The organism is Thermodesulfobium acidiphilum (assembly GCF_003057965.1).
Classification (GTDB): domain Bacteria; phylum Thermodesulfobiota; class Thermodesulfobiia; order Thermodesulfobiales; family Thermodesulfobiaceae; genus Thermodesulfobium; species Thermodesulfobium acidiphilum.
Window position 1 is genome coordinate 115,343 of the sequence record NZ_CP020921.1, and the last position, 115,343, is coordinate 230,685.

Consider the following 115,343-nt stretch of genomic DNA (forward strand, 5'->3'; position numbering starts at 1 on the left):
TTCCAAAGTCATATTTAAGATATTTAACAAATACAGTAAAAAAAGAGCTTGGTATGAGAGGTATAAATTTGAGAATGGAATTCAAAGATTAAATATGAGTCTTCAGAATTTTTTCCCCTATTTATTTTTTTTGATTATATCCTATATAATAGGAAGTCTGCCTTTTTCGCATTGGATAGCGCTTTCAAAGGGATGCGATCTTAGAAAAGTTGGAAGCGGCAATGTAGGCGCTACCAACGTATACAGGGTGCTTGGTTTAAGATATGCTATTTTTGCAGGACTTCTTGATGCTATGAAGGGATTTTTTCCGGTTTTCTTTGCAAGATTTGTTTTTTTCTCAAATTCTGAGATATTCGCTATTTTAGTTGGATTTGCTGCAATGTTTGGGCATATAAGTTCACCCTTTATGAACTTTAAGGGAGGCAAAGGTGTAGCTACTGGTGCAGGGGCCTTTCTGGGCATTGATCCGGGAGCTTTAACTGTTGGTTTCATCGTATGGTTTATAACCTTAAAGAGAACAAAAATAATGTCTCTTGCATCTATATTTGGTGCAACAAGTGTGTTAATATATGAGATATTGATAGGCTTTATATATCTGAAAGTCGTGTCTTTGATTGCCTTTTTGGTAATACTATATAGACACAGGGATAACATCAAAAGATTACTAAGAGGTGAGGAGTTAAGGCTGAAGTGATAGGTGTTATAGGTGCGGGAACGTGGGGAACTTCCTTTTCTACGGTAATTGCAAATAGAAGTGACGTGATGTTGTTCGCAAGAGACGAAGAGGTTGTCAATAGTATAAACTCTCTTCATGAAAACTTAAAGTATCTAAAGGGTATTAAGCTACCCCTAAACGTTTTTGCAACTAGTGATAGAAAATTAATTTCTAAAATCGAAGATGTGGTCTTTTCTGTTCCTGTTCAATCTATAAGACAGGTAATAGATGACTTCAGGCCATTTTTTAAAGAGTCTGTTAGAATTTTAAATCTTGGCAAGGGTATAGAAATAAGTACGTTAAAAAGGGTTTCTGAAATATTTAAGGAGCTCTTGCCTACCTCAAGGTATTCGGTCCTTTCAGGCCCGAATTTTGCTAGAGAAGTGGCTCTAAAGGAATTTTGTGCGACTGTTGTAGCATCAGAGCATGAAGATGAAAGCGAATATTGGCAAAAACTATTGATCTATCCATACTTTAGAGTGTATACTACAGATGATGTGGTGGGAGTTGAGATTTCGGGAGGATTGAAAAACGTGATTGCTATAGCTGCAGGAGTTGTTAAAGGTTTAAAATACGGCGATAATTCAAAAGCTGCTCTCATAACCAGGGGGTTAGCTGAGATTACAAGACTTGGTTTGAAACTGGGGGCAAGACAGGAGACTTTTTTTGGACTCTCTGGAGTTGGCGATCTCTTGTTAAGTTGCACCTCTTTTCAAAGTAGGAATTTTAGAGCTGGTGTGCTTCTTGCTGAGGGCTACTCTTTGGATGATATAAAGAAAAGGCTGGGCAGCATTATAGAGGGCATTTATACGTCTGAAGCAGCTTTTAAGTTATCTAAAAAATTAGGAGTTGATATGCCAATTGCTCAACAAGTTTTTGCAATTATAAATAAAGAAGCTTCTATAAAAGATGCAATTGATTTACTCACTTCTCGAAAGCCACTAAAAGAATTCTACTAAATTTGAAAGGAGGTGAATTTTTTGAGGAAAACAGATCTTATCAATGCAGTTGCTGAAAAATGTAAGGGTATGACTAAAAAGGATTGCACAGGTGTTGTGGAAGCCGTTTTTGACTCTATTAAGGATGCTCTTAAGAGGAACGAGAAAGTTCAGTTAATTGGTTTTGGCACCTTTGAAGTCAGAGAAAGAAAAGAGCGAAAGGGCAGGAACCCAAGGAGCAAGGAAGAAATAATTATTCCTGCCATGAAGACTCCAGGCTTTAAGGCTGGGAAGGCTTTGAAGGAAGCTGTTCAACCAAAAAAAACTGAAAAAAAGTCTGTTAAGGGCGCAAAGAAAAAATAGATATTTGAAAAGAAGGAAAAGGAGAGAAAAAAAACTTTCCTTTTCCTTCTAAGTTTGTATTGCCTTTATTGCACAAAATTATTCCTTTTGTTATTATTCATAAATATGACTATCTTTAAAAGAAAAGAAGAAAAGATCTGTTATAGATGTAATACTAAAAATCCACCTGATGCATTTTTTTGCAGGAATTGTGGTGTGCCCCTGACGAGAGATGTCCTTCTTCAGAATTCTACAAAAAAGTTGAGACTAAAAAAGAGCTCTATGACAACGACATATATCTTATTTCTTGTAGTTGCGCTGATAATTGGTCTTGTTGTAGGTTTGGTTTCTTCTTTTAGTGTATTTAAAAAGTAGCTACTTAGTGAAATCTTTTATCATTTCATAAAAAAAAGTGCATATTAAATTAGCTTTATATCTATTTCTATATTTGCCTCAAAGGTTCTTGCCCATGGAAGAGAAAATCTTACATCCGTAATGTCAAATTTTATTGGGCTGAATATCCTAATCTCTTCTGAAATTCCGGGGAAGTACTGGAAGAATATGTTCTTTGCTATTTCAATACTTTCCTCTGTCATCTTGAAGTTGGATTGGTTGTTTTGGATTAATATGTTGTTTATCTGTGGCCTTATTACGTTTTGATAGTAATAGTCATAAATTATTCTCTCTATCAGAAATCTAAAATTTTCTTTAAAGTTTCTGCCAGAAAGGTAACTAACTGCTTGAGAAAGAGCGCATCCAGTAGTATTTGCCGCTGTATTCCAGCCTGCGTAAGCTATAAGCCTAAATATTAGACCACTTGTGAGCAAAAGTTTAAACATGTTTTTATCCGTCATGTTCATGTTTGACACGTCTGCAAAAGCCACATTTTTTTTGTTGTTAACAAGATATTTTACCTTCTCAAAAGCTGTTCTTTTATCTTCATCTTTGCCAAAGACTACCATATAAAAGTCTGGCTCGTTGATCTTTAGTTTAAGGTTTAAAAGGTTTATCTGCGATAAAAGGTTTTTCCCAAGAGCTACCGTTTCAAGTGGCATCACCTCTTCTTCTATATCTTCTGGGATAAAAATGGTTTTCAAGCTTATGTCTTTATTCTTTCCAAACCTTGTTACAAGAATCATACCTATCTCATCAGAACCCTGTACTATCTTGGTATTTTTTGTAGCGATCATACTCAGCCTCTTTTTCTCTTCGTATGCTATACCCCTATCAGCCGAGTCATCCTGGGCAAGTACCAGAAGATCCACTTTCTCAGAATTTTTTATTAACATCCTATCTACAAAATAATTAATCTTTCTTGAAGTTATATAATCTTTCAATATGTCTGGGGGAACGTAAGTCAAAAGAAGTTCTCTTTCATAGAAATTTACAGGATTTTTAATATCTTCATCTGAAAACTTCATTATTTCTTCTATCTTTGTAGCATAGAAGAGTTCTTTTTCATCTAAAACGGTAGGCATCAGCCTCATGAGAGATTTAAATAGATATACTTTGTCAAATATGTTTGAACTCTTTAGGCTAAGGAGCCTTTTTGTGTACCATATGGCATCATCCTGTGTCATCTGGGTCTCTCTTGAAGGGACTAGGCCTCCGAATATCATTGAGTCAGCGCTAATTATAGCACAATCTGCCCAATTTTCTACTAAAAATGCCAGTATTTTCTGACTAGAAGCCTTTTTTCTTCTTTCGGAAAGCATATCTTCTGGGGGAATAAGTAACTTTATTCCTAAAATATCTGCCAATCTTTTCGGATAGATAAAGTTTGGCGGCCTGTTGTCCAGAGGTACATAACATGCACTTCTTGATGAAGCTATGCTAAAATCACTAAAATATATCTTGTTTATAAGAGGTGATATTATAAGTATCTTTAGTAAATCCCTTCTAGAAAGAGAGGATTTCGAAAGAATTCTCTTTATAACACTGTCTTCTCTTGGGGATACCATAATGACTCTACCTGTCTTTTTTGAGCTTGAAAATCTCTTTCCAAAAGCTCAATTTGATATCCTAGTAGGCGAAAGGTCAAAGGAAATATTTTTAACCCTGCCAAACGTAGACGAAGTCTTTTTGTATACATCTGAAAACAGAGGCATAAAGGGTAAGATCCCTTTAATAAAGGATATTTCAAAAAAAAAATACGATCTTGTCATAGACCTCAGACACTCCATTCTGCCAATATTTGTGCGTTCCAAACAAAAAATATTCACAACCTTTAAGCCAAAAATCCCTGGAATTCATGCAACCGAAGAACATCTAAGAAATATCTTTCACAAAGATGCCGAAAACTTTAAATTCGATTACTCTGATAAGATTATAATTAACAATAAGACTATTATCAAGTTTGGTGATGTTCTTGACAGGATATTGGGTTCGGTTGGCATCGTGCCGGGCGCTACGTGGCAGCCTAAGGCATACAGAATTGATGGTTTTGTGGAGGCTTCAAAGATGTTGAGAAATAAAGGCTTAAATCTGGTTTTGCTCGGGTCAAGCGATGAAGTAGGCCTTTGTGATGAGATCTCGAAAGAGGTGGAATCGCTTAATCTTTGCGGAAAGACGAGCCTGATGGACTTGTTCTATATTATAAAAAATCTCTCAGCTCTTGTTACTAATGATTCAGGACCTATGCACATAGCATCTTTGCTAAATATTCCTACAGTTGCGCTCTTTGGGCCTTCTGACGAGAGAAGATATAGACCCTGGGGCAAAAGGTATAAGGTATTGATGCACAAAGAGATTTGCAGAGAGTGTCTTTATCAAGGGTGCGATAAAGGTGGAAAGTGTATGAACTTGATTACTCCTGATGAAATAGTTGATGCCACTATAAATCTTATTGGAGCTTTAATTTAATGATTAAAATAATGTTAATGTAAGGTTAAAATGATTTTATCTACTTGACAGAATTTTCTAATCTAGAGTAAATTACTATAAGCTAATTATAGTTTTTCAACTTTGACAACTAAATAGCGTTTCGCTTCTCCCAAAGCTTTGAAAGGCTTTTTTAAAAGCCTTCAAAGAGCCTTTTACAGATGATTTCAATCTGCGAAAGAAGGAGGTGAAATCCCCCGAAAGCAAGAAATGATTCTGTAAAGAGGCTAATATATGAAACAAAAAAACTAAACTTTCCTAAAGGGGGATTTTGAAAGATGAAAAAATTCGCTATGTTTTTTGTAGTAGCATCTCTTCTCGTTGCCCTTGCAGTTCCCGCTATGGCAGGACCATTCTCAGATGTACCAGCTAATTCTTGGGCATACAAGGCAGTGCAAGATTTAGCAGCAAAGGGATTGGTCATTGGTTATGGCGATGGAACATTTAGAGGCGACAGACTTGCCACCCGTTATGAGATGGCAATGGTAGTTGCAAGAATGCTTGATATGTATGAAAAGGGTCAAAACGCACAGGATCAAAAGATAGAGCTTAACGCTAACGACATCGCAACGCTTATGAAGTTAGCAGAAGAGTTTAAGTCAGAACTCGCATCTTTAAACGTCAGAGTTGCAGCGCTCGAGAAAAAGGCAGCTCTTGACACTGTGAACTTCACAGGAGACGCAAGATTTAGACTCGCAAGCGATAAGAGAACGTTTTCAGCGCTTTTACCAGGAACTATAGTTGCACCTGCGATAACAAATAACATTCCAGGTGGAATTGGTGGACAGGTTTTTTCGGTTGCAGGGACTCCTATTCCTGACAAGAAAGATGATACCTTTATGCGTTACAGAATCAGACTAAACGTTGCAGCACCGGTTGCAGACAATATATCTTTTAATGGCAGACTTACTATGCAGAAAAATGCAGGAGTCAACGGCAATGGAGATAACTCAAATCCTATTACAGCAGCAAACACGGGTTACAACAACAACCAGAATACTCTATTTGTAGAAAGGGCATATATCACATGGACTCTTAACCCATATCCTGTAACGTTTGTCCTCGGCAGACTTCCTACCCTGGATACAGGCAGATATTATAACGTTTTCTTCCTTGATGCATCAGTTGAAGGCGGCCTTGTAGTATTTGACCTTAGCAATATGCTTCCATCAACATCAGTTTCAGCAGCATGGGCAAAGCTCTTTGACGCAGGCTTGGTTACCTCTTCGCAAGAGGCAAATGGCTTCAAAGACAAGGATGTATACATTCTAAATTTGAAGACAAAGCTCTTTAATACCTTTGGCTTAGAGGCAGACTACGGTTATGCAGATAAGCTAACATATTTTGGCGGCCTTAGTAATAATACTTCTGGCTATACTTCAGGCGCAAACGGCATTTATGGCAAGTATGATTGGTGGGCAGTCATAGGTAACTGGACTATGTATAACATAAATATGTGGGCAGGTTACAATGGCACATCTACAGATATGCCAGCACAAACCGCCACAGGTCCAAGCCTTACAAGTTTACACTCTGTTAATGGCGGCGCATGGAGAGTTGGAGCTACCATTCCTCTTCCAGTTGGCGCACTTACAGGAGACTTCTGGTTTGGCGACAACAAGTGGTTTAACCCATTCATACTTAACACAATGGTTACTACAGAGTATAAGGACTACTACAACGTATACTACACGCTCCCGGTCGCAAAGAACGCATCTCTTACCCTTAACTATGACTACTGGAAGGGCAAGAAGCCATATGCAACTGATTCTATTAACGGCTATTACTATACCTTTAACCCAGATCAGATTGACAAGGATCAAAGATACTACATCCAGATGGACGTAAAGTTCTAAAAAAGCTTTTTTTAACCCCCGAGAAATCGGGGGTTTTTTATTGATTATTGATAAGTAAAAGTATTTTTATCTTATAATTTTCTTATAGTTTTTGCCTCTTCACTAAATTGTTTCTTTTGTGATAACATAAGTAAACTTATTTAAAAGTGAGGGGCTATTTATTGAATAGTCGCAGGTTAACGCTATTTTTGTCATTATTATTCATAGCTATATTTAGTTTATTTATCTCTGGGTGCTCGCGGATAGGCCCTGTAGCTTCTTCATTAAAAATTGCTGTTATAGTTCCTCTCTCGGGGGAGTTTTCTCAGATTGGAGAAGAGGAGAGAAACGGTGCACTCCTTGCCATAGAGGATGCCAATGCCAATGGGGGAGCATTTGGCAGAAAGTTTGAGCTTGTCCAGATGGACGATAAGGACGATCCAGTAGAATCTGCCATAATTGCTCAAAAAATCTGTGCTGATTCCTCTATCCTTGGCGTTGTTGGAGGGGTAAATGCAGGAGATACTATACCGTCAGCTAAGATCTATGCAAAGAACAACGTAGTAATGGTAACACCCTCTACTACCAGCACAGAGCTTACCAGCAAGGGTTATTATAGTGTCTTTAGGATCTGTGCTAGCGATGTCCTGGAGGGTCCCTATGCGGCTAATTTTATAGTTAGCAATTTAAAATTCAAGCGAGTTGCAATAATTGAAGACAATAGTGCTTATGCAAAAGAGCTAACAGATTCTTTTAAAAGCGAGTTTTTGAAACTTGGGGGGACAGTTCTTATAGAAGAGAAAATCTCTCAGGGCGATAAGGATTTCAAGGCTCCTCTCGAAAAGATAAAGGCTCTTAACCCCCAGGTAGTTTATTTTGCAGGAATGTATCCAGAGTGTGCCCAAATCATAAAAGAGGCAAAGGAAATGGGAATAAAATCATCATTTTTTGGTGCTAACGGCATAAAGGATACTGAATTTATAAAAGTTGCAGGCATAGCTTCAGAGGGTACAATGGCTACATCAGTTGGATTTTCTCTAAACAAGATTTTAAAAGGACCTGACTTTGTTCAGAGATATAGAAATGAATTTAAGAAGGATCCAACTGACTACTCGGTCTTTGCATATGACGCAACTCTTTCTATAATAGACGCTATCAAATTAGCAGGCAATCCGGATAGGGCTACCCTTGCAAACGCGATGCATAATCTGAAATTTGATGGTATATTAGGTAGTACTTCTTTTGATAAGGAGGGTAACACTACTAACAATCTTATTAACGTCTATGTGGTAAAAAACGGCAATTGGGTAAGTTTCAACTAATATGAGGGGAGTGATTTTACAATTTTTTTACAACAGCTTGTAAATGGAGTAACTTTGGGTTCTGTGTATGCCCTGATTGCATTGGGCTATACTATGGTTTATGGGATACTTGAACTTATCAACTTTGCACACGGAGAGATCTTTATGATGGGGTCTTTTTTTGGTCTACTTTTCTGGTGGATATTGGAGATGACAGGTCTTTCAAAGGTTATACCTATTCCACTTGCTATCTTTCTGATGTTTATATTTTCTATGATCGCCACAGCTTTCCTGGGAGCTCTTCTGGAGTTTATTGCATATCGTCCACTAAGGAGTGTGACAAACAGGCTCATACCCTTGATCAGTGCCCTTGGTGCATCAATTTTTTTGCAAAATTTTGCTATGCTTACGTTTGGTTCTACAAATAGGGTGTATCCTGCAATATTTCCAGATGTTGGGTGGAATCTGTTTCACGCGAGGATAAGCCTGATACAGATATTTATTTTTATTACGTGTATTCTAATAATGGCAGGCTTAACCGTTCTTGTAAACAAGACAAAGCTAGGTAGATCTATGAGAGCTGTAGCACAGGACTATGTTACAGCAAGCTTGATGGGTATAAGGGTCAATAGAATTATTACAATTACCTTTATGATAGGTTCATCCTTAGCTGCTGCTGCTGGAGTGATGTATGGAATGTACTACGGAGTTGCAAAATTTGATATGGGATATCTTGCTGGCTTGAAGGCTTTTACGGCCGCTGTGCTTGGTGGGATAGGTAACATACCTGGCGCTATGCTTGGTGGCTTTTGTCTTGGTATTATAGAGAGCTTTGGTGCTGGTTATATTTCTTCTGAATATAAAGATATGTTTGCTTTTCTTATGCTTTTATTCATCTTGCTACTTAGACCTTCTGGTCTCTTAGGCCAGCAGGTACCAGATAAAGTATGATGAACATCAGATTTAGAAGAAGGATTAAAAACGTCGCAAGATTTTGGAACAACCTGGATATGCGCCTTAAGTGGGGTATACTTTTTGTGATTGCTATTGTTTATCCATTTCTTGCTTCGTCTCAATATTATGTTCACATTATGAATCTTGCTTTTATCTATGTGGTCCTGTCTTTGGGGCTAAACATCGTATGCGGTTTGGCAGGGCTTTTAGATTTAGGATTTATAGCCTTTTATGCTGTAGGAGCTTATACCTATGCAATTTTATCAATTAAGCTTGGCTTAAGCTTTTGGGAAATATTGCCGATTGCCTGTTTAACAACAGCTCTTTTTGGGCTCTTAGTTGGTTCTGCTGCTTTCAGGCTCAGAGGCGACTACTTTGCAATTGTTACTATGGGATACGGTGAAATAATTAGAATTCTTGCAAATAACCTTACTTTCCTGACAAATGGCCCAATAGGAATAGCGGGTATCCCCAGGCCAACTCTCTTTGGTTTCAAATTTGAAGACCCGTTTCAGTATTATTTTCTTGCACTTTCTTTTGTTGCTATTTCAATATTCTTAACCTATAGGTTTCAGGCATCAAGGATAGGGAGAGCTCTCGAAGCTATAAGAGAGGATGAAATTGCAGCTGTTTCTATGGGTGTAAACCTTAAAAATTTTAAATTAATCTCTTTTATAATAGGGGCAATGCTGGGCGGCTCTATAGGAGTCTTTTTCGCAAGCTATGCTACTTTTGTATCTCCTGAGAGCTTTAGCTTTATGGAATCAGTTATGGTTCTTGCTATGGTGGTAATCGGAGGTATGGGCACTATAGAGGGTCCAGTAATAGGCGCTCTTATTCTTGTCTTTTTGCCTGAGGCCCTGAGGAGCCTCTCTGATTACAGGATGCTTATATTTGGCGCTCTTATGGTATTTATGATGATCGTAATGCCAAAGGGCTTTATGGGGTGGATAAAGCCAAGGAGAATTTTAAAGGTTGCAGAGGAGGAAAATTCTTTTGTTACTAGAGATTTCTAATGTTACCAAACAATTTGGAGGGCTTATAGCTGTAAATGACGTTTCTATGGAAGTTAATGAGGGGGAGATAGTTTCTGTTATAGGGCCTAATGGTGCCGGTAAGACAACGCTCTTTAACTGTGTTACAGGTGTGTATACACCAGAGAAGGGGAAGATCCTCTATAAAAAGGATGGGGTGGTAAGAAATATTGTAGGAATTCCTGCTCACAAGATTGCATATCTTGGCATATCAAGAACTTTTCAAAACATCAGGCTTTTTAAAAATATGACAGTTCTTGAAAATGTACTTGTTGGCAGACATTCAAAATTGAAGTCTAAAGTGTGGGAAATACTTTTGACCCTGCCTGCTTTTATAAGAGAAGAGAAGGAAAGCGTAAGACTTGCAAGAAACCTATTAGATTTTGTGGGTTTGTTAAATAGAGAATCGGAGATCTCAGTAAACTTGCCATATGGACTTCAAAGAAAGCTTGAGATAGCAAGAGCTTTAGCATCTGAACCGAAGATACTTTTACTTGATGAGCCTGCTGCAGGAATGAATCCGTCAGAGACTGAAGAACTTATAAGGTTAATTAAAAAGATTAGAGAAATGGGGGTAACCATAATTCTAATAGAACATGATATGTCTCTTGTTATGAGACTCTCAGAAAAGATTATTGTATTAGATTTTGGGCAAAAGATTGCTGAGGGAAGCCCTGTAGAAATTAGAAATAACCCAAAGGTAATAGAAGCATATTTAGGGAAAGAGGAAGCAGAAATTGCTTAAAGTAAACAATATAGTTTTAAGATATGGTGGAATACTGGCTTTGAAGGGGGTATCCTTGGAAGTAAATAAAGGGGAGATAGTAGCCTTGATAGGAGCTAATGGGGCAGGAAAGACTTCTGTTTTAAAAGCTATTATGGCAGTTGAAAAGGTTTCAAGCGGCGAGGTATATTTGGATAATGTTCTTCTGACAGGACTATCAACTGACAGGATAGTTAGTATGGGGTTGTGTCTTGTTCCTGAGGGCAGGAGGATTTTTACTAGAATGAGCGTTCATGAGAATCTCTTAATGGGTGCCTTTCTTAGAAAAGATAAAAAGGGTATTCAGGATGATATAGAAAAAGTTTTAGCGCTGTTTCCCAGATTAAAGGAGAGGTTAAATCAAAAAGCTGGGACACTGTCGGGGGGAGAACAACAGATGCTTGCAATTGCAAGAGGGATGATGTCGAGGCCAAAATATCTATTTTTAGATGAACCATCTCTTGGTCTTGCGCCGGTTCTGGTTGACGAAATTTTTAAGATTATAAAGGAAATTAACGAATCAGGAACAAGCCTTTTAATAGTTGAACAAAATGCAGTAAAAGCACTAAAAATAGCAAATAGAGGATATGTTATCGAGACGGGAAACATTACTATTTCTGGAACTTCTGAAGAACTTTTAAATTCTGAACACGTAAGAGCAGCCTATCTTGGAGGATATTAAAAAAGCCGCGATTAACTCGCGGCTTTTTTATAAAAAACAAGCAGTATTATCCTTCGCTTTTCCAAAGGCCGTGAAGGTTGCAATACTCTCTTGCCATAAGGCTTTTTGGTTCTGTTGGTAATGAGAAGGTGGCTTCTGGTTTATCGTTGAAGCTAAGTCTTTTTATCAGAACATATGAGTCGTCAACGTGAAGCTCTATCCACTCGATCCAGTGGCTACTGGTCATTGGGTGAGGAGTAGAACCTACTTTTACCAAAACTTCTTTTCCTTTTCTTTCTATAACAGGAACGTGCTTTTCAACCGCAGCATCGACGGTATTCTCTTCCATAAGCTTCATTGGATTTCCACAGCAAACGAGCTGGCCCACTCCAGAGTGAAGAACCATAACTATATTGCCGCAAGTTTCACACTTATAAATTTGCAAAACTTCTGTAGCCATTAAATACACCTCCTAAGTAATAATTAGTATTATTATAACAAATATACTAAAAAAAGTGTTTTAATAAATCAAATAAACAAATTTTACTAAGTTAGACTTTTCTTTTGAAATATCTTGCCATATGGATTCTAATTTGCTTTCTTTTTCTTTTTCTTTATTTAAAAGACTTATTGCTATTGTTAAGTTTTCTTTATTATTTAATATTTCAATTCCCTTAACGCTGTTACCAAAGATTTTCCATATCTTTCTGCCAACAGTTTGAAGCATTTCAAGGAGTTCATTTTCTACTATAAAATTACTAACTAAGGCCCTTTCCTTTTCTATGGTGTATCCTGAAAATCCTAAAACTTCTAGGACCTTACCGTGATCTTTTGAGATTTGATAATTTTCAAATAGATCCTTTTCAAGCCCTAGTTTTTTTATAAGTCTTATTACTAGTTCTTCTAGTTCTTGAACCCTTAACTTTAGTATTTCAACTTCTCTTTCACTCAATTTCTTTCTCCTTTTACTGTACTGATTACTTTATAATTTTATATATTTTTAAAAGTTTATTTGTATTAACAAACAAAACTCTATCCTTTTCAGCGCTGTCCAATAAAGCCTCTAATTGTTTTTTGCCTAAATATGAATGGAAGAAAAATGAAACCACCCCTCTTGAAAAGGCTCTATGTTTCTTAAGTTCATTATAAACTGTTTTTTGGGTGAAGTTATATCCATCATACCCAAAGTCTTCTGGTATCCAGTAAAGCCCCATATAAGTAGAGGGATATATTAACATTTGGTGAACTATTAATGGATTGTTGAATTGAATTTCATCTACCAGAAGAACTCTTTCGTAAATCGTTTTTATACCCTCGTCTTTGAGCGCTTTATAGAGAATAGGAGGTGCCATATAATGAGGGGTTTCCCATCCGTCAATTTTAAGTCCTGCTTTCTCTATTATACTTTTAGCTTCTCTAATTCTATTTTCGAGCTGTTCAAGCGTAATTCTCTCTGGAAATGGTTTTTGGGTTCTAGGATTGAAAAATTCGTATCCTACAGCAGTTACTCCAGAAAATTGGTGTGTGAGACCATGAATAAATATCTGGGCACCATGAGATTGAGCGTTCTTTAAAATTTCTATGAGTTTTGGATCGTCAGTTAGTTTTATGTTAATTTTTTTTGCTGGGTTTACAAATATTGGTATTACGCCAATAGAAAAATGAATCTCCCTTTTTTCAAGAAGTTCTATTACTGCTTCTAACTTTTTAATATCATACATTGGATGAATATCTTCTAATCTGATGAGCCCTAAGGGTCTTGGCTCTTCTGAAACTCCCAGAAATCTCGCTAGAGCGTCACAAAGCGCCATATATCTTTTTCTATCAGGCCCTAAAAAAGGATGAGAAGTCATAAAGAATAGATTCTTTGATCTTAAAAGTATAGGTGCTACAGAACCCAAATTGTTTTCTGCTGCAATCATAACTTCAGATTCCTCTGGATTTATGGATGTTACGAAAAAAGGCTGCGTCTTAAAAACGAAACCTCTATATAAAACTTTGTCGAAATCAGATTTATTCTTTGAATATCGAAATCCTACTTTGTTTTTTCCGTAGCCCTTAAGTAGAACTTCTTCATTTGAACCGATCCACCATGTAATTTCTTTGCCCGACTTTGCTCTCCAGACAATTGGTTCTGGTACAAACTGCATCGCCCTTGTACCCTCGTAAAAGAGCATTTCAGGATCTTTTGCTACATAAGGTGAATTTATACTAAATCTTTCTGCTTTGATATTTCTAACGCCTAACAAGTTTTCAATCCATCTGGATTGCATCTGGCCTATACTCGAATACCAAACCCTCTTTTGATCACAAAATATCAAAGCTTTTATATTTTTGTTTGTATCAAAATGAATATACGCGATCGATATCGATAATATTAATAAAAAAGTGCCCAGCAGTTTATCTAACGATAAATACTGAGCATTTTGCATGATGGCTGATCTTATCCGATACGCTCCCCATTAAAAATCCTTCAAATTCATTTAACCCTCTGCTGCCCAGGACTACGAGATCAAAGTTTTCACTTTTTATTCTTTCAAGGATCATGTTTGCAGCATTTGCTATGTCCATAAATATAGAAATGTCTTTTATTCCATTATTCTCTAGATATTTTCTGGCGTCTTCGATTATTTTTTTACCATTTTTTTCAAGATCTTCTATCATTTGCGGCATAAAAGCTACTTCTGCTCCCATCAGATCTGGAAGCATAGGCGGCATACATATAGCATGGCAGATTTCAACTGAGCTATCAAAGGCTTTTGCAAGAGCAATTGTGGTGTCAAGGACCTTTTGGGTATGTACTGAACCGTCAATTGCAGCAAGAATTTTTTTATACATTGCCCTATTCGTGAACGTGTTCATGTGGGTGGGTATGTGGATGAGTGTGAACGCTTCCATCGCTATGAACGTGTTCATGAGTATGAACATTTTCTACGGTAAAGGTGCCTTCCTGATATAAACTTTCCTGTGCCCTTTCCAGCGCTGCTGTTACTAATTTTAGATGCTCAACTGCTTCATCCAGGCCCTTTTCCATACCATCAAAACCAAGCATACTTCCCATCATCTGCCAGCGAGCTATCTCTTCTCTAAGAAGTTGCACCCTATTTATCAGGTGTTTGCCTTCAATCTTCATTACTGTCATATAGGACTCATTATTCGAACACATAATAAACCTCCTTAAATAATTTTAATTAATAGTATAACAAAATTTAACTGGAAAATCTCATTCTAGTTCGATTGATAAAGTTATTTCTTATGCCTTTATATATTGATACCCTGCTTTAGATAGATTTACCATTTCTACAATGCCTGATGGGACTATTTTTACGAATTCAAGTACGTTATCTAAAGGAGTGTGTGTTTCTCTCAGTGCGTTTTGTGAAACCATAAACTTTACTCCTTTTTTGTGTAGGTTAATCATTTCATCTTTTAGAGAATTTTCTCTATCCTTTGTAAATAGCTTGACTCCATCGCCGTTTGCAATAAATACAATCTGTACTCCATCATCCTTATAAGTTTCCAACAAATTTTTTGCGCTGAAGAATGCCTTGGAAAGCTTAACGCTATCGTCAGTATCAATGTGTATTACTACGCTGTTCATAAATATTTACCCCCTTATTATATAAGTTATTTTTATTATACAATAAAACAGAATTTTGAGTATAGATAAAGCTTTTTAAAAGCAAAAAAACCCCCGATTTCTCGGGGGTTAAAAAAAGCTTTTTTAAAACTTTACGTCCATCTGGATGTAGTATCTTTGATCCTTGTCAATCTGATCTGGGTTAAAGGTATAGTAATAGCCGTTAATGGTGTTATATGGCTTCTTGCCCTTCCAGTAGTCATAGTTAAGGGTAAGAGATGCGTTCTTTGCGACCGGGAGCGTGTAGTATACGTTGTAGTAGTCCTTATACTCTGTGGAACCCATTGTGTTAAGTATGAATGGGTTAAACCACTTGTTGTCGCCAAACCAGAAGTCTCCTGTAAGTGCGCCAACTGGAAGAGGAATGGTAGCTCCAACTCTCCATGCGCCGCCATTTAAAGAATGGGTGCCACTAAGATCTGGTGCACCAGTAGCTCCAACTCCTGGCATATCTGTAGATGTGCCATTGTAACCTGCCCACATATCTACGTTGTAGATATTCCAATTACCTATGACTGCCCACCAATCATACTTGCCATAAATGCCGCTTGGTCCAGTTGTAACGTTATTATTATCGAGTGCGCCAAAATATGTTAGCTTGTCAGCATAACCATAGTCTGCTTCCAAACCAAAGTTATTAAAGAGCTTTGTCTTCAAATTTAGAACGTATACATCCTTGTCTTTGAAGCCATTTGCCTCTTGCGAAGAGGTAACCAAGCCTGCGTCAAAGAGCTTTACCCATGCTGCTGAAACTGATGTTGATGGAAGCATATTGCTAAGGTCAAATACTACAAGGCCGCCTTCTGTGCCTGTGTCCATAAACAAGTTGTTGTAATATGCTCCAGTATCCATGGTAGGAAGTCTGCCGAGAACGAATGTTACAGGATATGGGTTAAGAGTCCATGTGATGTAGGATCTCTCTACATAAAGAGTATTGCTATCATCATTGTAACCGGTAAGGGATGCATAAAGTGGGTTTGCATTGTTTCGTCCATTGCTGTTTACTCCTGCATTCTTCTCCATAGTAAGTCTTGCATTGAAGCTGATGTTGTCAGCAACTGGCGCTGCAACGTTTAGTCTGATTCTGTAACGCATAAAGGTATCGTTCTTTTGATCTGCTGGTGCGGGATACTGAGTGCTGATTGCTTCTCCATATACTCCAGGTGCGTAAGTATAAGTATTACCATTCAAAGTCGCTGTTCCACCACCTGAAAACAATGGCGCAACTATTGTTCCACCTGTAGGTAGTGCATAAAACGTTGCCTTTTCGCTTCCGAGTCTAAATCTTGCGTCTCCTGTGAAGTTCACAGTGTCAAGAGCTGCCTTTTTCTCGAGCGCTGCAACTCTGACGTTTAAAGATGCGAGTTCTGACTTAAACTCTTCTGCTAACTTCATAAGCGTTGCGATGTCGTTAGCGTTAAGCTGGATCTTTTGATCCTGTGCGTTTTGACCCTTTTCATACATATCAAGCATTCTTGCAACTACCATTGCCATCTCATAACGGGTGGCAAGTCTGTCGCCTCTAAATGTTCCATCGCCATAACCAATGACCAATCCCTTTGCTGCTAAATCTTGCACTGCCTTGTATGCCCAAGAATTAGCTGGTACATCTGAGAATGGTCCTGCCATAGCGGGAACTGCAAGGGCAACGAGAAGAGATGCTACTACAAAAAACATAGCGAATTTTTTCATCTTTGCATTTCCCCCTTTAGGAAAGTTTAGTTTTTTTGTTTCATATATTAGCCTTCTTACAGAATCATTTCTTGCTTTCGGGGGATTTCACCTCCTTCTTTCGCAGATTGAAATCATCTGTAAAAGGCTCTTTGAAGGCTTTTAAAAAAGCCTTTCAAAGCTTTGGGAGAAGCGAAACGCTATTTAGTTGTCAAAGTTGAAAAACTATTTCAGCAATATATTTAATTTAATTATATTTAAATAGTGTATATATAATAATTTATTTTGTCAAGTTTTAATCGCCGGTGCCATAGAGATTCTTCAAAAATTATTTTAAAGATTATTTGTATCAAGTTTTAATATAAATTTAGTCTTTAATTGATATAATCACTTTATGTCTAAAAATTACAAAGTAAAAGCTTTGAATTCTATAAAGATTGCTTCTAATGTTTTTCGTATAGCACTAGCTCTATTTTTTCTCTATATTATCTTTTCTCAAGGATCAAAAAAGCAACCTAACCGTTAACCTAATGTTAACACTTCAGTGTGTTATAATCATTAAAGCTGTATTAGAGTTACATTAGACTTTTAAACAACTTTAAGGGGTGAACAATTTTCCTTACTAAAAAGGGGCTTTCTGATGAAAAGGTTTTGGTATTAAATTCTTCGTTTTATCCTCTAGGAGTTAGCTCCTGGAGGAAGGGGGTGTTACTTGTTTGGAAGAAAAAAGCAGAAGTTATCGAATACAATGGTCACTTTTTAAGAGAAGATATAAGGCTTCCATGTGTGATAAAGCTCGATAGAAATATATTTTTGCCGCACAAAGACGTAGCACTAACGAGAAGAAATATAATTGCAAGGGATCAAAATACGTGTCAATACTGTGGCAAAAAGTCCTCGAATCTTACAGTAGATCACGTAATACCAAAATCTAGAGGAGGAGAACTTTCCTGGGAAAACGTAGTGGCTGCCTGTCAGGCATGTAATCTAAAAAAGGGTAACAGAACACCTGAAGAGGCTAATATGAAGCTTCTAAGACCCCCAAAAAAGCCAAAAATTCCGTCAAATCTCCTTGATATTGTTAGATTTGCAAAAAGCCAGTATCATGAATGGATAAAATATATACCTAAGAAATATTTCTCATAGTTACCAATTTTCTATCTGTCTTAGTGCCTCGTATAAAACTATTGCTACGCTATTAGCAAGATTTAGAGATCTTGCCTGTTTTTTCATCGGAATATAGTAAGTTTTTTCTTCAAATTCTTGAAGTATTTTTTCATCTAAACCACTGCTTTCCTTGCCAAATATCAGGATACTTTCCTTAGAATAACGTCCTTTTGTATAAACATTTTTTCCAGAAGGAGTAAAAAGAAAGATATTTTTTAGGTCAAAATCATCTCTTGCTTCGTCAAAAGTTGGGTAAAATGTAAAATCAAGATATTTCCAGTAATCCATTCCGGCTCTTTTTAACCTCTTGTCGTTTAGTATAAAGCCTGTGGGTCCTACTATGACTAATGAAACTCCTGCAGCTACACACAATCTGCCTATGTTACCTGTATTTTGTGGAATTTCAGGTTCAACCAATACAACTTTCATTTCGTTACTAACTCCTTGTATTTTTCGTTTTTGATTATTCACAGTATTCTATATAATATAGTAAAATGTTAAGATCTTTAATAATTTTAAACAAGGAGGTGAGCCCGGCTGGGCCATAATAATGAAAAAGATAGAAGCAATTATTAGACCTTATAAACTTGATGAAGTGAAGGCTGCCCTTACTGAAATGGGCGTAATGGGAATGACAATTACTGAAGTAAAGGGTTACGGGCGCCAGAGAGGTCATACTGAAAGATATAGAGGTTCTGAATATGTTGTCGATCTTTTGTCAAAGATAAAGATTGAGGTAGTAATTCCAGAAGACGAGGTGGAGGGCGTAGTTCAAACCATTATAGATTCTGCAAGAACAGGTGAGGTAGGAGATGGCAAGATATTTATAAGTTCAGTGGATGAGGTTATTAGAATTAGAACTGAGGAAAGAGGGGAGGCCGCTGTTTGAAGCTTTACCCCCAAACGTTTGAAAGAAGAGATGGGCTTTGTTATATTGGCGGTATAAGTATAAAGGATCTGGTACAAAAGTATTACACTCCTTTATATATAGTGTGTGCTCAGACTGTAAAATCTAGAGTTGAGAGCTTTAAAGAAAGCTTCAAAAAATACCTCCCTTTCGAATCCAGGATAGCCTTTGCGGGGAAATCACTTTGCGTAACTGGATTTTTAAAAAAGCTTAAAGAACTTGATACGTGGCTTGACGTAGTTTCTGGAGGAGAATTATATACTGCTATTAAAGCTGGTTTCGATATGAAAAGAATATATTTTCATGGAAACAATAAATCCTTTGAAGAGCTTGAGTTTGCTATTAAATCAAATGTTGGTTATATAGTGGTTGATGGCTTTTCTGAGATAGAGAAGATTAGAGAGCTTTCTAAAAAATATAACTATATTCCCTGTATGATTAGAATTTCTCCTGGCATAGAAGCCCACACTCACGAATTTATAAAAACAGGCAAAATAGATTCTAAATTTGGCTTTCCTATAGGAGAAGATGCTATAAAAGCTGTAAAGGAATTATCCTCAATAGATAGTGTTAAATTTAAAGGAATTCACGCCCATATTGGTTCTCAGATATTTGACTCGAAGCCTTACGTCGAGTTGGTAAACGTGATGTTTGACTTTGCAAATAAGCTAAATAATGAGGGTTTTACTTTAGAGAACATAAATTTTGGTGGAGGATTTGGAATAGCATATACAGAAGAAGATTATCCTCTTTCTATTGAAGAGTTCGTTAAAGACATATCACTAGAAATAGTTAAAAATATGAAGAAATATAGTATGAAAGATTTGGCCTTTACTGTTGAACCTGGCAGATCTATAGCTGGGCCTTCTGGAATAACCGTTTACAGGGTTGGTTCAATTAAAAAGATTAACGGATTTGTGCCCTATGTGGCAGTCGATGGCGGTATGGCAGATAACCCAAGATATGCTCTATATAAGGCAAAGTATCACGCAGAACTTGACGAAAAGACTGAAATATTTCAGGAAGTGAAAATAGTTGGCAGATTTTGTGAATCTGGGGATATGCTTATTGAGAAGATAATGTTGCCGGAAGTTAATGTAGGAGACTTGTTATTGGTTTTTGCAACCGGCGCATACAATTACTCTATGGCGAGCAATTATAATAGATTTGGCCGTCCTGCTATGGTGATGGTGGAGGATGGGAAAGATACTCTTATCGTAAGAAGGGAAACTTATGAAGATATCGTTTCTCATGATATGTAGGATGGTAAATTTAGTGATAGTTATTTTTTATTGAGATATTGTGTCTGTTTTCATCAAGCACACTATTGTGTTAGAAAGGGGCTTATATGAAATTTTTAAATATAAAGGTCATTGTGCCTGCTATTTTGATTTTTCTTGTTATAGGCGGCTTAATATGGCACTTTTCGCACAGAGCTGAGCACCTATCCTTTGTTCAAGTTGATAAACAAAATACCGATAACATTACAAACCAAATAAGGTCAAAGTTAACAGGTGATGTTCTTGACGTAAAGTCTGCTTCTGATGGATTTATAACAGGAGCATGGATAGCCTTGAAAGTGAATCCACAGAGCGATGCTTCATTTGAGTCAGAATCAAAAGAGATATTTTCTTCTTTGTTTTCTATTCCAGGGCTTGATTTTGTAGAGATAAGCTTTATAGAAAGGCCTGCTATTCATAAGTATGGTTATGGTGAAATATTTACTGCGCTTTCCACGCATAATGCTTTTAAGAATAACGTTCCTCTTGAAGACTGCGGTTATTTTTGGTCCTGGAACAATGGCAAGCCTTATTACAATGGTAAGGATCCCTTTAATAAGGTTGAGCAGGCACTCCCTATAAAACAGGGTGAGAAAAGGATATTTTTGACGTTTGACGATGGGCCGTTTCCCTTGTATTCGCTTTTGCTTGCTGATTTGATAAGACATTACGGTCATGCTACGTTTTTTTTGGTTGGCAAGATGCTTGAAGTAAGACCGTATATAGGGAAGATCTTGCAGGATTGGGGTATTGAAATTGGATATCATTCAGAAGATCACTATAACTTTAATAAATTAGATAACGCTATGGCAAAGGATGAAATTACTCTTGAAACCGCTACCTTTAAAGCTGCAGGCTTGGATTTGTCTAAAATCAAGTGGTTTAGACCTCCTGGTGGAGATCTTGACAGTCAGAAGGAGAATCTTGTGAAAGATCTGGGACTAAAAGTAGCGTGGTGGAATGTGAACACGGCAGATTACAAAAAAGAAACTACCAGAGAACAAATAGCAAGTTCATACCTTTCTGGTTTGAAGGATGGGAATGTGTTTCTTGGGCATCAAGGTCTCTTAAAGACTATCCAGGCCCTTGAAGTAGTTTTGCCAATTATGAAATCAAAAGGCTATAGTTTTGAAAGTTTATGAAAATTTTTAGGAGGATTTGATTTGGCTCTTTTTGGTACAGATGGCATAAGAGGAAAGATTGGCTCAGATTTAAGCGCGAAGTTATGCTTCGATGTTAGTAGGGCTTTTGGGCATTACTTAAGAAAGACCCTGCCGGGTTTACCTGTTCTCCTTGGGAAGGATACGAGATTTTCTGGGGATATGATTGAGTCTGCTATTTCTGCGGGGCTTAGCTCTCAGGGAGTTGAAGTTATAAAATTGGGCGTAATAACTACGCCAGGACTTCAATATTTGTGTGCCTATAAAGAGTGTGCTGGCGTAATGATAACAGCTTCTCATAACTTAGCGGCAGACAATGGCATAAAGCTCTTTTCTAAAGGTGGTCTCAAGCTCAGTCCTGAGGAAGAATCTTATCTTGAAGGTTTTATGAATAGTGATTTTAAAGAAGAGCCTCCAGCAAGAATTTATGAAGAGGACAAATTTGTCGAGATTTATCTTAACTACCTGAGGGAAAGGTCAAGAGGGATTATTGTAAAGGGTATTGTTTTAGATTGTGCCAATGGTTCTACTGTTCGCTTTGCACCTGGACTTTTCAATTACCTTCATCCAGATTTTTTGTATACTGCAGGTTGCTATCCCGATGGATACAATATAAACCTTAATTGTGGAAGCACCCATCCTGATGTTATTTGTGATCTTGTGAGAGGACTAAACAAGCGTTCGACAATCGGATTTGCTTTTGATGGTGATGGTGACAGGGTTATAGCCTGTGATGACAGGGGAATGATAGTTGATGGTGATGATTTCCTTGCGGTGCTTTCTTTATGGTTAAAGGTGGTAGTGGGCAAGAGAAAATTTTCTGTGGTTGGAACTGTTATGACAAATAGAGGACTCGAAGAATTTTTAAAAAAAGAAAGTATCCTTTTTTATAGATCGAAGGTAGGAGATAAAAATGTATACAGTATGATGAAAGAAAAGGGAGCGCTTCTTGGAGCAGAGACCAGCGGGCATGTAATTATAGATGGTGAGTTATGTGGCGATGGGATGCTGGCCGCGATATACCTGTTAAGAGGTGTTCATGAACTTGGTCTCAAAAGGTTGAATCTTTTTAAAAAGCATTTTCAAATTATGAAGAGCGTTAGGTTAGAATCAAGAATTTCTTCGTTGAATCAGGAAATAATTGAGAAAATAGAGGAGTTTCAGAAGAATTTTAATGGCAGAATAGTAGTGAGACCATCAGGGACAGAACCTCTTGTAAGGATTATGGTAGAGTCTAAAAGTTTAGAGGAAGCACAACTTGCCTGTCTAGACATTTGTAATATGTTTGAGAAGAAAGAATTTAAAACTGTTAGTTAATAGATAAAATTTTTAATTGAGTGGCGAATTTAAGTAATAACTCATTTAGGAGGAAGCCAAAAAATGTCAGATAAGACAGATCAAGAAAGAAGTATTGATTCTGCAATATCTCAAATAGAGCGCAGATTTGGTAAGGGTTCAATAATGAGACTCGGCGAGGCTGAGCCGCCAAAGGTAGACGTTATCAGTTCTGGTTCTATGGCTATTGATATTATTTCTGGGATTGGTGGGCTCCCGAGAGGAAGAATTATAGAAATTTATGGTCCTGAAGGTTCTGGAAAGACTACAGTAGCCTTGCACGCTATAGCAGAAGCTCAGAAAGCCGGTGGAGTTGCGGCTTTTATTGACGCTGAGCATGCCTTAGACGTTTATTATGCCGAAAGAATTGGCGTAAATCTTAAAAATCTTCTTATATCACAACCTACTACGGGTGAAGAAGCCCTTGAAATAGCGGATACACTTGTAAGAAGCAATGCTATTGCTATTGTTGTGATAGATTCGGTTGCTGCCCTTATACCAAAGTCTGAGCTTGAAGGGGAGATGGGAGACGTTACAATTGCCCTGCAAGCGAGACTAATGTCCCAGGCCTTAAGAAAGTTAACAGGTACAGTAAATAAGTCAAAGACTGCGTGTGTCTTTATAAATCAGCTAAGAGAGAAGGTTAGCACAGGGTATGCTTCTGGTCCAATAGAGGTTACACCTGGTGGAAGGGCCTTGAAGTTTTATGCTTCTATGAGAATAGAAGTTAGAAGGGGAGAAGCTATAAAGAGTTCAGTAGGAGAAATTATCGGCGCTAAGATGAAAATAAAGATTGTAAAGAATAAACTTGCACCCCCGTTTAAAGAAACAGAACTGATATTAATCTATGGCCAAGGTATAGATAAAACAACTGATCTATTTGAGACGGCGCTTAATCTTGGATTTATAACCAGGTCTGGTAGCTTTTACTACTTTAAGGACCTTAGACTCGGGCAAGGAAAGGACGCGTCAAGAACTTTGTTGGAAGAAAATGTAGACTTGAGAAATGAAATTATGCTTGCTGTTAGAACATATTTTGAACCAGAGGCCAAATCAGCGGCAGATGAGAAAAAACAATAACTAATATCTATTAAAAATTTTTGATGATAAACCGAAAGGGGTGATACCTTAAGTGGAACATGGTCTTTTAACGATTATTTTAATAATACTTATAATAATTGGCGTTGCTGTTATATTTTATTTATATAAAAAAACTAAGGAGTTAAGATTAGAGGCAGAAAAGCTTAGTAGAGAAGCTAAAGAAGTTCTTCAAAACAACATTAAGGAAGCCGAAAACAAGAAAAGAGAAATACTTCTTGAGGCGAAAGATGAGGCTATAAGGTTAAAGTCTGAAGCAGAAAGAGAGATAAAGGAAAGAAGAATTGAAATAAATAGGCTTGAGCAAAGGCTTTTGCGTAAAGAAGAAAACCTTGAAAGAAAACTTGAAAATCTTGAAAAAAAAGAGGAGCAGATAAATCTAAAAAAACTTCAGATAGATGAATTGAAGGCAAAACTTGAAGGCCTTATACAAGAAAAGATGATCGAAATTGAGAGAATATCAGGCCTTACATCTGAAGAGGCACGAAATATATTGCTTGCTGAAGTAGAAAAGGAGCTTGACGTTGAGATAGCAAACAAAGTTAAAGAAGCCCAGATGAAGATCAAAGAAGAATCCGAAAAAAAGTCAAGGGAAATATTATCTCTTGCTATCCAGAGATGTGCTGTTGATCACACTATGGAGTCAACTGTTTCTGTAATTACCTTGCCAAACGATGATATGAAGGGAAGGATTATCGGAAGAGAAGGGAGAAACATACGCTCTTTTGAAGCTGAAACGGGAGTAGAACTAATAATTGATGACACGCCTGAAGCAGTTACAATTTCTAGTTTTGATCCTATAAGGAGAGAAATTGCAAGGAGATCTTTGGAAAAACTTATATTAGATGGTAGAATCCACCCTGGAAGAATTGAAGAAACTGTTGAGAAATCCAGAAGAGAGCTAGAACAAGAAATAAAGGAATACGGTGAAACAGTTTGTCTTGAGATGGGCATAGCAAACTTTCATCCTGAAATTGTAAGGCTTATAGGTAGACTAAAGTTTAGGACCAGTTATGGCCAAAACATATATCAACATTCTGTAGAAGTTGCTCACCTTGCTGGGATAATGGCATCTGAACTTGGACTTGATGCAGCTCTGGCAAAGAGAGGTGGATTGCTTCACGATATTGGTAAAGCGGTAGATTTCGAAATGGAAGGTTCTCATGCCCTTATTGGTGCAGACCTTGCAAAAAGATACAAAGAGAGCCCTATAGTAGTAAATATGATTGCAGCACATCACGGTGAGGTGGAACCGATAAGTCTTGAGGCTATTCTTGTTCAGGCTGCTGATGCTGTTTCTGCGTCCAGGCCAGGAGCAAGAAGAGAATCCCTTGAGACTTATATAAAGAGATTAGAAAACCTTGAAAAGATTGCGCTTTCGTTTGAAGGGATAGATAAGTGTTTTGCGATACAGGCAGGCAGAGAAATAAGGGTTATGGTAAAGCCAGATCAGATTGATGATATTATGACACAAAAGCTTGCAAGGGATATAGCAAAACAAATAGAAGAATCATTAGATTATCCAGGAGAAATTAAAGTTTGCGTGGTGAGAGAAATTAGATCGGTTGAATACGCTAAATGAAGATATTGTTTGTTGGAGATATTGTTGGCAGGGCTGGTAGACAAATACTTAAAGAGGCCTTTATGTATCTTGATCTCAGATCAAAATATGATTTTATAATTGCAAATGCGGAAAATGCTGCTGGTGGTTTTGGTATTACGAATAAGGTATTGGATGAATTGCTTCAATTAGATATAGACTGTCTTACAATGGGTAATCATACTTTTGATAAAAAAGAGGGTGAACAGGTTTTATTACACAATAGAGTAATAAGACCGGCTAATTTTCCACCAAACGTCGTGGGTTCTGGTTACGGCATTTTTAGTTCTAGAGCAGGAAAGGTGGCCGTGGTAAACCTCCTTGGAAGGATATTTATGCAACCGATTGACTGTCCTTTTAGAGCTTTTGATCTTTTATACCCAGAGATAAAAAAAGAAACGGATATTATTGTTGTTGACTTTCACGCTGAAGCTACCTCTGAAAAGGTTGCTTTTGGACTTTATTTAGATGGAAGAGCTAGCGCTGTTATCGGGACACATACTCATGTGCCTACAGCAGATATAAGGATTTTCCCAAATAAAACTGCTTACCTTACAGATGTTGGTATGACAGGCTCAACTGCTGGGATAATAGGTTTCAAAAAGGATTCTATAATACAAAAATTTTTAACTTGCATGCCAAAAAAATTTGAGGTTGAGATTGAAAATCCTCAACTTCAAGCCGTTTCTATTGATATTGATAAGGATGGCAGGGCAAAATCAATTGAAAGGGTTTTTTATCCAGAAGAGGTCTTTTTTGAGGGAAAATCTCATAATGATTAAAGAAAAATTCACTCAAAAAAATATAGGTAAGTTTAATTTTCGAATTGAGGAAAACAGTTCTTTTTTTCAACTTTTTTCTAATACTAGGATAAGGCAAGGCCAATTGAACATAAGAGGAAAGATTGCTAAAACCCCATTATTTATGCCAGTTGCCACAAGAGGAACGGTAAGAGCGCTGACCCCATCCCAGCTTAAAGAAATTGGATTTGAGATGATACTTTCTAATACATATCACCTCCACGAGAGGCCTGGCGAAGAAGTTATAAATAAATTGGGCGGGCTTCACAAATTTATGAATTGGGATGGCTTAATACTTACCGATTCTGGAGGCTATCAAGTCTTTAGCCTTTCAAATTATAGAAGGGTTACTGATGACGGCGTAGTTTTTAGATCGATTCTAGATGGTAAAGAGATCTTTTTTACTCCTGAAAAAGTTTTAGAAATCCAAAAAAAGCTAAATTCTGATGTGGCAATTTTTTTAGATGAATGTCCTGAATATCCATGTAATGCAAAAAGAGAAGAAGAATCTCTGAAAAGGACTATAAAGTTTGCTGAGCGCTCTATTAAGGTAGAAAAAAATCCTGGTCAACTCTTTTTCGGTGTAGTGCAAGGGGGCATGAATTTTAAACTAAGACAAGAATGTGCCCAGGCACTACTATCTCTTGGTGTAGACGGCCTTGCTATTGGTGGTCTCTCAATTGGAGAAGAACCTTCTTTAACCAAAGAAGTTCTTTTGGCAACACTTGAGGTAATTCCACCTGGTAAACCAAGATATCTAATGGGCGTTGGATCCGACATATTAGAGTATATAAAAATGGGCATTGATATGTTTGATTCGGTTTTTCCTACTAGAATTGCAAGGCATGGCAGCGCTATTTTGTATAATAAAGGAAGAATAAACATATCTAATAAAAGATTTAAAGAAGATGAATCCCCTTTAGATAGAAATTGTGACTGTTATACTTGTAGAAATTTTTCAAGGGCATATTTAAGACATCTATTTGTTTGTGATGAATTACTTGGCAAAACTTTGCTGAGTATTCATAATTTAACTGTTTTATACAAGACCGTGAGAGCCCTGAATTCTTAAAGTGTTTTCAATTGTGAAAATTAGTTCGAAAGGAGTTGGAAAGATTTGAAATTTAGAGGATTGAGGTGGGGCATTATATTAATAGTGCTTGCAGCTGCAATTGCTATAAATTATCTGATGCCTCTCAAAGAAGGTTTGGATTTACAGGGTGGGATGGAAGTGGTCCTTGAAGCTCAAAATACAAAGAACATTACTGTTAATAGAGAGGTAATGCAGGGAGTTAAAGCGGTTATTGAAAACAGGGTAAACGGACTTGGCGTTTCAGAACCGCTTATACAACTAAAAGGAAATAATTCCGTCCTTGTTCAGTTGCCTGGTATTAAAGATTATCAAAATGCTTTGAACGTTATAGGAAAGACTGCTTTTCTTGAGTTTAAGGAGCCAATCTATGATACTGCAACCGGTCAAATTACAGGCTGGAAAACGGTTTTGACTGGTGCTGACTTGCAGGACGCAAAGGTAGGATACGACTCGAATAGTAAACCTGTGGTAGATATAACTTTCAACTCTGAAGGTGCAAAAAAGTTTGCTGAAGTTACAGCAAACAATATAAATAAACCTCTGGCTATCTTTCTTGATAACAAAGAAATATCTGCTCCGATAGTAAAAGAGGCTATTACAGGCGGAAAAGCTCAGATATCTGGGAATTTTACTCTTCAAAGCGCAAAGGAACTTGCAATCCAGATAAAGGCTGGCGCCCTGCCTGTTCCTGTAAAACTGGTTGAGCAAAGGGTGGTTGGGCCTACCATTGGTAAAGATGCAGTTGATTCTGGTTGGAAGGCTGGCTTTATAGGGCTTTTGCTTGTTGCTATATTTATGGTTTTGTATTATAGGCTACCAGGCTTGATTGCAGATCTTGCGCTAGTTTTGTACGGGCTTATTGTACTTGCTATATTTAAGCTTATACCTGTAACCTTGACATTACCAGGCATTGCAGGTTTTATATTGTCTATTGGTATGGCAGTAGATGCAAATATATTGATTTTCGAGAGATTAAAGGAGGAGCTCAGAAAGGGTCTTCCTTTAATATCAGCAATGGATTTAGGTTTTAAAAGAGCGCTGCCAGCAATTATCGATTCCAATGCCAGCACGCTCATTACTACAGCAGTTTTGTTTACGTGGGGATCCAGTATAATAAAAGGTTTTGCTGTCACTCTTGCTATTGGTGTAATTATAAGCTTTTTTACTGCTGTTATAATATCCAGAGCTTTGATGGATCTTGTGGTTCACATTGAATTTTTTAAAAAGTTAGGGTTTTATGGGGCTGGAGTTGGCATTAATGCTTCAATTACAGATGAAGTTCCTGGCGAAACTGGCATATCCTCTTCTGAAGCTTCAAAGCCAAAAACAAAAATCCCTGTTTCCTTAGTGCAAGAAATTAATAAGGATGAAAATGGAAAGGGTTCTTCTGAAGTTTTTTCTTCTGGAGAAAGGGAAAAAAAGCAAGAAAAAGTTTCAACCTCCAGGAAGGATAGAAAGGCTAAAAGGAGGAAAAAATAATGAATATAATTGGGCTTAGAAAGTGGTTTTATGGTTTGTCTCTATTAATAATTTTGCCGGGAATAGTTTCTCTTGTATTATTCGGTCTCAGACCTTCAATTGACTTTACTGGGGGAACTATGATACAGATGAGGCCAGAAAATCCAGTTAGCATAAGTACGCTAAGATCTGTATTAGAATCGAATAATCTCAAGGATACAATGATCCAGCAATCGGGCAATTCCTTTATTATCAGGACAAAGCCTTTAAATATCGAGGAACAAAAAGCTCTGGTTTCGAGCCTCGAATCTAAATTAGGAAAGATTAGCTTTGACAAAATTGATATGATAGGGCCTACGGTTTCTGCAGAACTGGTCAGACAGGCAATTATCCTGGTATTTGTTGCAGCATTTCTAATAATATTATATCTGTCCTTTAGATATAAACCTGTTTTTGCTATATGTGGTGTAATAGCATTACTACATGACGTATTGGTTATAACCGGGCTTTTTTCAATCTTTGGGGTTCTTTTCCACGCTGAAGTTGATTCCTTATTTGTTACTGCTGTTTTGAGTACTATAGGATATTCTATGCATGATTCAATAATTATTTTTGACAGAATAAGAGAAAATATGAAATTTATAAAGAAACACACCTTTGAGGAAATTGCTAACTTCAGCACGCTTCAAACAATTTCAAGGTCAATTAATACCTCATTTACTGTTGTGCTAGTTTTAATATCTCTACTTATATTCGGTAGCCCTGTGATAAAGTGGTTTATAGTAGCTCTATTGATAGGTATTATTAGCGGAACGTATTCTTCAATATTTAACGCTACAGCTCTGGTAGTGGATTGGACAAACTTTAGGAAAAAGATGAAAGAAAAGTCTAAATAAAGAAGGATAAAAGTTTTTGTTTTTAAAAAAGGAAGAATACTTCGCGTATATAGCGGCATTTTTGACCTTTGTTAGCGCATTAATTAGAGTATATGCAGGTTATTTAACCTCATCTCTTGCTATTACTGCCGAAGGCTTTCATGCCATTACTGATGTAGTCTTAAGCTTTGTAGCTGCAATAGCCTGTATTGAGGCAAGAAAACCTGCTGACAGAACTCATCCCTATGGTCATGGAAGAATAGAGGATCTTTTTATATTATTAGAGTCACTTGTTCTCTTAACTCTTGCAAGCTTTATTCTTTTTGAGGCAATTACAAAAATTAATAAGCCTACATTTAAGATGGATCCCATTTCAATGGTTATCTATGCCTTTACTCTTGTTTTAGTCTTGTTTGGATCTTTGTTTGAAAAATATGGCGCGAAGATTTTTGATTCCAACGTCCTAAGAGCTGACTCTATTCATCTAATGGCAGATGTATTTGTAGGTTTTGCAGTTTTAATAGGTCTTTTTGTTGAAGAAGTTTTTTCTTTGCATTTTTTGGATGCTTTTATGTCTATTTTAATTGCCCTATGGATACTTAAAACTTCACTGTCATTGGGTTTTAGATCGATTTCCTCAATAATGGAAACAAGAGTTGTAGAAGTAGAGTCGTACTTAAAATCTCAGTGCACGAATGTACCTGGATTATTATCGGTTCATGCAATAAGAACAAGAAAATCTGGAAATGAAGTATATCTTGACCTTCATCTAGTTTTTCCTGCCTGTTTTACGCTTTACCAGGCGAACGAGTATGCAGAGAAATTAGTGTCCTGCCTGAAAAAGAGGTTTGAAAATCTTGATATAGTCTTTAGATTGGACTCTTGTATAGAAAAGGGTTCTAATTGCAATAAAAATTGCAAGAGATATGATGATATGTGCTTGTTGAAAAATAATTTAAACAAAAATAGTAAATGCCCTTTAGTAAAATGATTTTTATAGCAGTTTATTATATGTATTACAATAAAAAAAATAATGGAGGCAAGGTATAAGGAGTGCTAAATTTGTTTGAAATTTTGCTTATACAACTAAGATTTCGTTCTTTAATTATATTTTAATCAATTTTACATAAGCTAATAAATATGAAAAAGATTATATTTTGTGATTTTGACGGAACAATAACGAAAAAGGATACTGTAGATGATTTCCTGAGGAAATTTGCAATGCCAGAGTGGGAAAAGATAGAACTTCTCTGGCAACAGGGTAGTATTGGGTCAGATGAATGTCTTAGAAGGCAACTTGCCTGTGTAAAGCATGTTACTTTACAAGATATTTACAACTTTCTTGATAGTGTAGAGATAGATAACAGCTTTATAGATTTTTATGAATTTGTAAAGGGTAAAAATATTGATTTTATCGTTTTAAGTGATGGATTTGATTTATTTATTAATTATATATTTAAAAAGTTAAAGTTAGATATTAGATTTTTCTCTAATTCTTTAACTTATAAACAGGGAAAATTGAGTATAGATTTTCCCTATAGAGATAGTTTATGTCAGGTTTCGTCTGGAATGTGTAAGTGTAAAATTATCGAGAAATATTCTAATAAGCAATTTGTATATTATATAGGCAACGGTAGATCTGACTTTTGTCCTGTAAAATTAGCTGATTTTATATTTTCAAAGGATGAACTTACTAGATTTTCTTTTGTAAAGGGTTATAATTTTTTTAATTTTGATAGTTTTTCAGAGATTAAGGACTTTATTTCTCGTCGTGTATTAGATAATAATACTTTTTATAAGAATTTCCAATCTATTTTCAGTTTGCTTTAGGAAATTATTTAGGAGGAAAATTAATGACAGATCAGGAACTTTATAGATTAGAAAGGAATTTTTGTTCCTTTGGAGATACAGTTCATTACGTAAAAGAACCTAAAATATTTCGCAGCGCTGAGGGTTCGTTTATGTTTGACTCCTTGAATACTCCCTTTTTGGATCTCCAAATGTGGTACAGCGCTTGCAATTTTGGATACAAGAACAAGAAAATTAACGATGCATTGATTGATCAGATGAATACCCTACCACAACTCACTTCTCAGTATCTTAGTGAGCCAAAAATTCTCCTAGCAAAAGAACTCTCCCTTGCTGTAGAGGAGAGTTTCAATAAAAAGGGGAGAATTCACTTTAATGTTGGAGGATCTCAGGCAATTGAAGATGCGCTTAAACTTGTGAGAAATTATACTGGCAAAAGCTTAATGTTTGCCTTTATGGGCGGTTATCATGGTAGAACGCTTGGAGCTTCAGCTATTACTTCTAGTTACAGATATAGAAGAAGATTTGGGCACTTTTCTGATAGAGCCTACTTTCACCCTTATCCTTACTGTTTCAGATGTTTTTACAAGAAGACACTAGATAACTGCGACTTTTATTGCCTTAAGATGTTTGAAAGACTCTTTGAAACAGAATACAATAGCGTCTGGGATCCAAAAGCTTCAGAATGCGAGTACGCAGCTTTCTTTATAGAACCGATTCAGGGTACAGGTGGATATGTCATACCTCCAAAGGGCTATTTCGAAAGACTTTCGAAAATTTTGAAAGAAAGAAAGATATTGTTAGTTGATGACGAAATACAAATGGGATTTTATAGGACAGGTAAGATGTGGGCTGCAGAGCACTTTGGAATTTCTCCTGATATAATAACTTTTGGGAAATCTCTAACAAACGGGATGAATCCTCTTTCAGGGCTATGGGCAAGAGAAGAACTTATAAGTCCTGAAATTTTTCCACCTGGTTCCACTCATTCTACATTTGCTTCGAATATATTAGGTGCAAGGGCAGGGCTTGAAGTTATGAACCTTATAAAGGAAGAAAGTTTTGAAAAAGAGGTAAATAGAAAGGGCAGACTCTTTCTTGATGGGTTAGAATATTTAAAAAAGAAATACAAAACAATAGGTCATGTAGAAGGACTTGGTCTTGCACTGAGAATTGAAATCTGTGAAGAGGATTCCTTTACTCCAAATAAAGCGCTTACAGATACAATTCTTGAAGAGGGCTTGAAGGGTGAAATAGAAGTAAAGGGGAAAAAATATGGCCTTATACTGGATGTTGGAGGATATTATAAAAACGTTTTTACTCTAGCGCCTTCATTGTACATTACTGATGAAGAAATTAATTTAGCCATAGAACTTTTGGATAAGCTTTTTTCTAAAGTATCGGTTTAAAAAATTGATTAAGGATATAGAATTAAGAGCTGGGAATAAAAGAGCGGTAATTTTGTTTCATGGCCTAACAGGGACGCCATTTGAGCTTTCAAGATTTGCAAAATATTTTCTTTCTTTGAAGTTTGACGTATTTGTTCCTTGTTTGCCTGGTCATTGTACTAAGCCATCTGCGCTTGATCGCGTGGCATGGCAAGATTGGTCTTATTTTGCGCAAGATAAGTACAAAATGATATCGAATAAGTACAATGAAGTATTTATAAGCGGGATATGTCTTGGAGCTTTGCTTTGTCTTGAGATTAGTAGAAGATTTTCGGTTAAGGCACAGGCTTTGCTCTCCCCTACTCTTGCTATAGATGGATGGAATATTCCATGGTACAGATTTTTGCTTCCTCTTGCCTTTATTCCTCCTTTTATCTGGTTTTATTCCTATAAAGAATCCGAGCCGTATGGAATAAAAAATGAATCTGTCAGGCGGCAGGTCTTAAGGATTATGCAAAATAAATCGTCAGGAGTGTACGAAAACTATAGTGCAATTGCAATTAGAGAACTTTTAAGGTTTTCGAAAAGTGTAAAACTTTACTTAAAAGAGATTAAAACCCCAACTCTTGTTATTCATTCCACTCAGGACGATCTTTGTAATATAAAGAACGCTAGAGACCTGTATAATAGGCTATCTTCGAAAGATAAAAAGTTTGTTGAGCTACACGATTCTTATCACATGGTAACACTTGACAACGAAAGGGATATGGTGTTTAAAGAGTGTAGTGATTTTTTTATAAAATACTCAGAGGTGGTGGATGAGCAAGACAGTCAAATTTAATATCAGATATCTTCAGTTATTTACACTTTTTATATACATTATTGTTATTGTTTTTGGTTTTTTGCCCGATAGCGGCCAGTTTGGAAAATATCTTAGAATTTTATCGGGTCAATTTGGCGTTGCCTTTTTCCTATTTCTGACACTATTTTTAGTTGATTTAAGACTAAGTCATAACATAAAGACCTTTTTTTCAGAGCTTAGCCTTTCTGTATTAATATCATTATGTATCGTTCTTTTGCTGGGATTGTATGAGATACCTTTTACCCTGTGGCCTACGAACACAACCCCAATTCCTAAAATCTCTTTTAAATTTGTTCCATTCTTGAAATTTTTCTTTGGGTTACAGGGGGCAACAACTTTTTTGGCACTCTTTTTATTTTTCTTTATTTTGCTCAAGCTTTACTACTACCATAAAAAATGGCTTACTTTAAAGCCATCTCTGCCAACCTTTTTTAAAAAAAATTATCAGATGGATAAAAAAAAAGATTTAAATAGAGGGATCGCTGACGCAAAAGCAAACAATTTGCTCCAAAATGAAATTAAAAATCGACTATTAAAAACAGAAAAAAGAGATTACGATTCAACTTTTCAACAGGAAAAGAATAACAAAAAGGTTTTTGAAATTAATGACAAGACTTACGATCTGCCAGATTTATCTCTCTTTAAATCACCAGTCTTAACAAGATCGAGCTTTGATCATTCAAAAGTGAAAGAGAAATTAATAAAGGTATTTTCTGATTTTGGTATAGAGGTTAAGGTAGCAAGCTTTTATGAAGGGCCAACCCTTCTCTTTTACGAAATTTCCCTCCCTCCTGGCACAAAGCTTCAAAAGGTAATTTCTCTTGCTGATGAGGTTGCATTAGGTTTAGCTACAAGTTCTGTGAGAATTGATGGTCCAATTCCAGGTAGAGGCACGCTTGGCGTAGAGATTCCTAAGAGCAAGAGGACTCCTGTAAGATTATCTGAAATTTTGACAGACAAAAGCCTAAGAGAAAATCCATCAAAACTTTTGGTGGCACTTGGCAAAGATGTTCTTGGAAACAGTGTGGTTGCAGATATATTTGAGCTTTCTCATACTCTTATTGCAGGGGCGACAGGCGCTGGAAAATCGGTTTGTGTGAATTCGATATTGATGAGCTTGTTGGCAAGAAATACGCCCAAAGATCTTGAACTTCTTTTAATAGATCCAAAGAGAGTAGAACTTTCTTTATATGAGGGAATACCCCATCTCAGAACGCCTATAATAGTAAACGCAAAGGATGCTGCCAAACTCCTTAAGGTATATGCTTTAAACGAAATGGAAAAGAGATATGATTTGTTTGCAAAAAGAGGGGTTAGAAATCTTCAAACGTTTAACGAAAGGTTCCCTGAAGATAAGATGCCATACATTATTATAATAATTGATGAATTTGCTGATCTTATGAAGCTTGCTTCTCAAGAGGTGGAAGAGGTGGTGTTTCGTTTAGCTCAGATGGCAAGGGCTACAGGAATATATCTTATACTGGCTACCCAAAGGCCTTCTGTAGATGTAATTACTGGTACAATTAAAGCAAACATACCATCTAGAATAGCTTTTGCAGTATCGAGTTCTGTAGATTCGAGGACAATTCTTGATTTTGGTGGAGCTGAAAAATTATTGGGTAGAGGGGATATGCTATATTATCCCCAGGGCGTTCTAAAGCCTCTAAGAGTACAGGGTTGCTTGGTAGACGATGAGGAGATAAGGGCTTTGGTAGATCATTGGAGAAGATATCCGTCTATTCACAAAATTCCTCTGGAAATAGAAGAAAATAACGAAGAAGGCGATCTTGAACTTGACGACTTATTTGACCAGGCAAAAGAGATTGTAATATCTACCAGAAGGGCGTCTACTACCTATCTTCAGACCAGATTAAAGATTGGATTTTCAAGGGCAGCAAGGATAATGGATCAGCTTGAGAAAAAGGGTATAGTATCAGCTCCTAAGGGAAATTCTGGGATACGAGAGGTAATTGTAGATAAGTAATATGTTAAATCAACTTGAGCCATATGAACTCATCGATCTTTTTGTAAAGTTCCCACCATATGATTTTAAGGCGAGAAAAAATAACAAAGGAGTCATATTGTTTGATACCCTTTTTGATATCTTGACTACTGCTGACGATTTTCTTGCCAAAAAATTAAAAGTTTTTGAAAATCTTCCAATATTAAAGGGATTTTTTAAACCGCTTGCCACCTTTGTAGGCACCACAGTATCTGAATATCTTGTTTTGCCAGAACTGGATGAAATTCAATTTATTGACTCTATAATTGAAGGTTGGGATACTGAATACCTTATTGTAAAGGATATTCCAAAGGACTCGCCCCTTCTTTCAAAGCAAGAGAATGCCTATTCTGATAATCTAGTAAAACTCCTTGATAAGAGGGGATTCGTAATACTTACAGGTCAAGCTCTTGCATATAAACTTATTGATTTCAAGAGTATTGACGAATATTTGATGAGATTTTCCTATAAAAGAAGATATGACTTTAGGAGAAAATTAAAGAAAAAGGCTCAGTTAATACTTGAAATTGAGGATTCTGGAAATTTTGATAATAATAGGTTATCAGAATATTATTCAATGTATGAGAGTGTTTATAATAAAAGTTATATTCATTTTGATAAATTAACTCCTGATTTTTTTAGAGAACTCTTAAGGAGCAAAACGCTTGGCGCAAAAATTTTTTCATATTATATAAAGGATAAAAACGAGCTTATTGGTTATAAGATATGCTTTCAAGGAAGAGACTACCTGATAGACAAGTTTGCAGGTTTCAAGTATCCTGAAGCGCTAAATTTTAACGTGTATTTTATTAGCTGGTTTGACAATCTAGAATATTGTATCAACAACAAGCTCAAAAAATTTATAATAGGGTGGACAAATCCAGAAACGAAGGCTTATCTTGGTGCAGATTTTAATTTTACCCTGCATGCGGTATACCCAAGAAATCCATTGATTAGGAGGTCTTTGAGATATCTGTCTAGATTTTTTGAGTCTGATAAAAACGAGCTGGAAAGATTTTTAAGAAAAAAGTAGATATATGTGTTCTATTTTCTTTGAAATGTTCTCAAGGTGTGATAACCTTTTAAAAAAGAGGTGATAAATATTAAAAATAAAAAATTAAAACTAAAAAAGCTTATTGATAGTCTTGAAGAATCTGATATGGAGCTTGCTGAGAGTTATTTAACCTTTTTGACCTATAGACGAAAGCTTTTGAAAGATGATCTTGTAAAGTCCTTCGATGAAGCGTCCTATACCAAAGAAGACGACATTATTGATGACGTACTTGGAAATGAATAGAATAAAACTTTAAGAGTACATCTTATGAGAAATTTTTATTTACTGATTACTGGCCTTCCTTGTTCAGGAAAGACTACGCTTGGCAAAAGGCTATACGAGGCTCTTGTTCAAAGGGACATAAGCCTTGAACTCCTTGATGGGGATAAAGTCAGAGAATCTATCTCTAAGGATTTGGATTTCTCAAGACCTGCAAGAATAGAAAATTCAGTTAGAGTAGTGAACAGGGCACGAGATCTTATGGATAAAGGAACGGCATGCATACTTTCAATGGTAGCCCCTTATTCCGAGGCGAGGCTGAGGGCACGGAAGATAATCGGGGAGGGATTTGTCGAGATATATTTTGATGTGTTGCTGGAGACCTGTGAAAAAAGAGACGTAAAAGGGATGTACAAAAGGGCGAGAAATGGTGAAATAAAGAATTTTACAGGTATTGATGACATATACGAAGAACCTCTTAATCCAGATATTAGAATTAGAACTGATATCCTGGGAATAGATGAAAGTATTGTAAAGATAGAAAGATTCTTGTTAGAAAACTTTTTTATAGCTGAAGCTAAACTTAAAATTTAAGTTTTTGAACTTAACTAGAAATTTTTAACAAATATTTTACTGCCTGATATAAATTTTTAAATTCTTTATTTTCTTTTCCTATTTTTAGACCTGTTATACCAGCATTTTTTGCAGTTTGCATATCGCTTTCGCTATCTCCTATTAAGTATTTTGGTACATTAATACTAACTCCATCTCTTTCCAATTCATTAAGAGCTCTAACTATCATACCAGGCTTAGGTTTTCTACATTCGCAGTTGTCCGAAATATCGTGCGGACAATAAAAGATTTTATCTATTTTAGCTGCAGATTTTTGAAGTGAATCTTGCATGAAATTGTGGATTTTTTGAAGATCTTCTTCGCTCATCAATCGTTTCGCTATACCTCTCTGGTTTGTAATCAAAATTGTTATGAATAATTCATTATTTAATAATTTTATTGCTTTTTTCGAATATTTAAGAAATCTAAATAAGCTAATTTCTGTAACGTATCCACCTATGATTCTTTCATTTATCGTACCGTCTCTATCAAGAAAAACTATACCTCTTGGATTTTTTAAAATTTTTTGACTCCTCTTTTAAATTTGTCTTTAAAGTGTCGATATATATAATAACTATACTATAATACAAATTTGCTTTAAGGAGAAATGCATGGAAGAATCTCTTGTTACTGTTGCAATGCCTTCATACAATCATGAAAAGTATATCCAGGATGCTATAAAGAGCGTTATAGATCAAAGCTATGAAAATATAGAATTTATTATTATAAATGACTGTTCTACTGATAATACGCATAGTAAGATATGTGAAATGATAAATATTTGTAAGAGTAGATTCGTTAGATTTGAATATATAAACTCGGATAAAAATAACGGTATAGCAAAGACTCTAAACATGTGCCTGAAGTGGGCTAAGGGCAATTATTTCTCATTGCTTGCCTCAGATGATATCTTTTTCCCTGATAAAATAGAACTTCTGGTTAACGAACTTGAGAAATTACCTGAGAAATATGCAATTATCTTTGGAGATGCTACTTATATTAACGAATACGGAGGTATTTTGAAGGTAAAAAAGGGTTCTGTGGAGTCTGAAAGTGTACTTGTCATACTTGCATCTGATAGAGATGATTTTAACTATCTAAACGAAGATGAATTTGGCACATACAAAACTCTTTTTAAAGGATATCTGCCTACCCCTTCATGGCTTGCAAGGACCAGGTGTATTCGCGAGGTTGGTGGATTTAATGAAAAATATTTTATAGAAGATATGCCGCTGTGGGTAGCTCTTTCGAAAAGATATAAATTTAAATTTATTAATAAATCAGTTGCAGGATATAGGTTTCACCTTCAGAATACTTCTTCTTTGTATCATTATAAAATGCTTGTAGACTTAATAAAGTTGTTAAAAAACGAAAAACAATATTGTATTCAGAAGGGTTTAGAGGATGTCTGGAAAAATATGATGAGCCTTTGTCTGAAAGAGATTTTACAAAAGGAAAATTTATCCCTTCAACAAAAAAAATGTGTAATTGATTTGCTCAAAGAAGATAAGGTTTGAAAACAGATGAAAATCTGCTGAGATAAATAATTTTATATTTATATCTATAGAAAAGTTTTAAAAGATTGGAAAAGGAGCAGGATTATGATTAAGATTTTAGGCGTTGTAAGCGATCACACAGGTTGCCCCTATTACAGGATGAAACTTCCTTCAAAGTTTGTAGAAAGATATTTTTCTAAATCTGTAGAGTTTAATATAACTGACGAGATGAACGAAAAGTTAATGAGAGAACACGATTTTATCATTGTCCAGAAAACCCCGTATCCTGAGAGATTGGAAGAGTTTAGGTATATAAAAAAACTAAGAAAAAAACTGATGCTTGAATTTGATGACTTTTATCACGACGTTCCTTCATTTAACCCTTCGAGGAATTATTGGCTTAACAGGTATAAATATTACAGAAAAAGGCCACTTGATTTTTTTGAAGATATGTTAGGAGAGGTAGACAAAGTAATTGTCTCAACCAAATTCTTAAAGAATTTTTATGAAAAATTTAATAAAAATATTGTAATAAACCCAAACAATTTAGATCCTGATATCTTTTTGAAAGTTAAACCAGCAAGACAAACAGGAATAGATAATATAAATATTTGCTGGTTTGGATCTTCTTCTCATGTGGGGGACTTCGATATTGTGGGAGAAGTTTTAAAAGAAATTGTCTTAAAATATGATAACGTGTATATTCATATCGGTGGCGACTTACAAACATTTCTAAATCTAAAGGTAGATGAAACAAGGAAAATATTTCATCACTGGCTTCCGTTTGACGTGTACCCCTTTCAATATTCAAATTTCCAGATTGCTGTTGCCCCAATACTTGATCTACCTTTCAACAGGGCAAGGTCTCCTTTGAAATACTATGAATATGGTTGTTCAAATCTTGCAGGAGTATATGACAGGCTTGACCCGTATGAACTGGAGGTTGAAGATGGAAGGTGCGGTATTCTGGTAAAAGGAGAGAAGGAATGGTTTGACGCAATATGTAAATTGATAGAAGATGAAGAACTAAGGTATTCTATTGCAAATAATGCCAGAGAAGACGTTTTGAAAAATCACATATGGTCTGAGGAAAAGGCAAAATTTTATCTAACAGATGTTATTGGCATAGATGAAGAGGATATATTACATCCCAAAAAAGTCTTCCAGAAGGCTGAATGTTCTGTAAAAAAAGAGGGGATTTTTAGCATATTTTACTTTTTTTATCCTGTAGACGAAGCTTTGATTGAAAACGAAATAAAGATTCTTGAAGAATTTACAAAAGATTTTAATGCTGAGTTAAACATATTAAGAATGCCAGAAAGGATTCAGAACGCGTACTCGTTTATTGAAAAAAATATAAAGGGTGAGCATTTTGCTATTGTTACTCCAATATTTTTGCCGTATGAATCAGATTTTAACGTTTTTAAGAATCTTATTGAAGAATTAGAGGAAAACGATTTAGACATTATTTCTCCTACCCTAGTAGACATGACTGGGAAAATTTTATCCTGTGGGATAGCTTTTAAAGAAATGGACGTTCTAAAGGGTCCTGTAGCGCCAGGATATTTTCTGGTTGAGTCTTCTTTATCATTTCCTGATGAAAAGATTCAGATAATGAGCGCACTTCCATTCAAATTTCTTGTTGGTAGAAAAAGTTTTATAGATAAAGTGAAGGATATGGAAACTGCAAATTATGAAAACAACGAGTATGCATTTATTGAGAGCCTGCTTAAGGCAAGGAAAGTTCTTTGGGCTGGGGTTTCAAAAAGATGTAAGGTTACCTATGCCTTTTCAGAGAAGATCTCAGAACAACTTCATGCCTATCGAATAGGATTAGAAAGAGACGATCAGAAGAAACTCTTTTCAAGAGTCGAGATACTGCCAGATTTTTATATTCACACAAAGTGGTATGCTCCAAATGAATGGGATATCAGAATCTATAAGTACGGCCTAACTAACAAAGATAGAGTATTAGAGATGAGTAGTTTTGAGAGAGGCAAAAGTATATTGTCACCGTATTTTAGAAACGATTTAGAGTCTGACTTTTTGAGCGTTTGTGTTTTAAAAGAAGAAGGATTTAATCTTGAGGAACTTTATAAGACATTACGCTGGCAACAATTTCCTGCATTTCAGGTAGTGGAATTTGCAGATTCAAAAAGTTTTTTAGAGAGAATACTTTCTATGAAAGAAAGGTATTTTGTTATAACACACAAGGATGCCAGACTTCACCCGTGGTTTATGTCTTATGTTTATGGCATTGCAAAGGAATGTTCGCCCCAATTAATAACTACCGATTATATTCTTGATAATGAGCCAATTTGTACCCCTGATCTCTCTGTAGAATTTCTAGAAAGCTATAACTATGTAGGAAAAACTTTTGTTGTCGAAAAAGAGCTTTTAATAGATGTCCTGAGGGAAAGAATTTCTGATATGCCAGACTTAGACGTTTTACTTGAAGAGCTTTTGGAATTTGATTCTCAAAGAATAGAAAACGGAATAACAAAAAAACTCGAAAAAATATATCCTGATTTTTATTATGATATCTTGCTCAGAATTTCAGAAAAAAATCCCAAAACTTTTAGGATCCCAATGCATTTAATAAGAACTTCAGAATCAAAAGATTCTAATGCTGAAAGGATAGCTTTAGAAAATCATCTGGAAAGAATAGGATTTGAATATGAGAGAATAGAAGAAAATTACGGCTGTTTTAGAATTTATCCAAAGATTGCTGAGGTTCCTATTGAAGTATTTGTTGTAGGAGAAAATGTTCATGAAGACGTGCTAGATAGCATTTCCAAAGACTTTAAGGTGACAAGAGTTTCTAATTTTAGGCAACTATTCAATGCAGCAAAAGAATCAAATTCAGAAAACGTGCTGGTTATAAAGGATAGCTTAAGGTATATTGATAATGACGTTATACTCGGACTTAACTCTTATCTTTCAAAAAAGGATGTTGGTATCACTTCCCTGAAGGCGCTCTATAGTCAGAATAAATTGGTAATTGGTACTGGCATAGTAATTTCTAAGAACAGGGTCTTTTATGCCATGAACCTTTCAAATGCAGATGAAGAAGGACTTACGAAAAGAGGTTCTGTTACGAGCAATTTTATTTCCCCTATTATAGAGATATTTGCCATAAAAAGGCATTTGTTTTTAGAATTAGGATCAATTTCAGATACGCCTTTTTCTCAGCTTGAACTCTCTCTAAAGGCTCTTGAAATGGGAAAGAGAACTGTAGTGTTGCCCTATTTTACGGCTATGTTTGAAGAACCTATTACATCTAATAATAAATTTGAGTCTTCTAAGAAAAAGACATCTTTAGTAAGTAAGGAACTTTCAAGAATTCTTACAAGGTATAAAAAATTTATTATTAGCGATGCTGACTTATATTTTAATCCAATGCTTAACTATTCATTTAGCGACTTCGAGTATTAAATTTTTGTAAAAATTTTCCGATACTATGTTTAGATGAAAAATATCTATTAAGGAGGTGAAGGAAGGGGATAATTTGAGGTAAGTTTTTGATCCATCCAGGGAAGAAAATTTTAAAAACATGGAGGTTTAAGAGATGGCTCTTTACATTAACACAAATGTGTCTGCTATGCAGGCAAACTACAATCTCTCTCAGACAAGTAACGCAATGAGTTCAAGTCTTGAGAAGTTATCTACGGGTCTTAGAATTAACAGTGCTGCAGATGACCCGGCAGGTCTTACAATTTCAAACACGCTTCAGGCACAAATTAAAGGCCTGGGACAGGCAATTCAGAATTCAAATGATGGCATAAATATGATTCAAACTGCTGCAGGAGCCCTTACTGAGGTTACAAACCTTATTCAGTCGATGAGAACTCTTGCAGTGAGTGCATCGAACACGGCTGTGAATGATACAGCCTCGAGACAGGCCGATCAGTACCAGATTAACTCTGCTATTTCATCTCTAAAGAATATTGCAGCTACCACTGCATTTGGAAACGTAAAGCTCTTAAATGGTAACTTTGGTTATAACACCCAGATAACGACGCCAAACGATATAAGTGGCATGGGTGTAGCGGCGAGTGCAACAAATCTTAATTACCTTGGCAACATTTCAATGCAGATTAAACAGCAAGCTACTCAGGCATATATGACAGGTGCATTTCTTGGCACTTCGGCTTCGGGTGCGGGTGGAACAATTGCATTTTCTATTAATACCCTGGATTCTGCAGGAAACATTATAAATACTCAAGCTATTACTGCTACTATAGCTAGTGGTGTTTCAGGTTCTGCTGCTCTAACTAATATTGTAAATGCAATAAACCAGTTTAGTGGAACCACTCAGGTTTTTGCTGCTTTAAATACAGCAGCAGCTTCTGGTGAGGTTGATCTTGGAAGTGTACAGTATGGTTCGAAGTTTAGCTTTTCGATTTCACCTGTAACTGTTAGTTCTGGAGCATCCGGTGTTGTATCAGGACAATTGTCTGGAGCAACGGCTACTGGAGGGCAGGATTTGGTTGTGCAGGTTGGTATAGGTACAGCTGCTTCTGCAGGTGATACGCTCACTGCTAACTACATTGCAGGAAATAGCAGCGGAACGTCCGGTCAATTTGTTATAGCAGATACTGCGTCAACTAATAAGTATGTGGGCTTTTATGCCAATTTAACATTGACTAGCGGTTCAGGTGGGAGTGGAACAGTTACTACTGGCAATTCGGCTTTATCTGCTTCTTTTGAAGCTACTGCCAATCCAAATTGGACTACTGCTGTTGGCATGCTTAATACAGGATCACAGGTTAACGTAGGCGTTCTTGCAAAGAATAGTGCTACCTTCCAGATAGGCGCAAATGCAGGACAGCTTGTGAGTATGGTAATTAATAACCTTACTCCAGATGCGCTTGGATTTAGCGCAGGACTTGGAGAGAGCGTTTCCCAGATAAACGTCCAGACTCTATCTGGCGCACAAAATGCAATACAGGTCTTAGATGCTGCAAATACTGAAGTATCAGTTATTGCGTCCAGTCTCGGTGCCTTCCAGACAAATACCCTTCAGTCGAACGTCAATTCTCTTTCTATAGCACAAACTAATCTGTCTGCATCCAATGCTGCAATTCAGGATACTAATATGGCTGCTGAGATGACCAACTTTACAAGACTTCAGATTTTGATGAAATCGGGCATTGCAATGCTTTCGCAAGCAAACCAGATTCCATCTGCTTTACTTACGCTTTTGCAATAATAGTTTGCCCGGGGAATTCCCCCGGGCATTTGTTGTTTTTTATGTTCTGTCTAAAGAATATAAATAACAACAAAATTTATAAGGAGGCAAAAAGTGGATGCTAGTAGCAAAAATCAATTAAACAAAGCTGTTCAGATACAGCCAGAATTGATGGCTATTCAGCAGTCACAGGTGGTAGCCAATAAAGTGGAAAACAATACTATAAGCAATAAGATAGAAGCTATACCAATAGATCAAAAGCCAGGCTCAGATAATAATAGCGAAATAAGTCTTAAAAACCTTAAAAGTATAGCAAAGAGCCTGAACAATATAGCCAAAAATCTTGACATAAAGAGTAAGTTTGAGGTGTATGAAAAGATGAAAGGAGTTTATTATATTAAAGTTTACAATGCACAAACGAATGAAACCATAAGCGAATTTCCTCCTAAGAAATATCTTGATATGATATTTAGTTTTATAAACGGATCAGGAAATTTATTAATAGATAAGAAGGTGTGAGAAGATGTCCAGTGTAAATCCAACCTCGTCATCAAATACAAGTTCTCTTTTGAATAACGTGAGTTTAGGGAGCGCATCAATTGTCGGTTTGGCATCTGGAATTGATACTACGGCTCTTGTTAATGCTATGACCCAGCAAGATGAGGGAACGCTAAATCAACTTCAATCAGAACAAGCTACTCTGCAGGCAAAGATATCTGCCTGGAATAACTTGCAAAGCCTTTTTACAAAACTTCAAAGCGATGCTACTTCTCTTGCAAACCAAAACAACGTTTTGTCTGCTACTGCTATCAGTTCAAATACAAGCGTTCTTACAGCAACTTCATCAGGCGCAACTCAACCTGGTTCATATGCTTTGAACGTTACTCAACTTGCAACTGCACAAAGCTCAAGGTCTCAAAGCTTTTCATCGGCAAGCGCTACAATTGGACAGGGCACTTTTACTATTACCCCCAATAATGGTTCTACCCCTCTTACGATAAATATTACTTCTTCTAATGATACACTTCAAGGACTGGCTGACGCAATAAACAGCGCTTCTGGTTCTCCTGTTACTGCAAACATTATTAGTAATTCTAATGGTACTTTTTTGATTTTGACCTCCAATAAAACAGGTGTGGCAAATGGCTTTACTGTAACCGACAATGTAACCAATGGCGGAACTGTGGTTAGTTTTTCTGGAGCAACAAGTTCTACTGATTATACTCAAGGCATTACGCTTACCGCTGCTCAGGATGCACAGGTTCAACTAGGGACTACCAATCCAATTACAATTAATAGCAGCTCTAATACGATCACTACAATAGTGCCAGGTCTTTCTATAAATCTGGTGGGAGTAGGACAGGCTACCCTTAACGTTAGTTACAACGATTCCAATGCGAAAACTCTGATAAATAATTTTATTACTGATTATAACAACATAATAGCCTTTAGGAATCAATATGCTTCGTATAATTCTACAACCAAGCAAGCAGGGGTTTTGTTCTCAGATCCAAGTTTCAATAATTTTATGAATCAATTAACACAAGCTATCTCTTCTGCCGCCAAAGGTAACATCTCCCAGGGAAGTCCTGCCTCAATTGCTGATCTTGGGATTACAATATCTACTGATCCTTCTACTATGGGACAGCTTAGTTTTAACTCTTCTACCTTTGATAGCGCTTATAATTCTAACCCTCAGGCGGTAGCAAACGCGATGATAGGACTGGGCACTACAAATAATCCAAATGCTACTGTGATAGGTTTTTCTTCTCAGACACAAGGCGGTGTCTATACAATAAATGTTACTGGTTGGGATCCTAATGGCAATGCTATTGCTACTATTAATGGCCAGAGCGTGACAGGACAGGGCAATATAATAAACGGCTTAAGCTCTACTCCTGCAGATGGTCTTGGAATAAGCGTCACTCCTGGTTTTACAGGAAGTTTTCAGGTTACTATGAACAAGGGAATATTCCAGCAGGTTCTGGATGCTCTAACTCCCATTACTCAGCCCTTTGGTCAATTGTCTACTGTAATTACCAACCTTAACAATACTAACAGTGCACTTCAAAATCAGATAAATCAACAAACGGCTTTTATTCAGCAAAGAAGAAACTTATATTTAAAACAATTTGCTCAAATGGAGGCTACGCTTGCGAGTCTTGATTTACAAAACATGTGGTTAGGATATCAGACAGCTTCTCTTTCAGGATCAAGCGCATTGTCAGGGTCTTTGTCTTCTGCTGGTGGCTTGAGTTCTGTTACGGGATCTGGTTCGGCTTCAGGGTCCTCTACAAGTTCTTCAGGTTAATAACCTTAAGTTAAATTATAATCTAGTTATTTTGGTAAAGGAGGAAAAAGATGACGCCTTATGGCTCGCAGGTATATAAAACAAATGAATTAGAAACGTCTCCACCCTGGAAGATTTTGATAATGTCTTATGAAACTATTATAAAAAACCTGAAAATAGCCAAAGAAGCTATTAAAAAGAAGGATTTTTTTGTAAAGAGTAAAAGTATATCCAAAGCTCAGATGATAATACTTACTCTGATTTCAATGCTCGATCAAAGTCAAGACAAAGAAATTGTAGGCTCTCTTACTTCCCTGTACTTTTATTACACAAAAGAGCTAACAATAGCAAATGCTGAGAATTCTATTGAGAGGATAGACAACGTGATTGGCCTTATAGATACTCTAAAGAGTGGTTGGGAAGAGGCATTTTCAAAGATGGGACTCTTGGTGAAGTGAGAGAAGAAGAACTTTTTAAGAAGTTCAGGGAACTTCTTATTAGAGAAAGAGAGTTGTTGAAAGAAAAAAGGCTTTCTGATATTGATGCTATTATAAAAGAAAAGAGTCTAATAATTAGAGAACTTGATGAGATAAAGGTTAAATTTGGTCAATTTAAGCCTGAATCGCTAAATATTTTGAATGAATTGAAAAGGATTCAAGGTGAAAATATCGAAATATTAAACAAAGAGATTGAAAGAGTAAAACAAGATCTTAAAGATTTGAGATTTGATGAGGACTCAAAGAGAGAATATTTGCAGTCAAATTTAGTTGAAGATAAGAAAAAGCTTTTAGATCAAAATACTTAGTTTAGATAATAAATATTGTTTTTCTTCTGGGTGGCCACCTTCCTTGTGATATAATAGCAATTAAAGGCAAAGACTTACTTTTTTTGCCCAAAATTTTTGTTGGGAGTTCATTTCAATGATAAGAACTAGAGTCGAAAATCTTAAGGAAGGTGACGTATTAGCCTACCCTGTAATTGATGAAGCAGGTCGTGTTCTTATCGGAGCAGGTATACCACTGAAGGCCATAGTCATAAAGCGCCTTAAGGAATTGGGTTTTAACTATGTTTATATTGAGGCGCCTGGCTTTGAGGACGTTGAGCGACTTGAAATGATATCCCAAAATACAGAACTTGAAATAATAAAGACGTCAAAAGATGTATTTGGCAAGATAAAAAGGACTCAAGAACTAGACCCCCAAAAGATTCAACACCTTGCTGTTACCGTGATAAATGAAATACTGAGCAAGAAGAACATTGCCATAGTAATAGATGACTTGATGGTGTCTTCTGATTATCTATTTAGGCACCTTGCTAGAACGATGCTTTTTTGCTCTATTTTGGGTATAAGCATGGGATATAGCGAAAATAAACTCAGAGATTTAGCAAAAGCAGCATTTTTACACGATATTGGATATGCATTTATAGACGAAAGCATTAGAAACAAGAAGGGGAAACTTACTCCTGAAGAAATAGAGATTATAAAACAGCATCCAAAGCTTGCCGATGTTATTCTTACAAAAAATAATTTTTCTTCAACAGTTCGAAAAGCAGTTTTACAACACCACGAGAGATTTGATGGGAGCGGTTATCCGTTAGGGTTAAAAGGGGAAGAGATTTTTGAGCTTGCAAGGTTAATTGCTGTGATTGATGTCTTTGAAGCTATGACATCTGAAATGCCTTATAGAAAGGCTCTTTTCCCAAGCGAGGTATATGAATACGTTATGTCTCAGTCTGGTAGACTCTTTGACCCGGAAATTGTAAAGCTTTTTTCAAAAAAGATAATAATATATCCGACTGGCACGTCGGTAATTTTATCAAATAACCTTGTTGGAGTAGTGAAGTCAATAAATACGTCTTATCCTTTAAGGCCTGTTGTGAAGGTTTTTGCAAAGATGTCAGATGAAGGAACTGTAACTTATCTTGAAAGGGATATTGAGATTGACCTGCTCAAAACTTTGGATGTCGTTATAGTCGGATCTACTGATTTGTATGGGAACATTATAGATTACGAGAGAAATATTAGTGTTAGTTATTAGCAGAAAACCAGGTCAAAGTTTTGTTATAAGCGATAATATTGTGATAACGATAATCTCTATTGAGAGAGATGTGGTAAAGGTTGGAATTGATGCTTCAAAAGATATTAGAGTTCTAAGAAGCGAGCTAGTTGACAGGATAAAGGATTCGATGAAAAATTCTGTTTTTAAAGAGAAAGATATGAATAGTCTGTTAAAAGTCTTAAAAGATGAAAATAAAAAACTCTAGGGTTTTAAAAAACGTATATTTGGGGAAAGAGTGTTTTGTTGTTCCTGTGAAACAGCAAACTGAATGTTCCGAGCCTGAAGCGTTGTCAAATAATATTGATAAAAAAGAAGAAACAGTGGATAAAGAAGATATAATAAATAAAGCAATGTCTGAAATCGAAATGCTAAAAGAAAATGCTAGAAAGGATGGTTTCGAGTTAGGATATAAAGAGGGGATGAAAAAGGCGCAGGAAGAAATAGAGGCAAAAGAAAAGGAGTGGCTTCAGGTATTTAAAGAAAATATATTAAAGTTAGAAAAAGAAAATAAAGAATATCTTGATAGGGTTGAGAAGAGACTCGAAGAGGAAGCCTTTAATATAGTAGTGAAGTCAGTGAGCCAGATTTTGCACTCTAATTTACTGAAAGACGTAGAAATACTAAAAGAGCGAATAAGAGCTTTTCTAAGGGAAATTCCTCCTAGTGTTGAGATAAAGATAAAGGTTTCAAAAGATGACGCAGAAAGATTTTATGGTTTTGAATTGCCAGTAGAAGTTGATCCGGTTTTAAAGAGTGGGGATTTTATGATAAAAACAGATTTAGGCTTTCTTGACGGGAGAATAAAATCTTTGGAAGATGATTTTATAAAAGAATTAAAGAGGATCTTTGAGTAGATGTGAAGAATCTCAAAGTTCTAAGAGATTTTATAGAAGATTACAATTACCTCCCCTGGAATGGTACAATTGATAAGATTAGCGGTTATGTAATTGAGTCGATTGGTCCCAAGGCTTCAATTGGTGAAATAGTATACATTGATTCAGGAAAAAACCAAATACCATGTTTGGTTATTGGATTTTCTTCAAACAAAGTATATCTTACGCCTTTTGACGCCATTGAGGGTATAGAACCAGGCTCAATAGTAAAAAAGACGGGAAAACAGCTGGGATTGTGGGTAGGTAAGCACCTTTTGGGACAGGTGTTAGATGGTTTGGGGAGACCCTTGTCAACTGGATATATAGAAAGAGATGATATGTCTCAATACAGATCGATTGAAAACAAATCTCCACATCCGCTAAAAAGAGGGAGGATAAAAGAACCTATATCAACGGGTATCAGAGCAATAGATGGACTTTTGACTTTAGGGAAAGGGCAAAGGGTAGGGATCTTTGCAGGATCTGGCATTGGTAAAACTACACTTCTTGGAATGATATCAAGATTTTGTAACGCACAGGTAAATATTATTGCTCTAGTTGGAGAAAGAGGTCGTGAGGTTAGAGAGTTTTTGGAGGAAAGCCTAGGCGAGGATGGCCTTACTAAATCTGTAGTGATAGTGTCAACTTCAGATAATCCTCCTTCCCAGAGAGTACTTTCGGCCTTTACTGCGACTGTGATAGCAGAATACTTTAGGGACCTTGGGATGGATGTTCTTATGGTGATGGATTCTCTAACAAGAGTTTGTATGGCACAAAGGGAATTGGGACTCTCAATTGGAGAGCCACCTACTACTAGAGGATATCCGCCATCTGTTTTCACGATGATGGCAAGACTTTTAGAGAGAGCGGGGACTTCCGATAAGGGTTCAATAACTGGCATTTATACTGTACTTGTAGAAGGGGATGACCTTGCAGAGCCAATAGCAGATCATGCAAGAAGTATATTGGATGGTCATATAGTCTTATCTAGAGACCTTGCCGAAAGGGGGTACTATCCTCCAATTGATATTTCACAAAGCATAAGCAGGCTAATGAGTTCTATCACTGATAAAGAGCATCTAAATCTTAGTTATCGAATAAAAGAGTTGATAGCCTCATATAAGGAGGCGTATGATCTTATTAACATAGGGGCATATCAGAAAGGTTCAAATTCAAAGATTGACGAAAGTATAGAAAAGATGTCGAAAATAGAGGAATTTTTAAAACAATCACCTGATGACGCTTCAAGCTTTGATAATACTCGTAGACTTCTGGAGGAGATATTGATATGAACGTAAAAAGATACATTGCAAAAACTATTCCTGAAGCTATCTTGATGATTAGAAGAGACCTGGGGGAGGATGCGCTTATACTGTATTCCAGACCTATCAATACTGCTCCTCGTTGGATGATCTGGAGAAAGGAAAATGCGTTTGAAGTAATTGCAACGGTTAATCAGGAGAGCAGAAAGCTTGATGAACTGGCTAAAGAGGTAGAAGAATTTAAAAGGGAATTACAGGTTTTGAAAAAAAGTCAGGAAAGCCTCTCACTTCTTAAAAAGGCTAAAAGAGTTGATGAACCTGAAGTGCCGTTCTTGAAATTTCACAACTTTCGTGGGAAAACAAAAGATTCATCTATATTGATAAGTACTACAGGAGAGTTTGATGCTGGAGCAAGATATTTTTTTAAAGGGCTTGGCTTCTACCCCTTTTTTAACGAAAGAGCGGGGGTTATAGCGCTTGCATTTTTAGGTCCTACTGGAGCAGGGAAGACTACTACAATTGCAAAAATAGCTGCGAGGATGTCTTTATTGATGAAGAAAAGGGTTTGTCTTATTACACTTGATACCTTTAGAATAGCAGCTCTGGATCAACTTAAAGCTTATGCAGATATTATGGAACTGCCTTTTTTTGTGGCGCACTCTCCTAAAGAATTGAAAGAGATCGTAAAAAAAGAGAAAAATTCAATTGATCTCTTTCTTATAGATACTATGGGATTTTCTCCTTTTCAGGACAGTAAAATTAAAGAAATTTCAGCTTTTTTGTCTACTGGGATAGATACGGAAATTCATCTAGTTCTTTGTGCTAACTATAAACCTCAAGAATTAAACCTTTACATTAATAAGTATAAAGCACTTAAGCCAGTTAGCATCATATGGACCAAGCTTGACGAAGTAGTGTCTCTTGGACATATTATTGAGCTTTCAATTGAAAACAATTTGCCTATTTCACTTTTTGGCACCGGCCAAAGCGTTCCTGATAATCTGGAGGTAGCATCTGATGAATTTCTCTCAAACCAATTAAACTCTAAATATAGAGATTTTTACCCTGAAGGTTCTGGGATATGAGCGATCAGGCGCAAGAATTAAGAAAGCTAAGGGAAAGACTAAGTAGCGTTTTATACTCTCAATCAAATCGACAACCATTTAAAAACAAGCTTTCAATCTCTTTTGCTGGTGGGAAAGGCGGTACAGGAAAGACAGTGCTTAGCGTGAACGTAGCCCTATCCTTTGCAAAAAATGGAATAAAAACAGTTCTTCTGGATGCAGATGTGGGGCTTGCAAACGCAAATATAATATTGGGGATAAAACCTAAAAAAAATTGGGCTGATTTTTTGTACAACAATGCCCCATTTGAAGACATATTGTACTTTTATAATAGTAATTTTATATTGATTCCTGGAGCATCAGGCATCTCAGACGCTGCAAATCTTCCATCTTACAAACAAGAGGAACTTCTTGTATCCCTTGATATCCTTGAGTCTCAGACAGATATATTAATAATTGATGTGGGGGCAGGAATTCAGGATAATATAATAAACTTCTCCATTGCATCAAACAATATTGTTGTTGTTACCAATCCCGATCCAACCGCTCTTACCGATGCTTACAGCTTTATCAAGATAATCTCTAATAGGCTTTCTGTTGTTCATAAAATATATCTTGTAATAAATATGGCAAGGAGCTTTGATGAGGTTAAAAGAATTTATGAAGTATTTATACCAATGGTAAAATCAAGATTAAACGTAAATTTAGAAATACTTGGGAGTATTTCATATTCTGAAGAAATGGTTTTGTCAGTAAAACAAAGTAAACCTCTTCTAATAAATTATCCTAGATCTGGTGCTTCAAGACAAATAGAGATTATTTCCAACAAGCTTTTAGAAAACCTTTATAGTCAAAACCGGATTCAAAGCATACTGCCAAAATCTCATTTTAACAAACCCGATGAGTTTGAGGCTTCTAGAAAGGAAGGTTCTAAGAGTGGATTAGATATTACCAAAAGCGATTCCTTTGTTTCAAGGTTTTGTAAATTTTTTGGAATAAAAAAGTAAGAATTTATCGTATAATAAAAAATAAATTATTTGGAGGAAAAATGGAAGATAGATGGTTTTTAGGGGTTGCAACAGAAGATGAAGATTACTTTATAGATACACGCTCAATTCAAGAAGAGGATGGTTTTTTGGAAGTAATAATAAAGGAAGTTTTAAAGAGTGAATCAGCAAAAAATCGAGAATTAGAATTTATTGAGTCTAAGATTAATAAAAAAATAAATTTAGATCACTCCCTTTGGAAGTGGAGATTCAATCCTAAAAATATGACGTATACCATTCTTTCTATTGGATACTTCGATTCGAATGGCAAATTACTTCTTAATATGAAAAGCGATGAAAGCGATCTACATTGGGAGGAAATAGAGCCTGAAACTGCTGCTGAAAACATCTTTGAAGCGGTAAAAGACGTAGTGCAAAATATGCCTGAAAAAGGGATATAAAGTAATTTTATGTCATTTGATATTGTATTTTCTGGCATTTATGATAAATATCAACTATATAACTCTTTAGAGGGCTCAGATTGGGAACTTGCTGTCGTAAACATTCACATAATCAGAGGACAGGTTTTTTTTGATATAGTTCTTTGCGATAAGTTGAGAAACAAAATATTTCCTATTTTTCTAAATACATTTGAAGAAAATAGGCTATTAATCCCCAATGTATTGAAAACTATTGATATAACTAACTTATCAAAAATTTTCGAGCAATCTTTTACAATAATCTCATCTTACAAAGATAACATAAAACCACCTAATACTACGATTTTTACTGAAAACTATAACTATATAAAGTCACTAGATAATAACGTTAACCCGCATAGAAGGTCATTTCCTGGTATTGGTAATGCATCGTATTTAAAGTTTATCTTGTTTTATAAGCATGTTGCTAATATTATTAGATTAAGAAATAAAAAAAGATTGGATCTTAATATCCTTGATTGTTCATGTGGCAGTGGTTATGGCTCGATTATTCTTGGCTTTATTGATAATGCTGTTATCTGTGGGGCTGATAAGGACGAAGGAGCAATCAATCTTGCAAAGGCGTTAAATTTTAGTAAAGAAAATGTAAGTTTCGTAAACTCCTCAATGGAAGATTTGTATAAATTTGGTTCTAAATATGACTATGTTGTGAGCCTTGAAACTATTGAACATGTCCAGGATTCTGAGAAATTTTTAAATTGTGCAATAGATCTCCTTAAAGGTGACGGTACTTTAATTCTAAGCGTTCCTCACTGGCGATATCACGGAAGCGATTTGAATTCCGATCATGTTAGTAATTGGACACCTGACAAGGTAAAAAAATTTTTCGATAAATTTTTTGAGAGGGTAGAAGTATACTTTACAGAAGTAGTAAATTTAGACAATGTTTTAAACCAGGACTTTAGTCTTAAAGAAGATATAGATAAAAAAGCAATCGAAAATATCTTTGTAATAGCAAAAATAAAAAACAGGAGATATTCTTCAACTTTTTATGTGGGGAGAAAACCAAGAAGGCTTCTTTTTGTAAACCACTCTATTCCTCCATATGAACATACAGGTACACCGTTGGCTACTTATTCCCAAATGAAGCATATGAGATCTTTAGGATATGAGACTGCTGTTTTGATACCTCACCCTGATGCATCTACAAAATTTAAAAAAGAGAATGCTTTGAGTGATACAGTTTATAAAATACCTATTCTCAATTGGCAGGAGAGATTTTTGGACGACGCCTTTTCTGGGTATAATTTACGGGACTATCTTGGTATGGTGGAAGATGTTCTGGATGACTTCAAGCCAGATATAATTCACCTGGGAGATTATGTGGGAATGAGCTCAAAGATTATAGAGCTATTTGAAGCAAAGGGTATTCCTATATGTAGAGAAGTTCACGCTATTGAAGAGCTGTGCTTAAAAATCAGACCATCTGGAGGCAATATGGATGGTTTGTGTACAGGTCCAGAGTCAGTTGAAAAGTGTGCAAAGTGTGTTCTTAATAGTATGTACGAATCAAATGAGCTTTTTTCAATTAGGCTTTTATCTGAAATTATAGGAAAACTTCTTGCAAGGTTTAGATACATCAACTACCTTTACGCTAAGTTTGACGCGGTTATCTTCCCATCTTCTAGTTGGATGGAATATATGATGAATTATTTAAAGATAAATAAGGACAGGGCATTTGTTGTGCCCATTGGTATAGATATGAAATCGCCGAGAAAAATTTTTATGCAAGAAGACTCTATTAAAAGAAAAAACCTTAATTTAGCTTATCTTGGCACTGTCGCAATGGGAAAGGGGCTTGGCATTTTAGAAAGACTATTCAAAGATAAAGATTTACTAAGTAGAGATTTTAACCTTTATATATTTGGCAGATGTCAGGACGGCGAATCAGAAGAAAAGGTTAAATGTCTTGAAGAGGAATCGTTTGGTAAGGTAATTTATATGGGATCATACGAAAGAGATGATTTACCAAAGATTCTTAGTTCTATGGATCTAGGCATTTTGCCATATTTATATGAATCATATTCTATGGTTACAAGAGAACTATTGTATTTTGGTATTCCCGTAATCTCATTTAATACCTATGGTATAGATGAAATAATAAAAGACTCTTATAACGGTTTTCTTATAGAATTAGGTGATGTAGAAAGTATGAAGGAAAAAATTGTTTACATATTGGATAACAAAGAATTAATTGCCAAATTAAAAGAAGGCGCTTTTAACACCTCTATTATCACTCCACAGGAAGAAGCGCGCATGTTAGATGAGATATACAAGAGAATAGCGAAAAAATAAGCCCTTTTATTTATTTTTTATTATATTTTTTACTGTCATCCACAATTCTTTTATCATTGAATAGGCCTTAGGGTCAGTTGATCCTTTTGGATCTCTTGAAAAAGAGAAGTTTAACCAGTAGACAGCCTGTTCAAGCCTATTGAGTTTGAAATACATCGAAGCTATCATGTATTCTACAAGGGTTTGACTCATTTTTCCACCTAGCGGAAATTCTTCGTGATCATATGCCTTTTCGTAAAACTCTATAGCTTTTTTTCTGTACTCATCTTCATCTGAAGATCCAAAGCTTTTAGCAAGACAGGTCATCCTGAAATATATTCCTGCTAGAAGGCTTGCGCTGTGACCTGCTATATTAGCACAATAAATTGCCTGCTCGTAAGCGTCTATAGCACGCGCATAATCTCTTTCGCCTGTAACATCTATTTTATAAAGTTTTGATTTGGGAAGCTCTTTTTGGAGTAGCGTTATTACTACATCTGAAAGTTTGTTTTGAAAACTGTGATCAAGATTTGCATAGCCACACTCAGGACATACAACTGGGCTATAAAGATTTGGATTTATGCCTTCATAGGTATTGCACATATCAATGTCTCTACTCTTTATCCTAAAGGCATTAGTTTTCAATTTTAATTGTTTAAATTTAGCCTTACATACGGGGCAGACAAGATCTGTTTGGAAAAATTTGTTTTTGTCGAACAATCTTTCACCTTCTTGATTTTTTTCTTATGTGATATTATATATAAATTAGTGAATTTTGTATAATTTATTTCAGGAGGAATTGCTTATCAGATGATTGATTTTTTTAAGAGTGCCATACTGCTTTTTGAAGTAGGAGTGGCAATTTTGCTAATTGCGTTAATTTTGCTCCATGGTCCAAAAGGAGAAGGTCTGGGATCTATTGGTGGAGAGGCAAGGCTATTTACATCTCCACAGGGTTCTACTTCAGGCTTAACCAGACTCACTGCTTACGTAGCGGGAGTTTTTATTTTACTTGCATTACTTATGGGAATTTTTTGGTAGGTGAGAAAGTGTCAAAACTTGCTAAGATAAGCCTTCCAATTTTCAACTCACTCTTGTTCTTTGCTTTTTTGCAGGGGATTGCTACTCACACCTTTGAGTGGCTCCAGTGGCTAATGATGTTTTTCATTGTATATGGCACTGTAATATTAGGGGGCTTTATAATAAAGCAATTTGAAGATCAAAAGATCGACGAGAAATACAAGCCATATGTTAGCATACTAATACCAGCGCACAACGAGGAAAACGTCATTAGAAATACTGTTCTTGACGCTATAAATCAAGACTATATGGATGATAAAGGCAAAAAATTATTTGAGGTAATTGTTATAGACAACGTTTCTAGCGATAATACTCCTGTGATCTTAAGGCAGATGCAAGATGAATACCCAGAACTAAGAGTTATCTATCAGGGTCAAGATGCAAAAAGGGGTAAACCTGCTGCCTTGATAGCCGGTTTAAGGGAATCTCAAGGAGAAGTCATTGCAGTCTTTGACTCTGATACCAGGATTCCATCTGATTTTATAAAGAAGTGCATGCCATATCTATCCGATCCGAAGGTCGGAGGGGTTCAGTCGTTAGTTAGGATGTATAATGCCGACAAGAATTTTTTGACAAAGGCCCAAGACGATGAGTTTGCCATATTTACGAGAATATATCAGGAGGGTAGAGACTTTTTAGACGGTGCGCCTACCCTTGGGGGTAATGGTCAAATAACCAAAAAAGAAGCCATTTTAGCTGTTGGTGGCTGGAATGAGCATGCTCTTACTGAAGATCTTGAGCTTTCACTAAGGTTGTATGAAGCGGGGTATAACATTAGATTTTGTCCTGAGGTATCTGTTTATCAGGAAGGGGTAGAAAACTTCGGTGCTCTTGTGAAACAGCGAACCAGATGGGCTCTGGGTTATTTACAGTGTCTTATGGAACATACCCCTAAGATTATTTTTTCCAGGATGGCTTTTAATAAGAAGTTAGACTTAAGTTTGACTCTTTTTTCTATATTTTTGCCATATTTAACTTTGGTGGGTTATGCGTATCTTTTACTTGAGCTTAGCAGGATATTTATGTTTTATACGACTTTACCTTCCTTTATACTTAACTTTCTGGCTTTTGCATTTCTTGTTAATGCAAGCGTGGGCGCAAGAGTTTTAGGTCTACCCAGAAAGTCTTTACTTTATGTTCCATTAAGGTATTGGTTTTTCTCGCTTCACTGGTTAATTGCTTATATACAGGCTATGTGGAAGATGTGGCTTATGTGGATAAATGATGAAGCTCCTTTCTGGGACAAAACCCATCACAACGGTTTGCAGGAAGAGACTGCAAAGGGCGTGTCTGCTGCCTTTCAAGTTATAAAGTAGTATAAAAATAAATGTATATAGAAATGTTTCCTGTAACTTTTAAAACCTAAGTTCTACTCGTGCTCCCATTTCGTTTGAGAAGTGAATCAAAATGCCTGCCATTTTTGCAAGGCTTTTAATTATTGCAGTTCCTAGACCGATTCCTGAGCTATCCTGCCTATTTAGCTCCTTCATTTCTCCTTCTTTAAACCCAGGGCCACTATCCTCTATAACAAGAATATTTTCATAGAAGCTAATAAATATTGGTTCTTTCCCGTGAATTTTTGAATTTAGTAGTATATTTTTTGTTATAGTTTTAAGAATATACGGGTCTGTTTCAACAGTTTTGTCTCTTTCAATATTTATTTTTACATTTAAATGTGAATTTTTTAAAAAGGAATTTTTTAAAACTTCTTCAAGGAATAATAAGATATTAATTTTAGCTTTTTTTATATTTATTAGGCCTAGTTGAATTTTTGTTATTACTATAGCGTTATTTAATGCAAGATCAAGTCTTTTTATCTTATCTAACACCTTTTCTGAGAAAGCAGAATCTATATTGCCTGTAGCTTCTCCTGTTTCTATAATCGAACTAATGGCTGCAACTGGGGTTTTTAATTCATGAGAGATCTGACCAAGAAGTCTTTTTTTTAGCTCTGACTCTTCTTTATTTTCTCCAGGCTTTAAGACTATGATTCTCAAATCCTGTGACGACTTTAAAATAAACGTATATTTTGTTAAATTCATGCCTAAAAATATCTCTTTTTCAAAGTCTTTTATTTTGTTATCCTTTAATATCTCGTGGGCTTCAGAGAACCTAAGTACTTCAAAATAATATTTGCCTTCTAAATCTTTTATCCATGAAAATTCTTTGAATTTTTTATTGAAGTAGACAATCTGTCCTCTTTTGTCAATAATTAAAACAGGGTATTCAATTAGTTCAATAACCTCTTTTAAAAGTTCCATGTTATCTGATATTATAATAGAAATATGGACAATAAAATTCTTTTAGTTGAAGACGATATTGATATATCAAATAATATAAAGACTTTCTTAAGCCTAAACGGCTTTAAAGTTGTTCAAGCTTTTAGTGCAGGCGATACATTTGACATTTTTGATGAAAAAGAAATTTCTCTTATAATACTTGACTTGATGCTTCCAGATATGTTTGGTTCTGAAATACTTAAAGTTTTAAGGGCAAGGGGGATAAAAATTCCTATTTTGGTCCTTTCGGCGCTTTCAGAAGAACACAATAAAGTTAGTTTATTAGAGTTGGGGGCTGATGATTATCTGACGAAGCCTTTTGGAATGAAAGAGTTACTTGCAAGGATAAAGAGTCTTATCAGAAGAAAAGATGGCTTTGGTTTGGTAGCTGAGAAGGGACCATTCAGAGTAGACAGGGAGAAGAGTCAGATTCATTTCCACGGAAATTTGATGAATTTAACTGCTACTGAGTATAAATTGTTGCTCTTTCTTTTTGAAAATAGTGGGAGGACTTTCTCCAGAGAAAAGCTTATAGATAAGGTTTGGGGAGAAGAATATTTTGTTGAAGCGAGGATGGTAGACGTATATATTAGAAGGTTGCGGGAAAAAATAGAGGCCGATCCTTCAAATCCACAAATATTAAAAACGAGGCGGGGATTTGGGTATGTTCTTGAGATTTAGCCATTTAACTATAAATTAACTTAAAATTAACGCCCTATTAACATTTTGACTGTATATTGATTCAAGTACAAATTTATTAGGAGGTTTATTTATGAAAAGAATTTTGCTTTCTTTATTAGGCGTTTTCTTACTTGTTGCTACAGTTTTTTATGTGGCTGGATGCTCTAGTTCCAATGCTCCTCAGTCGGCTTCCCAGGTAAAGCAGCTTACTGGTGCTGGTTCTACTTTTGTTTATCCTCTGTTTTCAAAGATGTTTGAGGAATATAAGAAAGAAAAAGGAGTAGAAGTTAATTATCAGTCAATAGGATCGGGAGGCGGTATTAACGCTCTTAAAGATGGTACTACTGACTTTTCTGCAAGCGATGCCTATATGTCAGAAAAAGAAATGCAGGCTGTGCCAGGTGGGGTGGTTACTATTGCAGATGCTGCGGGCGCTGTGTCAATCTCATACAACATTCCAGGAGTCAATGACCTTGTTTTAGACGGCAAGGCTATAGCTGATATATATCTTGGAAAGATTAAGGATTGGAATGACCCATATCTTAAAAAGCTTAACCCAGGCGTAAATCTTCCAGCCAAACCTATAGTGGTAGCCCACAGATCCGATGGTTCTGGAACGACATTCATTTTTACCCATTATCTTTCTCTTATAAGCCCTGACTGGAAGGATACAGTTGGTGCTGGAACCTCAGTTAAATGGCCAGTAGGCCTTGGTGGAAAAGGCAGTGAGGGCGTTACTGCTATTGTTAAACAGAATCCTTATTCAATAGGATATGTAGAACTAACCTATGCGCTTCAAAATAATATTACTACTGCAAAGGTAAAGAATAAATCAGGCAACATAATTGCTCCTACCCTCGAGAGTACAAAAAAGGCATTCGAAGGAGTAAAATTGCCTTCTGATATGAGGGCTCTTGTCCTTGATACTTCAAATCCTGAAGGCTATCCTATAACTGGATTTACTTTCATACTCTTACACAAAGAAATGAATTACAAGGGCAATACGCTGGCAAGGGCGAAGGCAGTGCTTAATCTGGTAAAGTGGATTATTACTGATGGGCAAAAGTATTGTGAACCTCTTGATTATGTTCAGCTTCCAAAGGAAGCGGTTGATATAAATATGAAGAATTTAGAGTCAATTACCTGGGATGGGAAGCCAATTCTTACAAAGTAAATTTTAATTTAGAACAAAAAGCCATCTTTCGCTTGATAGTAGCGAAAGATGGCTTTTTGTTTTTTAAACTAATAGCTTCTTGTATATTTCTTCAAGAACCAAACTTGAACTCTCGTTGAACACAACATCGGCAAAGTCATCCAGGTGAGTTTTTGCTTTGTTAATTATAATTAGTTTTGAATTAAACTTAAGTGCTGTTTCCGGAATAGCTGCTGCAGGATAAACGCTTAAACTTGAGCCTATAACAATACAGGTTTTAGCCTGTTTTATGATATTCATCGCATTGTTAAAACTAGATGGCATAGCTTCTCCAAATAGAACAACATTAGGTCCAATTGCTCCGCCGCAATTTGGGCACATTTCAACGTCATCTAAAATGCTTGATGGGAATATGGCTTTACAGGTTCTGCAATATGCCTCTTCTATATTGCCGTGTATTTCTATAACTCTTTTAGAACCTGCCTTTTGGTGCAATCTATCAATATTTTGAGTTATTACACACGTTACAAGTCCTATTTCTTCTAATTTTGCGACTATTTCGTGTGATCTATTTGGGCTTGCAAGCTTTATCTTTGAGAGCCTTTCTCTATAAAACTTAATAAATTCGCTTCTTCTTTCGTATAGCGCGTCTATAGATGCAAGCGAAATAAAGTTTTCCTGGTTCCATAGTCCCGTAGGAGATCTGAAATCTGGTATGCCGGACTCAGTAGAAATGCCAGCACCAGAGAATACAACTACTTCTCCCTCTTGAACAATATCAGCTGCTTTCTTATAGTCATCGCTTGACATATCTTACACCTCGAAAGTTGAGCCAACGCCAGAAAAAATAAATCTATCCTTCAATTCGTTTGAGCATCTTGAAATCATCTCAAGTCCCGTGCAGTGTGTAAAGGCAACTCTGTCTGGATTCAAGATTTTTAGGGCTTCAATTGTCTTGTCCTGTTGTTCCTTAGATGCTGGTCCAAGATGAGATCCCCCAATAATAGCGTCTAACTCCTTGCATCTCGTTGTTCTTTTGCCTTGTTCAATAATATTTATTACTCCCATATGGGCACATCCTGTCAGGACGGATAGTCTATTGTCATCTTTAAAATATATACTCATGTCTTCTTCAAATGTATCTGATACTAATTGCCCTTTTTCATCGAGCTTTAAAAGATTTTGGTCAGTTATTTCAAAGTTGTTTGATGGTTCTATCTGATAAGATAAAAATATGTCTTCATCAATTTTGATTGGTGAGTCTAAAAATATAAAATTGGCTCCAAGAGATTCAAGCATTTCTCTGGTAAACGGTATTCCTATAAAAGTTATCTTCTTTGTTTTTTTGGAAAAAGTTTTCTTAAAAATATTGTGGTGAGCGTAGATTTTTATGTCCTTTCTAAGATAGTCAAGCAAAGTAAGAAGCCCACCGGTATGATCGCTGTGATTATGTGAGAGAATGATTGCATCGATATTTTTCAAATCCTTTTTAAGCCTGTGCGCATTGTTTATTAGGGCTACGCCGCTTGAACCAGTATCGTAGAGAAAGGTTTGTTTTTCGGATTCGATTAAAGCGCTAAATCCGTGTTCTGCAAGAAGATTGGCGGGTCTGGAAGAAAGAACTATATTATCTACGAGAATTGTTATTATTTTTTTACCTGTTTTTTTTTGCATAATCTTGCCTCCTTAATTAATTTTAGATTAAGCATTAAAAGTTTTAAAAAATGCTTTCCCAAAAGCTGGCATATATCTTAGTATATAAGATCTTTATTTAAAATGATATAAAAAATAAGTAAAGCTTATTTTACTTCAAAAATTTATTATTATAAAATTTTAATTTGTAAACTCTTGTTAAAATTGATATGTATAATTTATGAAAATTATAGAAATGTTTAAAATATCATAAATAATGTGTTTAAATTTTTTATGCGAAGGAGGGTGGTGGTCTAAATACTGTTATCCAAAAATCTTAAAAACCCTTTGTTCAGTTTGAACTAATTTTAAGGAGGAATTAAATTGTCTTTGAAAGAAGAAGCACTAATTTTTCATAGAAAAACTAAAGGAAAAATATGCGTTGAGAGCAAATCAGTCATTGAAAACGTTCACGATCTTTCTTTAGCCTACAGTCCGGGTGTAGCCGAACCAGTTAAAGAGATAGCTTTTGATCCAGAAATGGCATATTATTATACTTCAAAATGGAATATGGTAGCTGTAGTTACTGATGGAAGCGCTATTTTAGGTCTTGGGAATCTTGGGGCTCTGGCATCTTTGCCTGTTATGGAAGGGAAAGCAGTGTTATTTAAAAAATTTGGAGGGGTTGATGCTTTCCCAATCTGTTTGAATACAAAGGATACTGGGAAAATAATTGAGACAGTAAAGCTTATAGAACCAGTATTTGGAGGAGTAAATCTGGAAGACATCGGCGCTCCTAGGTGCTTCGAAATTGAAAGAGCACTTAGGGATGAACTCTCTATTCCAGTTTTTCATGACGATCAGCACGGTACGGCTGTAGTTACTTTGGCAGGTTTACACAATGCTTTAAAGATCGTTGGAAAGAAGTTAGAAGAAGTGAAAATAGTAATAAATGGGGCGGGTGCAGCGGGTATATCTATAGCAAAACTTCTCGTTCACATGAATGCTAAAAACGTAATACTTTGTGACACAAAGGGCACAATATATCAGGAGAGAGGGCAGGGGATGAACCCTTATAAGGAAGAGATCGCGCAATTTACGAATCCTGAAATGATAAGGGGGACGCTTGCAGAAGCCATGAAAGGGGCAGATGTATTTATAGGTGTCTCGGTTAGGGATGTAGTTAATCAGAAGATGATCAAGTCTATGGCAAAAGATCCCATAATATTTGCGTGCGCAAACCCAGATCCAGAAATACACCCAAATGCTGCAAAGGAAGCTGGAGCAGCGGTGGTTGCTACAGGAAGATCTGATTTTCCTAACCAGATAAACAATGTTTTGGGTTTCCCTGGTTTGTTTAGGGGAGTTCTTGATGTTAGAGCGAGGATAATAAACGACGATATGAATGTAGCAGCAGCAGTTGCAATTGCTGATTCTGTAGAAGATGACAAACTTACTCCAGAACACATAGTTCCGTCTCCATTGGATCTTGAGATATATCCTCGCGTAGCAGCAGCAGTTGCAAGAGCTGCAATGAAGTCTGGAGTAGCTAGATTTGCAGTTTTACCAATTGATGTCGAGCTTAATGCGCGTAAATTATTAGGACTTAATTAGGAGGACTTATGTTAAAAGAAGTTCCAGAGCTAAAATCTTATAAAATTTTTCCAGGTAGTTTTTTGTTTTACTTGCATAGGATTACAGGTTTATTGCTTGGCTTATACTTTTTGTTTCATATATTTTATCTTTATGGGATAAGATTTGCTGACCCATCCCTTATACCATTTTTTGAATCAATGCACGCTTTTCACGAAAGTCTTAAGATCATAATTAATCCTGGCGTTGCTTTTATTGCAGTTTTTCACGTAATGAACGGATTGAGAATTATTGTTTTTGAATTTGAGCCCAATTTTGCCATAAAGGAAAGGCAGGTCGGATGGTTTTATTGGGTAGTTGGAATTACTATCATTGCATTTATGGTAAAGATTGCCCAATCGATAATTTTTGGTTAGGAGGTTAATGTGAGGTATAATCGCTTTCTTATGCGTGCAAATGCTAAAGACATGTGGTTTTGGCAGCGCGTTAGCGCTATCGCACTTATAATTTTACTTATTTTACACGTTTTTAAATTTGCACTGTTTTTTCCTGTACATGTAGCTTTTGCAGCTTTTGTTTGTGTGCATTTATACATTGGTATGATTGCTATTACCAGAGAATATATAAAAAAGCCAACTCTTAACACGTTCTTGAATATGTTTTATTTAGTTCTTTTTCTGGTTATGTTTTTTGCAGCTTTTAGAATTGCAGAGGTTACTTTTTAATTATTAATTTTGATAGTTGAAAGGAGTCAGAAGTGAAAGATCCAAAAGTTTTAACCGAAAAGGTAGTGGATGTGCCGTTAAGAAATATCCACAAGCACGATGTTGTTATAATTGGGACGGGTCTTGCAGGTCTTTGGGCTGCTATAAAGTGTAAGAGTGCGGGACTTGATACCGCATGTATGACGAAGCTTTCTATGCCACAAAGATCGCATTCGACTGCTGCTCAGGGGGGTATAGCTGCTAGTTTGGGAAGCTTAGAAGAAGATTATTGGGAATGGCATATGTTTGATACTGTTAAGGGATCTGACTTCTTGGCAGATCAGGATGCTGCTGAGATCTTAACAAGGGACGCTATTACTATTGTTAGAGAATACGAACATATGGGCGCTCCATTTTCCAGAACTCCTGATGGGCTTATTGCTCAGAGAAAATTTGGTGGCCATGTGAAAGACTTTGGAAGAGGGGGCCCTGTTTTAAGGGCATGTTATGCTGCTGATAGAACGGGTCACGTACTTCTTCATACTCTCTGGCAGAAGGCGCTGGAATTGGGAGTTAGGTTTTATACTGAAATGTTTGCAATAAGCCTTATATCTGATGGCCCAAAATGTGCTGGAGTAGTTACATGGGACACAAAGAATGGAGGTCTTCACGCTTTTAAAGCAAAAGCCACTCTTATTGCTACTGGAGGTTATGGTAGAGCGTGGAAGATTACTGCTACCTCTTACTCATACACTGCTGATGGTCAATATATGGCTTTGAGAGCAGGTGTTCCACTTGAGGATATGGAATTTTTCCAATTTCATCCTACAGGCTTATTTGACAGGGGTATTCTTATGACAGAAGGTTGTAGAGGAGAAGGTGGGTATCTAATAAACGATCTGGGTGAGAGATTTATGAAAAATTATGCTCCAGAAAAGATGGAGTTAGCACCGAGAGATATAGTAAGTAGAGCTATAACAAGCGAAATAGAGGCTGGAAGAGGTATAAATGGAGGACCATACATATATCTTGATATTAGACATTTGGGCGCTGAAATAATAAATACAAGACTACCACAAATAAGAGAGATATCAATAAAGTTTGCTGGAGTTGACCCTATACATGAACCTATACCAATAGTGCCTACTGCACATTATTCTATGGGTGGAATACCTACGGACGTAGATGGAAGAGTTTTGTTTGACGGCAAATCACAAATTTTTTCAGGCCTGTACGCTGCAGGGGAATGCGCGTGTGTAAGCGTTCATGGTGCGAATAGACTTGGATGTAACTCTACCCTTGATGCATCTGTATTTGGTAGACGTTGTGGTTTAACTATTGTTAAAGATTTTGCAAATCTTGAACACTTGCCCCTTGAAGAGGATAGCGCTAAGATGGCAAAAGAAGAGATAGAGTTTATATGGAATCAGAAAGGATCAATAAGACCTGAGGAAATAAGAAACGAGCTTCAGACCGGCATGCAAAATTATGTTGCAGTTTTTAGGGAAGAAAAAGGACTTTTAAAAATGATATCCATTATAGAAGATATGCATAAAAAGATGAAAGAGATGCTTATTAGCGATAAGTCTCTTGCATATAACACTACTCTAATGGAGGCAATGGAGCTAAGACATCTGATAGCTGCAGCCGAAGCTGTAACGTATGGAGCTTTAAACAGAACAGAATCAAGAGGTGCTCAAGCAAGGCGAGATTATCCAAAAAGAGATGATGAAAACTGGCTTAAACATACTTTGTATTTTAGAGATGAATCTGGTTTTAGGTTTGATTACAAGGATGTCAGGCTTACTAGATTTGTCCCTGAAGAGAGAAAGTATTAGGAGGTAATTGTGGGAAACTTATATAAGCTTACAATTTTCAGATACGATCCAGATTCTAACAAAACATCAACCAGTAAATATGAGGTTGAGGTTACTGAGAGCCACTGGACGTTACTTGACGTTTTTAAATATATAAAAAATAACCTTGATGATACTCTTACCTTTAGGTATTCTTGTGGTCAGGGTATTTGTGGTTCATGTGCAGTGACTGTAAACGGGAAAAGTATTCTAGCCTGTGAAACTCAAATGAAGTTTTTGGATAGCTTTGACCTTGTAATTGAACCTCTTAGGGGATTTCCTGTGATAAGAGATTTGGTTGTAGACCATAGTCTGCTGGATGAAAAGGTTAGGAGAGTAATGCCCTGGCTGGTTTGTAAAAAAGATCCGGAATCTGATAAGGAAAGGTTCCAATCTGTTGATGATAGAGCAAAACTTGATGGTCTTTATGAATGCATAATTTGTGGTTCGTGTGTCGCAGCCTGTCCTACCTTCTGGAAAAACAAAACATTCTTAGGTCCACAGGCCCTTTTATATGCCTGTAGGTTTATGCTGGATTCCAGGGACGAGGGGAAAAACGAGAGATTCGAAATACTTGCTGATAAAGACGGCATATATGGATGTCATACTATATTTAACTGTATGGAGGTCTGTCCTAAAGAACTCAATCCGGGGAAAGCTATACTTGAGTTGAGGAAGATGTTTATGAACGAAGAATTTTAAAACCAAAGGACGCGCTATCTTAACTTTTTTTGTCCCTAATGAGGATGAGGGTTTTCTTCATCCTCATTTTTGTTATCTTAATTAAGATGTAAAATATCCAAAATTATATTTATAATAATCTATATTAAATTTTATATTCTTTGGAGGAACTATGCCTATTAAAGAAAGAGTGAAGTTAAGAGAGCTTTTACCAGAAGACAGGATATGTAACTACAACGAGATAGCTTTGGGATTAAATGAAAAAGAATTGGAATATGAGGCCAATAGATGTCTTCAGTGCAAGAAACCAAGTTGTATAAAGGGTTGCCCTGCAGGGTTGAATATACCAAGGTTTATAAAACTTGCTAGAGAGAAGAAATTTAACGAAGCGCTCTCTGAGATACTCGAGGTAAATCCGTTTAGCGCGACTTGTGCTAGAGTTTGCCCTTATGGCTTTCAATGTGAGGGGAGTTGCGTTTTAAATAAGACAGGTAGACCTATAGCGATAGGAGCTATTCACAGATTTATATCTGATTACGGTGAATATCAAATGAAGATGGTAAATGAGAGCGAAAGGATAAATGGTAAAGTTGCAATTATTGGGGGTGGCACTGCAGGTTTAAGCGCTGCTTTTGAACTTTCGAGGCATGGAGTAGACGTTGATATTTATGAATCCAGGCCAGTAATAGGAGGGCTTGCGCGCGCATGCATCCCGCCTTATAGACTTGCAAGAGAAGTTCTAGATAGAGAAATAGTATACATACTCTCTCATGGGGCTAAGATAAAAAATAATATATCTGTTGGTAAAGATATCCCCCTTAATGATTTTTTGGATATGTACGATTACGTTATTCTTGCAGTTGGAGCAAGCAAATGTTGGTCTTTAAGGCTTTTGTCTAATGAAGGGAAAGACTTTTTCGCCTATTCAGCAATAGAGTTTATTGAAAACTATATGTTCAGGAAAAAGGTTTTTGACAGAGGATTGAAAATTCTTATTATAGGTGGTGGCAACACCGCAATAGATGTGGGCAGGATATCAATAAGAGAGGGACTTAATCCATTAATTGTTTATAGAAGAGGAAAGGAACAAATGCCTGCCCTTCCAAAAGAAATAGAAGAAGCAGAAGAAGAAGGTGTAAAATTCAAATTTTTTGAAGTCCCAAAGAGAGCTATAATTGAGAATAACAAGTTAAAGGGGATAGAGGCATTAAAGGCGAAGTTAGGGCCACCAGACGAAAGCGGTAGGCCTAGTTTTGAGGTTGTTGAAGGCAGTGAACACTTTATAGAAGGAGATGTTCTGGTTTCCGCTATAGGTCAGGAGGTTGACACTGAAGTTTTAACGGGTTGCGATATTCATCTAGAAAGAGGTTTGTTGCCATACGACTTTGGTGGAAAATACAAAGATAAAGTTTTTCCTTGTGGCGATGCAGTCAGTGGGCCGTCGGTGGTTGTAAAGGCTATGAGAAGTGGACTTGAAGTTGCGAGAAAGGTCATAGGGAAACTTAAAGAGAGCACTTTCTAGTTAATTTTGATTTTTTAGGGTAGATTTTAGGAGGCTTATATGAGAGATTTATCTGTTGAGTTAATTGAAGATGCTGTAAAAGAGTTAGTTATGGATGCTAACTATAATGCTCCTGAAGACGTTAAAAAGGCTTTTGATATTGCTCTTGAAAGGGAAGAATCTGAGGTAGGGAAAAAGATATTTCTTGAGTTTAAGGAGAATCATAAATTGGCATCTCGAGAAAAGCTTGGCATTTGCCAGGATACAGGTCTTGCTGTGGTATTTTTATATATTGGGCAAGACGTACACCTTGTTGGTAAAGACATATATGATGCAATTAATAGGGGTGTAGAGAGAGGGTATGCTGAAGGTTATTTAAGGAAATCAACTTGTGATCCTTTCACAAGAAAGAATTTAGGTACCAATACCCCAGCAATAGTTCATGTGAAATTCATTCCGGGAGATAAAGTAAAAATTGTTGTTATGCCAAAGGGTGGTGGCGCAGAAAACATGAGTGCTCTAAAGATGTTTGCTCCGTCGGCTGGTCTTGAGGGAGTTATGGACTTTGTAGTTGAAACCGTTGAAAAAGCTGGGCCTAATCCTTGCCCACCTACTATTGTAGGAGTTGGAGTGGGTGGTAATTTTGAGTATGTAGCCTTTCTGGCAAAAAGAGCTCTTCTTAGACCTGTAGGTTCAAAAAATCCCGACAGGAGGCTAAGTCGCATAGAAGAGGAATTGCTTGAGAGGATAAATAAACTTGGGATTGGGCCTATGGGGCTTGGAGGCAGAATAACGTCTCTTGCTGTTCATTTGGAGGTTGAACCCTGTCACATAGCATCTTTACCTGTAGCGGTAAATATAGAGTGTAACGCTCACAGGCATAAGAGCATAGAATTGTAATATAGCTTTTATTTATTTGTGTTGAGATTAAATAATTTATGAATAAAGAGGATTACTGTAAAATATACCCGCCTGTTTTGCCATTGATTGAAAGGTTTCCAGATTTGATTAATTTGGTTAAACCTATTGAGACAATACTTGAAGAAAACGGCATTGAGGTATCATCTATAGATTTTCCCTCTATTATGGGACTGTGTGTCAAGAAGGGTGCAAGGTCATTTATCGGATATAAAGAGGGTGTGGCAAATTACATTAAAGAGGAAATATTGTTGCACGAGCTGACCCATTTAGTTTTGCATAATGAAAATACTCTTTGTCTTGTAGGAGATATGACAAGCAAGCTTGAACTTGAAGCATGGAAGGTTACCGCTGTAATACTAATACCGAAAAAATTTAAGTTTGAGAGCACTAAAGATGAAGATTTTTATGCAGAAAATTACCTGACCTTTGAAGAAGGATTAATTAGGTCTCCAATGCTTATAAACTTAAGAAATTCTATGAGGCTATAAAATTATGAATAATAAATTCCTCACTCTTCTTGTATAATTAAGTTTACTTCTAACTTGTAATAGCTTAATATATAAAAGGAGTATAAATTTGGATAATATAAGAAATTTTTCGATAATTGCTCACGTAGATCACGGAAAATCGACCCTTGCGGATAGGCTGCTGGTTAAATCAAAGATAGTAAACGAAAGAAAACTTGTCCCCCAGATGCTCGACAACATGGATATTGAACGAGAAAGGGGCATAACAATTAAGGCAAGAACAGTAAGGCTGGATATTAATTGGCAGGGTAAGGACTATATATTAAATCTTATAGATACTCCTGGTCATGTAGATTTCTCTTACGAAGTTTCTAGGTCGCTTGCTGCATGTGAGGGTGCAATTTTGCTAGTTGATGCTAGTCAGGGGATAGAGGCTCAGACTCTGGCGCATGGTCTTCTTGCCATAGAACAAGATCTCGTTTTGATACCTGTAATAAACAAAGTGGATTTGCCCACTGCTAATGTTGAGGGGACAAAAAAGGAAATAATGGATGTTTTTGGCTTTAACGAAGATGAAATAATATTGACCAGTGCAAAAGAGGGTAAGGGGATAGATGAAGTAATTTCTGCAGTTATTGAAAGAATTCCTGCTCCAAAAGGAGATGTAAGTGAGCCTCTATCGGCTTTGATCTTTGATTCACATTATGATTCTTATAGGGGCGTTGTCGCGTATGTAAGAGTGTTTGAGGGTGAAATAAAAAGCGGCATAAATATAAGACTTCATTCAACAGGAAAAACTTTTGAAGTACAGGAGATTGGGTATTTTAGAATAGGGCCTGAGAAAACTGATGCTTTAAGGGCAGGAGAAGTTGGGTATGTGGCTGCAAATATAAAAAATATAGAGGATACACGAGTAGGGGATACCATTGAGGAAGAAAAAAGACCAGCGAAGAAAATTTTAAAGGGATTTAAGCCCCCATTATCAATGGTTTTTTGTGGACTTTACCCTATAAATACTGATGAATATAACCTTTTGAAGGATGCAATTATGAAACTGAAACTAAACGATGCTTCGCTTGTTTTTGAACCAGAAACGTCGGCTGCTTTAGGATTTGGTTTTAGGTGTGGCTTTCTTGGCATGCTTCATATGGAAGTTACTATTGAGAGGATTAAAAGAGAATTTGATATCGATCTTATAATTACTCCACCTTCTGTGGTTTTTGAAGCTGTAAAGCAAAACAATGAAATAGTAAAGATTCATAACCCCTTGAAAATGCCAGATCCTGGCTCGATAATATCTCTGAGAGAACCGTATGTAAAAGTATCTATTTTCTCTCCTGCAGAATATATAGGTGCTATTATGGAACTTTGTTCAAATAAAAGAGGAAATTATATAGACATGGAATATCTAGATGTAAAAAGGGTAATAATGAGGTTTGAAATGCCATTATCTGAAATAATTTTAGACTTTTTCCCTTTGTTAAAAACCAAAACAAGAGGTTATGCTTCTCTTGACTATGAATTTATTGGATATAGAGAATCAGATCTTGTTAGGCTAGATATATTGGTTAACAGGGAAAAGGTGGATGCGCTTTCTTCAATAGTTCACAGAAGCAAGGCTCAGGAAATTGGATCAAAAATCGTCTCTTCTTTAAAAAAGTTGATTCCCAGACATATGTTTGAGATACCTATTCAGGCTGCAGTGGGTTCAAAAATTCTTGCCAGAGAAAACATTGCTGCAATGAAGAAAAACGTTTTACAAAAATGTTATGGAGGAGATATAACTCGTAAGAGAAAGCTCCTGGAAAAGCAAAAGGAAGGGAAAAAGAAAATGAAAATGTTAGGGGATGTCCAAATCCCTCAAGAAGTGTTTTTTGAGATTTTGAAGAGCTCTAGTGAACAAAAAAATTAGCTTTTTTTTAGACGACTTTGAATTAGGCAAAGACAGCGTTTTGGGCATTTATATACATATCCCTTTTTGTGAAAAAAGGTGCAATTATTGTCATTTTTTTTCAAGAATTTTAAAGCCAAACCATATTGAAAAGTTCTTTGAGGCGCTGGTTTCTGAAATAGAGTACTACGAAAAAACTGATAGAAATTTATTTGAGAAATCGTTTGTTGACAGCATATATTTTGGTGGTGGAACTCCTTCCATGGTAAAGCCATTTGTGTTAAAAAATTTAATTGAAATTCTTGGTTCTAAATTTAATTTTAAGAACCCGGAGATTACTCTTGAAGCTCATCCAAAATCTTTTTTAGAAAATTATAAGGACAAAAATGACGTATTTTTTAACAGGTTGAGTCTCGGGATAGTTTCTTTTGAAGAAAAGGAACTTTTAAACCTTAATAGAGAAAATTTTGGTTATCCAGCTCTGATATTAGCAAAAGAGCTTGGTATTGAAAACGTTAACGTTGACTTGTTAATAGGAATACCTGGTCAAAATTTAGCTTCATTTAAGAAGTCATTAGATATTATTTGCCAGTTTGACAATGTAAGAGGTGTATCCATTTATCCTCTTGAAGCTGACTTTGTTGAATCAGATGAAAAAGTACTTGAGCTTATGGATTATTCTGAAGAGTATTTGGATAAGATGGGATATATAAGATATGAGATTGCTAACTATGCAAAGGATGGTTTCTTTTGCAGACACAATTTGAAGTATTGGGAATATATGAATTTTTTGTCATTTGGCCCCTCTTCTTCATCAAAGATTGGAAATCATAGATTTAAGAGGTCTTCAAATCTAAATAGCTATCTGGAAAAGAAGTTTTTTTTAGAAGAGGACATAAGACTTTCAGAAGAGGATCTCTTTTTTGAGAAAATAATGATGGGGCTTAGATTGATGAAGGGAATCAAAATTTCAGAATTAGAGACCCAATTTGACAAAGGGCTTGTAGAAGACTTTTTAATAAAAATTAAAAAGTTCGAAGAACTTGTTAAAATAGAAAATGATATGGTTTTTCTTACTAAAAAAGGTATTATTTTTATGAACGATTTTTTGGTAGAAATAATGCCCGATCGAAAAGTGCTTTGAATTTAGAGAATTTCTAAGATTTTGCAAGAGGTGTTATATTGTTAAGTGATAAAGATGGTCTTTCAGAAGGAATGACTCTAAAATCAAGAGTGCCCCATGTTTGTGGCTCAAACTTGTGGACCATTATTTACCTTGGATCTGATGTAGTTCTCAGATGTAATAATTGTTCAACTGTAGTAATGGTTCCAAGAAAGAAGTTGTTTAGAAAATTTAGAAAATTGTAGTGAAAGCATTTTGGAGGAAAAAAAATGATTAAATTAGCAGATTTTAACAAAGAATATAATAAATTAAAAAACGAGATAGATAGAGAAGTATTGAAAGTACTAGATAGTGGATCGTATATAATGGGGAAAGAGGTAAGAGATCTAGAAACTAATCTTTCCAATTATCTTGGCGTAAAGGCCTATACGGTTGCTTCCGGGACAGATGCGCTGTTAATTGCCCTGAGGGCTGCTTCTATTGGTCAAGGAGATGAGGTTATAACCACTCCGTTTACTTTTGTTGCTACTGCAAGTACTATAACTTTTACTGGAGCTAAACCTGTTTTTGTAGATATTGACGAAGAGACCTTTAACATAAATCCAAAATTAATTGAAGAAAAGATCACTGAGAGGACAAAGGCTATTTTGCCAGTTCATCTTTTTGGGCACAGCGCTGATATGGAAGAGATATTGAGAATTGCAAAAAAGTATAATCTAATTGTAATAGAAGATAATGCTCAGGCATTTGGTTCGCTTTACAATGGCAAAAAAACTGGTTCAATAGGAGATATTAGTGCCCTTTCGTTTTTTCCTACAAAAAATTTGGGTGCGTATGGGGATGCTGGTGCGGTATTTGCAAAGGATGAAAAAATTTGTGAGAAGATTGATATGCTCAGATCTCATGGAAGTAAAAAGAAATATTTATATGAAATTATAGGATACAATTCTAGACTGGATACTATTCAGGCAGCAATTTTGAACGTGAAGTTAAAATATTTTGAGAATTTTATAGAAAAAAAGAGAAAACTAGCGAGTATCTATCTTGAAGAACTAAAGGGTTTTGTTGCCCTCCCTGTAGAAAAAGAAAATTGTCGTCACAGCTATCATCAATTTACCATTAGAGTAAAGAATAGAGATGAACTTTTTTCATATTTATCTTCGAACAACATACAATCAGCTATCCACTACCCATTGCCTCTACATCTTCAAAAGGCTTTTAATTATCTCGGTTATAAAGAAGGTTCTTTCCCAGTTGCAGAAAAGGTGTCAAAAGAAGTTCTTTCCCTTCCTATCTTCCATACATTGAGCGAGGAGGAAATATATAGAGTTTGTCAGGTTATAAAAAACAGATAAAAATTGAATTTGAAGGCAAACGTATAAGATGTTTTGTTTTAAGAAAAGATCATCTTTATATGTTTGTCAAAAGGCTTAGCGAAAATGTCCTGTGATCTGCCTAGATACAGATGGAAAAAGCCCTTATTCGAAAATATTTTAGATAGAAGCGTTTATGGGTATGTAAAATATATTCTTGAAAACAGACAGCTATCTAAAAGCCATATTGAAAAGTTTTTAAATATTTCTATAGACAATTTTGACCCTAAGTTTGAAAACGATAGCGTAGAAAGGGCCATTGAGGTTTTTAGAGATATGATTAATGCTAATGAACCTATTGGTATTTTTGGGGATTATGATGCTGATGGAATAACTTCTGTAGCGATTCTTTGCATTTTTCTTTCTTATCTGGGTAAAAAATTTATATTTAAGCTTCCTACAAGAGATGAAGGCTATGGCATTAGAGTTGATGTCTTAGAATTCTTTAAAGATATGGGCATAAACAATATTATTGTGTTGGATTCCGGTTCAAACTCTAGAGAAGTATGGCAGGCCGCTAGTAAAATGGGGCTTAATTTGCTTTATCTAGATCATCATGAGATTCTTTGTGATTTAGAGAAGGATCTAAACCTTGTAAATCCTCATTTGTGGAATGGAGATCTACTTTGTAGTGCTGGTGTGATATTCAGGTTCTTAATGCTATTGGACAAGTTCAAGAGCTGTTGTGAAGTATTTCCTACTTTACTGGAATTAGCTACTATTGGAACAGTTGGAGATTCTGTAGAATTATTGGGAGACAGCAGGATTATTGTAAAATTGGGTTTAAATCAGCTAAAAAACAGCACAATTCCAGGAATTGTAAATTTTTTTAATGTCAGATTGCCTTATATTACAATTGAAGACTTGATGTTTTATCTGGTTCCGCTGATAAATTCTGCTGGAAGAGTTGGTAAGCCCGATCTTGCTCTGAGTTTCCTACTTGAAAAAGATTTTCATAAATCCATTGAAAAGTGTGATCTTCTTGAATCTTTGAATCAAAAAAGAAAATCTATTCAAAGTCAGTTTTTTTCTATATGTATGAGTATTTTGAACGAAAGTTTATATTCTCCACATGTTCACTTTATGAGATTGGACGACTGCCCTAAGGGCATAATTGGTCCTCTTGCATCTAGACTTGCGTGTTCTTATAAAAAACCCTTTTTTCTTTGTTCTGGAGAACAATTGTTATACGGTTCAGGGAGGAGTCCTGGAAACGATATAGATTTGATAGAATTATATAATCAAATAAAATCAGAATATCCAGCAATAAACGATCATTTTATAAACTTTGGAGGTCATCAAGGCGCTGTTGGTTTTACAATAAAAAGAGATGCCTTTCCTGAAATAAAAAAGAGATTTGAAAGGTTTAGGATAAGAGAAAGTATCCCATTTTTAAATATCGATATATCCTTTGATGGCTTTTCAATTGACGATAACTTTTTTAGATCTTTAAAGGCTATGACCCCCTTTGGATTTGGCAACCAAAAGGTTTTGGTTCATACTAAAGGAGTAGAGCTTAAAAGCCTTGAAAGCAGCATAGATTATTCTGAAGTTGTAGTTTTTAAGCACTATAATAACATTAGATGGATAATAAAAAATAATAGACAGATTTTAAAAGATTTGCTTAACGCAAGATTTGACGTTGTTTGGGAAGCAAAGGTTAAAAACGATGGAATTGACTTTGAATTTTTGGACGCAAAAGTAGTTTTTTTGAATTGTTGTTAGCTATATTTTGAGAGGAAAAAACTATTAGTATGTCAGTAAATCAGGAAAAGAAATTAAATACTTTAAAAAAGCCCTCAGATGAGAAGGAATCTGTTAAGAATCTGGGTGCTGATTTGGCCGTTAATAACTCTGGTTCAGATATTCAAGCCTTATCAGAAGTAGAACCCAATTTAGAAGAGCTCTTTTCTAATTTTCCTGGCTTAAAAGAGCTATTAGATGGTTTCGATGAGTCTGAAAGAGAATTTTTATTAAGGTGTTTTGTTTTTGCATATTCTAGACATGGTGACCAGAGGAGGCTTTCAGGCGAGCCTTATATATATCACCCTCTTAACGTTGCGCTGATACTTAAAGAGGTTGGAATGGATTATAGATGCTTAGGCGCTGCGATTTTACATGATGTTCTTGAGGATACACAAACATCACCTGAAGAAATAAAAGCAAATTTTGGTGAAGATATCCTGGTTCTTGTAGATGGAGTAACAAAACTTGGAAAATTAAGGTTCAAATCTCCAAGGGAGAGACAGGCTGAGTCTTTCAGGAAGATGTTTGTAGCTATGGCAAAGGATATTAGGGTTGTTGTAATAAAGTTAGCTGATAGACTCCACAATATGAGAACCCTTGAAATTCTTGCCAACGAGAAAAAGGAACACATAGCAAATGAAACTCTTAAGATATTTGCACCTTTAGCTCACAGGTTAGGAATGTGGGTTATCAAAAGCGAATTAGAAGACCTTGCCCTCTATTATCTTGATAGAGACATGTTTAATCATATTTTAATGTATATGGAATCGAACATCAACAATCACGTTAATTTTTTATCAAAAATAGAGGGTATATTACAAGAAAGTTTCCAAAAAGAGTTAAACTGTAACTTTAAGATAAAGAGAAGAAAAAAACACATTTATAGCGTTTATCAGAAACTCAAGAGAACTAATAAAAGTATCGATGATATTTACGACATATTTGGTTTAAGGATAATAATAGGTGAAGACGTAGAAGGAGAAGATCCATATATTAGCAGTTGTTATCATGTTCTTGGAATTATTCACTCTCTTTTTCCTCCTATTCCGGGCAGATTTAAGGATTTTATTGCAGCGCCAAAACCTAATAACTATCAATCGCTTCATACTACTGTATTAGGTCCTGGAGGGATTAGGGTTGAGATTCAAATTCGAACAGCCAAGATGGACAGAATTGCAGAAGTTGGTGTGGCAGCGCACTGGCTTTATAAAGAAAGAAAAACTAGTTCAATCAGAGATATAAACGAACTAAAGCTTATATGGCTCAGACAGCTTCTTGAGTGGCAAAGCGACATAAAGGGCGCAGAATTTATGGATATGGTTGAGTCAAGCTTTAACGAGGAAGAAATCTTTGTTTTTACACCGCAAGGAGATATATTAGATCTTGAAGCCGATTCAACTCCTATAGATTTTGCTTATAGAATTCATACAGAAGTTGGTAATAAGTGTATTGGTGCAAAGGTTAACTCTAAGATGGTAGCTTTAAATACCCCTCTTCAAACAGGAGATGTGGTAGAGATCGTAACTTCAAAGAATGCAAAGCCACACCTTTCGTGGTTAAACTTTGTAAAAACAAGTTTAGCAAGACAAAGGATTAAAAGTTATTTTAAAAAGGAACACAAGAACGAAGCAGTTTTGGCAGGCAGACAAAAAATACTAAAAGAATTGTCCAGACTAAACATAGTTATAGAAGAAAATCAAAGACAAAATCTAATTCTTGAGGTTGCAAAAAAACTTAACTTTGCTTCTGCTGATGATCTTCTGGCTGCAGTTGGATTTGAAGATATTTCCGCGCACAGCGTTGTAAACAAGATTAAGGATATGATTGTAAAGCCTGAGGAGACCTTACCCACCTTTAAGGCAAAGGAAGTAACAAAGAAAAAAGATGACGTTATAAAAATAGGAGATATTGGCGGGCTGGAAGTTACTTTTGCTAAGTGTTGTGGTCCTGTTCCAGGAGATAGAATAAAGGGTTATGTTAGTCGTGGAAGAGGCTTGATAGTCCATAGAGAGAACTGTCCAAATCTTTTGAAACAGATTGCCAGAGAAGGTAATGATAGAATTGTAGATTTAAATTGGAATAACCAGCTGAAAGCAGAATCATATGAAAGTTATATGATAGTTGAGGGCACAGACAGAGTAGGTTTTATGAAAGATATTCTTATTAGAGTTGCCAGTCTGAACGTAAATGTGGTGAAGGCTTCTGTAAATACTAATAAGGCAAAGAAAAAGGTTTACATGATCTTGGAAGTTCAACTGAAGGATAATCTTGAAAGAGAGAAATTGATAAAGGAACTAAGAGAAGTTCCAGATGTAATAGATGTAAGACAAAGAGGAGAATGAACTAGTGTTTTTAATTAAAGATTTGAACCTGGAAGATATCCCTGAACTTCCAGGCGTTTATATGTTTTTCTCGAAGGAAAAGAAGCCATTATATGTAGGCAAGGCGATAAATCTTCTAAACAGGTTAAGAAGTTATCTTAAAAGCAAATCACACGATCAAAAAACTGCCTTAATGTTAAGCGAAGCAAGGTATCTGGACTTTATAATTGTAAGAAACGAATATGAAGCTCTTATTCTTGAAATGACTCTTATAAAAGAAAAGGTTCCAAAATATAACGTTCAATTAAGAGACAACAAATCATATCCATACATAAAAATAGATTTTAACGAAGATTTTCCAGCTTTAGAGTTGTTTAGGGGTAAACCAAAGGATAAAAAGAACGTTTTGTACATAGGTCCATATCCTGATGGTTCGAATTTAAGAAACCTTTTAGGTTATATAAATAACACTCTTCCTTTGAGAAAATGTTCGAAAAATACCTTTAAGCATGCTAAATCGTTTTGTATAAGATATCAGATGAAACAATGTTTAGCCCCTTGTGTCGGACTAACCAATAAAGAAGATTATAAAAAGATATTATTGATAGCGAAAGATTGGCTTTCAGGCGATCTGGACAAAGTTAAAAAAGACATGGTTAAAGAGATAGAGAGGTTTTCTAATGAAGAAAATTTTGAGCAGGCGGCAAGGCTTAGAGATAGCCTTTCATATATAGAATCGTTTTCAGATATAAAAGTGGTAGATCCTCAGGGAAAGTTGAACGCTGACGCAATTTATATTAATAAATTGGGAGACGTATCTCTTGTTCAAGTAAGACATGGCCTTGTTTCAACCAATATAATAAAAAGAATGACTAATGTTGAACAAACAAATCTGCATGATGCTGTGCTGTTTTTTTTATATGACTTTTATTCGAATATAGAACCTGGAAAATTTGTTTTTATAAATGTTTTTCTTGATGAAGTTGGTTTGATCGAAAGGTTTTTGCAAGAAAAGTGGGGCAAAAAGCGAAAAATAAAGGTTATAGATGAAGAATTACTTCAAGATGTAGATCTTTTTAAAAAAAATAAATCCAGGTTGAATATTAAATATATAGAGATCTTGAAGATTGCAAAGGAAAATTTATTTGTAAAAGATAAGATAAACATTTTTAAAGCAGGTTTTGAAAGACTTTCAGAAATATTTGGCAGAAAAATTTCATTGGTTTATGCCCTGGATATTGCGCATTTTCAAGGGGAGGCTACAGTAGCAGGCCTATCTGCGGCTGATGAAAGGGGATTGAGAAAAAGATATTATAGAAGAGTAAGACTTACAGATAATAACATAGATGATTATGCGTCTATGGATGAGGCGCTCAAGATCATTTCTAAAAAAAATATAGAAGCAGATATTTTGTTGATAGATGGCGGTTTGGGACAATTAGAGGTTGCATTAAGAAATTTAAAGGATTCTTACACAACTGTTATATCTCTGGCAAAGGGAGAAGAAATTATATACCTGATGGATAAAAAAGAGTTGAGACTACCAAAGAGCGACTATGCTTTGAGGGCATTAATGTACTTGAGGGACGAGGCACATAGATTTGCTAACGAATATCGTAAATACCTACTTTCCAAAACCAGAAAGCCTTGAAGATCTGAAAGCTGTTTAATTTACTTTAGTTTTATTTGTGCTAAAATAACCAAAAAATTATTTTGTTTTTTGAATTTTACACTATTTTTTGGCTCTTTTTAGAGAGGGAGGTCTTTTGTGCTAAAGCTTATGAGATCGGGTAAGTTTATATTCTTTGTAACCATAATACTTGTTATTGTATTTATACTAACTTCGGTAATTCTGTTTTTACCTGTATTCCCAAGGTGAAATGAATCGATACATAATTTCTCTCCTACTTTCACTTTTTCTTCTAACGGTTATATTGCCTTATGCTATTGGAAAATCAAGGGATGGTGTATCCACAGGAGATATTGAGCTAGAAAGGCTAAAAGGTGAAGTCGATCAAATAGAGGAAAATTTGAACCGTTTAAAATTGTACGAAACTAAAGGTGCAGATCAACTTAGTATTATAAATGCGAATTTGACTCTAAAGGAAGCCGAGATAAAGTATGTTAATTATAAGATAAATCTAATAGAAAAAAATATTTCTGATACTACTTCACAGATAGAGCATCAGAAAGACATAATTCAACAAAAGGAACAAGAGGTAGGCAAGAGACTTAGATCTATATATATGATGCAAGAGCTCCCATTCTTAGACGTTATTCTATCGATGAACAATAATATTAACGATTGGTTTGAAAGCGTTATTTTGTTTCAGAGGATTGAAAGTCAGGATAGAGACGTTCTTGATCAATATTCTCTGGCTGAAGCAAAATTAAGAGATCTATTACAATCTCAGAATAACGAGAAAAGTAAACTTTTTGATCTAAAACAGAAACTCTTTCAGAAAGAAAAAAGAATTATTGAGCAAAGAAACGAAAAAATGGCTTTACTTTTAAAAGATACAAATAGTGAAGTGTCTTATAACCAACATACTCAAGATCTTAGTTCAAGATCACGTGAAAGCTCGAGAGGCTTTATCTGGCCTGTAGTAGGGCCTATTACCTCAGGATATGGTTGGAGGATACACCCAATTTTTAAAATTCCAGAGTTTCATACGGGTATTGACATAGGTGTGCCTTATGGTACTCCAATATTAGCGGCAAAAAGCGGAGTGGTTACGTACTCAGGATGGGGAACTGGTTATGGTAATCTGGTGATTTTAAACAATGGTTCAGGAATCGAAACAAGATATTCTCATGCAAGCAGATTGGCGGTTTATGTGGGTGAAAGAGTTAGACAAGGGCAGGTGATTGCTTATGTTGGCAGTACAGGTTGGTCTACGGGCCCTCATTTATTTTTTGAAATAAGGATCAATGGTAAACCTGTTAACCCACTAAACTATTTACCGTAAGTCTTCAAAACTCTTTTCAAGTAACGTTTATTAACCTGGCAAGAGCGAGTTCATCTTTTGAAAATATGCAGGAAATAACTAGCAATGATTTATGTAAAGATACAAATAAGTAACCTTATTTGTGAGGTCGTAGGGACTTTTTGATCTACTTTTAAAATGAGAACAATTCGACTGTGCTAAAATAAAGTATTTGGAGGTTTTTTGAGATTTATCTTAATATTTTTGGCTCTTTTTAGAGAGGGAGGTCTTTTGTGCTAAAGCTTATGAGATCGGGTAAGTTTATATTCTTTGTAACCATAATACTTGTTATTGTATTTATACTAACTTCGGTAATTCTGTTTTTACCTGTATTCCCAAGGTGAAATGAATCGATACATAATTTCTCTCCTACTTTCACTTTTTCTTCTAACGGTTATATTGCCTTATGCTATTGGAAAATCTAATGAACAACTTGAGCAAAAGAGAAGTGAGTTAGAGAATATTAGAGCCCAAATTGAAGAAAAAAGAGCAATTTTAAATCAACTAAGACAACAGGAAAACTCAATTATAGGTCAAATAGATCAAATTGATGCGAATTTAGATCTTAAAGAAACAGAGCTAAAGGATGTAAATTATAGGTTGAATCTTTTGCAACAAAAGATTCAAGATACTAATTCTCAGATCAATTATCAAAGAAAAATTATTCAAGAAAAAGAATTGCAAGTTGCAAACAGACTGAGATCAATTTATATGATGCAAGAGCTCCCCTTTTTCGATATTGTTCTTTCAATGAATAATAACGTTAACGATTGGTTTGAGACCTTTTTCATTTTTGAGAGGATTGCATCTCAAGATAAGGAAGTTCTTAACCAGTATAACGTTGCAATGGAAAATCTGAACATGCTTTTAAAAACTCAAGAAGAAGAAAAGACAAAAGCTTTAGAACTCAAAAACGATCTTGATCAGAAAAAACAAGAAATTATTGCTCAAAGAAGTGAGAGACAGGTTATATTGAAAAATATAATGAGTAATAGGGCTTCTTACGAAGCAGCTGAGGCTGAATTACAGGCAAAGTCTCGGGAAATAGAAGCCTTTTTGAGAAATTTGGGTTCAGGTCCACGCGTGGGAACTGGTAGATTTATATGGCCAGCATCAGGCCCCATCACCTCTCCCTTTGGCCCAAGATTTGATCCGTATCTACATGTTCAAAGTTTTCATACGGGAATTGATATCGGCGCAGAATATGGCTCTCCTATAGTGGCTGCAGACAGCGGACGCGTTGTATACTCTGGGTGGTATGACGGTTATGGTAAGGCTATTATTATAGATCATGGGGGAGGGGTATCAACGCTTTATGCTCACGCAAGTAGATTAATTGCGTATGTAGGCGAAAATGTAAGACAGGGACAGGTTATTGGATATGTTGGGGATACTGGTTATGCAACGGGACCTCACCTTCATTTTGAGATAAGAATTAACGGTAAACCTGTTAATCCCCTGTTATACCTGCCATAATATAATTAGCTCTGACTTTATAAATTGATAGTTTGCGTTTTAAAACTTTTTGGAGGTGTATTTTGCAAGAATTTTATTTTCCTGAATTTAAAGTTATTGAATTAAAAAATTCTCTTAAAATTGTTTTAATTCCAATTTTTGAGTCTAACAGCATAGTTACTTCTTTGTATCTAAAAGTTGGAAGTGCTCTAGAGGATTATAATACAAACGGATTGTCACATTTTCTTGAGCACCTATTATTTAAGGGAACAAAAAAGAGAAGTGCCTATGACATCTTTTGTGATATTGAAAGCGTTGGCGGTGAGATAAATGCTGCTACTTCTAACGAATATACAGTCTTTTACACTTATCTTCCATATGATTCAATAGAGTTATCCCTTGATATGATATCAGATATTGTTTTTCATCCTGTTTTTCCAGTAGAAGAAGTTGACAAAGAGCGCCTGGTGGTGTTAGAAGAGATGAAAAGGTCTTATGATAGAATACCAAGCTGGAATTTTAATAATTTTTTGAAAAAATCATTTCCTGAGAGCACTTTGGGTTTTCCAATAATTGGTAGAGAAGAGGTAATTTCTAATATAGAATACGAAAGGATTATAGAGTTTTATAAAAAATTTTATGTGCCAAGCAATTCAATTTTAGTTATTTCTGGAAAGTTTGATGAAAAGGAAGCTCTTGATTTATCAGAAAAATATTTCGGAGTTATACCTGATGTGGGAAAGAATTTTTTTGATTATTCTGTTGATGGTTTTCCCGAAAAAGTATTTTTTGTTGAAAAAAGAAAAGATATAAAACAGGCTAGTTTGATTTATGGTTTTAGAACCAATGGTTATAGAGATAGAGAGAGAGTTATCTTTGATATAGTTGATGCATATTTAGGATCGGGAGGAAGCTCTGTTTTGTTTCAGGAAATAAGAGAAAAAAGAGGTCTTGCTTATGACATTTCTACTTTTAATTATGTGTTTAAGAAAGCATCTGTGTTTGGTGTAATTTCTGGACTTAACCAAAGGTATTTGAATGAAGCTATTGAAGTTATCAGAAAAGAAATTGAAAGATTGAAGAAAGAAGGAATAGACGAACAAGAACTTTCAAGGTTAAAGAGACTTTTAAGGGGGCGCTATTTGTTGGATTTTGAAACGAATTTCAAGATTTCAAGTTTGATAGGTAAACATATATTATTTGATGAGATAGACTACCTTATGTCTTATCTTGAAAAACTGGACAAAATTTCTCCAGAACAGATTTTAGAGGTTGTTAACGAATCTTTTGATTTCGATAGAGAAATTATTTGTCTTATAAAGAGAGAATAATTATACTTCCTCTCCCATCATATAATGGGAGAGGACGTTTGTGATGTAGACTTTTGTTTTTAATCGCTGATCGAGTTTATTTCCCTTTTTAAAAATAACTATTTGATGTCCTTTTGTTCTTGATGAGATAAAACCCTTCTTTTTTTTGTCTTCTCCTCTTATGAGGACGTCCAATGTTTTGTTTAAGTACTGTTGTCTAAAGCTGAGTGAAATTTCCTCAGCCTTTTTTATTAGGATATTTGCCCTTTGTGCCTTTTCCTGATATGAAATATTGTCTTCAAATTTTGATGCAGGTGTAAAAGGCCTTTTTGAATATATTGCTATATTTACTGTATCGTATTTAAATTCTTCAATTGCGTTTAGAGTGTCTTGAAAGTCCTTGTCTGTTTCACCTGGAAATCCCACGATAAAATCTGATGTTATAACTGCATCAGGTATTATTTTTCTTATCATATGTATAGAATTTCTATATTGTTCGACGCTATACTTTCTATTCATTAGTTTTAGAATCCTATCGGAACCAGATTGCATAGGAATGCTAAAATAATTGCATAAATTATCATATGACGCTACGGTTTCTAATAATTCTTTTGTAATCATTGAAGGATAACTTGTTATACACTTGAACCATAAATTTGGAAATTTCTTAGCACTGATCTCCAAAAGTTCTTTAAGAGATGCTCCGATATCTTTTCCATAGGAATCACAGTTTTGACCAAGATATATAATCTCTTTGAATCCTTGCTCACATCTTTGAGAAACTTCGCTCAATATACTTTCTAGAGACCTGCTCCTTTCTCTTCCCCTTCCATACGGAACTGCACAGTAAGTACAAAATTGATCGCATCCGGATGAAATTGGAAGGTATGCACTGGGAAAATCGTGTTGGTTCTCAGGAGCAGGGATACAATCTGGGTTTGTTATAGATTCCTTCAGATTAATATAATTTGTTTTTTCTATTATATTTTTAACAATTGTTTCGACATCTTCAAGCGATGCAGGGCTAAAGAGAACGTCAATCTTTGGAAATTTTTCAAGTATCTTTTTGCCCCATATTTTTGCCTGACACCCGCCAAGTGCAAAACACTTTAGTTTCCTTTCTTTTTTATATTTTAAATATTTTCCTATTCTTGCAAGGGCTTTGTTTTCAGCATTTTCTCTAACAGCACATGTCAATAGAACAATTATTTCAGCATTTTCTGGATTTGATTGGGATAAGCCATGCTTTAAAAAGAGAGAGGCAAAAACCTCTCCCTCATATTTGTTCATCTGACACCCCAAAACCTCAATAAAAAAGGTTTTGGGCAATTCGTTTAGCTTAAGATTGTGGCCTTCTTGGTTCAACAATTAATTTTACAGCTGTTTTAGCTTCACCTTGAATTTCTACATCTGCAAAAGCAGGTACGCAGATAAGATCTATTGCGCTGGGTGCAACATAACCTCTAGCTATAGCTATTGCTTTTATTGCTTGATTCACAGCTCCAGCACCTATAGCTTGTAGTTCTGCTCGCCCTTTTTCTCTTATTGTGTTTGCAAGGGCACCTGCTACAGCATTTGGATTTGATTTAGCACTGACCTTTAGTTCTGACATGCTATGACCTCCTTTTGTAAGTAGCGTTAGATTTTAAGATGAACACTATAATAGTTAATTTTCATAAAAATATAACCTGTTTGTCAAGTGGGTAATTTTAAACTAATTGGACTTGATATAAATTAATTGTCATTTTTGATAAACAATAATCTGGTATAGTTTATAATTATAACTAAGTTAAGTTTGAAAGTTTAGTATTTTACTATGTAGTTAGGCTAAGACAATATTTGTAATCTGGTTAATATTGTGTTCTCCATCATAAGAGTTGTTCAGGCAATAACTGTTATTAGTAGTTTTCTAATAATAGTTTGATAAGTTTTATATAATGAGTTAAAATTATATCAGATATAAATTATTTATATAGATTGGGGTTAGTGGTAATTAAAAATTATATGCGCATTAATAAGTTTTTGAGTTTTTCTGGTCTAACTTCTAGAAGGAAGGCAGAGACACTTGTCCTATCTGGAAAAGTTGAGGTTAATGACAAAGTTATTTCTGATCTGTCTTATAAGGTTGATCTGAATAAAGACGTTATAAAGGTTGATGGCAAATTAGTTGAAATAAAAAAAAGAAGACATTATTTGCTTTTTTATAAGCCGAGATGGGTTTTAACTGCTCTTGGAAAAGACCCAGGAGGCTTAAAAACGTTAGATGGATATCTTAAAGGCTTAAAACTAAGGCTTTTCCCTGCAGGGAGATTGGATTTCGACTCTGAAGGGTTGCTTCTTTTGACAGATGATGGGGAATTTGCTCACAAAATACATCATCCATCCTTTAAGGTTATTAAAAAGTATCAAGTTTTAGTCAATCCTGTATTTGATATGGTTGATAAGGAAAGAGTACTTTCAGGTTGTGTTTTGATGGGAAAGTTTGTTAAACCAGATAACTTTAAGATACTCAAAAATTTATCTGATGCCTCTTGGTTAGAAATAGCATTTCATGAAGGAATGAAACACCTTATAAAAGAGTATCTAAAAAAAATGGGATATAGCGTTAAAAGGTTGATTAGGGTAGGAATTGGAGATTTTAAATTAACTGGAATTCCGGGATCGTATAGGTGGTTGAGCGAAGAAGAAGTGTCTAATTTCAAAAAAAAGTATTTTGGTGATACGGCTGGTGATAGCGATGGAGAATATTAAATTTTTAAATCCGTTAAAGGTAAACAAGACTATTGATATAGTTTATCTTATGTGTCCAATGCATATCGTTTCAATTAAAAAGGCCCTTAGAGAATTAAAGGAGGGGGAGATACTTGAGGTATTAAGCGATTTTTCCCATGCACTTGAAGATATACCAAATTGGTGCAAGATGTCAGGACACGAATTTTTGGGAATTATAGAATGTGATGATTACGTGAAATTTTATATTAGAAAGTCTCAGGTTGACCCACTTAATGATCTATCTTGATTATTACTCTACTTCTCCAATAGAAGATGAAGTTTGTGAGGCGATGTATCCATATTTGAAAGAAAGGTTCTTTAATCCTCTTTCAAAAAATAAAATGGGCGCTATGATAAAGGAAGAAATTGAAAAAGCAAGGTCGAAAGTAGCTAAACTAATAAATGCGAGCGATGACGAGATTATATTTACATCATCTGGCACGGAATCAAACAACACTGTTATTAAAGGTTTGTCTTTTGCTTATGAAAAGAGGGGCAAGCACGTTATTACCTCAAAGTCTGAACATCATTCAGTATTGAATCCAATGAGAAGTCTTGAAAGAATGGGTTTTTATGTTACGTTTCTGTCACCAGATAAATATGGAGAAATCAAACCTTCTTATGTGGAAAGTGCAATAAGAGACGACACAATGTTAGTTTCGTTAAGTTTTGGTTCTGTTGATGTGGGAACCATAAACAATATAAAAGAAATAGCTAAAATCTTGAAAAAGAAAGATATTTTGTTTCATACTGATGCTGTGGCGGCAGTGGGTAACGTTCATATAGATGTAAGGGATCTTGGTGTGGACTCCTTATCTTTTAGTTCTCACATTTTTGGCGGTCCTAAGGGAGTAGGCGGTTTTTATCTTAGAGATGGCCTGAGATTTATGCCTCTAATTTATGGCGGGCCCCAAGAATTTGGCAAAAGAGCTGGTACAGAGAACGTGCCGGGAATAATTGGTATTGGAGTTGCAGCTGAATTGGCAATGCTAAACCTTGATAAAAGGATTGAAAAAAGAAATAAATTAATATCTGAAATTAAAAAAATACTTTCTCTCGATGGTATAAAACTCGTAGGAAAGGATCTTGAAAGGTTACCAGGACACCTTTCTTTTATTATAGATAAAGTCAAAAGTTCAGATATGATTTCTTATCTTGAATCAAACGATATATACGTTTCGAGTGGTTCCCCATGCGTTTCTTACGCGCTTAAAGCTTCGCCAGTTCTTATAAGCATGGGATATACCTTTGAACAGGCGTCAAGCATAATAGCACTATCTACAAGCCACAAAACTACCGAAGAAGAAATAGGCCTTTTCCTTGAAATTTTTGAAAGGGGTATCAAGAAGCTAAGGCGCTAGCTTATGTTTACTTACAGAGTTTTTTACAATTTTTTTTTACCAGATCGTTAAGGGTAATTTTTCCTAAGAAAGAGTTTACCTGATTACCAATTTTCTGCCACAACGCTCTTGTCAGACAATCCTCAGCCCTATGACACTTTGAAGGATCCGCCGAACACTCTGTTATCAAAACAGGTCCTTCAAGTACCTCTATTACATCCTTTATTATAATTTTCTTCGGGTCTACGTTTAGCTTATATCCGCCGCCAGGACCTTTAAAGCTTTCTACTATTCCATGATGTTTCAAAACGTTTAGAACCTGTTCAAGATAAGAAAGGGATATTTCCTGGTCTTTGGCAAGCTGATGAGCAGGTATGGTGTAACCCTTTTTTACCTGTGCAAGCTGACATAAAGCTCTTAATCCATATCTAGTTTTGGTTGAAAGCTTAAACATGTAAATATAATATCATATAAGTTCAATAATTTTTATTTTTTTATTAAACAAACATATAAGATATATTTATAAGTTAATAAGTAAATTTTTTTGTTAATTTAAAAACCTTATTATAAAAGTATTTGGATTCTTCCCACTTTAAGATAAAGCTTAAAATGAAGTAAAATGCGATTGAGGACAATGGATATGCTATCTCAAAATATCCCCTTAAATGTAAGAAGTGTGATATACAATAAAAAAATAAACAACATAAAAACGCAATAAAACCTCTAATTAAAATTTTTGTTAAAAACCTGTTTAACGAAAATAAACCTTTTTTGTCAAGTATATATAGTTGCCATATTGAACTTATAAGTGTGCCAATAATTGAGCCTAGCGCTACTATAAATATACCATATGGTTTGACAAACAGGGCACAAAATATAATGTTAAAAATTATTCCAGCCAGGATAGACCAAAAGCTCTCCCACGGTTTTTTTAATGCTATAAACGCCTGGTATGACATGCCAGTTATTCCTATTGTATAAAGCATCAATATATGATAAGACAAAAATTGTGAAGTAATTAAAGCTGCACTATTGTTAAAGGCTCCATGTCTATAAGTAATTGATATTATTATGTAACTAAAAAAAATAGTGCTAAATACAATTGGAGACATTAGATAAATAATTGCGTTCATTCCATTGGAAAAGGTTCTCTTGAATTCGTTGATCTTATTTTCACTTGCAAAGGATATCATAGTTGGAAAAAGAGCACTCATTATAGAAAAAATTACAAGCCCAGCAGTCCCATATTCGAATCTTGCAGAATAATTAACTGCGCTTATTGCTCCACTTGCAAGCCAGGACGCTGCTGTAGTTGCTATAAAAAGATGAATCGGCCAAAGGTTTGTTCCTATTAGGGTAGGCAATAGTAGATTAAGAAGTCTCTTTTGATTGATGTTAAAAAGTTTTAGCTTTTTAAAAATATTCTTCTTTATTCGTTTTTTTATCCAGATCCACAAGCCTATAATTTGTAAAATTGCCCAAATTACCTGAGAGAAGATAAATGCGTTTATTCCAAATGGCTTTGTGAAAAAGAGTAGAGCGCCTACTGTAAATATGTTAAACAAAAAGGCAAAGAGCACAGGGTAGAAAAATTGATAATAAGATTGACATATTACAGTGAGAAATTGTCCAATTCCTGCAAGAGTTGCATACGAAACACTTAATAAAATTATACTTAAAGCTAAATTTGTACTGATTAGTTTGTCGTGACATTGCCACAAAAATATAATAAGTGAGGTTGAAACAAAAAGTACTATCGATTGAATAATTATCCAGAGAAAAGAATTTGCAAGAAATTCAGTCGCACTGTCGTTATCTTTGGATTTTATATCTAAAAATACAGGCATAAATGAGCCAGAATAAGTTTTTAAAATAGACCATATAAGGGAATTAGAGAGATTAAAAGCGAAGAAAAAGAAGTCTGTAATGTGAGTTATTCCAAAGGAATATGCAAAAAGTATCTCTCTTATAAAAGCTAGAGGTTTGGAGAACAAATTTGCTCCTGTAAGAAGTAGGGATGCTACGAATGGTGTTTGTTTATCAATATTGGAACTAATCTTCATTTTATAATTTAGATAATACTTTAGATAAAAAAATTTTTTGTTAAATTTACTATTAAAATGTTTTGAGCAACACAGTAGTTTTGAGTAAATTGTTAACATAGGGATAATATAAAACATTTTTTATGATCAGTAAAGAGCTTATTGGCTATTTCTTTGACCAGATTCTATTGCATAACTTTTATAATTATGTTATTCTTTGTAAATATGTCGGGGTGTAGCGCAGCGGGAGCGCACCTGCTTTGGGAGCAGGGGGTCAGAGGTTCAAATCCTCTCACCCCGACCAGGTTTTTTTGATATTAGAGCAGAAAAAATGTATTAATTAATGGGGAGGTATTGATGGCAGATATTAGGGTAAGTGCTAACTCAGCTGCAAAGTCTGTGGCAGGGGCTATTGCTGGAGCTATGAGGGAAAAGGGTAGAGTTGAAGTTCAGGCCATTGGCGCCGGTGCTGTAAACCAGGCTATTAAAGCAATAATTATAGCAAGAGGTTATCTTGCGCCAGGTGGTCTTGATGTTATTTGTATTCCGTCATTTACTTATGTAAATGTGGACGGTGAAGAGAGGACTGCAATAAAGCTTATTGTTGAGCCAAGATATTAGCTATATATGGTGAAAGGGTGTGTTAAGAAATAGAACTGTCTAGTACTGAGATAGTGTTTATTATTGTGGCCTTTTCTGTCTTCAACTTAGTTATAATTAGCGCTATGTTTATATTTATAAAGAGATCTTTTTCTGAATTTGCATCCCTTAGCCCAGCTGGTAGAACGCTTATCCTAAATAGAATTAAGGAGCTTGAAAGCAGATTAGAAAGTGTTGAGAACAATTATAAAGTTTTATCTGGTGATGTAGAAAAAATATTTATAAAACTAAAACATGCTTTTCAGGGTTCGGGGATTATTCGTTATGATGCTTTTGATAATATTAGTGGTATGTATTCCTTTTCTTATGCGCTATTGGATGCAAACAAAAATGGTATTATTATAACCTCCATAATGAGCAGAGATTTTACAAGAGTTTATGCGAAGGAAGTATCCAATGGAAACGTCAATCTTGAAATATCGCCTGAGGAGAAAAAAGCTCTAGAAATAGCAATAAGTAAAATTAATTAGCTTTGAGGTGCTATGCCAAAGAAATTGAACGACGAAATTACATTTATGATAGTGCCTCACTCAGGGCATACTCCCTTTTCGTTCAAAATAAGATGGGGGGTTTTAGTTTTCTTTTTAAGCGTACTCTTTTTTGGGGCTCTCTTTGTGATATGGACCTTTATTTTAGCATTAAGTGTAAATTCAAGGCTTTCAGATTACCAGATTCTGAAATTTCAAAATGCACGCCAATCTGAGGAGATAAGACAATTAAAAGTTGAGTCAGAAGCTCTAAAAAAGGATATAAAGCGTCTTAGCGATGAGGAAAAGGAACTAAGAAAAAACCTTGGCATATCTGAACCATCAGATCAAAATTCTAAAGTCAAATCAGATCAAAGTTCTTCAATAGAGGGAATAAGGCAAGATAACTCGATTGAATTAAGTTTGTTGTTTAGTTCTTCAGCGGATCCAAGATTTATAAATATAAAAAACGATCTATCTATTATTAGGACTCAACTTTCCTACAGAGAAAGGAGTTTTAACCAGGTTGCTCAAATAGCTAAGAGAAAGATTAATGAATATGCTTCTTTCCCTACTGGTTTTCCTGCAGATGGTGTAATTACGTCTTATTTTGGATATAGACCGGCTTTTGGCGATTTTCATCCTGGAATAGACGTTGCAGCGGGTTATGGTTCGCCAATATATGCCACTGGTGACGGTGTTGTTGTCTTTGCTGGATGGTATTTATCTGGTTATGGATTAACAGTGATAATTGATCATGGTAACGGTTACGAAACCCTTTATGCTCACGATAGTTCTTTTGCAGTTAAAGTTGGGCAAAGAGTTAAAAAAAATCAAGTAATTGCGTACATAGGCCTAACGGGCTTCACGACTGGTCCTCATGTTCATTATGAGGTTCATCATTATGGAAGGGTAATAAACCCAATGTCAGTAATTGGAGCAAATCCAGCAGAGCTTTAAAGGAGGTAAGCAAAATGTTGTTTAAAGTTAAAAGAGGTAGTAGTCCTGTAAGTCCCGATACAATTTTGAGCCATAAAAATGAATTTTCTGGGACCCTTAAGGGGGATGGGAATGTAAGAATTGACTCTTTGTTCGATGGTGAAATTACCATCGATGGTGAACTCTTTGTGGGGCAGGATGGAAAGGTAAATGCAAACGTTAAGGCAAAGAAAGTTTCAGTTTTTGGTGAGATAAGAGGGAATATTGAGGCTATTGAAGGGTTAATAATTCATAACAGCGGGAAGGTTTATGGAGATGTCAAGGTTGGAGTGTTGTTTGTGGATGAAGGGGCAATACTTGAAGGAAAAAGCGAGATGTTGAGGCCCTGAAAGGGAGGCTTTATTTAATTGGTACTCCTATAGGAAATCTAAGAGATATAACCTATCGGGCAGTAGAGGTTTTAAATTCGGTAGGATCAGTGTTTTGTGAGGATACAAGAGTAAGTCTAAAACTTCTGAAATATTATAATATAAAAAAACCTCTTTTTTCTTTTAATTCTCATAATTTTTTAAAACAATCTGAACTCGTGTTAAACAGGCTTGAACACGAATCTGTTGGACTTATAACTGATGCTGGTATGCCTGGTATTTCTGATCCGGGATCATTTTTGGTTGATCTGGTTAGAAAGAATAACTACGAGATAATAGTAATACCTGGCCCAAGTTCATTAACAGCGTCAATTGCTCTATCAGGTTTCAAACCAAATCTATGGCTCTTTCCTGGTTTTTTTCCTAAAGATAATTCTAAAAGAAAAGAAATTATCAATGCTTATGTCTATTCAGGAGGACATCTTATTTTTTTCGAGTCTGCCAAGAGATTATTTGATACTTTGCTTTGGATAAGAAATAATTTCAAATTTAACCCAAGAGTTTGCGTGTTCAAGGAAATTACAAAAATTTATGAAGAGGTTATTTGTTTTGAACTGTCTTTGATAGAAGAGAAGTTAGAATCATCTAATATCAAAGGCGAAATTGTTGTAGCTCTTGAGTCAGCTGGGACATTTGTAGATAAAGAAGAAGAATCTTATCAGCTAGCATTAGAATTAATAAAACTTGGAATTGAGCCTTCAAGGGTAGTTAGACTCCTTTCTAAATATTTAGGAGTGAATAAAAACTGCCTTTACAAAAAGCTTTTACCGAATTAATTTTAGATTTGAGCAACCTGTTTTATGATTCTTAAAATTTACTTTTGTGGGAGTTGGATGGTGAAAGAAATCTTGATTACTACAGAACTTGATCCCCAGGGATACTTAATTAAAGAAAGGTTTGGCGTTGTATTCGGAGTATCTGTTTTTTCCAGAAATGTGCTGGGCAACTTTTTCGGAAGCATTCGTGCAATTTTTGGTGGAGAACAAAGCGGCTATGCAAAAATGATTATGAAAAATAGAGACAATGCTATTGAGAAACTGGTTGAAAATGCAAGAAATTTGGGTGCAAATGCCGTAATAGGAGTAAGATTTGATTCTAATGAATTCGATTCAGGTAAAGGTCAATCTATGAATGAAGTTGTAGTTTATGGTACTGCAGTTATATTAGAGAAGAAATAAAAGGTATTTTTGATAATATTATCAAAACTTTTGAGTACTTAAAAGCATAAAAATTTTGTAAAACTGACAATAGGTTATAATATTTATATTACTTTAAGGAGGCAAAAATGGCAAAATCTTTCTACATTACTACCCCAATATATTATGTAAATGATAGACCACACATAGGTCACGCTTATACGACTGTGGCATGTGATGTACTTGCAAGATTCAGGAGGCTGGAAGGAAGAGATGTTTTTTTTCTAACTGGGACAGACGAGCACGGTAAGAAAATCCAGAAAGCTGCAGAAGAAAGCTCTTCAGATTCAAAATCATACGTAGATCGATTTGCCAAAATTTTTCAAGATGCGTGGTTTGCCCTTAATATTTCTAACGATGACTTTATAAGGACAACACAAGAAAGGCATTATAAAGCGGTTGCTAAATTCTGGCAAATTGTTAACAACAATGGAGATATATATAAAGGAAAGTATTCCGGATGGTATTGTGTGCCATGCGAAACTTTTTTTTCAGATGAACAGCTTGTGAATGGGAAATGTCCTGATTGTGGCAGAGAGGTAGAATGGATGGAGGAAGAATCCTATTTTTTTAGGCTTTCAAAATATACAGAGCCACTTTTAGATCTTTACAACAACAAAAAAAAATTTGTTATGCCCGATTTTAGAAGGAATGAAGTGATTCAGTTTGTAAAGCAGGGCTTAAAGGATCTTTCTATATCGAGAAGCAAATTTTCCTGGGGGATAAAGGTTCCTGATGATCCAGGACATGTAATATATGTTTGGTTTGATGCGCTATTAAACTATCTTACTGCTGCTGGATTTGCAGAAGATGAAGAGAAATTTAAAAGAATATGGCCTGCTGATGTTCACGTGGTTGGTAAAGAAATTGTTCGTTTCCATGCGGTAATCTGGCCTGCTATGTTGATGAGTGCGAAACTTCCATTGCCAAAAATGGTTTTTGGCCATGGTTGGTGGACTATGGAGGGGGAAAAGATGTCAAAATCTAAGGGGAATGTGGTTGACATATGGGCTTTATCGAAAGATGTTGGAGTAGATCCTATGAGATACTTTTTGATGAAAGCAGTGCCGTTTGGACAGGATGGAGATTTTTCTTATAAAAGTCTAAAGGAGATATTAAATGCCGATCTTGCTAATGACTTTGGAAATCTTTTAAATAGAACTGCATCAATGCTTGAAAGATATAATAATAGCTCTCTAACTGAAGCAGATAAGTTTTTTAATAAAGAGAGTTTTGTAAATTTAAGGGCTATTTTTGATGGTATGAAGGAAAGGATTGAAAGGTATTATGACAATCTTTCTTTCAGCTTTGTACTTGAGGAGATAATGACATTAATTAAGGGTGCAAATAAATTTTTGGACCAAACTGCCCCCTGGAGATCCTTTAAGGAAAGAGGATTTGATTTAGAGGTTGCAAGCACTTTTTATCACGTTTTTGAGATAATAAGACTTTCTTCTATTGCTCTATATCCATTTATGCCCACAATATCTAAAGATGTTTTAAGAAGACTTTCTATATATAAAAAACCTTCCTGGTCTGAATTTAGTTGGGGGTTATTGCCTTTGCCTTGCAAAGTTGAAAAGGGTGAGCCTATTTTCAAGAGGCTAGAAACCTGATGTATTTTGATAGTCATCTACATCTTGAGAGCGAATCGTTTGATTCTGACAGAGAGGATGTTATAAAGAGAGCTTTTGACGAACAAATAGGTTTGATGATTAATGTGGGATCGGATCTTGAAACCTCGCTTAAATCTGTAGAACTATCCAATAAATACAAGGGCAAAATTTTTGCTGTTGTTGGTTTTCATCCCCATGAAGCAAAATTTTTTAACGAAAATTTTTATAATGCAATAAAGGATTTAACTTACTTTGAAAACGTTTTAGCTATCGGTGAAATCGGACTTGATTATCACTATAATTATTCTCCGAGAGAATCTCAAATAAACTGTTTTAGAAAGCAGCTTGCGCTGGCAAGGGAAGTAGGGCTTCCAGTAGTTATTCATATGAGAGAGGCAACAAAGGATACTATTGACATATTAGAAGAGTTTAATGCTGACTCAATTGGTGGAGTGTTTCACTGTTTCTCTGGTTCTGTTGATACTATGAAAAAAGTAGTGTCTATGAATTTTTTTATATCTTTTGCAGGTCCAATAACTTTTTCAAATTCTCATAAGTTGAGAAACGTAGTCTTTGAGACTCCAATTGAAAGAATTTTGTCCGAAACCGATTCGCCATTTCTTGCTCCAGTACCTTTTAGAGGGAAAAGAAACGAACCTGTAAATGTAAAGGAGGTTGTAAGGGCCTTATCAGAGATAAAAAATATAGAAATTAACGATCTGAAGGCTATTTTATTTGAAAATTTATTGAACGCTTTTCCTAAATTAAGGCATTTTAAGGATAAAGGCCTTATTAACTATTAAGTAAAAAGAATTTTTTTGTAACTTATATGATGTTTTTCAACTTTCTAAGGAGGTGTTTTAAGTTGAGACCAGCTTATGTTTCTGGATACTTTTATCCGCTTAGAGAAAGCGATTTGTTGAAGTTTATGTCCGAAGTCATATTAGACGTTCCTAAAAGAAAAGTAAAAGGAGCAGTGGTACCTCACGCGGGATATAATTTTTCTGGTTCTATTGCAGGGAAAGTTTACTCTTCAATTGAGTGCCCAGATACTTTTTTACTTGTTGGCCCAAAACATTCAATGGAATCTGATGGAATATTTTTATCACAAACTTCATGGGCCACTCCACTTGGCGAGGTTATGCCTGATAGGGATTTGGGGGAATCTTTACTCCATCATTGTGAATTTATCCATCTAAATGAGAGAGTTCATGCGAATGAGCACTCTCTTGAGGTTCAGGTTCCGTTTATAAAATACGTCTGTCCTAAAGCAAAGATTTTACCTATTGCTGTTTCTACGACTTCAGAGGGGATTCTTTCTTCAACAGGAAAATGTATAGCAAGTGTACTTAAAGAATCCAATAAATCTGTTGTCGTGGTTATGAGTAGCGATTTGAATCATCATGAGCCGCAAGAGATAACAATGGAAAAGGATGAGAAAGTAATTAAAAATTTGATGTCATTAGATTCAAGGGGCTTGCTTAGGACTGTTTATGAAGAAGACGTTTCTATGTGTGGAGCATGGTCCTGCTTTCTTGGTTTGACAATATTAAAAGAATTGGGAGCTACTAAGGCCGAACTTTTAGAACACAGGACTTCTGGTGATGTGAATATGGATTATACTCAGGTAGTGGGTTATACAGGCATCTTGTTTGAATAATTGAAACATGAGAGGTTTAAAAAAGATTTCAAGAGATAAACCTTGTATAGCAATAATAACTGCTCCAGAGAAAGATGCTGTAGTTCTTGCGAGAAAATTAATTGAGTCAAAGGTTGCTGCTTGTGTAAATATTTGTAAATATGTAGAATCAATTTATGTTTGGCAAGGTACAATAGTAGAAGATACAGAAGATATATTGATTGTAAAAACATTTTTATCTTTGAAAGAGAAATTTAAGACTTTAGTTTTAGAAAATCATCCATATGATACGCCTGAAATAATTTTTCTAAAGTTAGAAGACGTCGAGGTACGATATCTATCCTGGATGAGAGAGGTCCTAATGGGCTGATGAATTATTTTATCGAATTTTTTTCTGATGTAGGGCAACTATCTTATCTATTCTTCAGATCCATTGTTGCTTTATTAACTGTAAGGTTTAGATTTTTTTTGTTTTTGGATCAGTGTTTTATGATTGGAGTAGAATCTGTACCTATTGTGTTTATTACTTCCCTTTTTGTGGGCATGGTGTTTTCCATCCAAACTGCTAGAGAATTTGTCTTTTATGGGGCTGGTTCTGTTGTTGGCGGAGTAGTAGGTATCGCAATAATTAGAGAATTAGGTCCGATGATAACAGGGGTTGTTGTTGCGGGAAGAGTTGGCTCTGCTATGGCTGCTGAAATAGGTACAATGAAAGTTACTGAGCAGATTGATGCCCTTTTATCCATGTCGGTTGATCCAATTTTTTATCTTGTTGCTCCAAGAGTTTTTGCCTGTATGTTAATGTTGCCCCTCTTAACTGTTATTGCAAACTTAGCAGGAGTTATAGGTGGATATTTTGTTGCTGTTTATTACGGTGGAGTTATACCTTCATCCTTTGTGGAATCTATAAAGTTTCTTGTTAAAGTTTGGGACATTGAAGCAAGCCTTATAAAGGCTATGATATTTGGTTGTATTATATCACTTATTGGGACGTTTATAGGTTTAAGAACAAAGGCTGGAGCTAGAGGTGTCGGAAATTCTACAATGCTTTCTGTCGTTATTTCTTTAATTTTAATCTTTGTTTTTAATTATTTCCTTTCAATGGTAATGTTCTCACGATGATAAAATTTTCTAACGTCTTTAAGAGTTTTGGGGGGAGAACTGTTCTTGAAGATATAAGCTTTTTTATACCAGACAACAAAATAACAGTTATCATGGGACCATCGGGTTGTGGAAAGAGTACTGTTTTAAGACTTATGATAGGACTTATGAAACCGGATTCTGGAATAATTGAGATTATGGGCAACAACATTACAAAAATTTCTGATAAAGAGCTATTTGAAATTAGAAAAAATATGGGTATGGTATTTCAAGCTGGAGCCTTATTTGATTCTTTAAACGTAATCGATAATGTATCATTTTTTTTAAAAGAACATAAACTAAAATCTAAAGAAGAGATTGATTCTTTATCCCTTGAGGCCTTAAAGTTTGTAGGTTTAGAAGATAGCGCTTATCTGTATCCATCAGAACTTTCAGGTGGCATGCAAAGAAGAGTAGCAATTGCAAGGACAATTGTATATCGACCAAAAATAGTTTTATTTGATGAGCCAACAACAGGGCTTGATCCTCATACGAGCAGAATTATTGAAGATTTAATTAGAAATCTTAAAGAGCAAACAGGAGCTCTTATATTAATTGTTAGCCATGTGTTTCAAACTGCATTTAGATTGGCTGAAAGGATAATTTATTTAGATAACAAGAAAATATTATTTGATGGTGAACCTAGGGATTTTGTAAAATTTGATAACGCTTTTGTCCAAACCTTTTTGGGTCCAGAGGGTAAAAAGATATTTTTCAATTATAATACTTAATTAAGGTAATAATGAGTTTTGAAGGGAGAGAGTTTTGGAAAAAGGTAAAGCTGTAAAGGTAGGTATATTTGTACTTGCTACATTAATTTTGCTTGCGGGCTCTATTTTGTGGTTCCAAAGCGATTTCCTAAAGCCGATGTATAGAATAGTTGCATATTTTCCTGATGTAAGCGGTCTTTCGGTTGATGCGCCCGTTTATTATATGGGCGTTAAAGTTGGCAGAATTAAAAGGATTACTCCTACTCTTTATAAAGGCGTCGAAACTGTAATATTGATAAAAAAAGATATTCTAATACCTAAAGGTTCTTATTTTTCAATAGGAACTTACGGTTTGGTAGGGGACAAGTTTATAAGTATAACCCCACCAAAGTCTATAACCAAAGAATATTTAACTGATGGGGCTACAGTAATTGGCACTTCTCCTCCTACCTATGAAGATATTCTGAACGAAACAAGTGTTTTGCTGGTAAGGGTTAGCAATCTTACAAAAGATCTTCACGATACTCTTTTGAACCCAGAGTCCAAAGAATCAATAAAGAAAACGCTTTTCCTTGCATCTTCTATAGCAACAAATATAGACAGGTTTACAAGGGTTTTAAGCGATTTAGCTTATAAAAACGAATCCGACGTAAATCAAACTATTAGCAATCTAAGAGGTTTTTCTGAGTATCTTCTGGCAATATCAAAAAATATTGATAAGGGAGTATCGGATCCTGAGCTATTTCCCTCTATAAAAAGCGCGTTGTTGAATATTAATGAGGCATCTAAAAACGTTGCAAACCTGGCTTCCAATCTAAATGATATTGTAAAGGATAAAAAAACCAAAGAAGAGATAAAACAAACTATTACAAATGCTAGCGAAATTACTGAAAGATCAAAGAAAGTGTTGGATTATCTTGCTAATACAAAGATTACTCCACAAGTAAGAGTTTTTAGTGGTCCTAAAGACAGAAGAGAGGGAGCTTTCTTTCTAGACATACATCCGCCTGGAGACAGATTCTATAGATTTGGAGTAAGGGATTCTGGCGGCAAAACTAAAGTTGATGCTCAAGCAGGGCAGAAGATAAATGATAATTTAGACGTTCGTATTGGATACATGAACTCCCACCTTGGAGCAGGTTTAGATGTACACTACGGTCGATTTGGTGTTGAAAGTGAAATATACGATCCAAAGCGTACTACTCTTGATAGCATTTTATCGTATTCAATTACTAAAGACGTTGATCTTTTAATGTATCTCAAAGACCTTACCAGAAGTGATAGAGAAGTGCTGGGCGGAGTAAGATATAAATTTGATAATTAATTATAATTATTAAATTCTATAAATATTTAAAATGATGGAGGCATAATTTGGCTTTTTTACTGGTTGTTTTAGATGGTAGTGCTGAAGAGCCGCTAAGGATCTTGGATAATAGAACTCCCCTTGAAGTTGCAAAGATGTCCAATTTGGATTGTATTGCTAAAATGAGTAGAACTTTTAGATCCAACTTTGTTCCCAAAAGCCTTCCTTGTGGATCCGAAGTAGCTAATATGGCCATATTAGGATACGATCCGATTAAATATTATACTGGAAGAGGTGCTCTTGAGGCTGCAAGCCTTGGATTGAAAATTAAAGAAGGTATGGCAGCGTTTAGGTTAAACTTAGTGTATGCTTCTGACAAAGTAATGTTAGATCATTCTGCTGGACATATAAAGACAGAAGTTGCGAGAAGGTTAATTGTTGAAACAAGAGAACATATTTTAGGTAACATTAATGCTGAAATTTATCCAGGAGTGAGCTACAGGCACATTCTTGTGGGTGATGAGATTTGGCTGAATGCAAAGCTTACTCCTCCACACGATATTCTAGGCTTAGAATATATAGATTATTTACCAGATTGTGAAGAGCTAAAAGCCTTAATAAATAACTCTATAAAAGTTTTTAGGGACTATGTTTCTGGTAATTTAGATTTAAAAGTAAGCATGGTGTGGCCATGGGGTGGTGGAAGAGTTGTAAATTTGCCGAAGTTAAAAGATAAATTTGGGTTTAGAGGTGCCGTTATAAGTGCTGTGGATCTTATAAATGGTTTGGGGATCTTGTGTGGTTTAGAACCAGTTAAAGTAGATAATATAACTGGTTTTATTGATTCTAATTTTATAGGTAAAGCTTACGGTGCAGTTGAGGCTTCAAGATATTATGACTTTGTTATGGTCCACATTGAAGCTCCTGACGAATGCGCTCACAGAGGAGACCCCTTTCTAAAGATATCTGCTCTTGAAAAGATAGATAGCGAGTTTTTTTCAGTTATTTTAAATAATTTATCATTATTCGAAAAGATTCTCGTAGTTTCTGATCATCTAACCTCTTGTGACATAAAAACTCACAAACATGGCGATGTGCCAGTACTCTTTTATGATAGATCTTATAAGGGTAAACTAGAAAACACAAGATTTACAGAATCCTTTTCATCAGGTTCAAAATTTATTGTTGGTCACAAATTATTAGAAGAGTTAATCTCTTAACTATAGGTGCTATAATGGACAGATTCTATGAAAAAATACCTTGTAGCACTTCAAATTTGGGTGCAGGTTACGATGTGTTTGGACTTTCTTTAGAACTGTTTTTAGAGATTGAGGCAAGGTTTGGGCTCAGGAAAGTCATCAATCTTCCAAGACATCTTGAGAACTCACTATTAAATATCGAATCTAAAGTTCACAAAATACTTTCAATAGAAAAACCTAAAAGTTTAACCTGGAATGTAAATAGCAAAATTCCAATAGGAAAAGGTTTGGGTTCCAGCGCTTCCTTGATAGTAGGTATATTAAAAATTGTTTCATTTGCCCATTCTATTAGATTGAGCGATCAAGAACTTATTGCTCTGGCATCCTCAATAGAAGGTCATCCTGATAACGTTTCTCCCACAATATTGGGTGGGTTAACTATATCTTTTACCGATCCTGATGGTAACTTTAAGGCCATCAAGGCTTCTATAAGGGAGTTCCCTAAAAGTGTTGTTTTTGTTCCAGACTTTTCGCTTCAAACCAGAAAAGCAAGACAGGTTGTCCCTTGTGAGGTTAAGGTTTCTGACGCTATAAAAAATATTTCTCAAACCAATATTATTTTGGAGTCCCTATATAGCAAAAGATATAATATTATGAAATACGCTATACACGATAGGTTGCATGAAAACTATCGCGCTAGTTTGATCCCTGGTTATATAGAGGTAAAGAACAAAATTATGAACGATGGAGCTTATTTTGCCTCCTTATCTGGAGCAGGGCCTTCTATATTTGCTTTTGTTCCGGAAGACTTTGATCCCGAAGGTGCTGTGCATAAATGGCTAGAATTTGGAGTAAAAGCAAAGTATTATTTTTTGAACGTATATCTGAAGTAAAATATCATAGTGTTATAATGTATTATTTTATTTTTGGAGGTGGATGTCCTATTGCTAGTTGTTAAAAAATTCGGAGGCACTTCTGTTGGAAGTCCTGAAAGAGTTAAACACGTTGCAAATCTTATCAAAAGATCTGTTCAAAACGGTGATAAAGTGGTTGTAGTTGTTTCTGCAATGGGGGATTCCACCGATCATCTTGTTTCTCTAGCAGGTCAGATTACGAATAATCCCTCTCCTAGAGAAATGGATGTTTTGCTTTCCACTGGAGAACAGGTTTCTATAGCTTTAATGGTTATGGCACTTAATGAAATAGGTATAGAAGCTATCTCTTTTACAGGTTGGCAAGCAAATATAAGGACGAGTTGTGTACATGAAAAAGCAAGAGTATTATCAATAGATCCAAGATTATTGTTAGATGCTTTAAATGCAGATAAAATACCGGTAGTAGCAGGTTTTCAGGGTATTGCTGATGATAATTCTATAACTACACTTGGAAGAGGAGGATCCGATACTACAGCTGTTGCTATTGCTGCTGCTATAAAAGCTGATTTATGTGAGATATATACTGATGTAAAGGGAGTTTTTACAACAGACCCAAGGGTAGTAAAGGAAGCCAGACAAATAATGACAGTTACATACGATGAAATGATGGAGTTAGCTCTTTTGGGTGCAAAGGTTTTGCACCCCAGATCGGTAGAACTTGCTAAGCACTATGGAGTGGTGTTGAAAGTGCTTTCAAGTTTTGATGATTGTCAAGGTACAGAAGTTAGGGAGGTGACAGATATGGAAAATAGAAATGTTGTAACAGGAATTGCTTTTGATGAGGACGTTGCAAAAGTTGGCATAATAAAGGTTCCTGATAGACCAGGAATAGCGTATAAAATTTTTGGAAGTCTTGCAGAAGAAAATATTAACGTTGACGTTATAGTACAATCTATTTCTCCTGATACGAATTTTACTGAAATGGCATTCACTTTATCTTTAAAAGATCTTCTTAAAGCTCTTAAGATTCTAAAAGTGGTTTCTAAAGAGATAGGAGCTCAAGGGGTCGTATATGACGATAATGTAGCAAAGGTATCAATTGTAGGAGCTGGTATGGGAGATAGGCCAGGAGTTGCTGCTACTATGTTTAAGGCTCTGGCCGATGTAAATATTAATCTTCAAATGGTTTCAACGTCAGAGATCAAGATATCCTGTATAATTGCAAGAGAAGATGTTAAAAAGGCAGTTAAAGCTATTCACGATGCCTTCAATCTTGATAAGGAGGGTTTTTCTTGTGATTAGAACGATAGAGGAGATTAACGAGAAGATTAGTAAAGATGAGGTTGTAGTTTTAACTGCTAAAGAGGCTTATGATCTTGTTAAAGAAGAGGGAGTCAAAAAAGCTGCTTCACAGGTAGATATTGTTACTACGGGAACTTTTGGAGCTATGTGTTCATCCGGGGTATTCTTAAATTTTGGTCACACTGAGCCTCCTTTAAAGATGGAAACTGTAAAGTTGAATTCAGTTTCAGCTTATGGTTATATTGCTGCAGTTGATGCTTATCTTGGTGCTACTGCTAGATCTTCTGAAAATCCAGAATATGGCGGTGCACATGTGATTGAAGATCTTTTGTCAGGTAAAAGAATTAGACTTGAAGCTTCAGGTACTGGTACTGATTGTTATCCTAAAAAAGACTTAGATACAAAGATAACTCTTGATCAAATAAATGAAGCAATAATGTTTAATCCAAGAAATTGCTATCAAAATTATGCTGCAGCAACTAACTCTTCTGACACAAGACTATATACCTATATGGGGGCGCTTTTGCCAAAATATGGCAACGTTAATTATGCTACATGCGGAATGTGGTCTCCATTACTCAAAGATCCTGAGTATAGGACAATAGGTATAGGAACGAGGATTTTTTTTGGCGGGTCTATAGGTTATGTGGCGTGGCACGGTACTCAACACAATTCGTCAAAACCTAGAGATGAAAATAATTTGCCAATTGGACCTGCTGGTACGCTCGCCTTAATTGGAAATTTGAAAGCTATGAACAAAAGATATGTTAGAGGGGCATACTTTGAAGGTTATGGAGTATCTTTAATGATGGGAGTAGGCATACCTATCCCAGTAATAGATGAAGATATGATGCAGCAGTTATCTCTTGGCAATGAGGATATAAAAACAGTAATTGTTGATTATTCTGTTGCTTCGCGTTCGCGACCAATTGTGAGAGAAGTAAGTTATCAGGAATTAAGAAGCGGTTTTGTTGAAATACATGGAAGAAAGGTACCAACAGGTTCTACCTCTTCGTGGGCACTGGCAAGAGAGATAGCTACAGTTTTGAAACAGATGATCCTGGAAAAGAGGTTTTTCTTAAGTGAGCCAGTAGAGCCATTGCCTAAGGATAGAATAGTAAAGCCATTGGAGGTAAGGAGAAGATGAGCACAGAGATTGTTAAAAAGAAACTAATATTGAGTTTTTCTCCTGAACTCGCTGAGCTTCCGATTACATATCACCTCGTAAAGGACTTTGATCTTGTGGTTAATATTCTTAGAGCTCAGATATCTCCAGAAAAAGAGGGGAGATTGATGCTCGAGATTGAAGGCGAAAAGGGGAAACTTGAAAGAGGTATTAGCTATTTGCAGAGTAACAAGATCAGAGTGGACTCTCTTGAAAAGGAATTGTTTCACGATAAAGATCTTTGCGTGAATTGTGGACTTTGCGTTGGCGTATGTGCAAGCAGAGCTCTAGTTCTTGATGAGAACGATGAACTTAAATTTATAAAAGAGAAGTGTGTAATGTGTGGTATATGTGTAAAGATCTGTCCGAGAAGGGCTTTTAAGATAGAGTTATAGTATTTTCATCTTTAAGAATTTAAGAAATTTTGTTATAATTTAATGCTTAGAGTTTGGGGAGTAGCCAAGCGGTAAGGCACTGGCCTTTGGAGCCAGCATCCGGTGGTTCGAATCCACCCTCCCCAGCCATTTCTTTTTTTGAATTTAATTAAAAATTTAAGGGGGAAAGATGATATACACAATAACTTTAAATCCAGCTCTTGACAGACAGATATGGGTTGAAGACATAAAGTATGACGAATCAAATAGAATTGTTCGTGAAGCTACTTATGCAGGTGGAAAAGGAATAGATGTTTCCAGAGTTCTTGCTAATTTTGGAGCCGATAACGTTGCCTTAGGATTCGTTGGTGGTTTTTCTGGAGAAGAGCTTGAGGGCAGATTGCTTAACGATGGCGTAAGGTGCAATTTTACTTATATTTCTGCTAACACGAGGACAAATATAGTTTTAAACGACGAAAAGACAAAATCTCAAACTCTTTTTAATGCTATAGGTCCTGAGATACAGCCGCAAGATTTAATGAGGCTTATAAAACAGATTCAAAATCTCTCTAACCCTGAATACGTTATCATTAGTGGCAGTTTGCCTGTTGGTGTTCAACCAGCTTTTTATAACAAACTTATAGATATAGCCAAAGAGATTGGTGCGAAAGTGGTTTTTGATACTGATGGCAAAGCTATGAAAGTTGGTCTTTCCAGTAAACCTCATGTAATAAAGCCGAATATTCACGAATTAGAAAGATTGGTAGACAAAAAACTTAAATATGTACCTGAAATTGCTCAGGAAGCAAGATCTATTTGTAAGAGAGGAATTAGTATAGTATTGGTTTCTATGGGTGCAAATGGAATGCTTTGCATCAGCTCTACAGAAGAATATTGGGCATTTCCTCCACCTGTTAGTGTTCAAAATACCATTGGTGCAGGTGATTCCTCTGTTGCAGGTTTTGTATTGGCATTGAAGGAGGGCAAAAGTTTAAAAGAAGCTCTTGCTTTTGCCGTGGCAGCTGGAACAGCTACTACTACGAGGCCAGGTACAGCAGTTTGTTTGCCTGAAGATGTAGAAGCTATTTATCCAAATGTAACTTTCAGAGATATTGTTTAAGATATATAAATAACTTTTTATAAATTTTGTTATGATAAAATATCTTTTGGGAGAGTATGTGTCCTGGTGGATGCCGTGGCCTTCAAAGCCACTGTGGGGTCGAAAGGCTCCGGGTGGGTTCGATTCCCTCACTCTCCCGCCAAAATCTGATGCGAGTGGTGAATGAGAGATTTTATTTTAGGAACTGCAGGCCACATAGATCACGGTAAAACTGAATTAATTGCAAGATTGACCGGGAGAAGAACTGAACGTTTCCCTGAAGAGAGAATCAGGGGTATGACTATTGACATTGGATTCTCCAGTTTAAAATTGCCATGTGGAAAGACACTAGGTATTGTAGATGTTCCAGGACACGAACGGTTTATTGATAATATGCTTGTAGGTTCGGCAGGTGTTGATCTTGCTCTTTTGGTAGTGGCAGCTGATGAAGGAATAAAAGAGCAAACTAGAGAACACTTTGAAATATTAAAGCTTTTAGAAGTTAAAGATGGTTTGGTCGTTATTACAAAAAAGGATTTAGTTGATGAGGAACTACTAGAATACCTAAAGGAAGAGATAAAAGATTTTGTTAAAGGTAGTTTTTTGGAAAATAATCCTATAATTTGTGCCTCTTCAGTAACGGGTGAAGGGTTTGATGAAATATTAAGAGTATTAAATGACAAGGTAGAACTTCTTTATTCAAAGGAATATGATGATAACGAAAAGCCTTTCAGGCTTTTTATAGATAGAAAATTTAAAATTAAGGGCTTTGGGCTTGTTGTGACTGGTACTGTTTATTCTGGAAGTATAAGGGTAGGTGATTCTTTAGAAATATTACCATTTAAAGATACTGTCAGAGTAAAAAATCTTGAAAGCCATTTTAGAAAGGTTCAGGAAGGTCACACTGGTATGAGGTTAGCTGTAAATATTAATACTACTCTGGATGAAAGTTTTGTTACAAGAGGGAAAGTGCTTGTTGAGAAGAATTATTATAAAGAATCTACAAAATTTGTAGGATTTTTGAACATTTTAAATTCGTATGAAAATCTTAAAAACAACAAAAGAGTTCATTTATATGTAGGTTCGTCTTCAAGTGTATGTAGGCTAACTCTTTATGATGATCTTTTAGAAGGGAAAACGTCATACATTGTAAAACTCTCCTGCCAAAATCCTATTTGTGCAGTAAGAGGTGATAAGTTTATTTTAAGAGATCCATCAGCAAAAAAAACGCTTGGTGGAGGAGTAATATTAGATAATGAACAAGTTAAGTTAAAGGATTTACCTGGATATTTGAACGATAAGACAATTATTGACAAAAAAGACTTGAGTTTAAATATTTCTAAAGTAGTTGAAAGAAAGGGCATTGTAGAGCTTTTCGATCTTGCAAAGAAAGTTAATTATAAATCTGAGTACGTTAAAAAATTTATTTCTGAAACTTCCTTAAACACCTTTGAAAGTGATGGTAAGATTTATTTATTTAGCTATGACTATCAGAAAAGCTTGTTTGAAAAGTTGGAAGATATTATCTTTGAAATAGAATCAAAAAATCCTTTTCAAACTCAGATATCAAAGGAGGAGATATTAAAAAAGTTAGACTCTCCGATTGCTCAAAATATTATTGACAAATATGCAAAAAAGAAAGGATATCTTGTTGACAAAACATATTTATTAAAAGAAAGGGTTTCTAATGAAGTTCTGTCAATGGTTGATGAAGTTGAGAGGGATATTAAGAATTTAGGGTTTTCTGTCTTGCCACTCGATGAAATAAGCCTAAAATACAAGGATAAAAAGGCTTTTAATAGCGTAGTAGCAATTCTTAAGAGAACTCAAAAAATTTTACAGGTTTCTATTTCTCCTGAAATATACATACACTCTTCAACTTTAGAGAGGTTGATTGATTTATTAAAAGATTTTTTTCAAAGGAACAATGAACTTAGCGTTTCAGATTTTAAAGAACTTACAAATACTACGAGAAAGTTTTCTATTCCTCTTCTTGAATTTTGTGATAAGATGAGTTTTACTAAAAGAGTTGGAAATATTAGACAAAAAGGAAAGAAATTATAGGTGCTAAATAACCTGGATTTAGATATCGAAAGGCTTCATAAGTCCTTTTGGATTCTTTTAAAGCGCTTTAGAAATTTGTTCTTTATATCAGCAATTTTAATAGCAATTGGAGCTGTGATAACCTATTTTTCAATACCCTACTTTATGGAATACATCTCAAAACCAGTAGGCAAACTTATATTCCTTACTCCTATCGAAGCGTTTATGACGCAGATGAAATTATGTTTAATGGGGGGAATATATTTGGCCTGGCCTTATATAATTTTCTATTTCTCAAAAAATTTTATATTGCCTACTAAAATTATTTCTAAAAAGACAATGTGGATTGGAATAATTTTTGCTGTTTTGCTTTTTTATTCAGGTTCTTTGTTTGCGTTTTTTGTTATCTTTCCTGTTGGTATCAGGTTTCTCCTGAGTTTTGGTGCGCCTGAAATTGAACCATTGTTTTCTATAGGCAAATATGTAACGTTTGTTTCTATGTTTGTTTTTATTTTTGGTTTACTTTTTGAAATGCCAATTGTGCTTTTGGCTTTGGTTAGACTTGGCATAATAAATTCAAAACAACTTGCTTCTCAGAGAAAGAGAGCAATACTAGGCTTTTTTATACTTGCAATGCTAGTTAGCCCCAGTACTGATGTATTTACTCAATGTACTATGGCAATTCCATTGGTTGTTCTTTATGAAATAACTATTTGGATAGCAAGATTGTGGAAAAAATAAAATTTTCCATAGCTATTTTGTCTGGTGGAAAAAGTTCTCGAATGGGGCAGGAAAAATCTTTAGTTGAATTTGATGGCAAGACTATGATAGAAAGGATTATTGAAGAGCTTTCATCGATTTCAGATGATATATTTTTAATTACTAACAAAGAAGATCTTTATTCTTTTCTAAATCTTGAAAAGTTTCCAGATATATATAAAGACTCTGGTCCACTGGCGGGGATTCATAGTGCTCTTAAACATTCAAAAAATCAGAAAGTGCTTATCTTGAGTTGTGATATGCCATTCGTAAACAAAAATTTTGCACTTTATTTATTTGATCAATCAACTGATTATGATGTAACAGTACCTGTCTATAGAGGGTCTTATGAACCACTCTTTGCAATATATGACAAAAAAATTGTTGATGTTATTGAAGTTCACCTAAAAAAGAATGAACGAAAAATAATTTCTTTTTATCCGGATGTAAAAGTGAAAAAAATAGAAGAAGACGAGATGTCAGATCGCTTTGACTGTGAGCTCTTGTTTTTTAACGTAAACACTCCGTCTGATCTAGAATATGCCAGACAGATTCTAAAGCTGAACTTAAATATATCCCCTTTGGAAAGAATAAAGGTGTCTAATTATAGGGATGGCTTATTAGAAGAGTCAAAAATATTTGTTCCTTGCGAAGAAGAGATAGATATTTATGTTAATAATAATTTTTTTATCTCATCAAGACTGTCGCCGACACATTTGACTGAATATATAAAGGGTTTTTTGTTCAGTGAGGGAGTAGTAGCATCTAAAGATGATATTAAGGATATCAAGATAATAAATAAAAAAGTATTCGTAGAATTAGCATACCCATTTAACAAACAAGAAATGATTCTCACATCTGGTTGCTTTGGTGGCAAATCTTTTAGAAGTATGAAAAAGCAAAATTTGCCAATAATAAAGAGCGAATTTAGAGTTAGTCTGGAAACAATTTTTAAGAGGTTGAGAGATTTTTTGCATACAAATAACCTTTATAGAATAAGTGGTGGGATACACGCTGCTGCGCTTTCCACAAAGGATTCGCTTCTTTTTCTATGTGAAGATATAGGCAGACACAGTGCTGTTGATAAGGCTATTGGTTGGGCATTAGAAAAAGAGATATCCGACGTATTTTTGTTTGTTACCGGAAGAGTTTCTTCCGAGATGGCTATGAAAGCTATCTATTTTGGCATTCCAATTATTGTTTCTATGACAGCGGCCTCAAACGTTGCAATAGATTTTTGTAATTTTTCTAATGTTACTCTAATTGGTTATGCTAAAATGAATAGTTGTAAAATATATACAAATAGACAGAGAATTCTGGAGGTGTTTTAAATGATCGGTACCCAGGAGTTAGTTATTGTTCTGGTAATAGCTTTAATCTTGTTTGGCCCAAGCAGGTTGCCAGAACTAGGAAATTCTGTTGGTAAGGCTATAAAGTCTTTCAAAGAGGGAATGGACGAGGTTACACAAGAACCCAAAAAGGAAGAGAAAAAAGATGCTACAGAGATTAGCGCAAAGGTTGAGGATAGCGAGAAAAAGTAAAGAACTTTTAATGTAGTCTTAAAACAAAATTTATCAAAAAGGCGATTGCAATAACTAAAGAAACGAGGTTGATCTCTTTAAATTTTCCAGCTAATGCTTTTAGTGATACGTAAGATATAAAACCAGCAGCAATTCCGTTTGCGATTGAAAAAGAAAGTGGCATTAATATAATCGTCATAAAAGCGGGGAAGCTTTCTGTCAAATCTGAAAAATCTATTCTGTGAATTTCTGAAAACATGAGGGTGCCCACCATTATTAAAGCTGGTGAGGTAGCGACAGCAGGCACTATTCCGATAAGAGGGGTAAAAATTACTGCAAGTCCAAAGCATAATGCTACGACTAGAGCACTAAGGCCAGTCCTTCCTCCTTCTGCAATGCCAGCTGCACTTTCTATGTATGAGGTAACAGTGGAAGTGCCTAAAATTGCACTGATCATGGTTCCTATTGAGTCTGATACAAGAGCCTTATTTAAGTTTGGTATATTACCATCTCTGTCAATAATCTTTCCCTTTGTGGTAAGGCCTATAAGAGTTCCCATATTATCAAAGAGTTCTACTATCGAAAAAGTAAATATTATTCCCAATATTCCGTAATGAATTGCTCCTAATAAATTCATTTTTAATAATGTATCTGATACGTTTGGCACAGAAAAAGAGATAAGGTTACTTACTGAAGTAGGTGCTTTTGTTATACCAAATATTATTGAAAACAAAGTGGTCAAAAGAATGCCTATTAAGATTGCGCCCTTTGTGCCCTTGCTCATTAAAGTTGCCGTGATAAGCAATCCTAATAATGCAACGAGAACGCCAGGCGATAATAGATGCCCAAAAGACACCAAAGTGTCTTTGTTTTCTACTATTATTCCTGCATTTTTAAAACCTATAAGGGCAATAAAAAGGCCTATGCCGACTGCTATAGAAGTCCTGAGAACCGTTGGAATGCCCATAAAGATTGCTTTTCTAATGTTTGTGATGCTTAAAATAAAGAAAAATATTCCTGAAACAAAAACAGCTCCTAAAGCAGTTTCCCAGGGTAGTCCCATTCCTATTACTACAGTATATGTGAAGAAAGCATTTAAACCCATGCCAGGCGCTACAGCTATTGGCAGATTTGCCCAAAGACCCATTAAAAGTGTTGCAATTATAGTAGAATAAATTGTTGCTCCAATTGCAGCTTCTTTAGGTATGCCTGCCTGAGAAAGTATTGTTGGATTTACAAAGATGATATAAGATAGCGTAATGAAAGTTGTAAAACCAGCAATAATTTCAATTTTGATGTTTGTTTTTCTAGAATTTAGATGAAAGACTTTTTCCATCAGATCTATCATAAATTTTCACCTCGAAAAAATATAATCTATATATTTTACATCTTTGTGAAAAAACTTAAATAGAAATATGTTTTAATATTTTTGTAGAAATTATTTCTTAAGTGAATTAAAATGTTAATCTAAAATTTTAAATAAGTAATTTTGGAGGTAGAGCTTGTTAAGAAACGATATAAGAAATGTTGCAATAATAGCACACGTTGATCACGGGAAAACTACTTTAGTTGATGCTATGTTAAGGCAAAGCGGTGTTTTTAGGGCCAACGAAGCTGTGGTAGAAAGAATCCTCGATTCGAATGACCTTGAAAGAGAAAGAGGAATAACAATATTATCAAAAAACACATCGATTTTTTATAAAGGCATTAAGATAAATATTGTAGATACTCCAGGACATGCTGATTTTGGTGCAGAAGTTGAAAGGATCTTGAATATGGTGGATGGGGTTTTGTTACTTGTTGATGCATTTGAAGGACCAATGCCTCAAACAAAATATGTTTTAAGAAAGGCTCTTGAACAAGATCTTAAGCCTATAGTTGTAATAAACAAGATAGATAGACCTGATCAAAGAGTTGACGAGGTATTAGACGAAGTTTTGGAGCTCTTTATCGATTTAGATGCTCCTGAGTCTTTTTTGGACTTCCAGGTTGTCTATACTTCTGCAAAGCAAGGCATTGCTAAATTGTCTATGGATGAAAATAGTTCAAATTTAGTCCCTCTTTTTGAAACGCTTATAAAGGAAATCCCTATACCGGCTGGAGATGTTGAAGCACCCTTTCAGGTTCTTGTGACTACGCTGGATTATGATGAATATATAGGGAGAATTGCTATAGGAAGGGTAATGAGAGGAAAAATTGCAAACAAACAAAACGTTTTAGTACTAAATGGATACGAAGAAAGAAAGGCTAAAATTAGCAAGTTATTTACTTATGAGGGCCTCAAAAGGGTTGAAATTCAAGAAGCGATTTTTGGAGATATTATTGCAATTTGTGGGATTGATGAAATTAAAATTGGAGAAACAATTGCCGATCCCAACGAACCTGAAGTGTTACCGGGCATTTATATTGACGAGCCAACTGTTTCCATGATCTTCTCAGTTAATAATAGTCCTTTTGCAGGGCAAGAAGGTGAATTCGTAACCTCAAGACACTTAAGTGAAAGACTCTTTAAGGAACTTCAAACTAATCTTAGTCTTAGAGTAAATCCAACAGATTCAACCGATTCATTTGAGGTATGTGGAAGAGGAGAACTCCATCTGTCTATATTAATTGAAACTATGAGAAGAGAGGGATATGAATTTCAGGTCGAAAGGCCAAAAGTAATTAATAAAATAATAAACAAAGAAAAGTGTGAACCAATGGAATTTTTGACTGTAGATGTGCCAAAAGAGTATATGGGGACAGTAATGGATTTGTTGGGCAGAAGAAAGGCGGAACTAACCAACATGATAGAGTTAGCAGGATATATAAGACTTGAATTTATTGTGCCATCAAGAGGGCTTATTGGATTTCGATCGACGTTTTTGACTAGCACTAAGGGTACAGGTGTCATGCATCATGTATTTCATGGTTATGCTCCTTATAAGGGAGATGTCTTACAAAGACAAAATGGTGTTTTAGTTTCGATGGAGACCGGACAAGTTACCTCATATGCGTTGTCAAACCTTGAGGACAGAGGAACATTATTTGTAGTACCAGGTACAGAAGTTTATAAGGGAATGATTGTAGGAGAAAATTCTAAAGATGTAGATTTGTGGGTAAATCCCTGTAAAAAAAAGCACCTTACAAATATCCGCTCTGCTACTAGCGACGAAGCTATTAGACTCAATACTCCAAGAATATTTAGTCTTGAACAGGCCCTAGAGTATATCAACGATGATGAATTGGTAGAAATAACTCCCAAAAGTATTAGATTAAGAAAAAAGGTTCTTAATAAGAATCCAAGAATGAGTTAAAAATTTTAGATTATTAGTATCTTAGAGGAGAGATAAAATGAAACCATGGTTGGAAATTGATCTGGATGCTATTTTATCAAATTACAAAATAATAAAAGAATACACAAAAAAGGATTTAATACCAGTTATAAAAAGTAATGCTTATGGAATGGGACTTATCCCTGTTGCCAACGCTTTAAAAGACGTAGCAAATCTAATTGCTATTGGTGATATAGAAGAGGTGTATACACTAAGACACTCTGGATTTGAAGGTAATTTACTTCTCATAGTGCCTATTTTTTCTAAAGAAGAAGCTGAACTTTGTGTAAAATATGACGTTTTTACTGCTATTGACTCATTTGATATGGCGTTATTTTTGTCTGAGATAGCAAAAAAGAGTGGTAAAACTGTAGGAGTTCATGTAAAGGTTGATATAGGTATGCACAGGTTTGGCGTCAAGCCAGAAGAGCTGGACAGTTTTGTAGAAAAAATAAGTTATTTGCCTAATATAAAAATAATTGGGATTTTTTCACATTTACCTCTTGGTTTGAACCTCATTACCCAGGAGCAACTTATTATATTTGATAGGATTTCTGAAAAATATAAAGACTTAATTGTTCATTTACCAAATTCTCAGAATACTGTAGAAAATCTTGAATCCCTAAAATTTATACCCAGGTGTGGTCTTTTAATTTATGGAGTTTTGCCTTCTGATGTTAATGGTCTTGTTTTAAAAAATGTTGTAAGATTGAAGGCCAGTATTGTGAAGATCCATGATATCAGCGCAGGACAAAGTTGGTCTTATGGGTACTCTTATACTGCTCATAAAGATTCAAAGATTGCAGTGATTTCGATTGGTTATGCTGATGGCTTGAAGAGAGCACTTTCAAACAATTGGAGTGCTAAGGTTAAGGGGAGTATATGCCCATTAAGGGGAACTATTAATATGAATTTTTCCTTTTTAGACATAACAGATGTTAGCAACGTTCGTGTTGGCGACGAGGCGATTTTATTAGATGAGGACCTTAAAATAGAAGACATGGCTAAAGCAATAGATACTGTTCCTCATGAGATCCTTGTTTCGTTCAGAGAGAGCATGAAAAGGGTTTACGTTTGATTTTAATAAATATAAATTAAATTTATTAAGTTGTAGCTGATTTTAATTAATAATACTGGAATAGTATCCTAATGTTATTCCTTTCGACTTCTACGCTTTAATATTAAAATTTTAGAAGAATTCAATTTTGTCTAAACTTTGATTTTTCTAATTATTTTAGA

General features: G+C 35.5%; 115 protein-coding genes and 3 tRNA genes (1 of these 118 cut by a window edge). 99 read left to right on the forward strand and 19 right to left on the reverse strand.

Annotated features, from left to right (window positions below; translation table 11 throughout):
• From der to TDSAC_RS00580, 5 genes are all read left to right on the forward strand, one after another.
• Positions 1-92 carry the end of a ribosome biogenesis GTPase Der gene (der, locus tag TDSAC_RS00560; RefSeq protein ID WP_108307863.1) on the forward strand. Its footprint begins 1,186 nt before the window's first position, so 92 of the gene's 1,278 nt are visible here — the last part of the coding sequence; the start codon falls outside the window, past its left edge; it ends in the stop codon at positions 90-92.
• A 2-nt stretch (positions 93-94) separates the two neighbouring features.
• The gene (plsY, locus tag TDSAC_RS00565; protein WP_108307866.1) at positions 95-694 is read left to right on the forward strand and encodes a glycerol-3-phosphate 1-O-acyltransferase PlsY; all 600 of its coding nucleotides are present in this window, start codon (positions 95-97) and stop codon (positions 692-694) included.
• The gene (locus TDSAC_RS00570) at positions 691-1,674 is read left to right on the forward strand and encodes an NAD(P)H-dependent glycerol-3-phosphate dehydrogenase (RefSeq protein ID WP_108307868.1); all 984 of its coding nucleotides are present in this window, start codon (positions 691-693) and stop codon (positions 1,672-1,674) included. Before plsY ends, TDSAC_RS00570 begins: the two co-directional genes overlap by 4 nt.
• Positions 1,675-1,695: 21 nt before the next feature.
• A complete protein-coding gene (locus TDSAC_RS00575) occupies positions 1,696-2,016 on the forward strand; it encodes an HU family DNA-binding protein (protein ID WP_108307870.1) in 321 nt (106 codons plus the stop codon).
• A 105-nt stretch (positions 2,017-2,121) separates the two neighbouring features.
• Entirely contained in the window at positions 2,122-2,370 is a 249-nt protein-coding gene (locus TDSAC_RS00580) for a hypothetical protein (RefSeq protein WP_150130258.1), read from the forward strand.
• Positions 2,371-2,414: 44 nt separating this feature from the next.
• Here the strand turns inward: TDSAC_RS00580 and TDSAC_RS00585 are convergent, their stop codons facing one another.
• Positions 2,415-3,956, reverse strand: coding sequence for a DUF4127 family protein (locus TDSAC_RS00585; RefSeq protein ID WP_108307875.1), 1,542 nt, complete (start codon positions 3,954-3,956; stop codon positions 2,415-2,417).
• A gap of 1 nt (position 3,957) precedes the next feature.
• Between TDSAC_RS00585 and TDSAC_RS00590 the strand changes: the two genes are divergently transcribed.
• The 7 genes from TDSAC_RS00590 (at position 3,958) to TDSAC_RS00620 (ending at position 11,444) form a co-directional block, all read left to right on the forward strand.
• Positions 3,958-4,857: a glycosyltransferase family 9 protein gene (locus tag TDSAC_RS00590; protein WP_199919821.1), complete on the forward strand. Its 900-nt coding sequence runs from the start codon at positions 3,958-3,960 to the stop codon at positions 4,855-4,857.
• 296 nt (positions 4,858-5,153) lie between these two features.
• A complete protein-coding gene (locus TDSAC_RS00595) occupies positions 5,154-6,731 on the forward strand; it encodes a DUF3373 family protein (RefSeq protein WP_108307881.1) in 1,578 nt (525 codons plus the stop codon).
• A 161-nt stretch (positions 6,732-6,892) separates the two neighbouring features.
• Positions 6,893-8,032 (forward strand): branched-chain amino acid ABC transporter substrate-binding protein, encoded by a 1,140-nt coding sequence (locus tag TDSAC_RS00600; RefSeq protein WP_199919822.1) that lies wholly within the window; start codon positions 6,893-6,895, stop codon positions 8,030-8,032.
• Positions 8,033-8,053: 21 nt separating this feature from the next.
• Positions 8,054-8,962: a branched-chain amino acid ABC transporter permease gene (locus tag TDSAC_RS00605; RefSeq protein ID WP_108307886.1), complete on the forward strand. Its 909-nt coding sequence runs from the start codon at positions 8,054-8,056 to the stop codon at positions 8,960-8,962.
• Positions 8,959-9,981, forward strand: a complete 1,023-nt coding sequence (locus TDSAC_RS00610; protein ID WP_108307888.1) for an ABC transporter permease subunit — start codon at positions 8,959-8,961, stop codon at positions 9,979-9,981. Before TDSAC_RS00605 ends, TDSAC_RS00610 begins: the two co-directional genes overlap by 4 nt.
• On the forward strand, positions 9,962-10,744 hold the full coding sequence (locus tag TDSAC_RS00615) for an ABC transporter ATP-binding protein (RefSeq protein WP_108307890.1): 783 nt from the start codon (positions 9,962-9,964) through the stop codon (positions 10,742-10,744). The genes TDSAC_RS00610 and TDSAC_RS00615 overlap by 20 nt, the downstream gene beginning before the upstream one ends.
• Positions 10,737-11,444, forward strand: a complete 708-nt coding sequence (locus tag TDSAC_RS00620) for an ABC transporter ATP-binding protein (protein ID WP_108307892.1) — start codon at positions 10,737-10,739, stop codon at positions 11,442-11,444. The genes TDSAC_RS00615 and TDSAC_RS00620 overlap by 8 nt, the downstream gene beginning before the upstream one ends.
• Positions 11,445-11,490: 46 nt before the next feature.
• Here the strand turns inward: TDSAC_RS00620 and TDSAC_RS00625 are convergent, their stop codons facing one another.
• The 7 genes from TDSAC_RS00625 to TDSAC_RS00650 form a co-directional block, all read right to left on the reverse strand.
• Entirely contained in the window at positions 11,491-11,883 is a 393-nt protein-coding gene (locus TDSAC_RS00625) for a desulfoferrodoxin (RefSeq protein WP_108307895.1), read from the reverse strand.
• A gap of 60 nt (positions 11,884-11,943) precedes the next feature.
• Entirely contained in the window at positions 11,944-12,375 is a 432-nt protein-coding gene (locus TDSAC_RS00630) for a hypothetical protein (protein ID WP_108307897.1), read from the reverse strand.
• 25 nt (positions 12,376-12,400) lie between these two features.
• Positions 12,401-13,696 (reverse strand): polysaccharide deacetylase family protein, encoded by a 1,296-nt coding sequence (locus TDSAC_RS00635; protein ID WP_199919823.1) that lies wholly within the window; start codon positions 13,694-13,696, stop codon positions 12,401-12,403.
• A 127-nt stretch (positions 13,697-13,823) separates the two neighbouring features.
• Positions 13,824-14,261: a universal stress protein gene (locus TDSAC_RS00640; protein WP_199919824.1), complete on the reverse strand. Its 438-nt coding sequence runs from the start codon at positions 14,259-14,261 to the stop codon at positions 13,824-13,826.
• Between the two features lie 4 nt (positions 14,262-14,265).
• Entirely contained in the window at positions 14,266-14,589 is a 324-nt protein-coding gene (locus tag TDSAC_RS08970) for a hypothetical protein (protein WP_150130259.1), read from the reverse strand.
• Positions 14,590-14,676: 87 nt separating this feature from the next.
• On the reverse strand, positions 14,677-15,024 hold the full coding sequence (locus TDSAC_RS00645) for a DsrE family protein (protein WP_108307905.1): 348 nt from the start codon (positions 15,022-15,024) through the stop codon (positions 14,677-14,679).
• A gap of 123 nt (positions 15,025-15,147) precedes the next feature.
• Positions 15,148-16,755: a DUF3373 family protein gene (locus TDSAC_RS00650; protein WP_108307907.1), complete on the reverse strand. Its 1,608-nt coding sequence runs from the start codon at positions 16,753-16,755 to the stop codon at positions 15,148-15,150.
• A gap of 684 nt (positions 16,756-17,439) precedes the next feature.
• Here TDSAC_RS00650 and TDSAC_RS00655 point away from each other — a divergent pair.
• Positions 17,440-17,880, forward strand: coding sequence for an HNH endonuclease (locus TDSAC_RS00655; protein ID WP_234405748.1), 441 nt, complete (start codon positions 17,440-17,442; stop codon positions 17,878-17,880).
• Here TDSAC_RS00655 and TDSAC_RS00660 read toward each other — a convergent pair whose 3' ends face one another.
• Entirely contained in the window at positions 17,881-18,330 is a 450-nt protein-coding gene (locus TDSAC_RS00660) for a tRNA (cytidine(34)-2'-O)-methyltransferase (protein WP_108307914.1), read from the reverse strand.
• A 121-nt stretch (positions 18,331-18,451) separates the two neighbouring features.
• Here TDSAC_RS00660 and TDSAC_RS00665 point away from each other — a divergent pair, with 121 nt between their 5' ends.
• The 18 genes from TDSAC_RS00665 (at position 18,452) to cysC (ending at position 37,435) form a co-directional block, all read left to right on the forward strand.
• The gene (locus TDSAC_RS00665) at positions 18,452-18,790 is read left to right on the forward strand and encodes a P-II family nitrogen regulator (protein ID WP_013755527.1); all 339 of its coding nucleotides are present in this window, start codon (positions 18,452-18,454) and stop codon (positions 18,788-18,790) included.
• On the forward strand, positions 18,787-20,070 hold the full coding sequence (gene lysA, locus TDSAC_RS00670; RefSeq protein WP_108307917.1) for a diaminopimelate decarboxylase: 1,284 nt from the start codon (positions 18,787-18,789) through the stop codon (positions 20,068-20,070). The genes TDSAC_RS00665 and lysA overlap by 4 nt, the downstream gene beginning before the upstream one ends.
• A gap of 86 nt (positions 20,071-20,156) precedes the next feature.
• Positions 20,157-21,230, forward strand: a complete 1,074-nt coding sequence (locus tag TDSAC_RS00675) for a polysaccharide deacetylase family protein (protein ID WP_108307919.1) — start codon at positions 20,157-20,159, stop codon at positions 21,228-21,230.
• A 21-nt stretch (positions 21,231-21,251) separates the two neighbouring features.
• On the forward strand, positions 21,252-22,565 hold the full coding sequence (locus tag TDSAC_RS00680) for a phosphohexomutase domain-containing protein (protein WP_108307923.1): 1,314 nt from the start codon (positions 21,252-21,254) through the stop codon (positions 22,563-22,565).
• 63 nt (positions 22,566-22,628) lie between these two features.
• Positions 22,629-23,663, forward strand: a complete 1,035-nt coding sequence (gene recA, locus TDSAC_RS00685) for a recombinase RecA (protein WP_108307927.1) — start codon at positions 22,629-22,631, stop codon at positions 23,661-23,663.
• A gap of 52 nt (positions 23,664-23,715) precedes the next feature.
• Positions 23,716-25,263, forward strand: a complete 1,548-nt coding sequence (gene rny / locus TDSAC_RS00690) for a ribonuclease Y (RefSeq protein WP_108307930.1) — start codon at positions 23,716-23,718, stop codon at positions 25,261-25,263.
• On the forward strand, positions 25,260-26,063 hold the full coding sequence (locus TDSAC_RS00695) for a TIGR00282 family metallophosphoesterase (protein ID WP_108307932.1): 804 nt from the start codon (positions 25,260-25,262) through the stop codon (positions 26,061-26,063). The genes rny and TDSAC_RS00695 overlap by 4 nt, the downstream gene beginning before the upstream one ends.
• Positions 26,056-27,153: a tRNA guanosine(34) transglycosylase Tgt gene (gene tgt, locus TDSAC_RS00700; RefSeq protein WP_267894126.1), complete on the forward strand. Its 1,098-nt coding sequence runs from the start codon at positions 26,056-26,058 to the stop codon at positions 27,151-27,153. Before TDSAC_RS00695 ends, tgt begins: the two co-directional genes overlap by 8 nt.
• A 45-nt stretch (positions 27,154-27,198) precedes the next feature.
• Positions 27,199-28,653, forward strand: a complete 1,455-nt coding sequence (gene secD, locus TDSAC_RS00705) for a protein translocase subunit SecD (RefSeq protein WP_108307937.1) — start codon at positions 27,199-27,201, stop codon at positions 28,651-28,653.
• Positions 28,653-29,528 (forward strand): protein translocase subunit SecF, encoded by an 876-nt coding sequence (gene secF, locus TDSAC_RS00710; protein WP_108307940.1) that lies wholly within the window; start codon positions 28,653-28,655, stop codon positions 29,526-29,528. The genes secD and secF overlap by 1 nt, the downstream gene beginning before the upstream one ends.
• A gap of 16 nt (positions 29,529-29,544) precedes the next feature.
• Positions 29,545-30,498, forward strand: a complete 954-nt coding sequence (locus tag TDSAC_RS00715) for a cation diffusion facilitator family transporter (RefSeq protein WP_108307942.1) — start codon at positions 29,545-29,547, stop codon at positions 30,496-30,498.
• Between the two features lie 149 nt (positions 30,499-30,647).
• Positions 30,648-31,337, forward strand: a complete 690-nt coding sequence (locus tag TDSAC_RS00720) for an MtnX-like HAD-IB family phosphatase (protein ID WP_108307944.1) — start codon at positions 30,648-30,650, stop codon at positions 31,335-31,337.
• 23 nt (positions 31,338-31,360) lie between these two features.
• Positions 31,361-32,725, forward strand: a complete 1,365-nt coding sequence (locus TDSAC_RS00725; RefSeq protein ID WP_108307946.1) for an aspartate aminotransferase family protein — start codon at positions 31,361-31,363, stop codon at positions 32,723-32,725.
• Between the two features lie 4 nt (positions 32,726-32,729).
• Entirely contained in the window at positions 32,730-33,545 is an 816-nt protein-coding gene (locus TDSAC_RS00730; protein WP_199919825.1) for an alpha/beta hydrolase, read from the forward strand.
• Positions 33,523-35,550: a DNA translocase FtsK gene (locus tag TDSAC_RS00735; RefSeq protein ID WP_108307951.1), complete on the forward strand. Its 2,028-nt coding sequence runs from the start codon at positions 33,523-33,525 to the stop codon at positions 35,548-35,550. Before TDSAC_RS00730 ends, TDSAC_RS00735 begins: the two co-directional genes overlap by 23 nt.
• Before the next feature lies 1 nt (position 35,551).
• Positions 35,552-36,601, forward strand: coding sequence for a GNAT family N-acetyltransferase (locus TDSAC_RS00740; protein ID WP_108307954.1), 1,050 nt, complete (start codon positions 35,552-35,554; stop codon positions 36,599-36,601).
• Between the two features lie 60 nt (positions 36,602-36,661).
• Complete coding sequence (locus TDSAC_RS00745; protein ID WP_108307956.1) at positions 36,662-36,865, forward strand: hypothetical protein; 204 nt, start codon at positions 36,662-36,664, stop codon at positions 36,863-36,865.
• 24 nt (positions 36,866-36,889) lie between these two features.
• A complete protein-coding gene (cysC, locus tag TDSAC_RS00750) occupies positions 36,890-37,435 on the forward strand; it encodes an adenylyl-sulfate kinase (RefSeq protein ID WP_108307958.1) in 546 nt (181 codons plus the stop codon).
• Between the two features lie 10 nt (positions 37,436-37,445).
• Here cysC and TDSAC_RS00755 read toward each other — a convergent pair whose 3' ends face one another.
• Entirely contained in the window at positions 37,446-37,976 is a 531-nt protein-coding gene (locus tag TDSAC_RS00755; protein WP_108307960.1) for a D-glycero-alpha-D-manno-heptose-1,7-bisphosphate 7-phosphatase, read from the reverse strand.
• A gap of 88 nt (positions 37,977-38,064) precedes the next feature.
• Here TDSAC_RS00755 and TDSAC_RS00760 point away from each other — a divergent pair, with 88 nt between their 5' ends.
• The 15 genes from TDSAC_RS00760 to TDSAC_RS00830 all read left to right on the forward strand — a co-directional run bounded on the left by TDSAC_RS00760 (position 38,065) and on the right by TDSAC_RS00830 (position 55,469).
• Positions 38,065-38,970, forward strand: a complete 906-nt coding sequence (locus TDSAC_RS00760; protein ID WP_108307962.1) for a glycosyltransferase family 2 protein — start codon at positions 38,065-38,067, stop codon at positions 38,968-38,970.
• A gap of 84 nt (positions 38,971-39,054) precedes the next feature.
• Entirely contained in the window at positions 39,055-42,384 is a 3,330-nt protein-coding gene (locus tag TDSAC_RS00765; protein WP_108307964.1) for a glycosyltransferase family protein, read from the forward strand.
• Positions 42,385-42,517: 133 nt separating this feature from the next.
• The gene (locus TDSAC_RS00770) at positions 42,518-44,161 is read left to right on the forward strand and encodes a flagellin N-terminal helical domain-containing protein (RefSeq protein ID WP_108307966.1); all 1,644 of its coding nucleotides are present in this window, start codon (positions 42,518-42,520) and stop codon (positions 44,159-44,161) included.
• A gap of 93 nt (positions 44,162-44,254) precedes the next feature.
• Positions 44,255-44,659 (forward strand): flagellar protein FlaG, encoded by a 405-nt coding sequence (locus TDSAC_RS00775; protein ID WP_108307971.1) that lies wholly within the window; start codon positions 44,255-44,257, stop codon positions 44,657-44,659.
• 4 nt (positions 44,660-44,663) lie between these two features.
• On the forward strand, positions 44,664-46,451 hold the full coding sequence (fliD, locus tag TDSAC_RS00780; protein WP_108307973.1) for a flagellar filament capping protein FliD: 1,788 nt from the start codon (positions 44,664-44,666) through the stop codon (positions 46,449-46,451).
• Between the two features lie 50 nt (positions 46,452-46,501).
• Entirely contained in the window at positions 46,502-46,888 is a 387-nt protein-coding gene (gene fliS, locus TDSAC_RS00785) for a flagellar export chaperone FliS (RefSeq protein WP_108307976.1), read from the forward strand.
• Entirely contained in the window at positions 46,846-47,235 is a 390-nt protein-coding gene (locus tag TDSAC_RS00790; RefSeq protein WP_150130260.1) for a hypothetical protein, read from the forward strand. Before fliS ends, TDSAC_RS00790 begins: the two co-directional genes overlap by 43 nt.
• A gap of 115 nt (positions 47,236-47,350) precedes the next feature.
• Positions 47,351-48,469, forward strand: coding sequence for an HD-GYP domain-containing protein (locus tag TDSAC_RS00795; protein ID WP_108307980.1), 1,119 nt, complete (start codon positions 47,351-47,353; stop codon positions 48,467-48,469).
• Positions 48,456-48,695 (forward strand): carbon storage regulator, encoded by a 240-nt coding sequence (locus TDSAC_RS00800; protein ID WP_199919826.1) that lies wholly within the window; start codon positions 48,456-48,458, stop codon positions 48,693-48,695. The genes TDSAC_RS00795 and TDSAC_RS00800 overlap by 14 nt, the downstream gene beginning before the upstream one ends.
• The gene (locus tag TDSAC_RS00805) at positions 48,676-49,344 is read left to right on the forward strand and encodes a FliH/SctL family protein (protein WP_108307984.1); all 669 of its coding nucleotides are present in this window, start codon (positions 48,676-48,678) and stop codon (positions 49,342-49,344) included. The genes TDSAC_RS00800 and TDSAC_RS00805 overlap by 20 nt, the downstream gene beginning before the upstream one ends.
• A gap of 2 nt (positions 49,345-49,346) precedes the next feature.
• The gene (locus TDSAC_RS00810; RefSeq protein ID WP_108307986.1) at positions 49,347-50,654 is read left to right on the forward strand and encodes a FliI/YscN family ATPase; all 1,308 of its coding nucleotides are present in this window, start codon (positions 49,347-49,349) and stop codon (positions 50,652-50,654) included.
• The gene (locus tag TDSAC_RS00815) at positions 50,651-51,709 is read left to right on the forward strand and encodes a flagellar biosynthesis protein FlhF (protein ID WP_108307988.1); all 1,059 of its coding nucleotides are present in this window, start codon (positions 50,651-50,653) and stop codon (positions 51,707-51,709) included. Before TDSAC_RS00810 ends, TDSAC_RS00815 begins: the two co-directional genes overlap by 4 nt.
• Positions 51,706-52,695, forward strand: a complete 990-nt coding sequence (locus TDSAC_RS00820) for a MinD/ParA family ATP-binding protein (RefSeq protein ID WP_108307991.1) — start codon at positions 51,706-51,708, stop codon at positions 52,693-52,695. The genes TDSAC_RS00815 and TDSAC_RS00820 overlap by 4 nt, the downstream gene beginning before the upstream one ends.
• A 41-nt stretch (positions 52,696-52,736) precedes the next feature.
• The gene (locus tag TDSAC_RS00825) at positions 52,737-53,135 is read left to right on the forward strand and encodes a surface-adhesin E family protein (RefSeq protein WP_108307995.1); all 399 of its coding nucleotides are present in this window, start codon (positions 52,737-52,739) and stop codon (positions 53,133-53,135) included.
• Between the two features lie 9 nt (positions 53,136-53,144).
• Positions 53,145-55,469, forward strand: a complete 2,325-nt coding sequence (locus tag TDSAC_RS00830; RefSeq protein WP_108307997.1) for a glycosyltransferase — start codon at positions 53,145-53,147, stop codon at positions 55,467-55,469.
• Between the two features lie 6 nt (positions 55,470-55,475).
• On the opposite strand, the gene TDSAC_RS00835 is transcribed toward TDSAC_RS00830, so the two are convergent.
• Positions 55,476-56,168, reverse strand: a complete 693-nt coding sequence (locus TDSAC_RS00835; protein WP_108307999.1) for a DUF2225 domain-containing protein — start codon at positions 56,166-56,168, stop codon at positions 55,476-55,478.
• A gap of 90 nt (positions 56,169-56,258) precedes the next feature.
• Here TDSAC_RS00835 and secG point away from each other — a divergent pair, with 90 nt between their 5' ends.
• Positions 56,259-56,489 (forward strand): preprotein translocase subunit SecG, encoded by a 231-nt coding sequence (gene secG, locus TDSAC_RS00840; RefSeq protein ID WP_108308004.1) that lies wholly within the window; start codon positions 56,259-56,261, stop codon positions 56,487-56,489.
• A gap of 8 nt (positions 56,490-56,497) precedes the next feature.
• On the forward strand, positions 56,498-57,844 hold the full coding sequence (locus TDSAC_RS00845; RefSeq protein ID WP_150130261.1) for a glycosyltransferase family 2 protein: 1,347 nt from the start codon (positions 56,498-56,500) through the stop codon (positions 57,842-57,844).
• 39 nt (positions 57,845-57,883) lie between these two features.
• Here TDSAC_RS00845 and TDSAC_RS00850 read toward each other — a convergent pair whose 3' ends face one another.
• Positions 57,884-58,789, reverse strand: coding sequence for a sensor histidine kinase (locus tag TDSAC_RS00850; RefSeq protein WP_108308009.1), 906 nt, complete (start codon positions 58,787-58,789; stop codon positions 57,884-57,886).
• 24 nt (positions 58,790-58,813) lie between these two features.
• Here TDSAC_RS00850 and TDSAC_RS00855 point away from each other — a divergent pair, with 24 nt between their 5' ends.
• Together TDSAC_RS00855 and pstS are read left to right on the forward strand one after the other, a co-directional pair.
• Positions 58,814-59,488 (forward strand): response regulator transcription factor, encoded by a 675-nt coding sequence (locus tag TDSAC_RS00855; RefSeq protein ID WP_108308012.1) that lies wholly within the window; start codon positions 58,814-58,816, stop codon positions 59,486-59,488.
• 91 nt (positions 59,489-59,579) lie between these two features.
• A complete protein-coding gene (pstS, locus tag TDSAC_RS00860; RefSeq protein WP_108308015.1) occupies positions 59,580-60,662 on the forward strand; it encodes a phosphate ABC transporter substrate-binding protein PstS in 1,083 nt (360 codons plus the stop codon).
• Between the two features lie 63 nt (positions 60,663-60,725).
• Here pstS and TDSAC_RS00865 read toward each other — a convergent pair whose 3' ends face one another.
• On the reverse strand, positions 60,726-61,451 hold the full coding sequence (locus TDSAC_RS00865; protein ID WP_108308017.1) for an SIR2 family NAD-dependent protein deacylase: 726 nt from the start codon (positions 61,449-61,451) through the stop codon (positions 60,726-60,728).
• A gap of 3 nt (positions 61,452-61,454) precedes the next feature.
• Positions 61,455-62,315 (reverse strand): MBL fold metallo-hydrolase, encoded by an 861-nt coding sequence (locus TDSAC_RS00870; RefSeq protein ID WP_108308020.1) that lies wholly within the window; start codon positions 62,313-62,315, stop codon positions 61,455-61,457.
• A 342-nt stretch (positions 62,316-62,657) separates the two neighbouring features.
• On the opposite strand from TDSAC_RS00870, the gene TDSAC_RS00875 reads away from it, so the two are divergent.
• The 18 genes from TDSAC_RS00875 to TDSAC_RS00960 all read left to right on the forward strand — a co-directional run bounded on the left by TDSAC_RS00875 (position 62,658) and on the right by TDSAC_RS00960 (position 84,223).
• Positions 62,658-63,887, forward strand: coding sequence for an NAD(P)-dependent malic enzyme (locus tag TDSAC_RS00875; RefSeq protein WP_108308023.1), 1,230 nt, complete (start codon positions 62,658-62,660; stop codon positions 63,885-63,887).
• An 8-nt stretch (positions 63,888-63,895) separates the two neighbouring features.
• A complete protein-coding gene (locus TDSAC_RS00880) occupies positions 63,896-64,282 on the forward strand; it encodes a succinate dehydrogenase/fumarate reductase transmembrane subunit (RefSeq protein ID WP_108308025.1) in 387 nt (128 codons plus the stop codon).
• Positions 64,283-64,291: 9 nt separating this feature from the next.
• On the forward strand, positions 64,292-64,591 hold the full coding sequence (locus TDSAC_RS00885; RefSeq protein WP_108308028.1) for a hypothetical protein: 300 nt from the start codon (positions 64,292-64,294) through the stop codon (positions 64,589-64,591).
• Between the two features lie 32 nt (positions 64,592-64,623).
• Positions 64,624-66,408 carry a succinate dehydrogenase flavoprotein subunit gene (gene sdhA / locus TDSAC_RS00890; RefSeq protein ID WP_108308030.1) on the forward strand — a complete coding sequence of 595 codons (1,785 nt, stop codon included), beginning with the start codon at positions 64,624-64,626 and terminating at the stop codon, positions 66,406-66,408.
• Positions 66,409-66,417: 9 nt separating this feature from the next.
• Positions 66,418-67,128: a succinate dehydrogenase iron-sulfur subunit gene (locus TDSAC_RS00895; RefSeq protein WP_199919827.1), complete on the forward strand. Its 711-nt coding sequence runs from the start codon at positions 66,418-66,420 to the stop codon at positions 67,126-67,128.
• A 151-nt stretch (positions 67,129-67,279) separates the two neighbouring features.
• Positions 67,280-68,629 (forward strand): FAD-dependent oxidoreductase, encoded by a 1,350-nt coding sequence (locus TDSAC_RS00900; RefSeq protein WP_108308034.1) that lies wholly within the window; start codon positions 67,280-67,282, stop codon positions 68,627-68,629.
• Between the two features lie 39 nt (positions 68,630-68,668).
• Positions 68,669-69,508 carry a fumarate hydratase gene (locus tag TDSAC_RS00905; RefSeq protein ID WP_108308037.1) on the forward strand — a complete coding sequence of 280 codons (840 nt, stop codon included), beginning with the start codon at positions 68,669-68,671 and terminating at the stop codon, positions 69,506-69,508.
• A 38-nt stretch (positions 69,509-69,546) separates the two neighbouring features.
• Positions 69,547-70,017: an ImmA/IrrE family metallo-endopeptidase gene (locus TDSAC_RS00910; protein ID WP_150130262.1), complete on the forward strand. Its 471-nt coding sequence runs from the start codon at positions 69,547-69,549 to the stop codon at positions 70,015-70,017.
• Between the two features lie 82 nt (positions 70,018-70,099).
• Positions 70,100-71,908, forward strand: coding sequence for a translation elongation factor 4 (gene lepA, locus TDSAC_RS00915; RefSeq protein WP_108308042.1), 1,809 nt, complete (start codon positions 70,100-70,102; stop codon positions 71,906-71,908).
• The gene (locus TDSAC_RS00920) at positions 71,892-73,031 is read left to right on the forward strand and encodes a coproporphyrinogen-III oxidase family protein (RefSeq protein WP_108308045.1); all 1,140 of its coding nucleotides are present in this window, start codon (positions 71,892-71,894) and stop codon (positions 73,029-73,031) included. The genes lepA and TDSAC_RS00920 overlap by 17 nt, the downstream gene beginning before the upstream one ends.
• A gap of 38 nt (positions 73,032-73,069) precedes the next feature.
• On the forward strand, positions 73,070-73,255 hold the full coding sequence (locus tag TDSAC_RS00925) for a DUF951 family protein (protein WP_108308048.1): 186 nt from the start codon (positions 73,070-73,072) through the stop codon (positions 73,253-73,255).
• A 24-nt stretch (positions 73,256-73,279) separates the two neighbouring features.
• Positions 73,280-74,365: a DegT/DnrJ/EryC1/StrS family aminotransferase gene (locus TDSAC_RS00930; protein ID WP_108308051.1), complete on the forward strand. Its 1,086-nt coding sequence runs from the start codon at positions 73,280-73,282 to the stop codon at positions 74,363-74,365.
• 84 nt (positions 74,366-74,449) lie between these two features.
• Entirely contained in the window at positions 74,450-76,108 is a 1,659-nt protein-coding gene (locus TDSAC_RS00935; RefSeq protein ID WP_108308054.1) for a single-stranded-DNA-specific exonuclease RecJ, read from the forward strand.
• A gap of 29 nt (positions 76,109-76,137) precedes the next feature.
• Positions 76,138-78,471 (forward strand): RelA/SpoT family protein, encoded by a 2,334-nt coding sequence (locus tag TDSAC_RS00940; protein WP_108308057.1) that lies wholly within the window; start codon positions 76,138-76,140, stop codon positions 78,469-78,471.
• 4 nt (positions 78,472-78,475) lie between these two features.
• Positions 78,476-80,101 (forward strand): excinuclease ABC subunit UvrC, encoded by a 1,626-nt coding sequence (gene uvrC / locus TDSAC_RS00945; RefSeq protein WP_108308061.1) that lies wholly within the window; start codon positions 78,476-78,478, stop codon positions 80,099-80,101.
• A 229-nt stretch (positions 80,102-80,330) separates the two neighbouring features.
• On the forward strand, positions 80,331-81,419 hold the full coding sequence (locus TDSAC_RS00950; RefSeq protein WP_108308064.1) for a murein hydrolase activator EnvC family protein: 1,089 nt from the start codon (positions 80,331-80,333) through the stop codon (positions 81,417-81,419).
• A 363-nt stretch (positions 81,420-81,782) separates the two neighbouring features.
• Positions 81,783-82,913 carry a murein hydrolase activator EnvC family protein gene (locus TDSAC_RS00955; protein ID WP_108308066.1) on the forward strand — a complete coding sequence of 377 codons (1,131 nt, stop codon included), beginning with the start codon at positions 81,783-81,785 and terminating at the stop codon, positions 82,911-82,913.
• Between the two features lie 62 nt (positions 82,914-82,975).
• Positions 82,976-84,223: a M16 family metallopeptidase gene (locus tag TDSAC_RS00960; RefSeq protein ID WP_150130264.1), complete on the forward strand. Its 1,248-nt coding sequence runs from the start codon at positions 82,976-82,978 to the stop codon at positions 84,221-84,223.
• Here the strand turns inward: TDSAC_RS00960 and TDSAC_RS00965 are convergent, their stop codons facing one another.
• Both TDSAC_RS00965 and TDSAC_RS00970 read right to left on the reverse strand, forming a co-directional pair.
• The gene (locus tag TDSAC_RS00965) at positions 84,224-85,570 is read right to left on the reverse strand and encodes a MiaB/RimO family radical SAM methylthiotransferase (RefSeq protein WP_321165937.1); all 1,347 of its coding nucleotides are present in this window, start codon (positions 85,568-85,570) and stop codon (positions 84,224-84,226) included. It lies immediately after the preceding gene.
• On the reverse strand, positions 85,542-85,814 hold the full coding sequence (locus TDSAC_RS00970) for a stage V sporulation protein S (RefSeq protein ID WP_013755587.1): 273 nt from the start codon (positions 85,812-85,814) through the stop codon (positions 85,542-85,544). Before TDSAC_RS00970 ends, TDSAC_RS00965 begins: the two co-directional genes overlap by 29 nt.
• Before the next feature lie 392 nt (positions 85,815-86,206).
• Between TDSAC_RS00970 and TDSAC_RS00975 the strand changes: the two genes are divergently transcribed.
• Genes TDSAC_RS00975 through TDSAC_RS00985 form a run of 3 tightly spaced genes read left to right on the forward strand, consistent with a single transcriptional unit; the run spans position 86,207 to position 88,335 of the window.
• Positions 86,207-86,953, forward strand: coding sequence for a pseudouridine synthase (locus TDSAC_RS00975; RefSeq protein WP_150130266.1), 747 nt, complete (start codon positions 86,207-86,209; stop codon positions 86,951-86,953).
• The gene (locus TDSAC_RS00980; RefSeq protein WP_108308078.1) at positions 86,940-87,221 is read left to right on the forward strand and encodes a sulfurtransferase TusA family protein; all 282 of its coding nucleotides are present in this window, start codon (positions 86,940-86,942) and stop codon (positions 87,219-87,221) included. The genes TDSAC_RS00975 and TDSAC_RS00980 overlap by 14 nt, the downstream gene beginning before the upstream one ends.
• Positions 87,208-88,335 carry a cysteine desulfurase family protein gene (locus tag TDSAC_RS00985; RefSeq protein ID WP_108308081.1) on the forward strand — a complete coding sequence of 376 codons (1,128 nt, stop codon included), beginning with the start codon at positions 87,208-87,210 and terminating at the stop codon, positions 88,333-88,335. The genes TDSAC_RS00980 and TDSAC_RS00985 overlap by 14 nt, the downstream gene beginning before the upstream one ends.
• 7 nt (positions 88,336-88,342) lie before the next feature.
• Here TDSAC_RS00985 and TDSAC_RS00990 read toward each other — a convergent pair whose 3' ends face one another.
• A complete protein-coding gene (locus tag TDSAC_RS00990; protein ID WP_108308083.1) occupies positions 88,343-88,768 on the reverse strand; it encodes an RrF2 family transcriptional regulator in 426 nt (141 codons plus the stop codon).
• 73 nt (positions 88,769-88,841) lie between these two features.
• Positions 88,842-90,308 carry a murein biosynthesis integral membrane protein MurJ gene (gene murJ, locus TDSAC_RS00995; protein ID WP_199919829.1) on the reverse strand — a complete coding sequence of 489 codons (1,467 nt, stop codon included), beginning with the start codon at positions 90,306-90,308 and terminating at the stop codon, positions 88,842-88,844.
• Between the two features lie 277 nt (positions 90,309-90,585).
• On the opposite strand from murJ, the gene TDSAC_RS01000 reads away from it, so the two are divergent.
• The 26 genes from TDSAC_RS01000 (at position 90,586) to TDSAC_RS01120 (ending at position 110,811) form a co-directional block, all read left to right on the forward strand.
• Positions 90,586-90,660: transfer RNA gene (locus TDSAC_RS01000), tRNA-Pro, on the forward strand.
• A gap of 53 nt (positions 90,661-90,713) precedes the next feature.
• Positions 90,714-90,977, forward strand: coding sequence for a stage V sporulation protein S (locus TDSAC_RS01005; RefSeq protein ID WP_013755594.1), 264 nt, complete (start codon positions 90,714-90,716; stop codon positions 90,975-90,977).
• Positions 90,978-91,030: 53 nt separating this feature from the next.
• A complete protein-coding gene (locus TDSAC_RS01010; RefSeq protein WP_199919830.1) occupies positions 91,031-91,486 on the forward strand; it encodes a DUF4446 family protein in 456 nt (151 codons plus the stop codon).
• Positions 91,487-91,498: 12 nt separating this feature from the next.
• A complete protein-coding gene (locus tag TDSAC_RS01015) occupies positions 91,499-92,443 on the forward strand; it encodes a M23 family metallopeptidase (RefSeq protein ID WP_108308089.1) in 945 nt (314 codons plus the stop codon).
• Between the two features lie 14 nt (positions 92,444-92,457).
• Complete coding sequence (locus tag TDSAC_RS01020) at positions 92,458-92,811, forward strand: bactofilin family protein (protein ID WP_108308091.1); 354 nt, start codon at positions 92,458-92,460, stop codon at positions 92,809-92,811.
• Between the two features lie 17 nt (positions 92,812-92,828).
• Positions 92,829-93,626, forward strand: a complete 798-nt coding sequence (rsmI, locus tag TDSAC_RS01025; RefSeq protein ID WP_267894128.1) for a 16S rRNA (cytidine(1402)-2'-O)-methyltransferase — start codon at positions 92,829-92,831, stop codon at positions 93,624-93,626.
• A gap of 57 nt (positions 93,627-93,683) precedes the next feature.
• Entirely contained in the window at positions 93,684-94,028 is a 345-nt protein-coding gene (locus tag TDSAC_RS01030; RefSeq protein WP_108308098.1) for a YbjQ family protein, read from the forward strand.
• A gap of 107 nt (positions 94,029-94,135) precedes the next feature.
• Positions 94,136-95,662, forward strand: a complete 1,527-nt coding sequence (metG, locus tag TDSAC_RS01035; RefSeq protein WP_108308100.1) for a methionine--tRNA ligase — start codon at positions 94,136-94,138, stop codon at positions 95,660-95,662.
• Positions 95,662-96,465 carry a TatD family hydrolase gene (locus TDSAC_RS01040; RefSeq protein WP_108308103.1) on the forward strand — a complete coding sequence of 268 codons (804 nt, stop codon included), beginning with the start codon at positions 95,662-95,664 and terminating at the stop codon, positions 96,463-96,465. Before metG ends, TDSAC_RS01040 begins: the two co-directional genes overlap by 1 nt.
• Before the next feature lie 62 nt (positions 96,466-96,527).
• The gene (gene amrB / locus TDSAC_RS01045; RefSeq protein WP_199919832.1) at positions 96,528-97,322 is read left to right on the forward strand and encodes an AmmeMemoRadiSam system protein B; all 795 of its coding nucleotides are present in this window, start codon (positions 96,528-96,530) and stop codon (positions 97,320-97,322) included.
• 7 nt (positions 97,323-97,329) lie between these two features.
• A complete protein-coding gene (gene cutA, locus TDSAC_RS01050) occupies positions 97,330-97,671 on the forward strand; it encodes a divalent-cation tolerance protein CutA (RefSeq protein ID WP_108308109.1) in 342 nt (113 codons plus the stop codon).
• On the forward strand, positions 97,671-98,423 hold the full coding sequence (locus TDSAC_RS01055; protein ID WP_108308112.1) for an MlaE family ABC transporter permease: 753 nt from the start codon (positions 97,671-97,673) through the stop codon (positions 98,421-98,423). Before cutA ends, TDSAC_RS01055 begins: the two co-directional genes overlap by 1 nt.
• The gene (locus tag TDSAC_RS01060) at positions 98,420-99,172 is read left to right on the forward strand and encodes an ABC transporter ATP-binding protein (RefSeq protein ID WP_108308114.1); all 753 of its coding nucleotides are present in this window, start codon (positions 98,420-98,422) and stop codon (positions 99,170-99,172) included. Before TDSAC_RS01055 ends, TDSAC_RS01060 begins: the two co-directional genes overlap by 4 nt.
• A 34-nt stretch (positions 99,173-99,206) precedes the next feature.
• Positions 99,207-100,475: an MlaD family protein gene (locus tag TDSAC_RS01065; RefSeq protein ID WP_108308117.1), complete on the forward strand. Its 1,269-nt coding sequence runs from the start codon at positions 99,207-99,209 to the stop codon at positions 100,473-100,475.
• Positions 100,476-100,522: 47 nt separating this feature from the next.
• The gene (gene apgM / locus TDSAC_RS01070) at positions 100,523-101,674 is read left to right on the forward strand and encodes a 2,3-bisphosphoglycerate-independent phosphoglycerate mutase (protein WP_108308119.1); all 1,152 of its coding nucleotides are present in this window, start codon (positions 100,523-100,525) and stop codon (positions 101,672-101,674) included.
• A gap of 14 nt (positions 101,675-101,688) precedes the next feature.
• Positions 101,689-102,546 (forward strand): homoserine kinase, encoded by an 858-nt coding sequence (gene thrB / locus TDSAC_RS01075; protein ID WP_108308121.1) that lies wholly within the window; start codon positions 101,689-101,691, stop codon positions 102,544-102,546.
• A 51-nt stretch (positions 102,547-102,597) separates the two neighbouring features.
• Entirely contained in the window at positions 102,598-103,830 is a 1,233-nt protein-coding gene (locus TDSAC_RS01080; RefSeq protein ID WP_108308124.1) for an aspartate kinase, read from the forward strand.
• On the forward strand, positions 103,823-104,977 hold the full coding sequence (locus TDSAC_RS01085; protein ID WP_108308127.1) for a homocysteine biosynthesis protein: 1,155 nt from the start codon (positions 103,823-103,825) through the stop codon (positions 104,975-104,977). Before TDSAC_RS01080 ends, TDSAC_RS01085 begins: the two co-directional genes overlap by 8 nt.
• Positions 104,974-105,390 (forward strand): NIL domain-containing protein, encoded by a 417-nt coding sequence (locus tag TDSAC_RS01090; RefSeq protein ID WP_108308129.1) that lies wholly within the window; start codon positions 104,974-104,976, stop codon positions 105,388-105,390. The genes TDSAC_RS01085 and TDSAC_RS01090 overlap by 4 nt, the downstream gene beginning before the upstream one ends.
• Before the next feature lie 54 nt (positions 105,391-105,444).
• Positions 105,445-105,519 (forward strand) — tRNA-Gln (locus tag TDSAC_RS01095).
• Positions 105,520-105,559: 40 nt separating this feature from the next.
• Positions 105,560-106,489 carry a 1-phosphofructokinase gene (pfkB, locus tag TDSAC_RS01100; RefSeq protein ID WP_108308132.1) on the forward strand — a complete coding sequence of 310 codons (930 nt, stop codon included), beginning with the start codon at positions 105,560-105,562 and terminating at the stop codon, positions 106,487-106,489.
• A 48-nt stretch (positions 106,490-106,537) separates the two neighbouring features.
• A tRNA-Sec gene (locus tag TDSAC_RS08975) sits at positions 106,538-106,631 on the forward strand.
• A 20-nt stretch (positions 106,632-106,651) separates the two neighbouring features.
• On the forward strand, positions 106,652-108,532 hold the full coding sequence (selB, locus tag TDSAC_RS01105) for a selenocysteine-specific translation elongation factor (protein WP_108308134.1): 1,881 nt from the start codon (positions 106,652-106,654) through the stop codon (positions 108,530-108,532).
• Complete coding sequence (gene tatC / locus TDSAC_RS01110) at positions 108,533-109,252, forward strand: twin-arginine translocase subunit TatC (protein ID WP_108308136.1); 720 nt, start codon at positions 108,533-108,535, stop codon at positions 109,250-109,252.
• A complete protein-coding gene (fdhD, locus tag TDSAC_RS01115; protein WP_108308139.1) occupies positions 109,240-110,601 on the forward strand; it encodes a formate dehydrogenase accessory sulfurtransferase FdhD in 1,362 nt (453 codons plus the stop codon). The genes tatC and fdhD overlap by 13 nt, the downstream gene beginning before the upstream one ends.
• A complete protein-coding gene (locus tag TDSAC_RS01120; protein WP_013755615.1) occupies positions 110,602-110,811 on the forward strand; it encodes a Sec-independent protein translocase subunit TatA/TatB in 210 nt (69 codons plus the stop codon).
• A 7-nt stretch (positions 110,812-110,818) separates the two neighbouring features.
• Here TDSAC_RS01120 and TDSAC_RS01125 read toward each other — a convergent pair whose 3' ends face one another.
• A complete protein-coding gene (locus TDSAC_RS01125; protein ID WP_108308141.1) occupies positions 110,819-112,138 on the reverse strand; it encodes an NCS2 family permease in 1,320 nt (439 codons plus the stop codon).
• Between the two features lie 154 nt (positions 112,139-112,292).
• Between TDSAC_RS01125 and typA the strand changes: the two genes are divergently transcribed.
• Positions 112,293-114,086, forward strand: coding sequence for a translational GTPase TypA (typA, locus tag TDSAC_RS01130; RefSeq protein WP_108308144.1), 1,794 nt, complete (start codon positions 112,293-112,295; stop codon positions 114,084-114,086).
• Between the two features lie 37 nt (positions 114,087-114,123).
• Positions 114,124-115,182, forward strand: a complete 1,059-nt coding sequence (gene alr, locus TDSAC_RS01135; RefSeq protein WP_108308147.1) for an alanine racemase — start codon at positions 114,124-114,126, stop codon at positions 115,180-115,182.
• Positions 115,183-115,343: the final 161 nt, after the last annotated feature.

What these genes read in the sequence shown, in the direction of transcription:
- thrB (WP_108308121.1), top strand. Translation starts at nt 101,689, where the DNA reads ATGGACAGATTCTATGAAAAAATACCTTGTAGCACTTCAAATTTGGGT.
- cysC (WP_108307958.1), top strand. Translation starts at nt 36,890, where the DNA reads ATGAGAAATTTTTATTTACTGATTACTGGCCTTCCTTGTTCAGGAAAG.
- TDSAC_RS00950 (WP_108308064.1), top strand. Translation starts at nt 80,331, where the DNA reads ATGAATCGATACATAATTTCTCTCCTACTTTCACTTTTTCTTCTAACG.
- TDSAC_RS08970 (WP_150130259.1), bottom strand. Translation starts at nt 14,589, where the DNA reads ATGTGTTCGAATAATGAGTCCTATATGACAGTAATGAAGATTGAAGGC.
- TDSAC_RS00970 (WP_013755587.1), bottom strand. Translation starts at nt 85,814, where the DNA reads ATGTCAGAACTAAAGGTCAGTGCTAAATCAAATCCAAATGCTGTAGCA.
- TDSAC_RS00580 (WP_150130258.1), top strand. Translation starts at nt 2,122, where the DNA reads ATGACTATCTTTAAAAGAAAAGAAGAAAAGATCTGTTATAGATGTAAT.
- TDSAC_RS00760 (WP_108307962.1), top strand. Translation starts at nt 38,065, where the DNA reads ATGGAAGAATCTCTTGTTACTGTTGCAATGCCTTCATACAATCATGAA.
- TDSAC_RS01020 (WP_108308091.1), top strand. Translation starts at nt 92,458, where the DNA reads ATGTTGTTTAAAGTTAAAAGAGGTAGTAGTCCTGTAAGTCCCGATACA.
- TDSAC_RS00590 (WP_199919821.1), top strand. Translation starts at nt 3,958, where the DNA reads ATGACTCTACCTGTCTTTTTTGAGCTTGAAAATCTCTTTCCAAAAGCT.
- TDSAC_RS00720 (WP_108307944.1), top strand. Translation starts at nt 30,648, where the DNA reads ATGAAAAAGATTATATTTTGTGATTTTGACGGAACAATAACGAAAAAG.
- TDSAC_RS00955 (WP_108308066.1), top strand. Translation starts at nt 81,783, where the DNA reads ATGAATCGATACATAATTTCTCTCCTACTTTCACTTTTTCTTCTAACG.
- tgt (WP_267894126.1), top strand. Translation starts at nt 26,056, where the DNA reads ATGATTAAAGAAAAATTCACTCAAAAAAATATAGGTAAGTTTAATTTT.
- pstS (WP_108308015.1), top strand. Translation starts at nt 59,580, where the DNA reads ATGAAAAGAATTTTGCTTTCTTTATTAGGCGTTTTCTTACTTGTTGCT.
- TDSAC_RS00645 (WP_108307905.1), bottom strand. Translation starts at nt 15,024, where the DNA reads ATGAACAGCGTAGTAATACACATTGATACTGACGATAGCGTTAAGCTT.
- fliS (WP_108307976.1), top strand. Translation starts at nt 46,502, where the DNA reads ATGACGCCTTATGGCTCGCAGGTATATAAAACAAATGAATTAGAAACG.
- TDSAC_RS01120 (WP_013755615.1), top strand. Translation starts at nt 110,602, where the DNA reads ATGATCGGTACCCAGGAGTTAGTTATTGTTCTGGTAATAGCTTTAATC.
- TDSAC_RS00990 (WP_108308083.1), bottom strand. Translation starts at nt 88,768, where the DNA reads ATGTTTAAGCTTTCAACCAAAACTAGATATGGATTAAGAGCTTTATGT.
- TDSAC_RS00625 (WP_108307895.1), bottom strand. Translation starts at nt 11,883, where the DNA reads ATGGCTACAGAAGTTTTGCAAATTTATAAGTGTGAAACTTGCGGCAAT.
- TDSAC_RS00820 (WP_108307991.1), top strand. Translation starts at nt 51,706, where the DNA reads ATGAGCGATCAGGCGCAAGAATTAAGAAAGCTAAGGGAAAGACTAAGT.
- TDSAC_RS00805 (WP_108307984.1), top strand. Translation starts at nt 48,676, where the DNA reads ATGAAAATAAAAAACTCTAGGGTTTTAAAAAACGTATATTTGGGGAAA.
- TDSAC_RS00830 (WP_108307997.1), top strand. Translation starts at nt 53,145, where the DNA reads ATGTCATTTGATATTGTATTTTCTGGCATTTATGATAAATATCAACTA.
- TDSAC_RS01040 (WP_108308103.1), top strand. Translation starts at nt 95,662, where the DNA reads ATGTATTTTGATAGTCATCTACATCTTGAGAGCGAATCGTTTGATTCT.
- TDSAC_RS00595 (WP_108307881.1), top strand. Translation starts at nt 5,154, where the DNA reads ATGAAAAAATTCGCTATGTTTTTTGTAGTAGCATCTCTTCTCGTTGCC.
- fliD (WP_108307973.1), top strand. Translation starts at nt 44,664, where the DNA reads ATGTCCAGTGTAAATCCAACCTCGTCATCAAATACAAGTTCTCTTTTG.
- TDSAC_RS00725 (WP_108307946.1), top strand. Translation starts at nt 31,361, where the DNA reads ATGACAGATCAGGAACTTTATAGATTAGAAAGGAATTTTTGTTCCTTT.
- TDSAC_RS00640 (WP_199919824.1), bottom strand. Translation starts at nt 14,261, where the DNA reads ATGTATAAAAAAATTCTTGCTGCAATTGACGGTTCAGTACATACCCAA.
- TDSAC_RS00930 (WP_108308051.1), top strand. Translation starts at nt 73,280, where the DNA reads ATGATTAAATTAGCAGATTTTAACAAAGAATATAATAAATTAAAAAAC.
- TDSAC_RS00770 (WP_108307966.1), top strand. Translation starts at nt 42,518, where the DNA reads ATGGCTCTTTACATTAACACAAATGTGTCTGCTATGCAGGCAAACTAC.
- TDSAC_RS00825 (WP_108307995.1), top strand. Translation starts at nt 52,737, where the DNA reads ATGGAAGATAGATGGTTTTTAGGGGTTGCAACAGAAGATGAAGATTAC.
- TDSAC_RS00740 (WP_108307954.1), top strand. Translation starts at nt 35,552, where the DNA reads ATGTTAAATCAACTTGAGCCATATGAACTCATCGATCTTTTTGTAAAG.
- TDSAC_RS00650 (WP_108307907.1), bottom strand. Translation starts at nt 16,755, where the DNA reads ATGAAAAAATTCGCTATGTTTTTTGTAGTAGCATCTCTTCTCGTTGCC.
- TDSAC_RS00815 (WP_108307988.1), top strand. Translation starts at nt 50,651, where the DNA reads ATGAACGTAAAAAGATACATTGCAAAAACTATTCCTGAAGCTATCTTG.
- TDSAC_RS00735 (WP_108307951.1), top strand. Translation starts at nt 33,523, where the DNA reads ATGAGCAAGACAGTCAAATTTAATATCAGATATCTTCAGTTATTTACA.
- TDSAC_RS00765 (WP_108307964.1), top strand. Translation starts at nt 39,055, where the DNA reads ATGATTAAGATTTTAGGCGTTGTAAGCGATCACACAGGTTGCCCCTAT.
- TDSAC_RS00880 (WP_108308025.1), top strand. Translation starts at nt 63,896, where the DNA reads ATGTTAAAAGAAGTTCCAGAGCTAAAATCTTATAAAATTTTTCCAGGT.
- TDSAC_RS00975 (WP_150130266.1), top strand. Translation starts at nt 86,207, where the DNA reads ATGCGCATTAATAAGTTTTTGAGTTTTTCTGGTCTAACTTCTAGAAGG.
- TDSAC_RS00985 (WP_108308081.1), top strand. Translation starts at nt 87,208, where the DNA reads ATGATCTATCTTGATTATTACTCTACTTCTCCAATAGAAGATGAAGTT.
- TDSAC_RS01015 (WP_108308089.1), top strand. Translation starts at nt 91,499, where the DNA reads ATGCCAAAGAAATTGAACGACGAAATTACATTTATGATAGTGCCTCAC.
- alr (WP_108308147.1), top strand. Translation starts at nt 114,124, where the DNA reads ATGAAACCATGGTTGGAAATTGATCTGGATGCTATTTTATCAAATTAC.
- plsY (WP_108307866.1), top strand. Translation starts at nt 95, where the DNA reads ATGAGTCTTCAGAATTTTTTCCCCTATTTATTTTTTTTGATTATATCC.
- TDSAC_RS01090 (WP_108308129.1), top strand. Translation starts at nt 104,974, where the DNA reads ATGAGCACAGAGATTGTTAAAAAGAAACTAATATTGAGTTTTTCTCCT.
- metG (WP_108308100.1), top strand. Translation starts at nt 94,136, where the DNA reads ATGGCAAAATCTTTCTACATTACTACCCCAATATATTATGTAAATGAT.
- TDSAC_RS01125 (WP_108308141.1), bottom strand. Translation starts at nt 112,138, where the DNA reads ATGATAGATCTGATGGAAAAAGTCTTTCATCTAAATTCTAGAAAAACA.
- TDSAC_RS00935 (WP_108308054.1), top strand. Translation starts at nt 74,450, where the DNA reads ATGTCCTGTGATCTGCCTAGATACAGATGGAAAAAGCCCTTATTCGAA.
- TDSAC_RS00795 (WP_108307980.1), top strand. Translation starts at nt 47,351, where the DNA reads ATGATAAGAACTAGAGTCGAAAATCTTAAGGAAGGTGACGTATTAGCC.
- TDSAC_RS00865 (WP_108308017.1), bottom strand. Translation starts at nt 61,451, where the DNA reads ATGTCAAGCGATGACTATAAGAAAGCAGCTGATATTGTTCAAGAGGGA.
- selB (WP_108308134.1), top strand. Translation starts at nt 106,652, where the DNA reads ATGAGAGATTTTATTTTAGGAACTGCAGGCCACATAGATCACGGTAAA.
- TDSAC_RS00635 (WP_199919823.1), bottom strand. Translation starts at nt 13,696, where the DNA reads ATGCAATCCAGATGGATTGAAAACTTGTTAGGCGTTAGAAATATCAAA.
- cutA (WP_108308109.1), top strand. Translation starts at nt 97,330, where the DNA reads ATGAGAGGTTTAAAAAAGATTTCAAGAGATAAACCTTGTATAGCAATA.
- recA (WP_108307927.1), top strand. Translation starts at nt 22,629, where the DNA reads ATGTCAGATAAGACAGATCAAGAAAGAAGTATTGATTCTGCAATATCT.
- TDSAC_RS00905 (WP_108308037.1), top strand. Translation starts at nt 68,669, where the DNA reads ATGAGAGATTTATCTGTTGAGTTAATTGAAGATGCTGTAAAAGAGTTA.
- secG (WP_108308004.1), top strand. Translation starts at nt 56,259, where the DNA reads ATGATTGATTTTTTTAAGAGTGCCATACTGCTTTTTGAAGTAGGAGTG.
- TDSAC_RS00910 (WP_150130262.1), top strand. Translation starts at nt 69,547, where the DNA reads ATGAATAAAGAGGATTACTGTAAAATATACCCGCCTGTTTTGCCATTG.
- TDSAC_RS01055 (WP_108308112.1), top strand. Translation starts at nt 97,671, where the DNA reads ATGAATTATTTTATCGAATTTTTTTCTGATGTAGGGCAACTATCTTAT.
- TDSAC_RS01005 (WP_013755594.1), top strand. Translation starts at nt 90,714, where the DNA reads ATGGCAGATATTAGGGTAAGTGCTAACTCAGCTGCAAAGTCTGTGGCA.
- TDSAC_RS00665 (WP_013755527.1), top strand. Translation starts at nt 18,452, where the DNA reads ATGAAAAAGATAGAAGCAATTATTAGACCTTATAAACTTGATGAAGTG.
- TDSAC_RS01030 (WP_108308098.1), top strand. Translation starts at nt 93,684, where the DNA reads ATGGTGAAAGAAATCTTGATTACTACAGAACTTGATCCCCAGGGATAC.
- TDSAC_RS00585 (WP_108307875.1), bottom strand. Translation starts at nt 3,956, where the DNA reads ATGGTATCCCCAAGAGAAGACAGTGTTATAAAGAGAATTCTTTCGAAA.
- TDSAC_RS00610 (WP_108307888.1), top strand. Translation starts at nt 8,959, where the DNA reads ATGATGAACATCAGATTTAGAAGAAGGATTAAAAACGTCGCAAGATTT.
- TDSAC_RS00850 (WP_108308009.1), bottom strand. Translation starts at nt 58,789, where the DNA reads ATGGAACTTTTAAAAGAGGTTATTGAACTAATTGAATACCCTGTTTTA.
- TDSAC_RS00870 (WP_108308020.1), bottom strand. Translation starts at nt 62,315, where the DNA reads ATGCAAAAAAAAACAGGTAAAAAAATAATAACAATTCTCGTAGATAAT.
- TDSAC_RS00900 (WP_108308034.1), top strand. Translation starts at nt 67,280, where the DNA reads ATGCCTATTAAAGAAAGAGTGAAGTTAAGAGAGCTTTTACCAGAAGAC.
- pfkB (WP_108308132.1), top strand. Translation starts at nt 105,560, where the DNA reads ATGATATACACAATAACTTTAAATCCAGCTCTTGACAGACAGATATGG.
- TDSAC_RS00980 (WP_108308078.1), top strand. Translation starts at nt 86,940, where the DNA reads ATGGAGAATATTAAATTTTTAAATCCGTTAAAGGTAAACAAGACTATT.
- TDSAC_RS00660 (WP_108307914.1), bottom strand. Translation starts at nt 18,330, where the DNA reads ATGAAAGTTGTATTGGTTGAACCTGAAATTCCACAAAATACAGGTAAC.
- secF (WP_108307940.1), top strand. Translation starts at nt 28,653, where the DNA reads ATGAATATAATTGGGCTTAGAAAGTGGTTTTATGGTTTGTCTCTATTA.
- TDSAC_RS01060 (WP_108308114.1), top strand. Translation starts at nt 98,420, where the DNA reads ATGATAAAATTTTCTAACGTCTTTAAGAGTTTTGGGGGGAGAACTGTT.
- TDSAC_RS00940 (WP_108308057.1), top strand. Translation starts at nt 76,138, where the DNA reads ATGTCAGTAAATCAGGAAAAGAAATTAAATACTTTAAAAAAGCCCTCA.
- TDSAC_RS00695 (WP_108307932.1), top strand. Translation starts at nt 25,260, where the DNA reads ATGAAGATATTGTTTGTTGGAGATATTGTTGGCAGGGCTGGTAGACAA.
- TDSAC_RS00855 (WP_108308012.1), top strand. Translation starts at nt 58,814, where the DNA reads ATGGACAATAAAATTCTTTTAGTTGAAGACGATATTGATATATCAAAT.
- TDSAC_RS00675 (WP_108307919.1), top strand. Translation starts at nt 20,157, where the DNA reads ATGAAATTTTTAAATATAAAGGTCATTGTGCCTGCTATTTTGATTTTT.